The organism is Humibacter ginsengisoli (genome assembly GCF_054780095.1).
Window position 1 is genome coordinate 341728 of record NZ_BAAGWZ010000006.1, and the last position, 115343, is coordinate 457070.

Below are 115343 nucleotides of genomic sequence, written 5' to 3' on the forward strand. Positions count from 1 at the left end.
TCTCCGCGTTCTTCTTGCTCGTTCCTTCGCCGGTTGCGGTCACCACTCCCTCGACCGTCACCCTGGCATGGAACGTCTTGTTGTGATCCGGTCCGGTGTCGGTCACCGTATACTGCGGCGGAGGCGCGGAATGACGGGCCGCCAGCTCTTGCAGGCTGGTCTTCGGGTCCATCGCGGCGCCGAACCTGTCCGGGTCGTCCAACAGCGGTTCGATGAGACGCAGCACGAGCGCCGTCGCGACCTCGCCACCGGCATCCAGGTACACCGCTCCGATGATCGCCTCGACCGTGTCAGCGAGGATCGACGACTTGTCGGCACCGCCGCTGGATGCCTCGCCTCGACCGAGCAGCACGAACTCGCCGAGCCCGATTCCTCGCGCGACCTCGGCAAGCGCGACACTGCTCACCAGTGACGCACGACGCTTGGCCAGCCCGCCTTCCTCGAGACGCGGATAGTCGCGGTACAGCTTGACCGTCACAGCCTGCCCGAGGATCGAGTCGCCGAGGAATTCCAGCCGCTCGTTGTTGGGGATGCCGCCGTGCTCGTACGCGAACGAACGATGCGTGAGGGCAAGCGTCAGCAACTCCGGATCGATTCGAACCCCAAGGCGTGCCTGAAGCTCATCCGTCGACTCGGCCGCAGCACGACTCAGGCGCGCACCGTCATCGATGCGCGCCTGCGACTGCGCACGCTGAGCGTGCGCCGCGTGACTAGACGTCGGCGACCTTGCGGCCCTTGTACTCAAGGAACAGCGGGGTGCCGGCCGAGTCCTCGACGACCTTCGCGTGATGCGGAAGGCTGTAGGTCACTTTGCCGTTCTCGACGGTCTTGACCAGGTTCGGAACCTGGGCCTTCCACTGCGAACGACGCGCGTGGGTGTTGGCGCGCGACTTCTTCCGCTTGGGAACAGCCATGTCTCTACTCTTCTCTGTCTGGGGAGCCGGCCTGTTCAGGCGAACTGCTCCGGCCGGCGGCGTCATCGGAAGCGGGGAAGTCGGCGAGCGCAGCCCACCGCGGGTCGATGGGGTTCCTGGGTTCGCGATCCGGCAGATCGGCCAACCGTTCGCCGGTCTCAGGGTCGAGACCAGGGCAATCCGGTCGGCACACCGGCTGGAACGGCAGTGCCAGCACCACCGCATCCCTGACAAGAGGTTCAAGATCCACGTGGTCGTCGTGAACCTCGGAGTCAAAAGCTTCCCCAGAAGAATACGCGAAAAGCTCCTGGAAGTCGACTTGGACGGGCTCCGCGATGTCGGTCAGGCAGCGCCCGCAGACACCCTTGGCGATCGCCGAAGCCTCCCCGGAGACGAGGATGCCCTCGTGCACGGATTCGAGGCGAAGGTCGAGTTCGAGAGGCGCGCCGGCCTCCACGCTCACGAGGCCTTCCCCGAGCTTCTCCGGCACGTCGACCGTCAGAGACTCCTCGCGCATCTGGCCCGGCCTGTGCATCAGGTCGCGGACGCCGAGGGAGTAGGGATTGCGAGCGGCGGGAGACACGAACAACGATTCTACCCGTCGCGCCTCGGCATCATGCGGAGGCGGCGGCGGGCGTCACGCACCGGCGCGGGCGGCCGAGGGAGCTCGCAGCCGACCCTCGAGCAGCGACACCGGGACCATCGTCGCGCGCATCCGTCTGGCCAGTCCTGCGGTCGCGGCGAGGGCCGACACCACCGTGACGACGTCATCGGCGAGCACGGGATCGGCCCAGCGGCCGCCAGGCGGCCCATACCGCTCCTGCTCGATCGCCTCCACGAGTTCGGCCAGGGCGAGGGATGCCGCATCCTGCGACGACGCATCCGGCGCGTTCCCCGATGCGTCCGTCCACGTTCGGCGCAATCGGTCCGCGAACGCGCGCGGGGTCTCCGTGGGTGGTGCTGCGAGGCCGAGGTCCAGCGTCGACGCACGCAACTCCGCCCACGCCATCCGCGCCGTTCCTCCGCCCTGCCGCACCGTCGCAAGCCGCTTCGCACGCATCCGGCGCCTCACCACGGCGGGCGTCAGCACCATCGCCAGGATGAGCAGCCCGACCGCCGCGACGCTGCTACTCGAAGAGAACGCCGCCGTCGCAGTATCCACGGCGCCGCCGCCGGCCACCGGTTGATCGGTGGGAAGTCTCCGCTGGGCGCCGCCGGCCGCGCCGGCGCTCGACGTATCGGTCGGCACGGGCGTCGCCGCGGCGGCCGTGCTGTAGTCCGGGACGGTTCCGCGGCCCACCGTCGGTTCGAACGGCACCCAGCCGACACCCGGGAAGTAGAGCTCGGGCCAGGCGTGCAGGTCGTCGGACGTGACCTGGTACTGCGTGGTCGAGCCCGATGTGCCGGTGATGACCCCGGGCAGGTACCCGACCGCGATCCTGGCCGGAATGCCGAGCTCGCGCGCCATGAAGACCATGGCTGCCGCGAAGTGCACGCAGTACCCTGCCTTCTGCTCCAGGAACGTCGCGATCGTGCCCGGCGTGTCACCGTCGTAGCCGCCGTTCTTCGGAGCATCCAACGAGTACCGGAAGTCGCCGTCGTGAAAATAGGACTGCAGCTCCACCGCCATGTCGTACGGCGTTGTCGCGCCCGCCGTGACGGAGAGCGCCGTCGCACGGATGACCGCCGGCGCGTTGCGGGGAACGCTCAGGTCGTCCTGCACCGAGTCCGGATAATTCGTTCCCGCGTCTCTCAGTTGCCTGGCCGTGGGCTGCACCGCCTTCGAGATCGCGGTGTATTGCTGGTCGACGGTCGTGGCCGTGAGACCGGAGATCGTCAGGTCGTTGCGTTCCCACGCCCAACTGCCGTTCAGCCCCTCGACCTTCGACACCGGGTACGGGGCCGGCAGCCACTGACTGGTCATGTTGTGCACCTGCACGTCGGTGACGACCGTGCTGGTCTTCACGTGCTTGCTCAGGCCGGGAGCCGTGCCGATCGAGGTGGACGAGCTGAAGAACGTGGACGGAGACTTGGTGTGCCGCCACACCTCGCCGGAGAATGCGTCGAGCGTCGTCATCTGGAGATAGCCCGGCGAGGGCGCGGTGGTCGAATAGTCGATCACCGTCACCGGCACCGGGCGCCTGAGGTCGGCCCCGAGATCGATCAAGGGATTCACGCCCTGGCCGAACAGCACGCCCGCTGCAGGGATCGCCTGCCTGCCGATCTGCTGGAACCCCGGTGCGGTCGTTCCGATCACGAGCGCGACGACGATCGCCCCGGCAGCGATGGACAACGACGTGGCGATCTCCGCCCCGGTGCCCCTCCTGGCGCGCACATCCACTCGGAGCAGGAGCAGGTACGCGATCAGACACAGGATGAGCGACACCGGTGAGATGCCGCCGTCCAGTAGCGAGGCGGGCGCAATGAGCGCTGAGGCGACAACGATGCCCACCAGCGCGGGGCGGCGGAGCACGATCGCCACGAGGTCGGAAGTCCACGCGATGACGCCTCCGACGGCCACGATGAGGAACAAGAACTCAGGCAGCGGATCGGCGGGGACTCCCTGGTTGTAGAACGAGACCCTGGCCCGGGAAACGAGGTCGCCGAACTCCACGGCCGTCGCGGGCGTCGGGATGAACCCGAGCAGCGCGGTGCGTGGGGCGAACATCGCCGTCACGAGCAGCACGAGCGCCACGAGGGAGAGCACCGGTGCAAGAGCGCGCGGCAGAGCGAGCGCACGGCATCCTGCCGCCACGCCGTGTACCACGATGAAGGTGAGCAGCAGTTCCCACCACCATTGCGCGCCCGAGATGAGTCCGACGAGCGCGACCGCGAGTGCGGCCATGAGCGCCAACAGCGCGCCGCTTCGCCTCGGGTCGGCCTGGCGCGTCGACAACCGTGGCACGTCATCGAATCGTGCGCGCGACGACGGCGGGCCGGAGACCCCGGGCAATCTGCTCCGCGCCGGGGCACCCGATGCGGTGGACCGCGTCGTGTCAGCCATGGTGCACCACTGCCGAGCGGATGGCCGCCCGCTGCCACGCGGCACTCGGCCGCTCTCCCACTTCCACGTCGACGCAGGTCCAGCCACGTCGCTCATAGTGCTCGCGCAGCTCGGCGCGCTCACCGACGAAGAACGCCACGGCCGGGTCGCACAACGGGCGCAACGACGCCACAGCCGCCAGTTCGTCATGGTCGCCGTCGACGACGATCACGAACGTCGGAACAGCCTGCGGATTGCGACGAAGCGCAGCGCCGAGAACGCCGGCTGGATCGGCGTTGTCGCGTCTGAGCTGTTCCGCGGCGGCAAGCCCGATCAGAAGCGAGTGGGCGCCGCCTGGCGGATCGTACGCCGAGACCGCGAGGCCCGCCAGTCCAGCGCGACCGGTGCCCGCCCTGCCCTGTAGCTGCAACGGCGCAGACTCGGCCACCCCCAGCACGTAGCCTTGATCGATGAGATGAGCGCCCAGCGATGCCGCCAGATCGACCGCCGTCTCGAATCGGTCGTTTCCGGTGTCCGCGTGCAGGTGCCGGTGCTCGAGCCGCGCACCTCCGTCGGTGTCCACCAGCATCCACGTCTCCGGATTGCTGCGCGGCTCCTCCTGCCGCACCATGAGCTTGTCGTGCCGTGCGGTCGCCCGCCAGTGCACGCGTCGCATGGGGTCACCGGGACGGTAATCGCGCGCGATCAGCTCGTCCGCGTTCGGGATGCTGTGCTTCACCAGTTCGTGCTCGTACCCCTCGCTGCGGGAGACGTCGAACTCGCCCTCCCCCAGGTCGTCCACGTGCGGAACGACGATCAGAGGCTTACCCGAGCCCACCGCGTACAGGCAGCGAACGAGACCGAACGGATCCGTGCGCTCCAGCAGTAGCGGGCCGACCGAGAACACACCCCGCCGCGTCGTGCCCAGCGAGTACCGCACTGTCGCGGAATCGGAGTGGTCGCGGCTGGCGATGGCGTGCTCGCCCAGCGGGGGAAGCGGTGCGAGGGAGGATGCCGTGAGTGCGGGCGGGCAGGCATCCCGCAACCGCAGGCTCGGCGCGCGCCGGCTCGCCTCGTTGCGCACCGTGACAGACACGTGAGCGGGTTCGCCGGCCGTGACAACATCGGACTCGAACTGGCGGGTGACGCTGATCCACGGCCGGTCGACGGTCACCGCGATCGCTGCGGCGAGCGGAAGAAGCAGTAGCACAAGGCCGAGCACGAGCAGGTCCACCCTGCCGTACGTCGCGGCGCCGACCATGGAGACGGCGCCGGCCAACGCCAGCCCGGCGCCTCGCCAGGTCGGTCTCGGCCGCTGCGCTGCGGACCGGGCACGCGTGGCCCTCATGCGGCACAGGCTACTTCGGTTGCCCCGTGGGCACGGGGGTGGCCGCGACGATACGGGAGACGACATCGGCGAGCACGGCAGCCCGCTCGTGATGCTGTCCCATCGCGCGGCTGGTGGGCAGCAGCCGGTGAGCCAGAACGGGAACCGCAAGCGCGTCGACGTCGTCGGGGAGCACGAAGTCGCGTCCTTCGAGCGCGGCTCGCGCCTTCGCGGCGCGGACTAGCTGAAGAGTCGCGCGCGGGCTCGCCCCGAGCCTGAGGTCGGCGTCGTCGCGCGTGCCGTGAGCGATGGCGACCGCGTACTGCTTGAGGGCATCCGAGGCGAAGACGCGCCTCGCCAGAGCCATCATCTCGCGCAGCCGGTCGCTGCTGACGACGGCGCCGATGCGGGAGAGCGGACTCGACGTGTCTCGGCCCGTGAGCATCTCGATCTCGGCCTGTTCGTCTGGGTACCCCATGGCGATGCGGGCCATGAAGCGGTCGCGCTGCGCCTCGGGGAGCTCGTAGGTGCCCTCCATCTCGACGGGGTTCTGGGTGGCGATCACGATGAACGGGTCGGGAAGCGGATACGTCGACCCGTCGACGGTGACGTGCCTCTCCTCCATGCACTCCAGCAGGGCGGACTGCGTCTTCGGGCTGGCGCGGTTGATCTCGTCGCCGATGACGATGTTCGCGAACACCGCGCCGGGCTTGAACTCGAACCGTCGTTCCGGCTGGTTGTACACCGAGACGCCCGTCACGTCGGAGGGAAGCAGATCTGGGGTGAACTGGATGCGACTCACGGTGCAGTCCACCGACTTCGCCAGCGCCTTCGCCAGCATCGTCTTGCCCACGCCGGGTACGTCCTCGATGAGCAGGTGACCCTCGGCCAGGAGCACGGTCAGCGCGACCCGCACCGCCTCGTGCTTGCCATCGATCACCGCCTCAACGTTGGCCGCGATCTGCTCAGCCTCTTCACGCAGGTCGTCGGGTGTGATGCTCGGTTCGGTGTCGGTGGCCTCGGCCGAGGCATCCGTCGGTTGTTTGGTCGGGAGCGTGTTCATATTTCCTGCAGATAGTCGTATACCGCACGCGGCACGTACGGGCTCACGTCACCGCCCAGCGCGGCGACCTGACGCACCAGCGAACTCGACACGTGAGCGTTCGCGGGATTGGGCAGCATGAAGACCGTCTCGACACCGGCCAGATCGCGGTTCACGATCGCCATCGGCGTCTCGTACGCGACATCGACCTGGGAGCGGATGCCCTTGACCAGCGCGTTCGCCCCGACATCGGTGCAGTAGTCGACGAGCAAGCCGACGCTCCACGCGGCCACGATGATGTTGCCTGGCAGTCGTTCGTCGGCGATGGATCGCTCCAACAGCGAGACCCGCTGGGCGATCGGGAGCATCGCACTCTTGTCGGGATTGTGCACCACCAGCACATGGATCTCGTCGAACAGCCTCGCCGAACGGGCGATCACATCGAGGTGACCCAACGTGACCGGGTCGAACGAACCGGGGACAACGGCGATCCTGCTCATAGGGCTCCAGTGCTCATAGGCTTTCAGAATAGCGGCCGGGGTTTACCTGATCGTTACCATTCAGCGGATGCTCGGCGTCGGGTCACGCGCGCGCCATGAAGTCGCGGGAACGTTCCGTCAGCCGGTCGGCGATGGCGGATGCCAGTGCCGGGTGCGCGGACAGCCTCGGGTCGCTCTCGAGCAGCGCGGCGGCATCCGCTCGCGCCCTCTCGATGACGGCGCCGTCGCGGGCGACCCGCAGCAGTCGCAGCGAGGACCTGCCGCCGGACTGGTTGCTGCCGAGCACGTCGCCCTCCCGCCGGAGATCGAGGTCGGCCTCGGCGAGTGCGAAGCCGTCGAGCGTCGCAGCGACCGCGTCCACGCGCTCTCGCGCGAGCGTTCCCGCCTCCGCCGCGGTGACGAACAGGCAGAGCCCCGGCACGCCGCCCCGGCCGACGCGGCCGCGCAGTTGGTGCAGCTGCGAAACGCCGAACCGGTCGGCGTCGAGCACGATCATGGCTGACGCGTTCGGGACATCGACGCCCACCTCGATCACCGTCGTCGCCACGATGAGGTCGAGCGCACCCGCCGCGAAGGAACGCATCACGGCGTCCTTCTCGTCGGCCGGCATCCGTCCGTGCAGCGCGGCGACGCGCGCACCCGACAGCAACGGGTTCGCTTGGACCGAGGCGAGAGTCTGCTCGACCGAGGCGACAGGCGTGGCCGTACGGTCGGCATCCGTGTCGCCCGGCTCTGCAAGCTCGTCGTCCTCGGCCTCCTTGGCGCTGATCGCCGGACAGACGACGAACACCTGATGACCTGCGGCGATCTCCTCGGACGCGCGCTCCCAGATGCGCTGTTCCCACCGCGGATGCTCCGCGAGCGGCACGACGAAGCTCTCGATGCGCTGCCGGCCGGCCGGAAGCTGTGCGATCGTCGACACGTCGAGGTCACCGAACACGGTCATGGCGACGGTGCGCGGGATCGGCGTCGCGGTCAGCACGAGCTGGTGCGGCGGGGTGGATGCCTTACCGCGCAGCACGTCTCGCTGCTCGACGCCGAAGCGATGCTGCTCGTCGACCACGACAAGTCCCAAGTCGAAGAACGACACGTTCTCACTGAGCAGCGCGTGCGTGCCGACCACGATCTGCGCCTGCCCGCTCACCGCGCGCAGCAGTGCCTTCTTGCGTTCGGCAGCTGTGAGACGCCCGGTGATCAGCGTGGGCATGAGTTCAGCGGAGAGATCCGGGCCGAGAGCGGCAGCGATCGACCGCAAGTGCTGCGATGCCAGCACCTCGGTCGGGGCGAGAAATGCGGACTGCCCGCCGTTGTCCGCGACCTGCAGCATGGCCCTCAGCGCGACCACCGTCTTGCCGCTGCCCACTTCTCCCTGCACGAGCCGGTTCATCGGAAACGGCTGGGCGAGGTCGTGCGCGATCTGCTCGCCCACCGTGCGCTGGTCATCGGTGAGCTCGAACGCGAGCGCCTTCTCGAAGCGAGCCGCATATCCGTCGGGCTTGGGCATCCGCACGGTCGCGGCGGTCTCGCGCAGCCGCTCGCGCTCCTGGAGCAGCGCGGCCTGCAGCACGAACGCCTCCTGGTACCGCAGTGTGTGCCTCGCCCGAGCCCAGTCGGCGTCGTCGACCGGAGTGTGGATGCCCCGCAACGCCCTCTCGAAGCGCTCCAGCTTGCGGTCGCGTGCGATGGCATCCGAAACCGGGTCGTCGATGGCGCCGAGCCTCGGCAGCACCTCCTCGCGGATGACCTTGGCGATCTTCCAGCTCGCGAGCGTCGATGTCGCCGGATAGATCGGGATCGGCCGGCTCTGCCAGCTCTCGGCGTCGCCGTCCGTTCCCTCCTCGAAGAGTTCGTACTCCGGGTGCGTGAGCTGAGGCGCTCCCTTGTACCGGTTCACCTTGCCGGCGAAGATGCCGCGGCGACCCGGGACCAGCTCGTTCTCACGCCACTTCTGGTTGAAGAACGTGAGCGACAGCGTGCCGGTGCCGTCGGAGATCACCGCCTCGACGATCGTGCCGTGGCGCTGTCGCATGGCTCGCACGCTGCAGTGCTTCACCTCCGCCACGATCGTGACGTCCTCGTCCGTCGGCAGGTCGGCCAGGGCCGTCAGCTCACCACGGTGCGCGTACCGGCGAGGGTAGTGCGCAAGGAGATCGCCGACGGTGCGGTGCCCGAACGCGCGCGCGAACAGCGCGGCCTCCCGTTCGCCGAGCAGCGCCCGCAGCGGGGTCTCGAGGTTCACTTTGGGGGGTGCGGCGCGACCAGCGGACGACGCGACGGATTCGCCCGTGAGTTCCGTAGGCGTCCGCGGCATGACACCAGGCTAGAGCAGGCGGCCGACACCGCTCGCGCGAGCTCGGCTTGGCGGCGTCGTCAACAGGACGGATTGCGCTCTCGCGGCGAGAACGTGGTCGTTCGCCCTGGATTCGCTCGGCCGTCCTGGCGATGCGCGTGGGATCGATACCCTCGAACTCATGACGCGCATCGTGTCCGGCTTCGCCGGGTCCTTGACGCTCGCCGTGCCTCGGGCCGGCACTCGTCCGACCAGCGACCGGGTGCGCGAGGCGATCTTCTCCTCGCTCGACGCCATGGATGCCGTGCGCGGCATGAACGTTCTCGACGTGTATGCCGGGTCCGGAGCGCTCGGGCTCGAGGCGGTGAGCCGGGGCGCGGCATCCGCGGTTCTCGTCGAGCAGAACGGCCAGGCGGCCGGTGTCTGCAGATCGAACGCCGCAGCCGTCCTGAAGGCCGGCGAACGCGCACGCGCGGGAATCAGTCCGCGGGTCGACGTTCGCCAGGCTTCGGTGCGCTCGTACCTCGGGCAGGCCGCCGGCCGGTCGTTCGAGCTGGTGTTCCTCGACCCGCCGTACGACGTCACCGACGATGAGCTGGGCGACGTGCTCACCGCACTCGTTCCCCTGCTGAACGACGACACCCTGGTGGTCGTGGAGCGCAGTGCACGGTCGCCCGAACCCCACTGGCCCGAGGCGCTCGAGCTGCTTCGTTCGAAGACGTACGGAGAGACGGCTGTGTGGTTCGCTCAGCCGGCCGCGCCGTCCCAGCCGGAGTAGGGGTCCCAGCCGAGAGCGCCGCCGTATGGATGCCCGTCGACACTGACCAACAGACCCCTCTCGTCGGATGCGCCCCCGGCCACCATTCCGCCGCCGGCGGGGCCCGGGAGGACGACTCCGATCGCGCGGAACGGCGACGGCAATACGGCTTCCATTGGAAAACAGGCGAGCAGCGCGTGGTCCTCTCCCCCGGCAAGTGCCGAGACGAGGTCGTCACCGAGGGCGTCCGCATGCAGGTCGATCCGCACACCAGATGCTTCCGCGACCCGTCCAGCGTCCAGTGCGAGCCCGTCGCTCACATCGAGCATGGCGGTCGCCCCCGCTGTCGCGGCGATGGCTCCCGCGAAGATGGGCGGCTGCGGACGACGCTGCACGGCCACCTCGGGAACGCGCGCGGCAACGTCCGCGGCGAGGCGGGCATCCGGCATCCCCTCGGCGTCCACGGCGTCGGCGAACAGCGCGCGCAGACCGCGTGCCGCGCGCCCCAGCGTTCCCGCCACCGCCACCACATCACCTGGACGTGCGCCGGAGCGGAGCACCGGCCGGCGTCCTTCGAGATCCCCGAATGCGGTCACGGCGAGCGTGAACACATCCGAGACCGAGAGGTCTCCCCCCACGACGCCGCAGCCAGGCGCGAGTGCCTCACACGCGTCCCTGAACCCGTCGGCCACCGCCTCCAGGGTGCCGACCGGGGTGTTGGTCGGTGCGGCGATCGCCACCACGAGCGCGGTGGGACGCGCCCCCATGGCGGCCACGTCGGCGAGGTTCGTCGCAGCGGCCTTCCAGCCGATGTCCGTCGGCGACGACCATGCCCACCGGAAGTCCGGACCGGCGATCATCATGTCGGTCGTCACGACGTAGCGACCATCGGGCGCGGCCAGCACTGCCGCGTCGTCGCCGGGCCCGACGATGGTCGCCGATGCCTGCGGGAGCCGCGGGAAGATGCGCCGCAGGGTGGCGATCTCGCCCACGGATGCCACCGTGTCGGCATCCGCCGCTGCAGCCTCCCCCACCTGGGAGTGCTCGCCGCCGTGCTGCATGTCACGCCCAGATTGCCTCATGTCTCACACGTTAGTGTGAACGCGATGCCCTCCCGTTCCCGCCGCCTTTTCGGTGCCCTGCTCGCCGTCGGCGCCTCCGCTCTGCTCCTGACCGCGTGCGCACCGACGGTGGCGATGCAGCCCGCTGCTGACGCCAACGATCCGCGCTGCGCCGACGTCATCGTGCACCTGCCCGACTCGATCGCGGGCAAGGCCCAGCGCGAGACCAATGCTCAGGCCACGAGCGCCTGGGGCGACCCCACGGTCGTGTTGCTGCGTTGCGGTGTGGCACCGATCGGCCCCACGACAAAGCCCTGCATCACCGTCAACGGCATCGACTGGGTGCTGGAGAACGACCCTGCCGCTTCCGCCCTCCGCTACATCACCTTCGGCCGCACACCGGCCACCGAGGTCGTGATCCAGCACGGCAAGGGCGGCGTCGCCGATGCTTCGGTGCTGCCGGCACTCGCCGACGCGATCGGCGAGATCCCTCAGCAGAAGAACGAGAAGTGCCTGGGCACCTCCGACGTGACCTCCCCGACCGGAACCCCCACGCCGACGCCGACGAGCACTGCGACCCAGTCCGGCTGAGCTGCCTAGCGCTCCAGTGCCAGCTCGATGAGCTCGTCTATCAGTTCCGGATAGCTGAACCCGGATGCCTGCCACACCTTCGGGAACATCGAGATCGGCGTGAATCCCGGCATGGTGTTCACCTCGTTGACGACCCACCCGTCGTCGGTGAGGAAGAAGTCCACGCGTGCCAGCCCGGCACAGTCGATCGCCTGAAACGCGCGCACCGCGAGGCTCTGCATCTCGGCGAGCTGCTCATCCGTGAGGTCCGCAGGGCACACCAGGTCGATGCCTGGGGCATCCAGATACTTGGCCTCGAAGTCGTAGAACCCGCGTCCCGACACCACGATCTCGCCGGCGACGGATGCCCGTGGCTGCTCCCCGCTGCGACCGCCGAGTACTCCGATCTCCACCTCGCGCCCACGCACAGCCGACTCGATCAGCGCCTTGTCGTCTTCGGCGAACGCGGTCTCGAGCGCATTCGACAGGCCTTCCGCCGACGTGATCTTCGTCACGCCCACACTCGACCCCGCGCGCGCCGGCTTGACGAACAGGGGCGAGCCGAGAGCGCGCACCCGGTCGGCGACGGCATCCTGGCCGCGTTCCCACTCGTCGCGCGTCACGGTGACCCAGGGCGCGACGGCGATGCCGTCTGCCTGCAACACGATCTTCGTGAAGTGCTTGTCCATGCCGAGCGCGCTGCCGAGCACGCCGGATCCGGCGTACGGAATGCCGGTCAGTTCCAGCAGTCCCTGGATCGTGCCGTCCTCACCCCACAGTCCGTGCAGGATCGGCAGCACCACGTCCACCTCGCCGAGAGACGTGACGACGCCGTCACGCTCGACGGTCAGCTCTCTGGAGAGCGTCGACTCCGGCCAGCGCACCCGGCTGCCGTCGTCGCGCACCTCGGGGAGGGCATCCGGATTCAGCGCGAAAGCAGTCGGGTCGTCTCGCTCGAGCACGAACGCCCCATCGCGGGTGATTCCGACCGGGATGACGTCGTAACGGTCGCGGTCAAGCGCCCCGAGCACCCCGCCCGCCGTGGCGCAGCTGATCGAATGCTCGCTCGAACGCCCGCCGAAAAGAAGCACGAGGACGCGCTTGTGAGTCATCCGTAGTCCTTTCACCACGAGGGATGTCGTCGGTGGTCAGGTGGGGGGCCAGATCAGCCGGTGCAAGCGTACCGGCAAGCACCTGTCCCACCTGTTCGACGATCGGCATCTGAACGCCCTTGGCCTTCGCCAGGGCGAGGATCGGAGCGACGGATGCCAGTCCCTCCGCGGTCTGGTTCATCTGCTTGACGACCTCCGCGAACGCGTAACCCTGCCCGAGGAGTCGACCGGCGGTGTTGTTCCGCGACAGCGGCGACTGGCACGTGGCGATCAGGTCGCCGAGGCCCGCAAGACCGGCCAGCGTCTCACGCTCCGCGCCGTGCGCGACCGCGAAGTCGGTCATCTCGACGAGTCCGCGCGTGATGATGGACGCCTTCGTGTTCTCCCCGTAGCCGACACCGTCGACGATGCCGATCGCCACCGCGATCAGATTCTTGAGCACGCCGCCGAACTCGGTGCCGATCACGTCGGTGTTCACGAACGAGCGGAAGTACGGGTTGCGAGCGGCCAGGGCGACCTCATGTGCGGTCTCCATGCTGACCGATGAGACGACGGCGGCGGTCGGCTGCTTCTTCGCGATCTCCAGAGCGAGGTTCGGTCCGGATGCCACGGCGATGCGCTCAGGATCGATCGCCAGCACCTCGGCGATCACCTCGCTCATCCGAAGGCCGGTTCCCTTCTCGACGCCCTTCATCAGGCTGATGACGGGGATGTCCTCAGGTAGCAGGGGCCCCAGCGCGACCAGATTCTCCCGCAGCGTCTGGCTCGGGACGGAGATGAACAGCTGATCGACCCGCGTCAGCGCGTCCTTCAGGTCGGACGTGGCGGTGAGATTGCGGGGCAGGTTGATGCCCGGCAGATACTGGCTGTTGCGCCTGGCCTCGCGGATCTCACGCGCCGCCTCCGGACGCCTGGCCCACAGGGTCACGTGCGAGCCGCCGTCGGCCAGCACCTTCGCGAACGTGGTGCCCCAGCTGCCGGCGCCGAGCACTGCGACGCGCCTCGCCGGCGCCGGCTTAGCCCTCAAAACGGCCCGTCTCACTCTGCGCGTGCTCGGCCGGATCCCAGCGCTTCGCCGGCGCCTTCTCGCCGCGCAGCTTCTCCAGCTCGTGCGTGATCGCCTGCATGATCGCATCCGTCGCACCCGCCAGCGCTGTCGCCGTGCGCGGCCCCTCGCGGTAGGCGGACAGATCGACGGGGGCACCGATCGAGAACGTGATGGTCTTGCGGGGAAAGACGCTGATCTTCTTGGAGTAGCGGGCCATGATCTGCTGCGTGCCCCAGTGCGCCACCGGAATGACCGGGATGCCGTAGTCGAGCGCGAGCCTGGCGGCCCCGGTCTTGCCGCGCATCGGCCAGAGGTCGGGATCGCGGGTGAGCGTGCCCTCGGGGTAGACGATCACGACGCTGCCGTTGTCGACGATGTGCTGAGCCTGGGCGATCGGCGCACCACGGCCGCCGTGGCTGCGGCTGACCGGCACCTGCCCCGAACGCTTCAGGAACCATCCGACGACGGGAACCGAGAACAGGCTCTCCTTCGTCAGGAACCGCGGAGCACGGCCACGCCGCCAGATCATCGTCCCGACCACGAGCGGATCGATCTCGCTGTAGTGATTCGGGGCGATGATGTACGCGCCGGTCAGCGGAAGGTTTTCGCGGCCGTGCACCTTGAACCGGGCGGCCGCCCCGATGATCGGAACCACAACCCCTGCCATGGCCCAGAACACACCGGGCCGCGTCGTCTCCTTGCGCACCCGGCGAGGCGTCCCGGCCGCATCGGAGTTGCGCGTGCCCAGCACGGCAGCAGCCGGTTCGGCCCTCTCGCGCGGCTCGCCGTCGCGAGGTTCTACGTCGTCGTGAGGTGCGGCATCCGGCTCTTCGGGTGTTTTCGGCACCCGCCCATTATCCGCTATCGCGTATGCGCGGCTGAGCCGAAAGCCATCCGCGAGACTAGGCCTATGGGATGACACTAGGTGCACGGCACCCGGTGTCATCGCGAACGCCTAGCCTCACCGCGGAGAGCGCGCGCGAAACAGCGCGGGCGGCGCCAGGCGCCGTCGCGCTGAGTGCCGCCTACGGCTCGAAGACGAAGTCGGCGCCGAGCTGCTCGAGCTTGCCGATGAAGTTCTCGTAGCCGCGGCTGATGATGCCCACGTTGCTGACCGTCGACGTTCCGTTCGCGGTCAGCGCCGCGATCAGGTGACTGAAACCGCCGCGAAGGTCGGGCACCTCGATGTCGGCGCCGTGCAGCTCGGTGGGTCCGGAGATCACGGCAGAGTGGTCGAAGTTGCGCTGACCGAAGCGGCACGGATGCCCGCCGAGGCATTCCTTGTGGATCTCGATCGTCGCACCCATCTCGACCAGGGCATCCACGAATCCGAATCGCTGCTCGTACACCGTCTCATGCACGATCGAGACGCCTCTGGCCTTGGTGAGGGCGACCACGAGCGGCTGCTGCCAGTCGGTCATGAAGCCAGGGTGAACATCCGTCTCGATGATCACCGGCTTGAGCTCGCCGCCCGGGTGGTAGAAGCGGATGCCGTCATCGTGGATATCGAACGCTCCGCCGACCTTGCGGAACACGTTGAGGAAGGTGAGCATCTCGGCCTGGTGCGCACCGCCGACGAAGATGTCGCCCTCGGTGGCGAGTGCGGCGGCCGCCCAGCTTGCGGCTTCGTTCCGGTCGAAGAGCGCGGTGTGGCTGTAACCGGTGAGCCGGTCGACACCCTCGATGCGGATCACCCGGTCGGTGTCGACGGTGATGATGGAGCCCATCTTCTGCAGGATGTTGATGAGATCCATGATCTCGGGCTCGATCGCGGCGCCGCGCAGCTCGGTGATGCCGTCGGCCTTCGTGGCCGTGAGCAGCACCTGCTCTGTGGCCCCGACGCTCGGGTACGGCAGCTCCACCTTGGCGCCGTGCAGGCCGTTCGGCGCGGTCATGCGGATGCCGCTGGGCAGCTTCTCCACGACCGCGCCGAACCGGCGCAGCACCTCGAGGTGGTAGTCGATCGGGCGGTCGCCGATGCGGCATCCGCCCAGGTCGGGGATGAACGCCTCGCCGAGCGCGTGCAGCAGCGGCCCGCAGAACAGGATCGGGATGCGGCTGGATCCGGCGTGCGCGTCGATGTCGGCCATGTGGGCGCTCTCGACACCGGTCGGGTCGAGCAGCAGCACGCCCTCGTCCGGTCCGTCGGTGACCTTGACGCCGTGGATCTCCAGGAGCCCGCGCACGACGCGAACGTCGCTGATGTCGGGCACGTCGCGGAGCTCGCTCGGTCCGTCGGCGAGGATTGCGGCGACCATCGCCTTCGTGACGAGGTTCTTCGCCCCCTTCAACCGGATGCGTCCGCGAAGCGGTCGTCCACCGTTGATGGTGATCTTCTCTGCTGTCAGCCCCACTCGGGCTCCCGCGGCCTGCGCATCCTGAAGAAGTGAGTTCACTAGATTTTCACCGGCAATGTCTTGGGCCGCCAAGACTCTCGGCGGGCTTCGAATTCTGTGATCTGCGCCTCATCACGCATGGTGAGGCCGATGTCATCGAGCCCCTCGAGCAACCGCCACCTAGTGTAATCGTCGATGTCGAAGTCGACGATCAGGTCGGCGAGTCGCGCCTTTCGTTCAACCAGGTCGACGGTCACCTCTATTCCGGGGTTCGCGTCGATGGCCGCCCACAGCTTCTCGAGGTCGTCCTCGGAAATCGTCCCGGTGAGCAGGCCCTGCTTGCCGGAGTTGCCGCGGAAGATGTCGCCGAACCGCGGGCTCAGCACGGCGGTGAATCCGTAGTCGCGCAGGGCCCAGACGGCGTGCTCACGGGATGACCCGGTGCCGAAATCGGGACCGGCGATGAGGATGCCGCCGCTCTTGTACGGCTCCTGGTTGAGCACGAAGCCGGGGTCCTGCCGCCAGGCGTAGAACAGGGCGTCGTCGAACCCGGTCTTGGTGACCCGCTTCAGGAACACGGCGGGGATGATCTGGTCGGTGTCGACGTTCGACCGCTTCAGCGGTACCGCCGTTCCCGTCAGCGTGGAAATCTTCTCCATGTCAGGCACCTGCCTTCGAATCGACGCTCTCGAGATCCCAGGGACTGGAGAGCGTGCCGCGGATGGCCGTGGCCGCCGCCACCACCGGTGACACCAGGTGCGTGCGTCCGCCCTTACCCTGTCGTCCCTCGAAGTTGCGGTTGCTGGTGGATGCGCACCGCTCACCCGGTGCCAGCTGGTCCGGGTTCATGCCCAGGCACATCGAGCATCCGGCGAAACGCCACTCGGCTCCGAACTCCTCGACGATCTTGTCGATGCCCTCGGCCTCGGCCTCCAGGCGCACTCGCGCGGAGCCGGGGACGACCATGACGCGCACGCCGTCGGCCTTCTTCTTGCCCTTGATGATCGAGGCGAACGCGCGCAGGTCTTCGATGCGCGAGTTGGTGCAGGAGCCCATGAACACGGCATCCACGTGGATGTCCTTGAGCGGCGTCCCCGCCTTCAGGTCCATGTACTCGAGCGCTCGTTCGGCGGCCGCACGCGCGTTCGGGTCATCGAAACTTGCCGGCTCCGGCACGACGTCGCTGAGCGACACACCCTGCCCGGGGTTGGTGCCCCACGTGACGAACGGCTCGAGGGCGTCGGCGTCGATGAACACCTCGGCGTCGAACACCGCGTCGTCGTCCGTGGCGAGCGTCTTCCAGTACTCGACAGCTGCATCCCAGTCCTCGCCCTGCGGCGCGTGCGGACGCCCCTTCAGATAGGCGAACGTGGTCTCGTCCGGAGCCACCATGCCCGCCCGGGCACCCGCCTCGATGGACATGTTGCAGATCGTCATGCGGCCCTCCATGGAGAGCGCACGGATGGCGCTGCCGCGGTACTCGAGCACGTAGCCCTGTCCCCCACCGGTGCCGATCTTCGCGATGACGGCGAGGATGATGTCTTTCGCCGTGACCCCGGGACGCAGCGTGCCCTCCACGGTGATCGCCATCGTCTTGAACGGCTTCAGCGGAAGCGTCTGCGTGGCCAGCACATGCTCGACCTCGCTCGTGCCGATCCCGAACGCCATCGCGCCGAACGCGCCGTGCGTCGAGGTGTGCGAGTCGCCGCACACGACGGTGATGCCGGGCATGGTGAGGCCCAGCTGCGGGCCGACGACGTGCACGATGCCCTGTTCGACATCGCCGAGGGAGTGCAGCCGGATGCCGAACTCGGCGCAGTTCTTGCGCAGCGTATCGATCTGAGTGCGACTGGTGAGGTCGGCGATCGGCTTGTCGATTCCGATCGTCGGCGTGTTGTGGTCCTCGGTGGCGATGGTGAGATCGGGACGGCGAACCTGCCGGCCCTCCGCACGCAGCCCGTCGAACGCCTGCGGGCTGGTGACCTCATGCACCAGGTGCAGGTCGATGTAGATGAGGTCGGGCGAGCCGTCCTCGCCCTTGACGACGAGGTGGTCTGCCCAGACCTTCTCGGCGAGCGTTCGGGGCCGCGCCGCGCCGAGCGCCTCGGTGTGTGACCTTGCGCCGGACTGCTGCGGCTCAGCCGCGCCGTCCGTGCGCACGGCATCGGATGCTGTGCTCATGCTGTCGGTTTCTCCTTGCGTGTGGGGTCCGGGTGTACGGCCCGGGAAAGAAGCCACGAAAGAACTCCGCGACGAGGGAGGCCTGAGGAACTAGGACTCGTCGCGGCGGCTAAGGAGGAGTGAGACGACCAGCACCCGTTCAGGGTAGCACCCAGGACTTGGGGTTCAGGCGGTGACGACCTGCACCCGGTAGCTGCCGAACAGCACGGTCGTTCCGGCACTGAGGGGGGTAGCGACGCCCGATGCGAGTGTGGTCGCCGCACCTGCGGCATCCAGAACGCTCACGCCGTTCGTGGAGTGCAGATCGGTGATCCGGATGCCTTCGGCCGACTCCTCGAGAACCGCGTGCGTCTTCGAGACGCTGCGTGCCGGGTCGTCGACCGGCAGCAGCTCGGCTGCCGTCCACGGCTCGAAGCGCACCGGGTTGCGTCCGACCAGGAGAGTACCGTTCACGGGAACCCGCGCACCGGTGGGCAGCACGACGAGCCATGACGGCGAGGCGTCAGCCTGCGCACCCTGCTGGCTCGCCGCCGGTGGATTGAACACGGGGAGCGACTGCGAGCGCGGAGGAATCCGCTCGGTGTGCGTGTCGGTGTCGTGGCGCGGCGGGATCAGGCCGGGAGGCGGCGTGATGAAACCCGACGAGTCCACCGGGACACTATACCGAGGCTGCCGAGCCGGACGCGGGCGCACCCGATGTCGCCGCACCTGACGCACGAGATCCCGGCGCACCGGATCGCGACGACGGCTTGCGGTGCCGGGTGAACCGATACGAGGCGAGGCGCCTCCGCAACCAGCCAGCAGATGCGTACACCGACGCCAGCGTCTGTTCGACGCTGTGCCACAGCTGCGTGCTGCGCTCCTCGGAGACGTCGGTTCCGTCGAACACGGCGGCGTCGGCATCCGCCGCTAGCGCAGACAGCGCGCCCGTCTCGAGCGGGATGCCCTGCTCGGCCGACTGCGTCTCGAGCGACGCGGCCGTCTGACGTCTCGTCGACACCCTCGGCACGCTGTAGCCCAGCTCGCCGAAGCCGTCGACGAGTTCGTCCCAGGCGCCTGCCGCGCGCCGGTCTCCCGGACCCCTGGCACGCCTCAGCCTTCTGCGCTTCTTGAGCAGAGCGACGATTCCCATCGGCACGAAGATCGCGAGCGCGATGAGCAGCAACGAACCCATGACGTAGTACGCCCAGACCGGAAGCACGAACGCGTGCTTGTCCTGCGGCGGCTTGTTGTCTTTCGTCTTCACCGGGGTGAGAAGGTCGTCGGCCTTCGGTGGTGTGTTCGGTGGCTGCCGCACCTGCGGCTGCGGCTGCAGCTTGGGTTTGACGGTCTGGTCCTTCGGGGCGTCGGTCTTGGTCGGCGTGGGAAAGAACGGCACCCAGCCGACGCCCTGGAACGCCACCTCGTCCCACGCCGTCACGTCGTTGCCGGTGAACGTCACGGTGCCCTTACCGTCGCTGTGCGACTTGAAGCCCATGACGATGCGAACCGGGTAGCCGAGGTGACGGGCCATCAGCGCGAACGCGGACGTGTACTGCTCTTGGTCGCCGACCATCGGCGTCTTCTGCAGCAGGTCGTTCATGCGGTCGGCGCCCTCGCCCGCGCGAGAAGGCACCGGGTCGGAGGCGCGGCCGTGGCTCAGGTAGCCGAGCTTCTTCAGCGACCGCTCGATGTTACGCAGCTTCTGGATGGCGCTGGCCGAGCCGCCCGCGTACTGCTCCGCCTTCGTGGCGATCACGTCGGGCACGTTGGTGATGCTCGGCATGTCCACCGACGCGACCGGCACGTTCTTCAGCGCCTTGTCGTTCGGGATCTTCTGCGCGGTCGCCTGCACCGTGTACGTCAGCCCACGGGAGACGCCGCTCGTCACTGCGGTGGTTCCGGTGGCCGCATTCACGCGCACGGTGTCCCGCGGATCCACGGCGCCCGGGTAAGAGTCGAACTGCAGCTCGTCGGTGTAGCCGAGGTTGGGAAGCCACACGTTGTCGTACCCGAGCACGGAGAACTTCGACGTGGTCTTCGCGCCCGGCGTGAACAGCGGCGGCGTCGGAATGGTGCTGCCGAGCAGTTCGAAGCTGCCGGAGCCGTCCGTCTGCTCTCCAGGGCCGGTCACGCTCCAGACGATGCCGTTGTAGCTGTCCATCGTCGCCAGTCGGATGAGGCTGCCGCTGGGCAGGTTCGTCGCCGTGAACAGCTTGGTCTTCTGCAGCTCGTTCGTGTACTTGCGGAACCCGGCCAGCGGCGCCGGATAATCCAGCGGGTTGAACGGCGGCTGCACGGCGTCGCGCACCACCAGGCGCGACGAGGACGACGGCGCGACGAACGTTCCGAGCGCGCCGCCCACCACGACGGCGACGAGCACGACGACGGCGGATCCGGCGATCGCGCGCCGGGTCAATCCGGCGTCTGGCGCAATGGAGCGTTTCGAGGAGCGGATGCGCCAGCCCAGCCAGCCGAGCGCGATGGCCGCGAACGCGACGCCACGGATGCCGGCGAGGTAGGCATCCCTCGTTCCCAGCAGGATGGCCGCGAGGAACAGCAGCGTCGGACCCGCAACGAGCAGAGAAGCGCGCAACGTTGCGTGGCGACCATCGGAGGGCATCCGCATGGCAAGCGACACGCAGGCGAGCGAGACGACGAGCGTCGCCGCGAACGGTACGACGGCGAGGTACGGGGGCGCCTCGAGCGGCGCGCGCAGGGTGACGGCATCCGACCACCCGAAGACTGCCCCGACGGCGAGGTCGCTGAGCGACGTCAGTGTGGGAACGACGCCGAGCATGCCCTCGCCCGGCAGGGCGAGCGCCGTTCCGAACACGAAGTACGCGCCGATGCCGATCAGCACCGTGGCCACCATCGGCAGACGAAGCAGCACGCCGGCGATCGCGACGGCGCTTCCGATGAGGAGGCCGCCGATCGAGGCCACCAGGTAGCCGAGTTGACCGAACGCCGGGCCGAAACCGAGAAGAGCGATCAATGCGAGCACGGCGAACACCAGGATGTCGGCCCACGCCGATGCGCGCACCGCGGAAAGCCGTCCCATGCTCGTGCGCGCCGGTCTGTTGGCGGCCCGTGTGCGCGCGGGTGTCGTAGGAGCGGCGGCAGTCATCGTCCCGCCCTCTGCAGCAGGCCGGCGAGCTCGGGCAGCTTCGTGATCGTCGCGACGAACGCGTCGCCCACCTTGCGCAGACCGGCACCCTCCGCCGCCGCTCGTACGAAGATCACGGGCGTGTCGGAGGGGTAGAGCGTTGAGAGCCCGTGCAGCTCACGGTGCGTGACGTTGCTGCCGACGACAGCGATGACGAGGCTCGGGTCCGCCAGCCTGGCACCGACCGTGCGGGCGAACTCGCGAAGGGACTCGTACCGGCTGTCGACCTGCTGGATGCGGCAGGTGTCATCCAGGAGGGTCATCGGGGTGCGTTCGCGCAATCTGCCGTTCTCCCACACGACGTCGAGCTCGGACTCCTCGGCGATCACTTCGACGGCGATGGATGCGAGTGCGGACACGGCGAGCTCGAACTCGTCATCAGAGGCGTAGAACCGACGGTCGGCGCTCATCATCAGCAGCAGCTGGGAGCGTCGGGTCTCCTGGTACTGGCGCACCATGAGCTGCCCTGTGCGCGCCGAGCTGCGCCAGTGCACGTTGCGGATGTCGTCGCCCGGCTCGTAAGACCGCAGGGCGTGGAATGCGAGGTCGCTGTCGGTGATGGCCTTCGTCGTCTGACCCTCGAGGTCTTTCACGAGGCCGCGTGCGGTAGCGGCGATGCGCGTCACCTTCGGGTGCACGAACAGCTCGACCTGCTCGGTCCATCGCGTGGTGCGGCGCAGCAGTCCGAGCTGATCGCCGCGCACGCTGATCGCGGGACCCGCGACGATGAGCGCACGCCGCTCGGTCGGGATTGCGAACAGGCTCTCGTCGTCCGCGCGCGGCGCGAGCCTGGGAACGACGAACTCCGCGAGCCCTTCACCGACGGGCAGCTCCATGCGTGTCGGAAGCACGGACCGAGGTCCGGTGTTCACGACCTCCATGCGACCCATCGCGCGGTCACCCGCGGTCACGCGACGCGGATTGAGCTCGATGGCGACCCGGTAGGTAGCGCGACCGAACAGGAAGGCGCAGGCTGCGAGCATCCCGCCGGCCAGGGCGAAGCCGATGAAGGAGAACTCGGCCCAGCCGAGCACGAAGGCGAGCAGGAACGAGACGACGGCGGCGCAGACGACGATCCAGCCGAGCGGCGTCACGGTCTTCGCGGCGCGAGATGCGACGGCCAGCGGCCTGTCGAGTACCCGCAGAAGCGCACGCCACAGGCCGAGCACTCCGGTCAGCACGGCGCGCAGAAGCTCTCGCAGGGCGAAGGATGCCTGCGAGCGCGTCCGCTCGTCCGCCGTCGTCATTCCGCTGGTCACGCTGCCCGGTACACCGGCGGGTTCACGGTGGCGACCGCGCGGTCGACGATGTCTTCGGCCTTCACGCCCGCGAACTCCGCTTCGGGGTCGACGATCACGCGGTGGGCGAGCACGGGGACGGCGAGCTCCCTCACGTCGTCAGGGGTGACGTAGGTGCGCCCGCTCGCGATCGCCCAGGTCTTGGCGGCCCGGGCGAGCGCGAGGGCTCCCCGGATGCTCACGCCCAGTGCAGCATCCTTGTCGGCGCGCGTCGCGGTCACGAGTTCGCTCAGGTAGCCCATCACCGCTCCGTCGGTGTGCACGTCGGCGGCGAGCTGGGCCATGGTCGTCACGGAGTCGGAGGCGATGATCGCCGAGACGGATGCCGCACGCGCCCGGTTCGAAGATTCCATCAGCAGCCGAACGGTGGTGTCGTGGTCGGGGTAGCCGAGGGAGGTCTTGATCAGGAAGCGGTCCAGCTGCGCCTCGGGAAGCGTGTAGGTTCCGGCCTGCTCGATCGGGTTCTGTGTCGCGATGACCATGAACGGACTGCCGACCGGGTGGCTGACGCCGTCGACCGTGACGATGCCCTCCTCCATCACCTCCAGCAAGGCCGACTGAGTCTTCGGCGAGGCGCGGTTGATCTCGTCTGCGAGCACGATGGAGGCGAAGATCGGTCCCTGGTGGAACTCGAACCGTCCTGTCGACTGGTCGTAGATCGTGACGCCGGTGACGTCGGAGGGCAGCAGGTCTGGCGTGAACTGGATGCGAGACTGCGTGCCCTGGATCGTGTTCGCCAGCGCCTTCGCCAGCACGGTCTTGCCCGTTCCGGGGACGTCTTCGAGCAGCACGTGTCCGCCGGAGAGCATCGCCGTGACGACGAGCCTGATGGCGTGCTCCTTGCCTAGGATCGCCTTGTCGACGTTCGCGACCAGCTGCCCGAATGCGCCGGCGAACCAGGTCGCCTGTTCTTGCGTTACTGCCATGGTGATCATCCTTCGTCTTCTCGTCGGTCCGCGCTCGTCAAAGCATCAGAAGTTCACGGTTGGGCTTCGGACGCCCCCGATGATGATGTAGCCCGTCTCGTTGGTACCGCAGTTCGGGTGGTGGTTGCCGTAGTACGAACTCGTATCGATGTTGCCATTGGCGTCCGCTGCCACCGTGGGGCTGGTCAGCTGAGACCCGCCGCAGAAAGTCTGGACCGTGTACTGCTGACCAGGACTGAAGTGCTGACCCTTGATGAGGAAGTAGTGACAGGTGCCGCCACCGATCTGGCAGGCCACGGAGTGGGCGGTGTCCGGTCCGGTTTGCGCGGCCGGCTGCGGATCGGCGATCGAACCGTTCCCGGTTCCGGTTCCGCCCGTGCCGCCACCGCCGTCGTTGACCGCGTAGACGCTGAACGAGTAGTTGCCCGCTCCGACCGAGCGCGTCGTGACGCTGGTGCCCTTCGTGGTGCTGGAGCCGCCGCCACTGAACGACCAGTGATAGGTCACGCTTCCGCCGCCGGTGTTCGACACCGGGTCCCAGCTGACAGTGAAGGAGTTGGGCGCCGTGCCGTTGGCGAGCATCGTGACGTTCTGCACCGTGCTCGGCTTGCCGTACGGGGTGACCGGTTGAGAATTGCCAGACGCAGGTCCCCACCCATCCTTGTTGTGCGCCTTGACCTGGAAGATGTATGTGGTGCCGTTGGTGAGGTTCTTGATCGTGTTCGATCCGACCTGAGCCGCGTAGCTTCCACCGTGGTTGTCGGTGATCTGATACTGGTCGATCGGTTTGCCGTTGTCTGCCGGAGCCTTGATCGACATGGTCGCCTGGCCGCTGCTCGCCGTGACGTTGGAAGGCGGGGAAGGCTGCGCCGGCACATCGTGCACGACGACGTTGTACTGGCCGATGGTGGCGGCCGTTCGTGCCGGATCCTTCGTCGCGTCCTGCACGTTGAACTGGATGTTCACGGTTCCTATCGCCGCGCCACTCCCGACGGCGACGTTGATCGAGCTGCCGGTGAAGGTCACGGTGACACCCGATGGAGCACTCACGGCCTTCGCATTCGTGATGGTGAGGGGCTGCCCTGGGAACGGGTTGACCCAGTACTGGTCACTCGTGGCGTTGTTCCACGGGATGGAGTGGCCGCGCTGCACGTCCTGAACGAAGGGCGGGTTCTTCTGCTGCGCCAACGGTCGTGTGGAGCTCACCACGCGCACGTTCACGGAACCGTCGATCGAGGTGGTCGGCGAGTTCACCTTGAAGTGGATCGTCGACGTCGTACCCGGCTGCACTCCGAACGGTGCTGACAACGACAGGGTCGATCCGCTGGGGCTCGCGACGATCCCGCCGGACGCACCGGAGAAGTCCGTGTACGTGATCTTGCTCAGGATCTGCGGGTTCGGGTGGTACGTGGATGCCCGCAGGTCGACGACCGTGGGACTCTCGCCCGCCTGGATCGTCACGTTCGGCGGCGTGAACGTGGGCGGAACATCCGATTGATCCGGGTTGCCGACGGTGATCGGCAGCACCAGCGATGTGACGCGGTCGTGCGATGCACCCGGCTCGCGGCCGTCGTTCACCTCGAACGTGACGGCAGCGGGCCCGCGGTAGTCCTTCTGCGCCGTGAACGTGAGCGTCTGGTCATCCACGTAGCCGGAACTGCTCGAGTGCGTCACGGTGACGCCACCCTTGCCGGTGATCTTCGCCGGCCGCCCCGAAGGAACATCAACGACGTCGGCGAGCTTCCACGTCTTCGTGCCGTTCATCGACACGATCTGCTGCGGCACCTTCACCTTCGGCGGCGGCGTGCCGTCAGAGGCAGGCGGCACCACGATGAACGCTTCTCCCGTCAGCCCGGTCGCCGGGTCCGTCAGCGTGTAGGCGACGGCCATGCGTGAGTGCTGCGGCTTGACCGCCACAGAGCCGTTGCTGCCGACCGTCGCGTACTTCGCGTTCGGTCCCGTGACGGCGACCTTCAGCTCACTCACGAGGTTCGACGGGTTCACCGCACCCTCGTAGACATCCACCTTGACCGAGCTCTTGCCGGCCACCTGGTCCGCTTGCACGTCCTGGTCGATCGCCGTCGGGTAGACCGGCTTGGCATCCTTCGTGACGATCACCTGAACGTAGGCGCTGTCCTGACCGCCCTGACCGTTCGTGATGGTGTACTTCGCGACGTACACGCCCTCCTTCTCGGGTGCCTGCACCAGCACGATCTGACCGTGCACGGATGCCTTCAGCGCGGCATCCACATCGCTCAGCTTTTTCTGCACCGAGATCGTGTACCCGTTCGGGTCCGAGTCGTTGGCGAGGACCGGCACCGCGGCAGTGCGCCCCGGCTTGACCTGCACCGTGTCGTTCACCGCGACGGGCGGCTGCAGGCTCGACGGCCGCGGGATCACGCCGACGCGCACGGTTCCGGTTGCGCTCTTGCCGTAGGTGTCGGTGACCTTGTAGGTGAACGTGTCCGTTCCCCCGGAACCGGGATACGCCTCGTAGGTGAAGGTGTTCGAGGTCGAGCTGACGATGCGGCCGAGGCTCGGCTGGCTCACGATGCCGTCCAGGCTGACCGAGTCGCCGTCCGGGTCGATGCCGTTCAGCGGAACCGTGACGGGGATGCTCGAGCCCGCGAACGCGCGCACCGTGAGCGCCGACGGGGCCGGTGCCTGGTCCTTACCGTCCTTGCCCGTCACGACGAAGGTCACGGTCGCGACCGCCGTCTGCTGCCACTTGTCGCTGATCGAGTACGAAACCGAGTACTGCCCCGGCGTCGTCGGCGCCTGGTAGCGCACCGTCTTGCCGCTCACGAACGCGGTTGCGCCGGCCCCCTCGTTCGAAGTGTCCTTGAGCTTCGGATCCAGGTTGAACGGCTCGTTATCGGGCGAGTAGTCGTTGTCCAGCACGCCCACCGTGGCGACGTCGCCCGCCCGCACGGTAGCGGTGTCGTCAAGGGCCACAGGCGGCTGATGAACCACGAGGGGCGGAATCGGCACGACCGTGATCGTTGACGTCGCCTCCTTCACTCCGTCCGAGACCACATAAGTCAACTGCACCTGATTCGGCAGAACGGACGGCGACGTGACCTTGACCACCTGGTTGTCGAGCAGCTCGACGTTGAGGTCGGCTGCGGCATCCGTCTTCGTCACAGTCCGGACGGCGAGAACGCGGCCGGACGGCGAGGAGTCGTTGGCCAGCGGATCCACCGTGGTGGTCTCCCCCGGCCGCACATACGCGTCGTCGGCGACCGCGATCGGGCCGGCCTCGCCGCCGCCGTCTGCGACATCCACCCGGATCAGTCCGGTCGTGGTCTTCGCGCCGGCGGCGAGGGTGTACTTCAGGTAGAACTCTCCTGCGGTGCTCGCCGTGACGGTCACCGTGCCCTTCTGGGCGTCGCTCGCCAGCGTGGGCTGCGAGGGACCGGAGTCGTTGTTCGCTCCGACGAGCGTCAGCTCATCGCCGGATGGCGACAGATCGTTGTCGAGTGGGCTGACCTTGATGGCCTCGCCGGCCACACCGGACGCGAAGTCGGGCGTTGCCACGGGATCGAGCGAGCCCTGCGGCTTCACGGTGACCATGAGCGATCCGGAAGCGCTGGCGTGCCCGTCGGTGACGGTGTACCGCACCTCCTTGACACCGGTCTGCCCGTTCTTGCTGAGGAAGGTGATCTTGCCGTCCGGCTGGAACTGCACCTGGTCGTCGGTGGTCGACTGGGCCGACGACAGCGATATGCCATCGCCATCGGGATCGCTCCAGTCGTTCAGCACGTCGTACGTGACCGACTGTCCCACCTCGACGGAGGCGTCGCTCTCCCGTTTCGACACCGGCGCGGCGTTCACGTTCGACGGATGCACCGTCGCGTTCACCTGCGCCGTCGCCGTCCCGCCGCGGCCATCGTCGATCGTGTACCGGAACGACACACTGCCCGTGACCCCGTCGGGAACCGTGAGTTGCACCGCTCGGCCGCCCTGGATCACGTCGAGATGGCCCTCGGCGGATGGCACAGGCGTCACCTGGGTGACCGTGAGCACGTCGCCGTCCTGATCCGTGTCGTTGTCGAGCACCGGCAGCACTGTCGACCGCCCGGTCCGCACACCGAAACCGTCGTCCACCGCGACCGGCGGATGGTTCGCCGCGGTTCGGTGCGCGAGGGTGTCCCGGAAGGACTGCAGAACCGGCTTCTCCTGCCCGGTGTTGCCGTTCACCTGCGAGTCGTTCGGCTTCAAGGTCGCCCAGTTCTGCACCAGAACCATGTGACTCGACACCACCCACGCGTCCCCATTGCGCAGGTTGTTCAACGCGATCACGTTGTGGTTCACCCGGAAGCGCAGGTCATCACCGCTGACCTGCTGCGCGATGTCGACACCGACGGATGCCTTGCCATCACACGCATACAGGTACCGCGCCGCGCCCGCCCACGCTCCATACGAGCATCCGTTCAGCCAGACCGGAGCGGTGACCTGATCCGGCTTCGTGACGGCGTGCTGGATGCCCGCACCCACGATGTCGATGTGACCGCCGCCGAGCGGTACCTGCAGGAGTGCACTCCCGGAGGCGACGAGCGCGTACGAGTTCGTCTCGCCCGGCTGCTGCAGCCGCAGCCCTTTGGACGGGAGGTCGATGGTCTTGTCGGTACCGATGAGGAGCCGATTCGCCTTCGCGTCCAGCACGACCGGCTGGTCGCCAACGGCGGACAGCTGGAACGAGCGGGAGACCGCTAGGTTCGCGGACTGTCCTTGCGAACCGGGGTGGTCGAAGCGCACGAGCACGTGCTTGCTCGGCGAGACGCTGTAGGCGAGGCCCGACTTCGTGACGACCGTCTGTGTGCCGGCACCGAGCTTCGCGGCAGGCTTCGTCTTGGACGGGTCGAACGCCAGCCGCGAGGAGGCATCCAGAACCCACACCTTGCCATCCGGCGATGTGATCGCCACCGTGCTCGCACCGTATGACACCTGCGATCCGGCCGGGATACTCACCCGATCGACCAGCGACACGAAGGCCGGGTCGATGCGCTCCAGCGTGCCGTTCTTCGAGTCCGTCAGGAAGTAGGCCGAACCATCCTGCAGCACATCGAGGTCGCTGGATGCGCCGGTCACCGCGGCATCCAGCTGGTTGATCTGGTGGTTGAGGCGACCGCCCATCAGCTTCTGGCCGTTCGTCACCCACACATCACGGGCGTCCAGATTGACGTCGTCGGTTGGGAAGCCCTTGTGCAGCAGCGCGAAGGTGAGCGGAACGGATGCGACCAGCGCGATGACGACAGCGGATGCGATGGCCTTATGGGAGCGGATCCACGCGGCGAGAGGCCTGAGCACTGTGCTGCGTTCTCCCTGAATCCGTCCTTGCGTTCACGACGAAGCGAAGCCCGCCTTCTGGCCCGAAACCGCTCCCCCGAGCGCGTACAAGCTAGCACACCCCCGATCACGGGGCGAACTGGGAGGTCCGCCCGTGCGGTGTTTAAGGGGCGCGCTACGGGTGGAAGTTCGCCACATTGCTCTTGACCCCGTTCACGAGTGCGTACGCACCGTCGTACCCGCAGTTGAATCCCGATTCGCCGGCATCCTGCGAATCCATGTGCCCCGTGCCGTCGCTGCCCACCGTGATGTGATCGGTGTAGGGCTCGATGCCGTTGTTGCAGTAGTACTTGACCGGGTACGTTCCAGGGTTGAAGTTCTTGACGGTGACGTCGTAGTAGTAGCAGCCATAACTGCAGCCGCCGTGCTGAGTGAACGCGCCGCGTGACAACGACACCGACGGCTGCGGCGGCGGCGGGTTGGGCACGTTCACCGTGTTGCTCTGCGGGGACCAGTTACCCCAGACACCACCCTGGTTCTGCGCACGCACCTGGACGTAGTAGTTGCCCTGGCCTAGACCCCCGGTCGATGCGCTGGTGCTGGTGGTCTGTCCGGTTCGCCCGTTGCTCAGTCTCCACTGATAGGTCTGCAGCGGGCCTCGCGCGTCCACGGATCCCCAGCTGAACGTAATGGTGCCGTTCGGGGAGTTGCCGCTCTCGCGCGCAGACGGCGCGTCGGGTGTGCCCGGTGTGCCCCAAGTAGTCACGGAATTGCTGGGCGGTGAGGTCGTGCTCGGGCCGTCCGAGTTCACGGCGTCGACGGTGAAGGTATACGCCTTTCCGTTCGTGACGGAGATCGCGTAGGTGCCGAGCGACGTCACCGTCTTGACCTTCGAACCGTTCGCGAAGATGTCGTAGCTTGTGATCGGCCTCCCGTTGTCGGTCGGTGCGCGGCTCAGAGTGACGTCGATGCTGCTGTCGCCGTTCGCCTTCGCGGTGGGAGCCGAAGGCTGCGCCGGCACGTCGTGGATCGTGGCGTTCAGCTGGCCGATCGTGGCGGCGGTCCGCGCCGGGTCCTTCGTCGCGTCCTGCACGGTGTACTGCACGTTCACCGTGCCGATACCGGCTCCACTGCCGGCGCTGACCGTGATCGAACTGGACGTATACGTGACCGTGGCACCGCTGGGCCCGCTCACCTGTTTCGCGCTCGTAATCGTCAGCGGATGCCCGGGGAACGGGTTCACCCAGTACGTGTCGCCAGTCGCACCGGAGAGGGTCTTGCTCTGCCCTCGCTTCATGTCCATGGTCTGCGGCGGGTTCTTCTGCTGCGCCAGCGGCCGCGTGGAGCTCACGACGCGCACGTTCACCGACCCGTCGATCGAGACCGTCGGCGAATTCACCTTGAAGTGGATCGTCGACGTGGTGCCCGGCTGCACGCCGAACGGTGCCGACAGCGACAGCGTCGACCCGCTCGGATTGGCCACGATGCCGCCTGACGCCCCGGAGAAGTCGGTGTACGTGATCTTGTTGAGGATCTGCGGGTTCGGGTGGTACGTGGATGCCCGCAGGTCAACGACCGTCGGACTCTCGCCCGCCTGGATGGTGACGTTCGGCGGCGTGAACGTGGGCGGAACATCCGACTGATCGGGATTCCCCACCGTGATCGGCAGCACCAGCGAGGTGACTCGGTCCTGAGAAGCGCCGGGCTCTCGCCCGTCGTCCACCTTGAACGTCACCGCGGCGGGACCGCGGTAATCCTTCTGCGCCGTGAACGTGATGGTCTGGTCATCCACATAGCCGGAGACTGTCGAATGCGTTGCGCTGACGCCACTGCGACCGGTGATCTTCGCCGGACGCCCCGAAGGCACATCGATGATGTCGGAGAGCTTCCACGACTTCGTGCCGTTCATCGACACGATCTGCTGCGGAACCTTCACCTTCGGCGGCGCCGTGCCGTCCGACGACGGCGGCACCACGATGAACGCCTCCCCGGCAAGCCCGGTCGCCGGATCGGTCAGGGTGTACGCGATCGCCATCCGCGAGTGCTGGGGCTTGACCTCCACCTCGCCGCTCGACCCCACCGTCGCGTACTTCGCGTTGGGGCCCGTGACGGCGACCTTCAGCTTGTCCACGAGGTCGGACGGGTTGACGGCGCCCTCGTAGACATCCACCTTGACCGAGCTCTTACCCGCCACCTGGTCCGGCTGCACGTCCTGATCGATCGCGGTCGGATAGACCAGCTTGGCGTCCTTGGTGACGATGACCTGCACGTAAGCGCTGTCCTGACCGCCCTGGCCGTTCGTGATCGTGTAGCGGGCGACGTAGACGCCCTCCTTCTCCGGCGCCTGCACGAGCACGATCTGCCCGTGAACGGATGCCTTGAGTGCCGGATCCACGTCGGTCAGCTTCTTCTCCACCGAGATCGTGTACCCATTCGGGTCCGAATCGTTGGCGAGAACGGGCACAGCGGCGGTGCGCCCCGGCTTGACCTGCACCGTGTCGTTGACGGCGACCGGAGGCTGCAGACTGGACGGCCTCGGGATCACGCCGACCCGCACCGTGCCTGTCGCGCTCTTGCCGTACGTATCCGTCACCTTGTACGTGAACGTGTCCGTGCCGCCGGAACCCGGGTACGCCTCGTAGATGAACGAGTTCGAGGTCGAGCTCACGATGCGGCCGAGACTCGGCTGGCTGACGATCCCGTCGAGTGTGACCGAATCGCCGTCCGGATCGATGCCGTCCAGCGGAACGGTGACAGGGATGCTCGAGCCGGCGAACGCGCGCACCGTCAGGGTCGATGGGTTTGGCGCCTGATCCTTGCCGTTCTTGCCCGTGACGATGAACGTCACCGTCGCCACCGCGGATTGCTGCCACTTGTCGCTGATCGAATACGACACCGAGTACTGACCGGGCGAGTTCGGCGCCTGATAGCGGACTGTCTTGCCACTGACGAAGGCCGTGGCGCCCTGGCCTTCGTTCGAGGTGTCCTTCAGTTTCGGGTCGAGGTTGAACGGCTCGTTGTCGGGCGAGTAGTCGTTGTCCAGCACGCTCACCGTGGTGATGTCGCCGGCGCGCACCGTCGCCGTGTCATCCACCGCGACGGGCGGCTGATGAACCACGATCGGCGGAATCGGCACCACCGTGATCGTCGACGCCGCCTCCTTCACTCCGTCCGAGACCACATAGTTCAACTGCACCTGATTCGGCAGAACGGACGGCGACGTGACCTTCACGATCTGGTTGTCGAGCACCTGCACATTGAGGTCGGCCGCGGCATCCGTCTTCGTCACGGTCCGCAGCGCGAGCACGCGGCCCGATGGCGACGAGTCGTTGGCGAGCGGATCGACGGTGGTGGTCTCTCCCGGCCGCACGTAGGCAACGTCGGCGACCGGGATCGGACCGGCATCGCTCCCGTTGTCGAGCACGTTGACGCGGATCAGGCCAGTCGTCGTCTTTGCGCCGGCCCCGAGGGTGTACTCCAGGTAGTACTCACCCGGTGTGGTCGCCGTCACGGTCACCGTCTGCTTCTGCGCATCCGTGACGATGGCGGGCTCCACCGGGCCGCTGCTGAAGTTCGCTCCCACCAGGCTCAGCTCGTCGCCGGAGGGCGACAGGTCGTTGTCGAGCGGGTTCACGACGATCGGCTGCCCGGCGAATCCGGAGGCGAAGTCCGGCGTCGCGACCGGATCCAGCGAGCCCTGCGGCTTGACTGTCACGTACAGCGATCCGGTGGCGCTCGTCCTGCCGTCGGTGACCGTGTACCGCACCTCCTTGACACCGGTCTGCCCGTTCTTGCTGAGGAACGTGATCTTGCCATTCGGCTGGAACTGCACCTGATCATCGGTGGTCGACTGGGCGCCCGACAGCGAGATGTCGTCGCTGTCAGGGTCGCTCCAGTCGTTCAGCACGTCGTAGGCGACCGACTGCCCCACCTCGACGGAGGCGTCGCTCTCCCGCTTCGACACCGGCGCGGCGTTCACGTTCGGCGGATGCACCGTCGCGTTCACCTGCGCGCTGGCCGTTCCACCTCGCCCGTCGTCGATCGTGTACCGGAACGACACGCTCCCGGTCACGTTCGCCGGCACGGTCAGCTGCACGGCACGACCGCCCTCGATGATGTCGAGGTGACCCACCCCAGCAGGCACCGGAGTGACCTGCGTGATGGTCAGCACGTCGCCGTCCTGGTCGGTGTCGTTGTCGAGCACGGGCAGCACGGTCGACCGCCCGGTCCGCACGCCGAAACCGTCGTCCACCGCGACCGGCGGATGGTTGATCTTCGTGCGGTGCGCGAGGGTGTCCTGGAAGGACTGAAGAACCGGCTTCTCCTGCCCGGTGTTGCCGTTCACCTGCGAGTCGTTCGGCTTCAAGGTCGCCCAGTTCTGCACCAGAACCATGTGACTCGACACCACCCACGCGTCACCGTTGCGCAGGTTGTTCAACGCGATCACGTTGTGGTTCACCCGGAAGCGCAGGTCATCACCGCTGACCTGCTGCGCGATGTCGACACCGACGGATGCCTTGCCATCACACGCATACAGGTACCGCGCCGCGCCCGCCCACGCTCCATACGAGCATCCGTTCAGCCAGACCGGAGCCGAGACCTGATCGGCTCTGGTCACCGCATGCTGGATACCCGCACCCACGATGCCGACGTGCCCGCCATCGAGCGGCACCTTCATCAGCGCACTGCCGGAGGCGACGAGCGCGTACGAGTTCGCTTCGCCGGGTTGCTGCAGCTGCAGCCCTTTCGACGGCAGGTTCACAGTCGTGCTGGTGCCGATCAGTACCCGGTTGTGCGCGGTGTCGAGCAGGATCGGCTGGTCGCCGACCGCCGACAGCTGGAACGAGCTCGGCACGGCGAGGCTCGACCTCGTGCCCTGCGCTCCCGGGTGGTCGAAGCGCACGAGCTCGTGCTTGCTCGGCGAGGCGCTGTAGGCGACTCCGCCCTTCGTGACGACCGTCTGAGTGCCCGACCCCAGCTTCGCGGTGGGCGCCGTCTTCGACGGGTCGAACGCGAGCCGCGACGAGGCATCCAGAACCCACACCTTGCCGTCGGGCGACGTTATGGCGATGGTGCTCGCACCGTACGACACCTGCGACCCCGGCGGGATGCTCACCCTGTCGACAAGGGACACGAACGCGGGGTCGATGCGCTCCAGCGTGCCGTTCTTGGAGTCGGTGAGGAAATAGGCGGTGCCGTCCTGCAGAACGTTCAGGTCGCTGGAGGCGCCGGTCACCGCGGCATCCAGCTGGTTGATCTGGTGGTTCAGGCGGCCGCCCATCAGCTTCTGACCGTTCGTCACCCACACATCACGGGCGTCGAGATTGACGTCGTCGGTCGGGAAACCCTTGTGCAGAACGGCGAATGTTGCCGGAACGGAGGCGATCAGCGCGATCGCGATCACAGAGGCGACGGTCTTATGCGAGCGAATCCACGCGGCGAGGGGCGCCAGGACCGTCACCGTATCCCCCGCTTCCCTGCCAGCGTTCGCCCAGGTCGTCGCCCCCGGAGCGCGTAAACGGTAACACACCCCCTGTTTACGGGCGAAGGACCGTTATTCGGATGCCTCGTCGCGGTCCAACAGCGGAAGGTCCTCCGCGCCTACCAGGTGCGTGGCGACCGCGTACTCGACCAGCCGCGTGCGTCTGCTCGTCGCGAGCTTGCCTGCACCGCCGCGCAACCCGGCGACGCCGAGCTTGTCGAGCTTGTCGCACACATTGTCGAGCTTGCGGTTGAACGTGGTGAGCGACCAGCCGAGTCGCGCCGCGGCAGCCGCCGAGGTGGGAACCTCGGCCCTTCCGGGCAGCTGCTGTCTGAGCACACCCTCAGCGAGCGCGACGATCAGTTGGCGCTGACTCGTGGTGAGCGTGACGGGCAGGATCGTGGTCGATCCCCCGGACTCCTGAAGGATGCGCGAGGTCGTGTAGAGGTCATCCGCGTTCTGGATCGTGAAGTCGTACGTCGTGGGGCCGGCGCTGAACATCACGTGCATCGTCTCGAACACGATGGGAAGACGGGCTCCGGGAGCAAGCCATGCCTGCACTCCCCCGGTGCCGTCCGTGACGGTGGCAGTCAGAAGCGTTCCGACGTTCGCCAGCCACCACATTCCGTGCTCGTCGAACACGCGCAGGAAGCGCCGGTGGAGATACGGGTTGTCGTCGAGGGTGAGGTCGGATTCGCGGCCGATCGTGAAGTCGCCTGGGCTGTCGACCCGGTACTCCTCCCCGCAGAACTCGATCGTCACGGACTTCATGACGAGCACGCCTTCAGCGGGTTCGGTGACGTGCGGCCGTCGCGGACGATGGCGACGTCGATGCAGACGCCGGAACCGGGCGTGAGACCCGTGACGGTGGCCTGTGCTGTCTTCGTCGTCGTGGCCCCATGCGTCGTGCCCTCTTCGACCCACTGGTAGTAGTCGCCCGGCTTCGGCTTCGGGTTCTTCCACGTGAACGTGACGCTCGTGCCGTCTGCGCTGCGCACGGCCGAGCCGAGGGTCGGATCCGGCACGGACGAGACGTCGATCTGCCCGTCGCCGCTGCCCGGGGCATCCGTATGCGCCGGCCCGGGCGTTGCATGCGGGATGAGCAGGGCGGCAGCGGTGATGCCGCCGGCGATGACCAGCACGCAGGCGGCGACGATGCCGGCGATGATCGCGGTTCGGCGGGGCCGCGCCGGCGCATCCGTCTGCGGCTCGTCGGTGGCAGGGGAGTCCTGGTCGGTCCCCGGCGCCGGGGCGCTGATCTGCTCGTCTCGTGCCGGCTCCGCTGCCACAGCCGGGGCGCGCCGGATGACCGTGCGTTCGCCGGGTCGGATGATTGTGGCCTCGTTTGCGACCGGGCTCTGCGCCTGAACCGGCTGCACATCGCGTAGGCGTGTGGAGTCGGCGTTCGGCGGCGACGAGACGCGCACGGGAGACGGCGGCGGAGGCTGCGGCCCGCGTTCCTGTGGCGCGGCGTGTGGGGCCGGCGGCTGCGCGACGACGGTGGCGACCTGCCGCACCCTGGTCTCGTCCGCGGGGTCGGCGCCGTCCGAGTCAGGTCGCGACGAGGCGACCGCCAGGTTCGGCACCTCGATGCCGGTCGGGGAATATCCGAGTTCGAGCTCCACGCGCTGCAGCGCCCTGGCGAAGTCGACGGCGGACGCGAAGCGGTCCTCGCGCCGCGCGGCCATGCCTTTGGCGAGCACCGCGACCAGCGTGCGCGGAGCATCCGGCCGGTTCAGTGGGGTGATCGCGCCGCGTTCGATGCGGCCGATGAGGTCGAGCGTGCCGTTGGATCTTCCGGGGACCTCGAACGGGGTGTGTCCGGCCAGCAACGTGTAGATGGTCGCGGCGAGCGAGAACACGTCGCTGCGCACGTCGGGCTTCGGATCGTCCTCGAACATCTCCGGCGGCGACCATGGCACCGAGAGGCCCACGGACTGCTTCGAGGTCGTGTCGCTGCCGCTGCCGGCCGGCAGGCGGGAGAGCGTCGACGTGGTGTGGATGGGCAACTCGTCCTCGAGCGTCGAGGAGATGCCGAAGTCCGTGAGCGCCGGCCACCCGAAGTCGTTCGTGAGCACGTTCGCGGGCTTGATGTCGCGGTGCAGGATGCCGGCGGCATGAGCGGTCGCGATGGCACCGGCCACCCGCACCCCGATGCGCAGCGCGTCTTCGACGCCGAACCGCTCGCGCTTGTACCGTTCACCGAGCGACGGCCCTGAGCAGTACTCCATGACGAAGTACGGGCGGTCGTCCTTGGACACGTCGGCGTGATAGATCGTGACGATGTACGGATGCGCCGACAGCTGCGCCATCACGTTCGCCTCGGCGACGAAGTGCGCTCGGGACTGCTGGTCCAGCTGGTCGGTGAGCAGCACCTTCACGGCGACCTTGCGTCGTGGCAGCTTCTGCTCGTACAGGAAGACGTCGGAGAAGCCACCCGAACCGAGCAGCCGTTGAAAGGTGTAACCGGGCAGCTCGGGCGCTTCGGATGCGACGCGCCTGCTCATGCCGGCACGACGCTCAGTGTGACTCCGCTGCCGAGGTCGATCACCGTGCCCGCGATCACCGAGGTCGGTTCACCCGCACGCAGCTTCTGCGGCGACTTGCCGGGAAGCGCGATCAGGGTTCCGTTCCGGGAGTGCAGATCGGTCACCACCACGGTTCCGCCCTCTACGGTGAGTTGCACGTGGTTGCGGGAGATGTCGTGCTCCGCGCTGTCGACGGTCACCAGGCGCGGCACCCGGCCGCCGCCCATCTTGCTCACGCTGGGAGCGCGGCCGACCACGACCATGCCGTCGATGGGCTCGGTGCGTCCGTCGGGCAGCTGCAGTGTGAAGCCCCGGTCTTCATCGACCGCGGCGGGGGCCGCAGGCGGCGCATCCGCCGCAGCGCCGGTCGCGTGTGCGGATGCCTCGCGCATCGCCTTCAGGTCGCCGCTCAGCACCGTGAGGCCGTCGTGGTCGCCCAGCATTGCCGGCTGCTGGGCGGGAGCCGCTGCAGCCGCCGGAGCGACGGGCGGGAGCGGAGGGATGACCGTGGGAGCCTGCTGAACAGCGGCCTCGGCATCCTCCGTGTCGGGGCGGGCTGCGGCATCCTCCACGCTGCGAAGCATCGTGGCGCCGAACAGGTGGTCGTACGCCGTGGTCTCGTGCGGCACCTCAGGAGCGGATGCCTGGGCTGCGTCGGGCTCCCCGGTCGCGGGCTGCTGCAGGACGGCAGGTTCCTGTGCTGCGGGCTCCTGCACTGTGGCGGGCTCGGCGGACGGCTCGGCCGCATCTTCTCCGACGACGGTGACTTCGAGATCGGCGATGGTGCGGTCGAGGTCTTCCACTGGCGTGGCCGGAACGGGGTCTGCCGGCTCCGTCGTCGCCGTCCCGGGGGCGCCCGCCGCAGGCGCCGGCACCGCTTGGGTCCGCGTCGACGCCCCGGGCTCCTCCGTTCGCCGTGTCGAGGGGCGCCGCGACGCCTCGTCGTACGATTCGGCGGCGCTGCCGAACGACAACGCACTCACCCAGGCCACTCCCTCTATGAATGGCAGGGCCGTCCCGCCTCGCAGCTGCGCAGGAGCGCACTCGATGCGAAACCCGCGCACCCCGCTCACCGGGCGCTCCACCCACGTGGAGACACCGTTCGCCGTGATGTCCTCGCCGCCGCTCCCCGCCTCCACGACGACCCCGGCGCCGCCGCGCACGATGAACCGGCCGTCGAACGCGTCGCCTGCGTCGTCCCACTCGGCGAGCACGAAACCGGGCACCGAGGTGAGGCCGTTCCTGGCCAGCTCGTCGAGCACGTGACGGATGCCGTCCTCGTCGTTCAGCGCCGCCCACAGCCGAGCCGCGAACACGGCATCCGGCTCGGGATGATGCACCACGGCCAGTCGTCCGGGTATCACGGCGGCCAGCCAGCCGCCGGGGGCTGTAGGTTCGGCTGTGATCACGGTGGTCATCCTTCGATCTTCGTGGTCGTGAGAGTTCATGGCTTTCTCCCCGGGAGCCGGCTGTCGCCGCTCAGACGCGCGGCCGGGTGTCCTCGAGGTACTGCCGCTGCTCCGGTCGGTCAACGGTATCCTGATCGGTTTCGGCCGGAGCGGGCCACGACGAGACGATCACCGCAGTCACGTTGTCGCGACCGCCTGCGGCGATCGCGGCATCCGTCAGCACGTCGGCGAGACGCTGATCATGGGTGTTCTCGCGCAGAATGGCTGCGATCTCATCGTCGGCGAGCTCCTTGCTGAGACCGTCGGAGCAGATCAGGAACGTCTGCTCTCCCCCGGCAGGCAGCATCCACACGTCCACATCGACGTCGTCGGAAGCGCCCAGCGCCCGGGTGATGACGTTGCGTTCGGGATGCCCGCCCGCCTCGTCCGCGCTGATCACGCCTGCGTCGAGCAGCTCCTGCACGGCTGAATGGTCCACGCTCAGCTGCGTGAGGCGTGCGCCGTCCCAGCTGTACACCCGGGAGTCGCCGATGTTGACGATCATCCAGTACCGGGCTCCGTTGTCGCTGCCGTTCACGGCCACGATGCCGGCGAGCGTGGTGCCTGCGACCGAGATGCCGGAGGCATCCGCCGTCGAGAGAGCGCGCACGGCCTCGTTGGCCGCCGCGATGGCATCGAGCACGTCGTTCGGTGTGACGAACGCGCCCTCAGGGATGCGCTCGCCCATCACGCGTACCGCGGAGCTGCTCGCAAGATCTCCTCGCGCGTGCCCGCCCATGCCGTCGGCCACGATGAACAGGGGGTCGCGTGCCAGCACGGCGTCTTCGTTGACCGTGCGAACCGCACCCGCGTCAGTGCGGGCGCTCACCGCGAGCGTCAGCTTCACCGAACGCCTTCTCCTGCCTTGTACCCTCGTGCTCGCCGGCACGGCTCACGGACTGCGCCCCCGCAGTGCTCCCCTCTGGAAGGTTCGCGGACCGGCGGTCTACCCACATCCTGATCAGACTTGCCATGGTAGCGACAAGCATGGCGAGCGCGATGAATCCGAGCGACGCCCAGGTGCCGATCTCCGGTGCCCACTCCACCGGATGCCCGCCGTTGATGAACGGCACCTCGTTCTGGTGCAGTGCGTGGAAGACGAGCTTGACACCGATGAAGACGAGGATCGCCGCGATGCCGTACTTGAGGTACACGAGCCGCTCGACGAGGTGCCCTAGCAGGAAGTAGAGCTGCCTCAGACCCATCAACGCGAACACATTCGCCGCGAACACGAGGAAGGGACTGGTGGTGATGCCGAAGATCGCAGGAATGGAGTCGAGCGCGAACAGCAGATCGGTCGTGCCCAGGGCCAGGAACACCAGGATCATTGGCGTGAAGAACCGCTTGCCGTCAACCGTGATGCGCAGCTTCGCGCCGTTGAACTCGTCGTGCACGCGCAGGCGCTTGCGCGCGAATCGCACGAAGGCGGGGTCCTTCCCGCCCTCCTCCTCCGGATGCCCGAACGCCTGCGTATAAGCGGTGTAGAGCAGGAAGGCGCCGAACAGGTAGAAGATCCAGCTGAAGCTGTCGATGAGCCCTGCGCCGATCACGATGAACACACCACGCAGCACAAGCGCGATGAGGATGCCCACCATCAGCGCTTCTTGCTGGTAGCGCACCGGGACGGCGAACCTGGCCATGATCACGATGAACACTAACAGGTTGTCGATGCTCAGGCTGTACTCGGTAAGCCAGCCGGCCAGGAACTGCCCGGCGTGCTCGGAGTCGCCCATCCAGAACAAGAGCAACGCGAACAGCACGGCGAGCACCGAGTAGAAGACGATCCAGATCGCTGCTTCCGCCGGTTTCGGAACGTGCGGACGCTTGAGCGCCAACAACAGGTCGGCGGCGAGGATGAGGCAGAGCACCACGATCGACGTGATCTCGAACCAGAGCGGGAGCTCGGTCATGTGGCCAGGCTTTCGGAGGTCTCGTCACGACGCGGGTACGCGTACGCGACGAGAGTCTCTCCCGCGTGTGAAACGCTGCACGCCCGGAGCCCTCGCGCCGTTGACGCTGATGCTCGTGATGACGACCGTGCGCGCGACCGTGACGGCCGCTGGGATACTCCCCCTCGCGTTCTCCATGCTACCCGACGCCGCTGGGCGTCAACCCGCCCGCCGGTCACGCCACGAACGCTTAACGTGGGCATCGTATGGGCTGGTTCGACGCGACGGAGTATGAGCTGGCGCGGCAGGTTCTCGAGCGGGGCGTGGCCGCGGTATATCTCGTCGCCTTCCTGTCGACGCTCGCCCAGTTCCCGGTGCTGTTGGGCGAGCACGGACTGCAGCCGGCGCCCACGTTCATCCGTCGCATGGGCGACCGGCTTCCCCCGACGCTGTTCCGATGGCGGTACTCCGACCGGCTCCTGCGGTGGGTGGCCGGAGTCGGTGCGCTGATCGCGGCATCCCTTGTCGCCGGGCTACCGCAGCTGGCGCCCTCGTGGGCCCCGATGGTCGCGTTCCTGCTCATCTGGTTGGGCTACCTGTCGATAGTCGACATCGGCCAGTCGTTCTACTCGTTCGGATGGGAGAGCCTCTTGCTCGAGGCCGGATTCGCCGCCGCGTTCCTCGGCTCGAACGACCAGGCGCCGCCGTGGGTGATGATCGTCTTCTTCCGCTGGCTCGTGTTCCGGCTCGAGTTCGGAGCCGGCCTGATCAAGATCCGCGGCGACCGGTCATGGCGCGACCTCACTGCGCTGTACTACCACCACGAGACGCAGCCGATGCCGGGCCCGTTCAGCTGGTTCTTCCATCACCTGCCTGCCTGGGCGCACCGCGTGGAGGTGCTCGGCAACCACTTCGCGCAGCTGATCGTGCCGTTCTTTCTTTTCGCCCCGCAGCCGGTGGCGAGCATCGCGGCCGGGATCGTAATCCTCACCCAGCTATGGCTCGTGGCATCCGGCAACTTCGCCTGGCTCAACGTGCTGACGATCATCCTGGCGTTCGCCGCGATTTCGGATCCCGTCGCTCATTTCGTGATCCCGGCGATGCCGGCGCACACGGATCATCTGGTGACACCCATCTGGTTCTTCATCATCATCTGCGTGGTCGGGCTGCTCCTTCTCTGGTTGAGCTGGTGGCCGCTGAAGAACCTGTTCTCGCGGCACCAGCTGATGAACGCCAGTTTCAACAGGTGGCATCTCGTGAACGCTTACGGCGCGTTCGGGTCGGTCACGAAGGAGCGGTACGAGGTGGTGGTCGAGGCCACCGATTCCACCGATCGCGCCACGGCGGTGTGGCGCGAGTACGAGTTCAAGGGAAAGCCTGGGGATCCCCATTACTGGCCCCGCCAGTTCGCCCCGTACCACCTCAGGCTCGACTGGCTGATGTGGTTCCTCGCGCTCGGCTCGCGCGGCGAGAGTTGGTTCTATCCGCTGTTGCAGAAGCTGCTGGAGGCCAACCCTGCGACGTTGCGTATGCTCCGCAAGGCTCCATTCGGCGCCGAACGTCCGGCGATGGTGCGGGCGTCGCTGTACCTGTACCGCTTCTCCAGCTGGAAGGAGCTTCGCCGCGACCGTGTGTGGTGGGTGCGGGAACGCGTCGCCGAACTCGTGCCGCCGGTCACGCTGACCGGGCCCCGGCGCTGACTTTCGTTGTCGGTGGTCGGCGTTAGCGTCGGCGGATGGAACCGTTCACCGCCGAGGTGTCGCAGGTCGAACTCGATGACCTCCGCGATCGCCTGCGACGAACACGACTGCATGCCGACAGCCCCGGACGGCCGTGGTCGGGAATGACGCGTGACTACCTGGGCGAGCTCGTCGAATCATGGGCGGAGTTCGACTGGCCAGAGCGACAGGAATGGTTGAACCGGCATCCGCAGTTCATCACGCCGATTGATGGGGCGGCGGTTCACTTCGTCCATCTGAGGGCGGATCGCGAGGATGCCCCCGCGCTGCTGGTGATGCACGGTTGGCCGCACACGTTCGCGATGCAGCTCGCCTACGCCGACCTTCTCTCCGACTTCCACGTGGTCGTGCCGAGCCTTCCCGGATTCGCCTTCTCGTCGGCATATGCCGCAGGCGGCATGAGTGAGGAACGGCTTGCCTCCACGATGCATGCCCTGATGACAGAGGTGCTCGGATACGACCGGTACATCACGTACGGGGAGGACGTGACGGCTAACGTCAACGATCTGATCGCGGCGCGACACCCGGAAGCGGTTCATGGCATCCTCGTCACACACGCGCACTTCCCGACCCCGGCGGAGCGTGAGCGGCTGGTCGCACCGGACGCCGTGGCGTTCTTCGGCGCGCTCCTCAGCCGACAAGAATCGATGGGCGGCTACGCGCACATGCAAGGCACCCGCCCCGACACGCTGGCGACAGAGCTGAACGATTCACCGGCAGGACTAGTCGCCTGGCTGGTGGAGAAGTTCGTCGAGTGGAGCGACACGCCCTCGGGCGACCCGCGCCGAGTCGAGCAGCGGCTCTCGCGGGAACGCCTGCTCACGGAAGCGATGATCTACTGGACGACGCAGTCGATCGGCACCTCGTTCCGGCCGTACTTCGATGACATGGATGCCGACATTCCGCCCGTCACCGTGCCGGCGAGCGTGCACATCCAACGGCATGAGCACGACTACCCGGAGTCAGTGGCACGGGAGTTCTACCGCGACCTGCGCACCTTCGAGCGGCTGGAGCAGGGCGGGCACTTCGCCATCGCCGAGGTTCCGGGCGACATGGCAAGACGCACGCGCGCGTTCGCGAACGAACTCGGCCTGCTCTGAGGCCGCGGAGTAGGAGAGTTTCAGCCCTGGCCTCCGTGGGCACCGGGCGGCTCCGTGACCTCGCTCTCATGATGCGGTGCCGTCTCGGTGTCGCCGTGCTCATCGATCGGCGCCGGGCGATCATGCGAGTGCAGCATGGCCGTGATCATGGCGTTGGCAACGGCGAGGAACGGCACCGCGAACAGCGCGCCGGGCACACCGGCGAGGCCGGTACCGGCCGCGACGCCGACCACGACCGCGAGCGGATGCACCTTCACCGCGCCGCCGACGAGCAGCGGCTGCATCACGTGCGCCTCCAGCAGGTGCACGCCCAGCACGCCTGCCAGCATGATGATGGCCTGGATCGGCCCGGCGAAGATCAGCGCGATTGCCACGGCGACGATGCCAGAGACGATCGCACCGATCACCGGGATGAAGGATGCCAGGAGAACGATCACTGCGATCGGAACGGCGAGCGGCAGTCCGAGGAAGAACGCCACAAGTCCGATGCCGACGGCGTTGACGACGGCGACGAGAATCTGCACGCGCACGAAACTCGTGAGCGTTCGCCAGCCGGCGTCGCCTGCGGCGGTCAGCCCTGGCTTCGCCGTCTTCGGGAAGATCCGCACGATCCAATTCCAGATGCCGCGACCATCGATCAGCATGAAGACGGTCGCGAACAACGCGATCAGCGACCCGGTGAGCACATGTCCGGTCGCTGTCCCCACTTTGAGCGCTCCGCCGAGGATCGTCGCGGAGTCTTTCTGAAGAAACGCCCCGATCTGCGAGAAATAGCCCGCAAGCTGATGGTCGCTGATGCTGAACGGCGGCTGCCTGAGGGCATCCCGCACCCGGTTGTATGCCGCCACCGACTCCCGCTCGAGCTGTGGAAGACCGGCACGTACCTGCCAGACGATGAGGAGTACGAGCCCACCGAGGATCGCCGCCAGGGCGACCAGGCACACCACGATCGCGAGCCACTTCGGCCATCGGTGCCGGCGCAGCGTTCCGACGGTCGGTGCGACCAGCGCGCACACGAGCAGCGCGACCATCAGCGGCACCACGATGTCTTGGAAGACGACGACCAGATAGACCACGACACCGGCGAGAACGATGATGACAAGCAGCCGCCACGCCCAGTCGGATGCCACTCGCACGCCCCGCGGAAGACTCGCGCTCACGCGGCCGGGCCGGCCCTCGCTCTCGACCTCACCCATCCGCCACTCCCCCTCCGCCACGCGACTCGTGGTTCGCCGGCCAGCGATGCTACCGCTGAGACACGAAACCCGGCTCCCCTCGAGTGAAGGGAGCCGGGTTTCGCGATGGTGACCCCAGCGGGATTTGAACCCGCGTTACCGCCGTGAGAGGGCGACGTCCTAGGCCGCTAAACGATGGGGCCGTTCGTGCCGAGAAGGCAACTCATCGAGTATGCCATACCGCCCGATGCACCCTCAAATCGCCACCGGGACGCCGGACAGACGGGGCCAGAATGGTGACATGAAACTCACCAAGCTCGAGCACGCGGCACTCATCCTCGAAGACGACGGCGCCAGGCTGTTCGTCGATCCGGGATCGTTCACCACGCCGATCACCGATGCGACCGGCACCGTCGCGGTCGTCATCACGCACGAGCACGCCGACCACTGGACGCCGGAGCAGCTGAAGCGCATCCTCGACCAGAGTCCCGACGCCGTCATCCTGGGACCTGAGGGCGTCGCCAAGGCCGCCTCGGACTTCGACGTGCGCGTCGTGCACGCCGGCGACACGGTCGAGGTCGCGCCGTTCACGCTACGGTTCTTCGGCGGCAAGCACGCGGTCATCCACTCCTCCATCCCGGTCGTCGACAACGTCGGTGTCATCGTGAACGACAAGCTCGTGTACCCGGGCGACTCGTTCGCCGCTCCCGACCTCGCCGACATCGACGTGCTCGCCGTGCCGTCGTCGGCTCCTTGGCTCAAGGCATCCGAGTTCATCGATTACGTGCTGCATCTGGGGCCCAAGCACTCGTTCTCCACCCACGAGATGGTGAACTCGGTCATCGGCAAGCAGATGGCGGATGCCCGCATCCAGTGGGCGACGGAGCAGGGCGGCGGCCGCTACCTCGGCCTTCAGCCAGGCGACTCGTACGAGCTCTGAGGCACCTTCGCCCGGTGACTGACAGCCGGTACCGCCCAGGCGGTCCAGACCAGCTGGCTGAGCAGGAACAGGCGCTCCACCATGCCCGAGGCATCCCAGGCCGCGGCGCCGGCGAGTGCCAGCAGGAAGACGACGCCGAGTGAGGCGACCACCAGCAGTCCGACACCGGTTCCCTGAGATACCGCCTGCCGCCGGATGACCGCGAACGACATCGCCAACGTCGCGATCGCCACCGCGACGAAGCCGACGAACGCCAGCGCGAGGTGCACTGCTCCGCTCGGCACGCGGGGCAGCCCCGCGACGTTCGTCGGAAAGAAGGCGAGGAGTGCGGACGAGACGGCCCAGACGCCGAACAGCGCAGCGGTCCAGGTGCGAGCGATCCCGCGCCGGACGAGCACGATCAGTGCGAGCGCCGAGAGCACGCCGCGAATGACGAAGTTCACGTCCATGAGCCACGCGAACCGACCCCGCCCGTAATCGCTCTCGAAGTCGCTCACGATGCTGTAGTCGGGCCGCAGGATGCCGAGCGCCACGTCGATCAGCACGTAAACGACCACCAGTGCGATCGTCACGATGACCAGGACGCGATCGCGCGAACCCGGTGGGGCGTTCATGCTGACGAATCCTCCCGTCATCGTGATCATCACACCCGCGACGTGCATGAACACGGCTTGAGGAGCCGTCTGTCTGAAGCCTCAGGGAGCCTCGACATCGTCGTCGTGGCCCCGCAGGCGACGACTTCGCTCCTCATATCACTCATCCGCGAGGTCTGCACAGGATTGCGGCGACGGCCGCGAAGTGGTCGAGTCGAAGGGTTCCATCGCGAACACCGCGTTCCTCGCGAACGCCGAAGAGAGGGATTGGACGGAAGCGAGCAGATGCAACTGAAAGACAAGGCCGCCATCGTCACGGGCGGCAACAGCGGAATCGGCGAGGCCATCGTCAAGCGGCTCGCCCAGGAGGGCGCCAGTGTCGTGATCGACTACGTTGCCCGACCGGATGACACCGCCGACCTGGTCAAAGACATCACGTCGGCCGGCGGCAAGGCGATCGGCGTGGAGGCGGATGTCTCGAAGCCGTCCGACATCCAATCGCTCATCGACGCCGCCGTGCGGGAGTTCGGGCGGCTCGACATCATGGTCAACAACGCTGGGATCGAGAAGCGCCACAGCCTGATCGAGTCGGACGAAGACGCGTTCGACACAGTCATGGCCGTTGACATGAAGAGCGCGTTCTTCGGCACCCAGCTCGCGGCGAAGCAGTTCATCGCCCAGGGCGGCGGTGGCGTGGTCGTGAATATCTCGTCCGTGCACGAGGACTGGCCGATGCCGGGCAACATCGCCTACTGCGTCGCCAAGGGCGGCATGCGGATGCTCACCCGCACCGCCGGCGTCGAGCTCGGTCCCCAGGGCATCCGTGTCGTGAACGTGGCTCCCGGCGCGGTGGCGACGCCGATCAACACTGAGACCTTGAACGATCCGGACGAGCGCAAGAAGCTGGAAGACGCCATCCCGCTGGGCAAGGTGGCCGATCCCTCCGAAATCGGGGATGCCGTGCTCTTCGTCGCCTCGGATGCCGGCCGATACCTCACCGCGACGACGGTGTTCGTCGACGGCGGCATCATGCAGTCGAGCGTCGGTCTGTGACGATGGCCGCTGCACCGAACGACCTTCCGAAGAACAACACCGCGACGGGCGAGGAGTCGGCCCGGATAGAGGACTACGCGATCATCGGCGACCTGCACACCGCAGCCCTGGTGTGCATCGACGGATCGATCGACTGGCTGTGCCTCCCCCGCTTCGACTCGCCGTCCTGCTTCGGAAAGCTGGTCGGCACCTCAGACAACGGCTTCTGGCGCATCGCTCCCGACGGCGCCGGTCGCTCGACGCGGCGCAGGTACCGGCCGGACACTCTCATCCTCGAGACGGAGTGGGACACCGAGGACGGCCGGGTACGCGTGACGGACTTCATGCCGGTCCGCGACGACGTCGCCGATCTCGTCCGAGTCGTCGAGGGGCTCAGCGGCTCGGTTCGCATGCGATCGGAACTGGCGCTCCGCTTCGACTACGGGCACGTCGTGCCGTGGGTGACGCGCAACGAGAGGGGCATCCGCGCCGTGGCCGGCCCCGACGCCGTGACCGTCAGCACGCCCGCTCCGCTGAAGGGGCAGGACATGCGAACCGTGAGCGAGTTCACGATCGACGAGGGCGAGCGCATCCCCTTCGTCATGACCTGGAACCCGAGCCACCTGCGGCCCCCTCTACCGGTGGATGCGCTCAACGCTCTGGAGTCGACGGACGGCTATTGGGACACGTGGTCGCGCGCCAGTAAGGTGCACGGCCCGTACGCCGAAGCGCTGCAGCGTTCGCTCATCACGCTCAAGGCGCTCACCTACGTGCCCACGGGGGGCATCGTGGCCGCCGCCACGACCTCGCTGCCTGAGCAGCTCGGTGGTCCGCGCAATTGGGACTACCGCTACTGCTGGTTGCGCGACGCGACACTCGCGTTGCAATCGTTGCTCACGGCCGGCTACACCAGCGAGGCCAAGGCGTGGCGCGACTGGCTGCTGCGGGCCGTCGCCGGAGACCCCTCAAAGCTTCAGATCATGTACGGGCTGAACGGGCGGCGCAGACTGCCCGAGGCGTCACTCGACTGGCTCAGCGGCTACGCCCACTCCAGGCCGGTGCGGGTGGGGAATGCGGCCGCCGATCAGCTGCAGCTGGATGTCTGGGGCGAAGTTCTCGACGGCCTCGCACTGACCCGCGCCACCCTGCGCACCGGCGACGACGCGTCCTGGAACCTGCAGTGCGCCCTCATCGAGCACGTGCAGAAGATCTGGCGCGAGCCCGACAACGGCCTGTGGGAGATGCGCGGCCCGCGCAGGCACTTCACGCAGTCGAAGCTCATGGTGTGGGTAGGGGCCGACCGCATGGTGCGCGCCGCGGAGAGGTTCAACCTCAAGGGCCCCGTCGACAAGTGGAAGCGGTTCCGTGCCGAGGTGCGCAAAGACATCCTCACGAACGGGTACGACGCCGACAAGAACACCTTCGTGCAGTCGTACGGCAGCACCGAACTGGATGCCTCGCTGCTGCAGATCCCGCGCGTCGGGTTCCTGCCTGGCGACGACCCCCGCGTGATCGGCACCATCGAGGCCATCCAGCGCGAGCTGACCGAAGACGGCTTCGTGCTGAGATACCGGCCACAGGCATCCGACGACGGCCTTCCCGGCGGCGAGGGCGTGTTCCTGGCGTGCTCGTACTGGCTCGTCGACGCCCTGATCGGTGCCGGCCGCAGGGACGAGGCGACCGAGCTCTTCGAACGCCTGCTGACGCTGCGCAACGACGTCGGCCTGCTCAGCGAGGAATGGGACACGAAGAACAACCGCCAGCTCGGCAACACACCGCAGGCCTTCAGCCACTTCGCGCTCGTGCGCAGTGGCTTCCATCTTCTTGCCGACGAATCGCCCACCAGTGACCGCCCCATGTCCATTCCGTCGAACGGAGGTCGGAACCGATGACAGACCAGGCACACATCCTCGTCCTCGGCGGAGGCTACGCCGGATTCCACGTCGCCAGAGGGCTGCGTCACGCGGTGAAGGCGGGCCGGGTGCGCGTCACCGTGGTGGAGCCGCAGCCGTATCTCACCTACAAGCCGCTGCTCCCCGAGGTCGCGGGCGGCGAAACGCAGCCGCGCGACGCCACGGTGACGCTGCAGGGCGCGCTGAAGCACGCCACCGTGATCGCGGGCGAGGCGATGGCGGTCGACCTGGATGCCTGCACTGCGATGGTACGCGCGGAAGACGGCGTCGAACGCCCGCTCTCGTACGACCACGTGGTGTTCGCGCTCGGCTCGATCACCAAGGCACTGCCCATCCCGGGCCTCGAAGAGCAAGGCGTCGGTTTCGGCACCCTGGAAGAGGCGGTGTACCTGCGCAATCACGTGCTGGATCGCATCCGATTCGCCGCGACTACGAGAGACGACGCGGAACGCGACAGGGCGCTCACCTTCGTGTTCATCGGCGGCGGCTACACCGGCGTCGAGGCGATCGCGGAGCTGTATGAGCTCGCCAGGCACGAGGTCGCCACCTATCCTTCGCTGGCCATGCGCGACATGACCTGGTTGCTCGTCGAGGCCGCGGATCGGATCGCCGCGGAGGTCGGCAAGCCGCTTTCGCAGTGGACCCTGAAGACGTTGCGCCAGCGCGGCATCCGGGTGCTCCTCAAGACGGAGATGAAGAACTGCGAGAACGGCATCGTGCAGCTCAGCGACGGCAGCACGCATCCCTCCGACACGATCGTGTGGTCGGCGGGTGTCACACCGAGCCCCATGATCGGACGGTTCGGTGTGCCGACCGGTCCGAAAGGGCACGCCCAGGCGAACGAGTGCCTGCAGGTGGTGCGCGACGACGGATCCGTGGTGCAGGGCGCCTGGGCCGTCGGCGACAACGCGCAGGTTCCGAAGCCGAGCTCGGGCTCGAAGCCGTCGTACTACCCTCCGAACGCGCAGAACGCCCTACGGCAGGCGAACCTGCTCGCGCAGAATCTGCTCGGCGCACTGCTGGACGAGCCGCCGATGCCCTACCGCCACGAGTCGCTCGGCACGCTGGCCAGCTACGGCAGGCACCAGGGAGCGGCGGTCGTCAAAGGCGTTCAGCTCAGCGGATTCCCGGCGTGGGCGGTCGACAAGGTGTACCACGCGCTCGCGATGCCGAGCATGAGCCGCCGGATACGTCTGGTCGTCGGATGGCTCGCCAACATCCTCGCCAGCCGCGACCTCACCTCGACATCGGCGGTGCGCAATCCGCGCCGGCCGTTCCACGAGGCGATGGCGGCGGCGAAGGCCCACGCGAAGGCGAAGGCCTCCTGAGGACCGGGCCGTCAGCTGAAGACTGTAGGTTGAGCTGGTCGAGAGCCGGGTGGCGCGTCACCGAGCGCGACGCCGAGACTCCGACAGCGCAACCGCTCCAGCAAGAACCAGGATGCGCAACGGGTCCGCAGTCGGAACCAGCACCAGAAGAGCACCGATCAGCAGGATGATGCCGGCCCACGTAGGCGTCTCCTTGGCGCGAAAACGGACGATGGCGACCATCAGCCATCCCGCAGCGAGCAGCGCGAACGAGAGCATGTAGCCGAACTGGACGGGCCCGAGGTAGGCGGACAACGTCTGCATCTGGCCGGAGGCGACAATCGATGGGAGCACGAACACCCCGGCCCACGCTCCGCCCGCCCCGATCGCAGCGGTCACCGCCGCCGTTGTACCCGCCATTGGATGCTCCTGCACCATCAGCGCTGCGACCGCGCAGAGGGCCAGCAGAGTGAGCAGCACGAACACGGCGGATGCCGTCGCGAGCGGTGAACCGTCAGCGGCTCCGGTCATCTGCACGGCGACGAAGAGGCCGAATGCGACCAACGAGAAGACGGCGGTTCCGACGGAGACGACGGTACGGGCCGCCGGCCTCGTCGGCGTAGGGACATCGAGCGATACGGTCATGAGTTTCCTCCTCCGGATGAGGATCGCGGCGGATCCGCGACCGCTTCAGCGATTGACAGTCCGACGGTAGGGCTGCGCGAAGGGTTCCCGCCTCGGTCGTCGGTCGTGACGACCCGTACTCTGGGGCCGCAGATCGGTACCTGAGTACCGACCGGGTACGCCCACGGCGCTCTTATGCTGAGCACGTGATCCTGCCGCAGAAGGGAGAGATCCGTCTCTCCCGAGCCGACCTGTTCGACGGTGCCGTGGCAGCGTCACTGGCCGCGCTCTGCGTCGGGCAGTGGCTGCTGAGCGGCACATCCGGGGGTCCGTTCCTCGTGACTGCGGGTGTGGCGTCCGTCCTGCCGCTTGCGGTACGTCGGCGATGGCCGTTGATCGTCACGTTCGTTGTCGTGGCGGCGATCGCCGGCCAACTGCTGCTCGGTGCCGCCACTCCGGCCTTCGCCTCGTTCCTAGCGGTCATGGTCGTCTGCTATTCACTCGGCCGGCACGCAACGCTGCCACGTGCCGTCATCGGTCTTCTGCTGGTCGCAGCCGCTGTCGTCGTCTCTGGAATCACAGGCGGTGGGCAGGGCATCTTCGACGCGGTCTATCCACTCGTCTATCTCGGAGGAGCCGTTGTGATCGGCACCAGCATGCGGGCGAGGCAGATCGCGATCGATCGTGAGAGAGACCAGACGCAGCGTCTCGCCGCAGCGCAGGAGAGGGCTCGCATCGCCCGAGAGCTCCACGACGTCGTGGCGCACGGCCTCAGTCTGATGGTGCTCCAAGCAGAGGGAGCAGAGGCGATCATCGAACGAGATCCTGCGCGCGCCAAGGCCGCGCTGGAGCGCATCCAGCAGGCCGGACGCAGCGGCGTCGACGAGATGCGCAGGATGCTCGATGTGCTGCGAACCGATGACGTGGATCCGGCGCCTGCGCGGCAACGCGGGCTGGACGGGATAAGGGAACTTGTCGCAGACGCACGCTCGACCGGAGTGCCCGTGCGCCTGTCTGTCACAGGTGAGCAGTGGGCGCTCGAAGACGGCGTAGCGCTTGCCCTCTACCGCATCGTCCAGGAGGCGTTGACGAACGCGATCCGATACGGCGATGGTCGCGGACCGTCAATCGTGCTTGACAGAACCGGTGATCGCATCCGCGTGCAGGTGAGGAATGGCCTGCCGAGTAAGCCCGTCACCGCGAAAGGCACGGGGCGCGGGCTCGCGGGAGCTCAGGAGCGCGTGAGCATGTACGGAGGCGAATTGCGGGCGGGCGTTCTGGAGATCGACGAAAACGCGCCTGAATACGTTCTCGATGCGACCCTCGTCTGCTGTTCGGGTGGGTCACGATGATCCGGGTGGTCCTCGCCGACGACCAGGCTCTGGTGAGGGATGGCATCCGGATGATCCTCGAAGCTCAGGACGACATCGAAGTCGTCGCCGAAGCCGGCGATGGTCAGGAGGCGATGAAGGCGGCCGCGCTCACCCATCCGGACGTCGTGGTCATGGACATCAGGATGCCCGGCGTGGATGGCCTCCAAGCGACCCGGCGGATGACCCGCGATCCCGGCTCGCCGCGCATTCTGATCCTCACGACATTCGGCACCGACGAGTATCTCTACCAGGCGCTGAAGTCGGGCGCCAGCGGGTTCCTGCTCAAGGATGCCCCGAAACGGCAGCTGGTCGAAGGCATCCGCGCGGTCGACAGAGGCGACTCACTCGTGGATGCAACCCTTACCTGGCGCCTCGTCGAACAATGGGCGTCTCGTCCTCCGGCGTCGATGGCCCGAGCGGAAAAGCTGAGAACGTTGTCTCAACGGGAGATCGACGTCTTCGACGGAATGGTCGAAGGGCTGAGCAATGCGGAGATCGGCGTCGACCTGTATCTGTCCGAATCCACCGTCAAAGCGCATGTCGGACAAGTGCTTCGCAAACTAGGGCTTCGCGATCGCGTGCATGCCGTGATCTTCGCGCACGAGAACGGTCTGACCGGGGGAACGATCAGCAGCGGCGTTCCCTAAGCCAGCCGACGATTCGGACCGCCGAGAATCCGCGTCAGCTGAAGTCGGTGCGCGGATCGGGCGGGCAGTTCCAGCGCAGGATCGCTTGTTGCTCGTGCTCGTACCCGAGTTCGCAGACGCTGCCGGTGTCGAGCCGGATGACGGCGCCCGCCGTCACCGGAAGACCCGCCCACGTGACCGCGAGCATCCGCAGAAAGTGCCCGTGCGAGACCAGCAGCACGTCGTCGCCGTTCAGCAGGCTCGGTGTGCACTTGTCGATCACGCTCTGCGCGCGCGCCTGCACCTGCTCGGCCGTCTCCCCCGGCGTCTCGCCCGGAATGACGCCGTCGTGCCAGAGATCCCACGGCTCACCGCCTCGGGAGGCAACGATCTGCGGCGTTGTGATGCCCTCGTAGCCGCCGTAGTCCCACTCGACGAGGTCGTCGTCGAGCGTGGGATGCGCGTAGCCGGCGAGCGCTGACGTGCGGCGCGAGCGCGCCCGCGGGCTGCAGAGCACAAGAGCGAAGTGGTGCCCGCGGAGCATCGATCCCTGGTCGCGCGCCTGCTGCTCACCGCGCTCGGTGAGCGTGAGATCCGTGACGCCGGTGTGCCGGCCGACGCGGCTCCACGGCGTCTCGCCGTGCCGGATCAGCACCAGCCGTCCGTTGCGATCGGTCTCGCCGTCAGACATGCGCCCTCCCGATGCTCGCGGTCTGCTCCCACCTTGTCAGATCCGGCCCGCTGCGACCACGATGCCATTCCGAACCCCGGCGGTCGGCTCTCCGCTATCCTCGTTCTCGTCCGGTTCGCTCCCGCCTCGGTTCAGGCGGTCGAACGAGCCGGTGCTCGAAAAAGGGGCACTTGAGCCGCGCGCCGGCGAGACACATACGGAAATCGCATCCGTTACGTCTCGAAAGGCTCCGCCATGCCCTCCGTCTCCGCTCATGTCGCCGTCACCCTCGCCGAGCATCTCGACAACGTCTTCGGCGTGATGGGCAACGGAAACGCCTACTTCCTCGACGCGCTCGCACGTCAGACCGACGTGCGTTATACGCCGGTGCGCCACGAGGCCGGAGCGGTCGTCGCCGCGGATGCGCACTTCCGTGCCTCCGGCCGCATCGCCGCCGGTACCACCACCTACGGCGCCGGGTTCACGAACACGCTCACGGCGCTGGCCGAGGCGGTGCAGGCGCACATCCCGCTCATCCTCGTGGTGGGCGACGAGCCCACCTCGGGCCCTCGACCCTGGGATGTCGATCAGATCGCGCTCGCGTCCGCCGTCGGTGCACGCACCTACACGGTGGGACGAGCGGATGCCGCCGCCACCACCGCGATCGCCGTCGAGCACGCACTCGCCTACAGCGTTCCCACTGTGCTGGCCATTCCGTACGACGTCGCCCAGTTGGATGCCGGCCCCGTTCCAGAGGCACCGCGGCCGCAGCTGCCCGCCCCGCTCGCTCCACGCGACGAATTCAGTCGAGCACAACTCGGACGCCTCGCGCGAGCGCTTGCGGACGCTGAGCGTCCGTTCCTCCTCGCCGGCCGGGGCGCCTGGCTCGCCGACGCCGGCAACGCGTTGGGCGAGCTCGCGGCCGCGACGGGGGCGGTCACCGCATCCACCGCGCTCGGCCGGGGCATCTTCCCGGATGCCCGCTATGACCTCGGCGTCACCGGCGGATTCGGCGCAGACGGCGCGATGGACCTGATACGCGACGCCGACGTCGCGGTGGTGTTCGGCGCATCACTCAACCAGTTCACGATGCGCTTCGGCCGCCTGTTCTCTCCCGAGACGCATGTGGTGCAGGTGGATACCGGTGCCGCTGCCACTCATCCGAACGTGGGCGGGTTCATCCGCGGGGATGCGCGCATCGTCGCCTCGGAACTGGTCACCGCGCTGCGTGAGCTCGGCGCATCACCGAGCGGCTGGCGTGAGCGCATCGACATCGACGCGCTCACGAAGCGCCCCGATGGCGACGGAACCGTCTCAGACGGCCGGCTCGATCCCCGCACGCTCGCCGCGCGCATCGGCGAGCTGCTCCCGGACGATCGCGTCGTCGTCTCCGACGGCGGGCACTTCATCGGCTGGGCGAACATGTACTGGCCGGTGGCATCTCCCGATCGGATGATCATGGTCGGCACGGCCTTCCAGTCGATCGGGTTAGGGATGCCGTCGGTCGCCGGCGCCGCGCTCGCCAAGCCGGGCTCGACGATCGTGCTCACCACGGGCGACGGAGGCGGGCTGATGGCTCTGGCGGACCTCGAGACCGCCGTCCGCGTCGCGGGCGGGCGCGGCGTGGCCGTCGTCTGGAACGATGCCGCGTACGGTGCCGAGGTGAATCTCTACGGTCTGAAGGGTCTCGCGCGCGAGCCGATGCTGATCCCGCAAGTGGACTTCGCCGGCCTCGCGACCGCTGTGGGCGCTGAAGGCGTGGTCGTGCGGACGCTCGGCGACCTCGAGCGCCTGCGCACCTGGGCGGCGACGCCGGCATCCGACCGCCCGTTCCTGCTCCTGGACTGCCGCATCACCCACGAGGTGATCTCGCCGTACCAGGAAGAGGTCATCCGCGTGAACTCGTGACCGAGGCGCGGGTCAGCACGACCGGCCCGTCGTCTGTAATGGCGATGGTGTGCTCGCTGTGCGCGGTGCGTGCACCTGTGGCGCTGCGCAGCGTCCACCCGTCCGGATCGGTCACCAGCACCGCCGTGTCGGCCATGACCCAGGGCTCCAGCGCCAGCAGCAGTCCGGGACGCAGCTTGTAACCGCGACCCGGTCGTCCGGTGTTCGGGATGTGCGGGTCCTGGTGCATCGTCGAACCGACACCATGCCCGCCGAACTCGGTGTTGATCGGATAGCCGGCCTCGGAGAGCACCGCGCCGATCGCGCGGGAGATGTCGCCGATGCGCGATCCGGGCACGGCGGCCTGGATGCCGGAGGCGAGTGCGCGCTCGGTGACGTCGATCATGCGCGCGTCGGCCTCGTCGACCGTGTCGCCCACCACGAAACTGATCGCGGAGTCGGTCACGATGCCGTCGAGGGATGCCGCGAAGTCGAGCGAGAGCAGATCTCCGTCGCGCAAGGCGTAGTCGTGCGGCAGCCCGTGCAGCACCGCATCGTTCACCGACGTGCAGATGACGTGACGGAACGGGCCCCGTCCGAACGACGGCGCGTAGTCGACGTAACACGACACTGCGCCCGCGTCGGCGATGAGCTGTGCGACCCAGGCGTCGATCTCAAGCAGATTCGTGCCCACTTTCGTGCGGTCGCGCATCCTGCGTAGAACGTCGGAGACGAAGGCGCCGCTCTCGTGGGCGCGACGCAGTTCGTCGGGTCCGAGCAGTTCGATCATGGGTTCCTCACAAACGACAGTCCAGCAAGACCGGTAATACTATACCGGTATTATCATCGGTTCATGGTCAGATTGCCGCTGTCCCCGCTCGAGGTCCATCGGGGCGAACGTCTCGGCGCACTCCTTCGTCGCGCCCGGAACGAACGCTCCATGGTGGATGTCGCGCTCTCGGCAGGCATATCGCCCGAGACGCTGCGCAAGATCGAGACCGGTCGAATCGCCACGCCGTCATTCACCACGATTGCGGCGATCACCACCGCACTCGGCCTCTCGCTCGACGACGTGTGGACGTCGATCAGCCAGGAGAACGCCGCTCCGTCTGCCGAAAACGACCGCAGGATCGCGTCGTAGCCGGAACATGACAGAACCGCACCCGCTCGTCACCGACTCGCGCGGCCAGCTCGCCCGCCTCGTCGAGCGAATCGACCCGGCGGTCTTCCGTGAACTTCGCGCCGGCGACCACGGGGAGCGGCCCGCGGCTGTGCTCGTGCTGTTCAGCGAGGCGAGGGCACAGGCATCCGGTTCCGCCGGGCTCTGCGTTCTGCTGCAGGTGCGCGCGGCAACGCTGAGGCAACACGCCGGGCAGGTGTCGTTTCCCGGCGGTCGCGCAGAACCGGGTGACGCGGATGCTGCGCAGACTGCTCTGCGGGAGGCTGCGGAGGAGACCGGGCTCGATCCGAGCGGTGTCGATGTGCTCGCGACGCTTCCGCCGGTTCCGTTGGCCGTGAGCGATCACCTGGTGACACCCGTGATCGGGTGGTGGGAGCACCCGATCGTGCTGAGCGCGATCGATCCTGCCGAAACGACGCTCGTGTGGCAGGTTCGAGTGGCGCAACTTCTGGATCCTGCGTCGCGCTTCACCGCGGTGATCGAACGCCGAGGGTCCCGTTACAGTGGCCCGGCATTCGATGTGGACGGCGTCGTCGTCTGGGGTTTCACGGCGATCCTGCTCGATCGCCTCTTCGACGCTCTCGGCTGGACGCAGCCGTGGGATGTCACGCGCGAACGCCTCATCGAGAGCTGAGGTGCGTTAGATCTCGACGTCGCTGCCCATGGTGACTGTGCGCAGCGCGGGCAGGCCGAACCGGGCTGCCGGGTTCGCGGCATTGTGCGCAAGCCCCACGAACAGTGAGCGTCGCCACGGCACCATGCTGTTGGTCCGGGTGGTGCGGATGGCACCCCGGGAGATGAAGTACGACGCGTGCGTGAAGTCGCCGGCATTGAGCGGAAGCACGCCGGCGCGGCACGCGGCCCGCAACGCTTTGGGTATGTCGGGTTTGTCGGAGAACCCGAACCGGATGCTCAGATGCTCGATGCCATCATCCGTGTACCCCAGATCGTCGTAGCTGTACGCCTCGGATATCGGTACGTGCGGCACCTGCGCCGTGGTCACGGAGACGATGATGACGTGCTCGTGCAGCACGTGGTTGTGCTTCACATTCGCTCGCAGCGCCAGCGGAGTCGTGTCCTTGTTCGGGTGCGGGAAGATCGCGATACCGGGGACCCGCGGCAGGTTCTGCTCGCGCACGTCCTCGATGAACCGGGCCAGCGATCCCTCCTTGCGCTTGCGGTCGATCTGCACGAGCTGGCGTCCTCGTCGCCACGTGGTCATGACGAGGATGACGACCGCCGCGATCAGCAGCGGCACCCAGCCCCCGTTGAGGATCTTCGAAAGGTTGCCGGCCAGGAAGGTGAGCTCGAGGCCGCCGAACGCGACGGCGCAGATCACGATCTTCCACGGCGCCCAGTGCCACAGGGGTCGGGCGACCAGCAGGAGCAGCAGGGTGTCCACGACCAGGGCTCCGGTCACGGAGATGCCGTACGCGGTAGAGAGCCGGTCGGAGGAACCGAATGCGAGGGTCACGGCGATGACGCCGATGAAGAGCAAGAAGTTGACGGCGGGGAGGTAGATCTGCCCGCCTTCGCGCTGGGATGTCTGTCTCACCGTGAGCGGCGGCAGCACGCCCAGGTGCACAGCCTGCCGGGAGAGCGAGAACGCGCCGGAGATGACCGCTTGGCTCGCGATGACGGTCGCCGCGGTGGCCAGGATGACCATCGGGAGGCGCCCCCATTCCGGTATCAGCAGGAAGAACGGATTGATCCGGGCCGCGGGATTGTGCAGGATGAGCGCTGCCTGGCCGAGGTAGTTGATGGTCAGCGCGGGGAAGACGAGGAAGAACCAGGCGCGACGAATGGGCGAGCGTCCGAAGTGCCCCATGTCGGCGTACAGCGCCTCTGCGCCGGTGATGGTCAGCACGACGGCCCCGAGTGCGATGAACGACACCGCGGGATGCGCGACCATGAAGACGACGGCGTAGGTGGGCGAGAGTCCGAGCAGAACGGCCGGATACTGCACGACCATGGTCAGGCCGGCCGCGGCAAGCGCCACGAACCAGAGCACCATCACCGGGCCGAAGAGCACGCCGACGCTGCCGGTTCCGAAGCGCTGGACGACGAAGAGCGCGATCAGGATGACCGCGGCGATCGGGATGACAAGGTGGGTGATCGCTGGAACGGTGACGTGCAGACCTTCGACAGCGGAGAGCACGCTGATGGCGGGCGTGATGATCGAGTCGCCGTAGAAGAGTGCGACGCCGACGATTCCGATCACGAGGAGAGCTCCGGCGCGCGCGGCTTTGCTCGCGTAAAGACGCTGCGCGAGCGCCGCCAGCGCCATGACACCGCCCTCGCCGTCGTTGTCCGCGCGCATCAGGATGGCGAGGTACTTGATCGACACGATGATCGTGATGCTCCAGAACATGAGCGAGACCACGCCGTAAACGTCGTCCTGCACCGGTCGCACCGCTCCGTTGTCGAGCAGGAACACCGTCTTCAACGCGTACAACGGGCTCGTGCCGATGTCGCCGAAGACGACACCTAGCGCGGCGAGCGCCGCCGCCGCCATCGCACCGTGACCGGTGGCCGACGTCTTCGGGCCGTGGCCGTGGGCCGCCGCTGACGCGGTCACGGTCTTTCCTCTCGCGTGCACCTGCGTCACGCTACGCCGGTTCCGCGCCCGTGCAGGTCACGGCACTCGGACGAACACCTCGAGAACGCAAAGGAAGGGCTCAGGCTCTGCCGGTCCGGTCGGTGCCGCCGACGGCGAAGATGAGCGGCGATCCGTCCCCCGATCGGGTGGCTTCGCCAGCAAGATAGGACGTGCTCGCGTGCGCCGAGGCGCGGGGAAGGAGATCAGGGGTGAGCCTTGTGGAGACACTTCGTTCGACAGCAGTGACGGCCGCGGCCGCCGCGACGGATGCCGCGCATCAGCCGTGGACATCCCACGACACGCTCGTGATCGTCATGGCCGCGATCGGCATCGCCATCGTGGTCGTCCTGATCGTGGTGGTGAAGATGCACGCGTTCCTCGCACTCACCATCGCCTCGCTCATCGTCGGGCTCGGTTCCGGCATCTCGCTGGAGAAGATCACCGCGTCGTACGAGGCCGGCGTGGGTGGCGTTCTCGGCTATGTCGGCGTGCTCATCGCGCTCGGCGCGATGCTCGGCAAGCTCCTCGCCGATTCGGGTGGTGCCGACCGAGTCGTCGACACACTCCTGCGGGGCCGTCCGGCCACGCTGCCGTGGAAGATGGCACTGATCGCGGGCATCATCGGCATCCCGATGTTCTTCGAGATCGGCCTGGTGCTCCTCATCCCCGTCGTCATGCTCGCCGTGCGCCGCGCGAAGAGCAAGGCCATGCTGCTCGGCATTCCGGCTCTCGCCGGCCTCTCGGTGCTGCACGGGTTCATCCCGCCGCACCCCGGGCCGCTCGCGGCGATCGGTCTGCTGCACGCCAACGTGGGCATCACCCTCGCCTTCGGCCTGCTGATCGCGATCCCGACCGTGGTGGTCGCCGGCCCGCTGTTCGGCCGGCTCGCAGCGCGCTGGGTACCTGTGGAGGCATCCGGTGCGGCTCTGGCCGTCACCGTTGGCGGCAAGGGGGCCGATGCCGAGGCGGGCGGTCACCGTGCTCAGGATCCCGACGCCACGCGCACACCGTCGTTCACCTGGACGCTGGTCACGATCCTCTCCCCCGTGGTGCTGATGCTCGCCAAGGCCGCTTCAGACCTGTGGCTGCCATCGGGCTCCGTGGCTCGAAACGTGCTCGACTTCGTCGGCGACCCGGTGACCGCACTGCTGATCGCCGTGCTGCTGGCCATGGTCACCTTCGGCACGACCGTCGGATTCTCGCTGAACACGCTGACGAAGAAGATCGGGGCGAGCCTGCTGCCGATCGTCGGAGTCATGCTGATCGTGGGTGCCGGCGGCGGCTTCAAGCAGGTGCTCGTCGACGGCGGTGCAGGGAGCTCGATCGCGAAGATCGCCGTGGCCACCAGCCTCTCCGTCGTGGTGCTCGGATGGATCGTCGCCGTGCTGATCCGGCTTGCGACAGGCTCGGCCACGGTTGCCACCGTGACGGCAGCCGGAATCGTGGCGCCCCTCGCCGTCCACCTCTCTCCGGTGCAGCTCGCGCTGCTGGTGCTCTCGATCGGTGCGGGATCGTTGTTCTTCTCTCACGTCAACGACGCGGGCTTCTGGCTCGTTCGCGAGTACTTCGGCCTCACCATCGGGCAGACCATCAAGTCGTGGTCGATCATGGAGACCGTCATCTCGGTGATGGGCTTCATCCTCGTTCTGCTGCTCTGGGCAGTCGTCTAGCCTGCGTCGCGCTCGGTGTTCGGCTGCGCACGCCCTGAATTCGGTCTTCGGTTCGTCGCAACCCCGTTGACATGATCGGTCGCGGCGCGTACCACGGAAGTGCGGGTTCTTCGGGGCGGATGCGGTCGCCTCAGTCACATGAATTCGCCGACCGGACCGCCCCTGGTCGGTGCGACATCACCGAGCATTTGCTTCGGCGATGGAATGTGGAGGCGCTGTAGCGGCACAGAGACGAAGACCGTGCTTGCGGATGTCATCGGGCCAGCAGCTTAGGAGGGCGATCATGGCGGAAAGCATCCTCAAAGTGCCTCAGTCGCGCGAGGTGCGCGTGCGGCTGGATATCGATGCCGACCGCATCGAGACCGTGAAACTGGTGGTCGTGCCGCGGGCGAACGACCTCGTCGAGATCGATCTCGAACGCCATGTTCTCGGGTTCATCGAGAGGGCCGGTCAGGTGTTCGTGGCTTTGGCAGGTGAGCGCCTGGATCGGGCAGAGGAATGCGGCCAGTCCCTCCTCTGGGATCACGCTGCCGCCGAGTTGGTCCGCAAGGCGCGGATCGATCAAGCACGCGCGGACCGGGTGTCGCTGTCCGCGTAAGCCGGACGCGCCGACCCGCCTGTAGACCGCGGCCACCTCTACCGCGGTTTCGCGTCGTTCGCATCCCCCTGTCACACGGCCCAGCACGGGCGTAACGTCCGCGTTATGGAGAACACGAAGGCCGGGCTCCTCGAGGCGCTCGACACACGCGACATCGGCCGGTTCTACATCTATCTGGCCGTTCTGGCGACCATCGGCGGGTTCCTGTTCGGATTCGACTCATCGAACATCGGCTCGGCCTTGGTCTTCCTCCCGTTCAAGCTCGGCCCGGTAGCGATCGGCATCATCGTCGCCGGCGCATCGCTGGGCTCGTTCGTGGGGGCACTGGCGGCCGGTCCGCTCACCGACAGGTTCGGCCGCAAATCCTTGCTGCTGGCAGACTCGGCGCTCTTCGCGATCGGCTCGCTCATCTCGGCGTTCGCGTTCGAGCCGGTGACTCTGACCATCGGTCGGCTGATCATCGGCATCGCGATCGGAGCCGACTCGGCGATCGCTACGGCCTACATCTCCGAGTTCGCGCCGAAACGCCGACGCGGATCCCTCGCCATCATCCAGCAGTGGATGATCACCATCGGCATCCTCGCCGCCTACGTGATCGCCGTGATCGTGCTCGGCATCGCACCGGGGGCGGCATCCACGGTCGATTGGCGCATCATGCTCGGCATCGGGTTCATCCCCGCGATCATCTCCCTGATCATGCGAGCCCGGATGCCCGAGTCGCCGCGCTGGCTCCTGGAGCACGGCAAGGAGGAGAAGGCGATCAAGGCCTTCGAGCTCCTCGGGATGGAGGCCACGGCCGAGCAAGTGCACGAGGAGGCCCTTGCCGTACGGGCCGAACAGGAGCGCGTCGCGGGCCAGTCATTGTGGACCAAACCCGTTCGTCGCGCACTCGTCATCGTGTGCGTGTTCTTCATCCTCCAGCAGATCACGGGCATCAATGTCGCGTTCTACTACGGGCCGCATCTGCTGACGCCCTACTTCGTGCACCCGGGAACCTCTGCGGTTCAGTCGGAGATCTACGGGGTCATCGCCGCGGGCATCCTCGCGGTCGTGAACGTCATCGCCACGTACTTCGCGTTCCGGTTCATCGACAGCATCGGACGTCGCCGCCTGGCGATCGGGGCGTACATCGGCATGGCCGTGTTCCTTCTCGTCGGTTCGTACGGAGCGTCGTTCTTGTCGGGCGTGCCGCAGCTGGTGGTCGTCATGGTCGGGTTCGCCCTGTTCATCGCCTGCTTCGCGATCGGCATCGGAGGAACGGGATGGCTGCTGCAGGGCGAGGTCTTTCCCACCGCCGTCCGAGGACGTGCCTCGGGAATCGGAGCGGCCGTGGACTGGCTGGCCAACTACGGCCTTGTGCTGGTCTTCCCCATCATGCAGGTCGGCATGGGCCTGGGCTGGACGATGATCGTGTTCGCCGCGCTCTGCGTGATCGGCATCTTCTTCGTCTACTTCTTCTTGCCCGAGACGAAGGGCCACTCCGTCGAGCAAGTCGTGCGTCTGTTCGAGGGGCCGGTGAACCGGAAGAATCCGTCGGAGCCGTCGGTGACCCGTTGAGGGTCACTCGGCGTCGACAAGAGCCACCTTCACCGCCGCAGTCTCGAAACGTTCGAGAGGTACGTGCACGGTTCCGGACACGAACTCAAGATCTGCCAGTTCGTCGCCGAGGAAGGTCGTCCGCACAGCCCTGACAAGATCCCGATCCCATCGGATCTCCGCCTTCGTCGGTTCGTCGGCAAAAGACTGCAGCCGCACGATCGTGCCACCGTCCTCTGCTTGTAACAGGCCGACGAGTTGCACACGTGTGTCGGAGACGGAAAGCACGCCGCGTTCCGCCGCGCGGTCGGACGCATCGCCGGTGGCTCGAGTCGCCCGCAACGGATGAACCAGCTCTGCCGCCGTCCGCAGGGCGAGTTCGCCCGTCGATTCATCGCCAGTGGCCCGCACCCCGACCGCATACGAGAACGTGGCTTCAAAACCCTGCTCGATGGGAAAGTTGGTGTCCCATACGTTGTTGTGCACCCACGAATAGACGGTTCCCGCCTCGTGCGGCTTCGTGCTCGACGGAAATGGGGCGTACGGTACGGCGATCGTGTGTGGCTCGACGAGAGGGACATCCCTCGTCACCCAGACCACGGCTTCGTCGCCATCCTGCACCAGCACCCAGTCGCGCACGCCCCGCATGTGCTGCGGTGCCCCTGGAATGTGCGGCAGACCATCCCCGGTCACGCTTCCCGACACTTCGAACCGCATGCGCGGGTCGTCACCGGCGAACGGGAAGCTGAAGTACGCGCTCTCCTTGACTAACCGGGAGGGTTTCGCCAGCCGGTTCTCGATGATGAGCCACGGCGAAGATTTCGGCAATCGGAGTGTCACACGCACCCAATCGACACCGGCGGCCTGATATTCGTAGACCAGAGTCTGTCCCAAGACGTCATCAGTCCGGTCGACGATGCGCGAAGGCCGGGCAAGCGTTCGAGTTGCAAGCATCTCCAGCCGAGCACTGACCGCGAGCTTGTTCGCGAGATGGTTGAAGCCCGCTCCGGAGCTCGCATATTCGTCGTAGACATACCCGTTGAACCCGACGACGGCGTCCTGGTTCACCAGTTCGCGATCGGATGCCTTCTCCAGGATCGATGCGATCGTCGAGGCATGCTCGTCGACCCGCACTCGGAGGTATTCGTTCTCCAGCGTCAGTAGTTCGGCTCGCGGCCGTTCGGTCACGGCGGCACCCTCGCTCCGACCGGAATCACGCAGCAACGGCAGCTCGTACTCGCCGTCGGCGGAGTCGTCACGGATCGCCCACTCTGCAGGCGACTCGGAGTGGGAATCGCCGTGCGCCTTGCGTGTGCGTACATCGAGACGGAGGTATCCGGCGGCCGGAACATCGCTGACGTATGCGACGACCCAGCGACCGGACTCTCTATGGGCGGTGTTGGTCTGCTCTTCTTCCACGAAAGGCAGGGACGAGTGATCCCGGGCATCGATGAGGACGACGTCGACACCGAACGGAACGGCAGCCTCCGGGAGCAAGAAGCGCACCCTTCCGCTGCGAGCGAAGCCTGTCGGATTGGCCACGACGAACGACGCGGCGGCGTCGGGAGCGGCACCGACAGCCTGGCCGAGATAGACGAGCGCCGTCTCCAACAACTCGGACGAACGTTGCTGCGCGATGAGACTCTGGGCGACCTTCCACTGCCACTGCAGCTCGCCCGATGAGAAGCCTTCGTCGCCGTGAGTCCAGGAGTCGCCTGCGCCCCAGGTGTGTTCGTTGAACATCGAGATCGCATCGTAGGTCTCGGACGACCGTTCGGCCTCCGCGCGAACGGCCTCACCTCCCGAAAGGGCGCTCAACTGGGAGATCGTGCGCGCATCGACCACCTCCGCCTGAGCTTTGCGCATGAAGGAGATCGGCACCGCTGCAGACCCGACTCCCTCGACCCACCAATCGCCCCAGTCGCCCTCGACCGTGATCAGTTCGTCGCCGACGCGGGCTTCGGCATCGGCGAAGAAGTCTTCGTTGCGCGACACTCGGAGACGCGGCGAGTCCCATGTCTCGTTCCACTGCCGCACGATGGCTGGCAGTGCCAGCCGCGCGGGAGCGTTGTCGCCCATGTAGCCCTGGATCCGGAGATGCAGCACATCCCATGGGTACGGGTCGCGGCCCTCGAATGATTCCCCGTGCGCGCCGAACACACCAGGAGGGAACGGGTAGCCCTTCGTCGACAGGGCGGTGAGGTATGCCGGGAAGTAGTTCTCGACCTGATCGATACCCTCGGCGAAGCCGACCATCGGCCCCTCCATGTAAGCCAGACCGTGTGGGCTGTCCGTCATCCAGACCAGCACCTCGCTGCCGGCCAGGGAACGCCACCGGAATAGACGCGGCAGGTTGAGCGCGCCCATGGTGTGGGGCTGGGAGCGACCGGCCCAGTTGTGGGCGACCGAGAGATACTTCGCACCGACTTCCTGCAACGCATCCGGAAGACCGGCGACCTGTCCGGGCACATCGGTCTGCATCGCGGAAGTGAAGGGAATGCCGAACTCGTCGCGCAGCCCTCTGGCGTCGCGGAGAAGCTCGTGCAGCTCGTCCGTGGAGCACACATCGGTGTGCAGGTTGTACGGCAGTGCGCTCAGGCCGATCGATCCGGCCTTCACCGCCCGCACAAGACGATCCATCTGCGCTGCCGGGCGCTGTCTGCGCCAGTCGGTGATGGCCCAGAGTGCTTCGCTGTTCCATCGGAAACGCGCCTTGTCTGGCCAGTCCGCGGTCTCGTCGATGAGGTCGAGAGCGCTGTCCAGGTACGACCGCTGAGCCGCGAAGACCTCCGTCTGCCTGTCCGTGTACCCGAAGTCGAAGTGCGAGTGGTGAATCAGGTGAACGGTCCATTCGCGTTGAGGCAGCAGATCGAACACGAGCCGTTCGGGCCCGAGCTCCTGGATGCCGACGCTCACCTCGGTCGCCTCGCCGACTGCGCGCACAAGCAACCGGATGCTTCCTGCGGGGCCGTCTTCGACAGCGACAACGAGCTCAGAGCCGTCGCCGGTGATCAGCGATGGTCGCAGTCCGCGACCGGAGAGCTGCGAATCACGGCCGAGCAGGCGAACGGCCTGGCGCGGATCCCGTCGACGGTCTTGATCAACGGCTCAGGCAGAACGGCGATGCGTGTCGATCCGATCGCGCCCTCGGCGCTGACCGCGCGGTCGAGCAGCCCGTTCCGGGCCTCCTCGTCATCCCAAGGACGAGCCGATACGAGCTTGTGTGAGGTCATCGCCTATCTCCATTGACAGCCTTCCGTGGAGAGCACTCGCCATATCGACTCTTGCCGTCGGCTGGATCCGCGGTATGCTCATCCACGATTGGAAACGTTCCCAATCGTACCAGCGGATGCGACTACGGGTTCGAGTTGGAACGTCGGCCGGACGCATTGCGGCGCCCGCACACTCTCAGCGAGGAGGTCGTGTTGTCCATTTCAGGAGCCCTCCCCTGCTGCCACGGCCTGCACCCGTCGCCACGAGCCGCCGTCCACGCGTACGGCAGAAGCGAAATCGCAGGGCGCAACACGCATCCGTCGTTCACACCGGCGCATCTCAACGAGGAGGTCTTCCCTTGACCGCAACGACCGAAACAGAACGCATAGTCACGCTCGGGATGCCCCATACGCGACAGCGGCAACGTCGCCGGGACTGGCGTACGAACAACAAGATGGGCTATCTGTTCATACTGCCCTCCATCATCGGATGCGCCGTCTTCGTCGCGTATCCGCTGGTGATGAGCGCGTATTACTCGCTCACGCACTGGAACGGTGTCACAGCACCGAGGTTCATCGGCTTCGGGAACTACATCACCATGTTCACGAAGGACCCGCTGTTCTGGGGGACGTTCTGGAACACCATCGTCTACGCCGTGATCAGCGTGCCGCTGGCTCTCGTTCTCGGGCTCGCGCTCGCGGTTCTGCTCAACCGCAAGCTCAAAGGAGTGAAGGTCTTCCGAACCATCTTCTACTTGCCCGTGGTGTTGCCCGCCGTCGCGGTGCTGAGCATGTGGAAATACCTCTTCGATCCTCAATTCGGCTTGGTCAACCAGGTACTCGGCTGGTTCGGCATACCGCCGTTGCAATGGCTGCAGTCACCTGACACCTCGCTGATGACGGTCATCCTGATCGGACTCTGGGGCGTCGGCGGCACGATGATCATCTTCCTGGCCGGCCTGCAGAACGTTCCCGACGACATCATCGAGGCCGCCAAGCTCGACGGCGCCGGCGCCTGGCGCACGTTCTGGACCATGACCCTGCCGATGATCACGCCGATCCTGCTGCTCCAACTGGTGCTCGGCATCAACGCTGCATTCCAGGCCTTCACGAACATCGCACTGCTCACCACGGGCGGCCCGAACAACTCCTCCAACCTGCTGATGTACAAGATCTACACCGACGGATTCGGAGGCACCACCAACGCGACGATGGGCTACGCAACGGCCGAGGTCTGGGTGCTCTTCGTGTTGATCATGATCATCACGGCCATCACGTTCAAGACCTCCAACCAGTGGGTCTACAACGCGAACGAGGAGCAATGATCGTGCCTTACCTCCGTTCCTCAGCCATCCTCCCCTCCCCTCATCGAACGACCAGCCGTCGAGGGCGACGACCGGCCGACCGCAAAGAAGAAGGTGATCTCTCATGACCGCTGTCACATCCGCGTCCCCCCTGCGGCGACGGAACAAACCCCTCCGCGCTCGCGTGCCGATGACGGTATCCCGCGGCGCCTGGTACGCCCTCTGCGTGCTGCTTGCGTGCACGATGCTCTTCCCGCTCCTGTGGATGATCAGCATCGCTCTGAAGAGCACCTCCGACGTGAACAAGCTCCCGCCCGACCTCTTCCCCAAGCAGTTCGTCTGGTCCAACTTCATCAACGGCCCCGCGCAGATCGACTTCTGGCCGATGCTCGGGAACACCGTGACGATCACCGTTCTGTGCGTCGCCGGCGCCGTGTTCAGCTCGATGCTGGTCGGCTACGGCTTGTCGCGAATCCGCTTCGCGGGCCGGAAAGCATGGTTTTACGTCTTCGTCTGCTCGATGTTCCTTCCCGGGATCGTCGGGATAATCCCGCTGGTGCGTCTCTACATCGCCCTTCGGCTCTACGACAGCTGGTGGCCGCTGATCATCCCGGCGTTCCTCGGCAGCCCGATGTTCATCTTCCTGGCGAGGCAGTACTTCCAGACGATCCCGGGATCCATCGATGAGGCCGCCACACTCGACGGCGCCGGACACTGGAAGATCTTCACCCGGATCTTCTTCCCGATGACGAAGCCGCTCTGGATCACGATGGCGATCCTGTCGTTCCAAGGGACGTGGAACGATTACCTGTCCCCGCTGGTCTACCTGTCGTCGAGCTCGCGCTTCCCGCTCTCGGTGGGCATGGCGGAATTCTCCGGCTCGTTCGCCAGCGCAGCACTGACTCCGTACAACTACTACATGGCGACGAACATCCTCTACATGCTTCCTCCGTTGATCCTGTTCTTCCTGGCCCAGCGGTACTTCATGGAGGGTCTGGGGAGCCTGGGAGGTTCGCTGAAATGAGCCGCCTGTTCAACGATCTCCGTCACGGCGCCGCACTGCGGCGCAGTTCAGGCTCGCGCCGCCGGTTCCGTGCGGCGCTGGCGATCGCGGTCGCCGCCGGGCTGTGCGCGTCGCTTTCGGGATGCGTCTCCGGACTGGCCAGCGGATATGCGGCGAACCCGCACAAGATCACGTATCTGACCTGGGAGAACAGCACGACCAACGGGCTGCTCGACAAGGCGTTCGCGGGATACGAGTCCGACGGCTACACGATGCAGCGCCTCGAAGTCCCGGCTTCCGGCTTCAACCAGCAGATCTCCTCGCTCTCCCTCGCCCAGAAGCTGCCGGACTTCTTCTGGTGCGACCCGGGCATGGCGACCACGATGGGCAGCGAGGGATTGCTCTTCAACTGGGCGGACTGGGCGAAGAAGAATCCGAAGTACTTCGGATTCGACGCCACGAAGTTCTCTCCGGGCACGATCGACCCGTACTACGTCACGAAGGACAAGCTGTACGGCATCCCTACGCTCGCGAACACCTACGGGGTCTACTACAACAAGAAGTACCTCGCCGCTGCGCACATCCCGGTGCCGTCGACCACGTGGACCTGGGACGACCTCTTCGCGGATGCGGCGAAGATGAAGGGCGTGCTCGGCAGCACGTATGGCATCAACGACATGGCGTACGACACGAACACCGTGAACGTGCGCTCCGTCGGGGCGGGCGGGAGGCCGCTGAGCCCACATCCGATCAACGGAAAGGAGTTCACCCCCGACGAGCACTTCATCCAGGCGACAGAACAGTTCGCGCAGGCGTTCAAGGCGGGCGACTTCACCCCGCCAAGTGGCAACGCCGCGGCCAACGACACGGCAGCGTTCGCCAGCGGCAAACTGGGCATGATGTACGGCGGCCAATGGCTTGCGGTGACGTTCCTGCAGGGCAACATGAAACCCTCCGACTGGGGATGGGCACCACTGCCGACAGGCTCCGTGAAGGTGCAGATCAACGATCCGCAGGGCCTGTGTTCGCCGGCGAACGTGGAGAATCCGGAGGAGACCTGGAAGGCGATCTCGTACCTGCAGACACATGTGTTCCCGAAGGTTCTGCCGGCTTCGCCCGTCGCCCCGCCGGCATACGCCCCGTCCGCACCGAGCTATTACGCGGCGCTCAACAAGCAGGGCGCGACAAGCGTCTCAGCGGGAGTGAAGTATGTGATGGGGGTGAAGCAGAAACTGATCGGCTACATCGGGCCCGCGACCACTCCGATCGCGAACATCACGAACTCGACCTGGCTCGACATCCTGGAAAGCAAGATCCCGGCCTCAACCGGGGTCCCCGGGATGTTCCAGCAGATCAATCAGGCGATCAAGGAGAACCCCTCCTACTGACCGATCGGAACCAAGCCAGCACAGAAGGAGACCATCCGCGTGCAGTTGTCGCGCATGCTGAAAGACAACGGGATCGTCGACGACGTGCTCGGATCTCACCCCGACCCGATTGTGGCCGAAACCTTTCTTCGGTGCCTGGGGAACACCCTCGATACGACGGTGCGTCCCATGCCCGACGGGACGAACTTCGTCGTCACCGGCGACATCCCCGCCATGTGGCTGCGAGACTCCACGACTCAACTCCTCCCGTATCTGGTGCTCATGCCGGAGAGCGTGCCGCTTCAGGATGCGCTCTTCGGCGTGCTGCGCCGTCAGCTGGCCTACATCGAGATCGATCCGTACGCCAATGCGTTCAACGCCGAGCCGAACGGCGCGGCCCACGACTCGAACGACCTCTCTGACGACCCCTGGGTGTGGGAACGCAAGTATGAGGTCGACTCCCTGGCCTTCCCCATCAACCTCGCCTACCGGCTCTGGCGTTCGACAGGCCGAACCCAGCATTTCGATGCGACGTTCATCCGCGTCGCGCGTCGGGTGCTCGAGGTGTGGCGCGTCGAGCAAGATCACGAGACCGCGTCCGCGTACCGCTTCGTGCGCACCGACTGTCCGCCGAGCGACACTCTGGTCCGCGACGGGCGCGGCTCGCCTGTCTCACGCACCGGAATGACCTGGAGCGGATTCCGGCCCAGCGACGACGCCTGCACCTTCGGGTACAACATCCCGGCGAACCTCTTCGCCGCGACCGTGCTCCGGCAGGTCTCCGCCATAGCGCGCGAGGTGCTGCACGACGAGCTTCTGGCCGTCGAAGCAGACCGGCTGCGTGATGAGCTTCGAGCCGGAGTCGAGGAGCACGGGACGGTGCGGCATCCGCGGTGGGGAACCATCTACGCCTACGAGGTGGACGGCATGGGAAACCGGCTGCTGATGGACGACGCCAACATGCCGAGCCTACTCTCGACCCCGCTGCTCGACGACGAGCTCGACGATGACGTGTACCGTGCGACCCGCGCCTTCGCCCTCAGCAACGACAACCCGTACTTCTTCCGCGGTCGCGCTGCTTGCGGTATCGGAAGCCCGCACACCCCGCACGGGTTCATCTGGCCGATCGCACTCGCCGTCCAGGGGCTGACGTCACACTCGCCGCAGGAGAAGAGGGCGATGCTCGAACTCCTGTGCGAGACGGACGCGGGGACCGGGCTGATGCACGAGAGCTTCGACAAGGACGACGCCGCGCGATATACGCGCCCGTGGTTCTCCTGGGCGAACGCGATGTTCTGCCTGCTCGTGCTCGACGCTCACGGTCATCCACTCCCGCCGGGATAGGCGCGGACGAGGCGGCGCACACGCGTCGCAGCGCGGCCGTTCAGCTTTCGAACGCGGCCGGGCGCTGCTGCGCCTCGCGGATGCGCGCGATATCGAGCTTCTCCGATCGGTCGAAGCGGTAGATCCCGTTCTGCTCCTGGAACACGTCCGTGAGCTGCGTGTAGCAATAGCCGAACATGTTCGGATCATCGAGCAGCGCGCCGACCAGGCCCGCGAACCGTTCGTAGAGCTCGTCTTCGTCGGCGACGCGTTGGCCGTAGCCCCACGACGAGTCGGAGTTCCCGTGCTCCGTTGCGGCGAGTTCCGGGTTCCACCAGATCCCGCCGAACTCGGAGACGAAGTAGGGCTGGCCGCGGTACGGCACCGAGAACGGGCCCTCGGATCCGGTGTTCACGAACGGCTCGTCCGTGGCCAGTCCCGCGTGCTGCTGTGCGAAGCGCTCCGGTTTCTGCTCGTAGTCATGCGAGTCGAACACGTCCGCTTCGGACACCCGGTGCGAATACCCCGATGCGTCGAGCACGGGCCTGCTGCGGTCGGCGTTCTTCGTCGCCAGGAAGAGCGCACGCGTGACGTCGTCGAGCACGGTCGTGCGGTCATGCATCACCTGGTGCGTCTCGTTGAGCGGGCACCAACCCACGATGGCGGGATGGTTGTAGTCACGACGCAGTGCTTCCAGCCATTCGCCGACGAACGAGGAGGTCGGGGCCTGGTTCTGCCCGGCCGGCCCGTTCTCTGAGACGCCCCAGTCGCCGAACTCGCCCCAGACCAGGTAGCCCAGACGGTCGGCGTGGTACAGGTAGCGTTCCTCGAACACCTTCTGGTGCAGCCGCGCCCCATTGAAGCCGGCAGCCATCGCCAACTCGATGTCGCGCCGGAGAGCGTCGTCGCTCGGTGCGGTCATGAGGGACTCCGGCCAGTACCCTTGGTCGAGCACGAGCCGTTGGAAGACCGGCTCACCGTTCAGCAACAGGCGCTTTCCGTCACGGGACACCGAGCGAAGCCCCGTGTAGCTGCGCACAGAGTCCAGCGCTTCGTCGCCATTCAGCAATTCGACGGTCAGGTCGTAGAGGAACGGATCGGCAGGACGCCACAGGCGCACTCGATCCTTCGGGATCTTCAGATGCAGCGCCGGAGAGAAGTCGAGGTCCGCGCGGACCGTCGCCTCCGCAACGACACCGGCCCCGTCAGACAGCACAGCACGGACACGCTGGCCAGGGCGATTGGCAGACAGCTCTGCCACAACCGCGAACGAGCCGTCACCGACCGATGGTGTCACCGCGATCGATCGTATGGAGTCTTCCGGAACCGGTTCCAGCCATACGGTCTGCCAGATGCCCGTCGTGCGGGTGTAGAGGCAGCCTGTGTTGTCGTACAGGAGCGACTGCTTACCCCGCGCCTGGATGCTCTCCCGCAGATCGCGGGCGCGCACGACGACGCTCAGCCGGTTGGCCTCCGGCCGCTCAGGGTCGAACCGGCCCAGTTGCACATCGAACGAGCTGAATCCACCGCGATGCCGCCCCACTTCGCGCCCGTCCACCCACAGGGTGGCGTCATAGTCGACGGCCCCGAAGTGCAGTACGAGATTTCGGCCCGCCCACTCTTCGGGCACCTCGATCTCCCGGCGGTACCAGACGGCTTGGAGAAAGTCCGTCTCTGCTACGCCGGAGAGTTCCGACTCCGGGGCGAAAGGCACCAGAATGGTCCGTTCCAGTTGCCGTTCGAGGAGGCCGCGCTCGAGACCGCTGTCCCCGCGGTCGATCTCGAACTGCCACACCCCGTTCAGGTTCAGCCAGTCTTCCCTAACGAATTGCGGGCGCGGATACTCGGGCCGCGGCATGGTGCCCACGCTCCGGTTGGCACCGTTCGCACCGCCGCCAGATGTCATCGACATTGAGGATCCTTTCGCCGCAAGCTCACCCGCATGTGTCACCGAACTCCGACTGCGCCACAGTGCGAGCGGCTGTCGGCCGGCGGCCCGCCGAAAACCATATGAGCACGCCCTTGGACTGTCAACGTTGAGTTTCCGCGGCCGGCGAGTCGGTCACCGTCCACGTTCCGTCGCGTGGCTGCTGCGCTCGAGGCGCCTTCGCTCGCGCAATGACCTTCCAAGTGCACCGACGATGCCGCACGAAAGGGGGGCGTCGGCACACTCGGCGACGGTCGGACTGCCATGCACGGACGGATAGGCTGAAGCGGACTTTCGCGGCATTCAGAGCAGGATCTCCGGGAGGACGGCAATGGACGGTTCGAGGCCGACCATGCGCGACGTCGCCGCCAGAGCCGGTGTCGGCGTGGGTACCGTCTCGCGGGTGGTGAACGGCGGGGTCAACGTGAGCCCCGCCACCAAGCAGCGCGTGGAAGACGCGATCGCTTCGATCGGCTTCAATCGCAACGAGGCGGCGAGGATGCTCCGCCCCGGGCAGGCGTCGGCAACGATCGGCCTCATCGTCGACGATCTGCGCAATCCGTTCAGTTCCGAGCTCGCCAGCGGAGCGGCCGAGGTCGTGAAGGCGTACGATCACGTCCTCCTGATCGGGGCCACACAGCTCGACCCGGACGCCGAACGCGATCTCGTGAGCGAGTTCGTCCGCCGCCGCGTCGACGGAATGCTCGTCGTAACGAGCGGCACGGCCACCGGTCCCGGCGATCCGATCGCGATCGCAGGTGGCACGCCCATCGTGTACCTCGACCGAACGCCAAGACAGACGCCGTTCGACAGCGTGGTGCTCGACAACTCCTCGGGCACGCGGCAGGCGCTCACCAGTTTGATCGAGGCCGGTCATCGGCGTATCGCCTACATGGGCGGGGCTCCGACAGCGGCGACGGGTGGGGCACGACTGCGCGCCTATCGCAGGGTTCTGCGGGAGCACGGGATTCCAGTGGAAGACGAACTCGTGTCCATGCACAACTACTCGGCGGAGGCCGCGCGCACCACGACCATGCGGATGCTGCGCTCGGACACACCGCCCACGGCCTTCTTCAGCGACAACAACCGGATGACCCTCGGCGCCATCCAGGCATTCACGACTCTCGACACGGCGGCAGCCCTGGCCGGATTCGATGACCTGGAGCTCGCCGACCTGCTCCCGTTCGAGATCGATCTCGTGGTGTACTCGCCGGAGGAGATGGGACGGCGAGGGGCCGTCCGGCTTTTCGAGCGCATCGCGGGCGACGACTCCGAGCGGACGAGCATCCGGGTACCAACGCGCCTCGAGCGGCGGGGACGACGCTTCCACGACAACGACTGAGCGGTTGCGGCGCGTCCGCTGCCCGTATTCCGGATGCTCACCCTCCGCCCCTGCCGTGGCCGACGAGTGCATGCCCATCGCTTTCACACTTGCCTGGTTCAGCGCGCGCCCAAGCCTCACGAAACCCTTGACAGGGTTCGGATGCCCAGTCGATACTCTGCTTGGGAACGTTTCCAAACCTGCCGGTCCACGCCACGATCGATGCCGATGTTCGGGATCGAAGGCAGTCCCGCCCGGGTGTTCCCGCACGAAGGCAGAGCTGCCGCGCGCAGCAAGAGGGGAACCACGACATGTCCCGATCGCCCGCATCGCGAATCATCGGCGCCGCACTGGCTGTCATCTCCATCGTGTTGGCAGGCGCGCTCTCGGCCAACGCGGCGAATGCTGCTTCCGTCGCACACACCGGTCTTCCCCCACAAGCCGGTGCACCGACGGCCATCGCGAAGGCGAGAGTCGCCGCCGAGGTACTGATGCAGTCGTATGACCAGTCCAAGGCATGGTTCCCGTCGAGCTGGTGGAACTCCGCAGTTGCCCTGCAGACCATCGGCGACTACATGCAACGCACCGGCGACCGACGCTTCGTCCCCGAGCTCGACAACACGTTCGAGAAGGACAAGGGCGTGTTCCCGGGCGGTGTGCTCTCCGGCGACCCGCTGCTCGGGAACTTCACCAGCCAGGCCATCGACGACTCGGAATGGTGGGGACTGACATGGGTGCAGGCGTACGACGTGACAGGCGACCAGAAGTACCTCGATATGGCCGAGACCATCGCCACGTACGCGTCCGGGTTCTGGGACACGAGCACCTGCGGCGGCGGCGTGTGGTGGAACGCCTCGAAGACGTACAAGAATTCGGTCACTAGCGGACTGTTCATCCGGCTCACCGCTGAACTGCACAACAGGATCCCTCACGACACGCAGTGGCTGAACCGCGCCGAAACCGCGTGGAACTGGTTCACCGGCAGCGGCCTGATCGACTCATCCGGCCTGGTCAACGACGGACTCACCTCTGACTGCCAGAACAACGGGCAGACGGTGTGGAGCTACAACCAGGGCCTGGCCATCGGCGGCGGCCTCGAGCTCTACCGCGCTACCCATGATTCGGGAATCATGACGACGGTGCGTCGGCTCGCCGATGCCGCGATCTCGTCCCCCCAGCTGGTCACCGACGGCGTCCTCACCGAGTCCTGCGATGCCGCTGACGCGACGTGCGACGACAACGCCAAGCAGTTCAAGGGCATCTTCATGCGCTACATGATGGATCTCGCCGACACGACGCACGATCCCCGATACACCGGCTTCGTCTCCCAGCAGGCCGCCTCGGTGTGGAACCAGGACCGCAACGCTGGTGACCAGTTCGGCACCCGGTGGACGGGCGAGACCAACTCGAGCCATCCGAATATCTTCGACTGGCGCACCCAGGCCAGCGCGCTGAGTGCACTGATCGCCGACATCCCACCTCAGGGCTCCAAGGCGTCCCTGTCCGCCAGATTGTCTCCGGCCCAGACGGTCGTCATCCCGGCGAAGAGCGGCGCAACCTCGATTTCGACCGACCTCAGCGTCGAGGCGACCTCGGACGCCCACCCTGCCGGAGAAGGGTCCCAGCAGATCGCGGCTGAGGTGACCGTCTCGGCGCCAGCCGGATGGACCGCGACACCGGCAACCACCCGGGTCGTCCTGGGCGCAGCAGACGCAGCCGACCCGGCATCGGCCACGGTTCCACTCTCGGTGGGAGTGCCGTCAACGGCGGCCGACGGCGACTACACGGTGACGGTCAAGGTGGTCTCCCCTCACCTGAGCTTCACGGCGACGGCGGACATCCTCGTCGCGCGCACGATCGACTTCGACACGGGTACCGTCGCCGAATCCCCGTGGCTGTGGGATGGCGGGCACTCGCAGAGCAATGGGGTGCAGAACCGCTTCGCCGACGGCTCGAACTACTTCATCTACCGGTTCCCGTTCCCCACCGACACCGTCTCCGCCCAGGTCACGCTGACGATCGCCCAGGAGTACCTGGTGCAGATCAGCTCGAACGGCACGGACTGGACCACGGTGCTCACCCAAGATCAGCAGATCCACGACACATCGAACCAGGCGGCCAGGTCGATCGACGTGACGCCGTACCTCGGCCAGGCCAAGACCGTGTACGTGCGAGTCGGCGACTCCTTTCCAAGCGATGGCTGGGGCGGCCTCGTCTCACACGTCTCCGCCACCTACAGCGAATAGCGCCTCGAGCGAACAGCACGGCATCCAAGCAGCGCGCCGACCGCGAGAGGCTCACGAACCGCAGCATTCCCCGTTTCACGGACCCGTCAGCGGCGTCCCCAATTGAGGAGGAAACACATGTCAGATGACAGTTCGAACACGACGGGAAGCGCTCGACCCGCTGGTCCTGCTCTGAGCCGGCGCATGCTGCTCTCCGCAGGCGCTGGATTGGCCGGTGCGGCCGCCATACTCGGCACCGCTGCACCCGCGATGGCCTCCACAGAACCGGATGCGCAGCAGGCTGCCGCCAACGGCCGACCGGGCGGCGCTCGTACCGCATTGCAGCGCGCCGACGCGACCTGGCAGGCGTTCGCCACCTACCTTCTGGCGCCGGACGGCACAGACCTGGCGATGCCGAACTACCCCAGGCAGCCCGGCGACAACCCTTATGCCTACGAATGGCCCCACTCCCAGGTGCACGTCGGCGCACTGGACCTCGCGGGCGCACAGCCGGGGCACGCCTCGTGGGCGCGACTGAACGCCATGTCGACAGGGCAGGAGCACTATTGGGAGCCGACGAGCACGACGGGTCTGCCCGGATACGCCTCGTACGTGCCCGCACCGCTCGGAGGAGGCGGCGATCTGTTCTACGACGACAACGAATGGGTCGGCCTCGAGAAAGTACAGCTCCATCTCATGACCGGGGACCGGGCCGCCCTGCAGCGAGCCGAGCAGATCTTCGCGCTCGTCCGGTCGGGCTGGGACACCGACGCTTCGCATCCGTCCCCTGGTGGCATCTTCTGGACTCAAGCGTCGTACGGCGATTCACGCAACACGTGCTCGAACGCACCGGCCGCGCTCATCGCAGCCCGGTTGTACGAGATCACACGGAACAGCGACTACCTCGCGTGGGCGCAGCGGATTTACGACTGGACGTACAACACCCTCTTCGACAGCACGGATTCGATGTACTCCGACAACATCTCCAACGCCGGCACCGTCACGACCATGAAGTGGACGTACAACCAAGGAATGCCGATCGCGGCGGGCGTAGCCCTGTACCGCCTCACCAACGATCCCTCCTATCTGCGCAAATCGGTGCAGGTCGCCGAGGCGTCGTACGACTACTACATCAGGCAGGGGCAGATCGCGAACCAGCCGCTCTATTTCAACTCGATCTACTTCAAGAGCCTGCTCTACCTCGAGTCCGTGACGGGCGAACGGAAGTACTACCAGGCCATGGCCGACTACGGCGACCACATCTGGACGGCCTACCGCGACGCCGCAACCGGACTGTTCGCGAAGGACACGCCAGGCGTGGCGCAGGCGATCGAGCAGGGCGCCGCCGTGCAGATCTACTCCGCGCTCGCCTGGGATCCGCGGCGATGGGAACTGCTCTACTGAAGTCCTGCCTAGGCGGCAGCTTCGCGAAGCTCGTCGAGCACGCGCACCGCGAGCTTCGCGAGGTCGGATTCGTCCTCGGCCTCGATCCAGCGTGCGAAGGCCTGGTGGAACGCGACGGTGCCGAGCTCGGCGGTGAGTTGCGCCGTGGGTCCGGGGAGGCCCCTTTCGCTCAGCGCTTCGGCGATGGCATCCGTGAGATGCAACCGCTTGACCTGCTCGCGCTCTTGCAGCGCCGTGTTCGACGCGATGACGGCGCCGCGCTGTCGCGCGTATGCGTGCTTGCCTGCGAATGAATCACCCGCTGCTGTCAGCGCGGCCGCGACGGCATCCAGGGGGCGCGCGTTCGCCGGTGCGTTCGCGATGGCAGCCGTGAAGATGCCGTTGTAGCTTTGCGGGTCGCCGAAAAGCACCTCGCGCTTGTCGACGAACTGGCGATAGAAGGTTCGCTCGGTGAGGCCGGCGCGGGCTGCGATGTCGGCGACGGTGGTCGCCTCGTACCCGCGCTCGACGAACAGCTCGAGCGCGGCGAGTGCGAGCCGATCGCGCGCGCCCGGCTGCCAACGTCCCATATCGATGATTCTAAGTGATGACAGTTTCTGCCGTCAGTGATATCGTGATGTCAGATTCTGACATGGAGGTTTCGGATGCGAGTATTCATCACGGGAGCAAGCGGCCACATCGGTTCCCTGGTCACCGCTGAGCTCATCGAGAACGGTCACGAAGTGCTCGGTCTGGCTCGATCGGATGCGAGTGCACAGCGCATCACTGAACTCGGCGGCGAGCCCGTGCTCGGTACCATCGACGACACCGATCGCCTCGCCGAGCTGGCCGCTACATCGGACGGCGTCGTGAACCTCGCGTTCAAGCACGACGCGGGTGATTTCGCGGCGGCAGCAGCCAGCGACCGTGCCTTGATAGAGGCGATCGGCAGAGCTCTCGAGGGCAGCGGCAAGCCGTTCCTCGCAGCGTCCGGCACAATGATGCTCGCCGGCTCGACCTCGCCGGGCGACGTGGGCACGGAGAGCACCCCGATCGAGGTGGCACGCGCTCAGAACCCGCGGGCGATCAGCGAGCAGCAGCTGCTCGGGCTCTCCGATCGCGGCATCCGCTCGGCTGCACTGCGCTTCGCGCCCACGGTGCACGGGCCCAGCGATCTGCACGGTTTCATCCCGGCCCTCATCCGATTCGCGCGCGAGAACGGTTACGCCGCCTACGTCGGCGACGGCGAGAACCGCTGGCCGGCGGTCCACAACATCGACGCCGCGCACCTCATCGTGCTCGGTCTCGAAAGGGCGCCCGGTGGCATGCCTCTCCATGCCGTGGCCGACGAAGGCATCCCATTCCGCAGAATCGCAGAGGCGATCGGCCGCGGTGCCGGGGTGCCCGTCAGAAGCATCTCCCCCGAGGAAGCGGCCGGAACAATGGGCCTCATCGGCACCGTTGCAGCGATCGACAACCCCACCTCGAGTACCGAGACGCGCGAGGTCCTTGGCTGGGCTCCGACCCACCCCGGCCTGCTCGAAGACCTTGCCGCGAGCTTCTACTTCAACCGCTGAGCACGAGTGCGGAGTCGGCGGAGCGACCCCCTATCCGTCGTTGGCGACGGGCATGGTGAGCGCGGTCACACCAGTCATCGTGAGCCGTATGTCGCCGTCGGCATCGATGATCGTCAGCAGCACCTCGTCGCATCGGCGGCAACGCGCCACGAATCGTCCGCCGCCCGCGTAGACGACGCACTGCGCGAGCACGGCCACATCGCCGCAGTGGGCACAACGGCCCCGAGCGGCGCTCGTGTCGCCGGTCATCACCATCGACAGCGGACCGGCAAGGACGTTGCCGTCGAGCTTCTGCATCATGCGCCTCCGAACCTTTCGGCGCGAACGTCGTCAACGTCGTGCCCGAGTCCCTTGAGCCAGTCCAGCACCTGTTCGACGAACGGCGTCGAACCGCAGACGTAGACCAGAGGGTTCATCTCCGGCGGTACGACCAGCTCGGCGAGAATCGCACGTGTGAGCCGGCCCGCAGGTCGTTCCGCCTCGGCCGGGGCGCGGCGTGAGAACACGTAGTCGACCCGAACTCTGCCGGTACCGGTGCCAGTCTGCTCGCGCGCCAGCTCGTCACGGAAGAAGACGTCGTCGGGAGTTCTTACGGCGTAGAGAAGGCGGAACGTGGATGCGTCCGACGCCGCCCGGTGTGCCCGGACCATCGAGGCCAACGGCACGATCCCCGAACCTCCTGCGATGAGCTGTACCGGTCGGCCGGACTGTTCGCCCGGTCTCCAGACGAACCAGCCGCCGAGAGGACCGCGTACCTCGAACTGGTCGCCCACCATGAGCTCGTCCACGAGAAACGGCGAAACCTCCCCGGATGGAACGCGGTCCACCGCGAGCTCGATCGAGGAAGCGTCGCCCGACGAGGCGAGCGAATACGACCGGCTGGCCTGATACCCGTTCTCAGCTGTCAGCCGAATGTCCACATGCTGGCCGGCGGCGTTGCCCGGCCAGCCGGGCACGTCGAGCACGATGCGCCTCGCAGTCGGTGTCTCCGGCTTCATCGACGACACCGTGGCCACGTACCAGGCGGCATGCAGGTTCACGAATAGCGCTCCTCGGTCCAAGGGTCGCCGTGCAGGTGGTAACCGCGTTCCTCCCAGAACCCGGGCTCGTCTCGCGCCATCATCTTGAGCCCGGTCACCCACTTGGCGCTCTTCCAGAAGTACAGATGCGGGACGACGAGTCGAGCGGGGCCTCCGTGCTCCGGCTCGAGAGGTGCACCGTCCGCCTCGAACGCGATCCATGCCCTCCCGTCGAGCAGTTCAGCGAGGGGAACGTTCGTGGTGTATCCGCCGTGGCTGTGCACCATCACGTAGTCGTAGGAGGTCTCCACCTGGGCGAATACGCGGTCGAGCGGTACACCGCGCCACGACATCCCGAGCCGCGACCAGTGCGTGACGCAGTGGATGTCGACGGTGAATTCCTCCATGCCGAGCGCCCGGAACGTGTCCCAGCTCCACCTCGCCGCCTCCCCGTTCTCGGTGATGACAGTGAACTCCCAAGCGGATGGGTCGACCTCCGGCGTGGCCCCGGCGGTCAGTACCGGCCAGTCCTCCACCCGCGTCTGCCCAGGTGGAAGCCGGCTGTCGCGCGCTCCCCTGCTACCGCCGAATCCCCTCGTGATCAGAGCCATCCGGTCTACCGCCTTTCCTCCGGCGGGCGCCGGCGCATTCAGTATCGCCGCGCCGCCGCCATGAGTAAACAGATTCAACCGACGAACACGGGACGGGCCCGCTGGACGGGTGGAATCTGCGGCATCGTGATTAGAGTCGGAAAGTGCTCGACGCCGTCCCGCCGCGCCGAGCGACCGAGGCCGGACAGGACGAGAGCGATGACGAAGAGCGTGAACTGGGATCCCGTGACGCAAGAGCATGTCCGCCGCGCGCTCGAGGAGTACGACCGCCTCGGCGCTCATGAGTTCTTCGCCGTGCACGGCTTCGCCCCCACGACGACCTACGACCTGGTGTACGAAGGCCGGGTCTACCCTCCGAAGGCCGTGTTGGGCACCGCTTACGAGTTCGCAACCGGCGAGCGCCTCGCCTCGGCGGACTTCGAGGGCGGCAGGTCGGGAGCGGTCAGGATGCTGCGCAACCTCGGCTTCGATGTCCGAACCCGATAGCAGGGCCGGCCGGCGTTGCGGCGTGCTCACTGGTTCCCGGTGACGCCGGGACCCGGAGGAGGCTCATGAAGAGGATGCTGCCGAGCACGCCTGCCCGTCTCGCCGCCTATACCGACGCCGTCTTCGCCGTGATCATCACGATCATGGCGCTGGAACTGCGCCCTCCGGTCTCGCCGACGTGGTCCGGCCTGCTCCAGCTGTGGCCCACCGTCGTGAGCTACATCGTCAGCTACGCCTTCATCGCCATCATCTGGATGAACCACCACTACCTGATGTCGTTCATCACCACCCCGTCGCTAAAACTCATCTGGCTCAACTTCGGCCATCTCTTCTGCGTGTCGTTTCTGCCGTTCGCGACGGCTTGGCTCGCACGCACCGAGCTCGCTCAGATTCCCGTCATCTTTTACGCCGTATTGTTCGTCGTCACCGACGGCATGTACAACCTGTTCGAGTCCGAGATCCTCAGGCACTCGGGAGAGTTCTCGCCGGCGGAGATCCGTTCGGCGCGGCGACGCTCGCTGTTCGCGTTCGCACTCTTCGTGGCCGCCGCCGGACTCGCCGTCGTCGACAATTGGCTCGGCTTCGGCTTCATCTGCCTCGCGCTGGCACTGCATCTGCGACCGGATGCACCACCCTTAGTCCGTCGGGGCAAGAGCAAGGATCCGCCTGCCGAGTGACGCCTATCTGCTTCACGGCAGCTGTGGACCGCGCGATTTCCCGCTCACAGGCATGTCCCCGGGTCGTCAACGTCGCCGATGAGATCGAAAAGCATGCGGCGCAACCGAGCGACATCGGCGTCGCTGAACGAGCCGAGTGCCTCCCGTTCGGCACGCTCGGCATCCATCGCTATGGCGCCGCGGCGAACTTCGCCTTCGGCGGTGAGCGTCAGTACGCGGGCACGGCGGTCGCGCGTATCGACGTTGCGCTCGACCAGGCCGGTTTGTTCCAGACGGTCGAGTTCGCTGGTCAGTGTCGTCTTGTCCATCCCGAGCGCTCGCCCGAGTTCGATCTGCGTCAAACCGGGTGACTTGTGCAGGGAGCTGAGGACGATGTGGTCACGCAGGGAAAGGCCATGGCGCTGTGCGGCTTCGCCGGTGGCGACGCGCATCCGCTGCGCAGCACGATGCAGCAACCAGGTCATCTCCGAATCGGGACCCGGCCCCAAGGCGGGACGAGTCGGGGCTCCGGGCTCGGCGCGGTCGTCGGGGCTGGTCCCACTCATGAGCACAGTCTCACACCGCCAACGAATCGGACGCGGCAAGGGTCGGGATCGACTCGTGGGCGCGCACATCGTGCGCCGGGACTATCCGCACGACGTCCCGGAGGGCGATGCTGCGGTCAAGGGCCGTCCGCACGTGCGCCGGCTCGACGTCCGCCACGCGGCGCAGCAGCCACGGCCGCTGCGCACGCCGTTGAATCCCATCGAGCTGCCAGGTGAGATCGCCGATGAACCCATACCGCTGACCGGTGGGCAAGGCGACGAACACGACTACCGACCCGGGCGTGTGCCCGCCGCTCAGGGCGACGACCACCGATCCGTCGCCGTAGACATCGTGGCTGGCCGGGAACCCGAGGTAGTCCGGACCCTCCAACGCGTACTCATGCATCTCGAGCTCGGCGCTGACGGCCCGGAACACCGCGCCGTGCGAGTCGCTCGCACCGTACTCGCGCTCCGCAGGCGTGATCCACACCGGAACCTGGAGCGAGTCGAGACCGCTGACATGATCCCAGTGCACATGGGTGACGATCACGCCGAGCAACCGCGACAGGTCATAGCCGGCGTCGTCGAGTTGTGCACGAGCTGTGCGGAAGCGCGTCAGCGGCGCGCGCTCCATCCGAGCGAGCATGCGGATGTGCTGTTCGACGTGTGCGCCGAAGCCTGCGTCGATCAGCAAGTCGCCCTTCGGATGGCGCACCAAGATCGCCGTTGCCGCGAACTCCCGTCGGTCGCGGAACGAACCACCCGTCACCGCGAAGGCAGCGCGGGTACGGTACGTGCCGGTTGGCAACTGATACAGCGCCATGTCGGCGGGCGGATCAGCCGGAGGCAGTTGCCCGGTCCACGGCACCGGAGCGGGAATGGACGTCATCCCGACATAGTATTATCTCAGATCATCCGATGCAAGAACATCTATAACGGCGTGACCCTGCGATTCAGCCCTTTACGGCGCCGGCAGCGATGTTGGCGATGAAGTGACGGGACCCGATGATGAAGATCGCAATGAGGGGCAGCACGCTGATCAGTGCTCCCGCCATCACCCAGCCGTAATTGGTCGAGTACAGCGAATTCAACGCGGCGAGTGCGGTTTGAAGGGTTTGCGTTCCAGGATTCACCAACACCACCAACGGCCACACGTAGTCGTTCCATGCACCGATGAAGGTGAAGATGCCAAGGAAGGCAATGCCGCCACGGACCATGGGCAGGCCGATGCTCCAATAGGTCCGGAAGAATCCTGCGCCATCCACTCGTGCCGATTCGACAAGCTCGTTCGGCAATGACGACTCGAAGAACTGCCGCAGCAGGAAGATGCCGAAGGCGTTGGCCGCACCGGGGATGATCAACGCCTGAAGTCCGCCCACCCAGCCGAGTTTGCTCATCAGTACGAAGCTCGGCACGAGGGACAGGCTGCCCGGGATGAGGAATGTGGTGAGGAGGATGCCGAAGAGCACCTTCTTGCCGGGGAACTCGAACTTCGCGAACGTGAAGGCGGCCAAGGAGTCGAAGAACATCACAAGGAGGGCGCAGGAGCCCGAGACGATGAAGGAGTTCAGCATGGCCTGGAAGAGGTCGACGCTGCCGAGCACCCCTTTGATGTTCGACCAGAGCTGGTTGCTCGGCAGTAGGTCCGGCGGGTAACCGAAGATCTGCGCCGTGCTCTGGGTCGACATCGCGAACAGCCAATAGAACGGGAACAGCGAGAGAAGGACGCCAACCCAGATGCAGGCGTGCGTGACGACGCGCCAGACAAGCCGCTTCTTACGCGCCGCCCGGCCCTCGAACTCGCCGGGCCTGCGCACGACATCGACGTCTAGTGACGATGCAGCAGCGGTCACCGGACCACCTCCTTCTTCGCGTTGGAGCGCTTTCCGAAACGGGCGAACATGCCGGGCGTCACCACTCCGAACTCGTTCTCCTTGCGGCCGCTGACCAGCCGCCAGTTCACGATGGCGAAAACGAGTACGAGCACGAACAGCGCCCAGGCGATGGCCGAGCCGTAACCGAAATCGAAATGCGTGAACGCTTGGTTGTACTGGTAGAGCACGATCGTCATTCCAGCGTTGTTGGTCCCCCCGCTGTTTCCGAGCAGTACCTGCGGCTCCGTGAAGAGCGAAAGGCCGCCGATCGTAGAGGTGATGACCGTGAAGAGGATGACCGGACGCAAGAGCGGTACCGTGATGCGCGAGAAGATGCGCCAGGTACTCGCACCGTCGACGCGGGCCGAGTCGTAGAGCTCGGTGGATATGGCCTGCAGCCCCGCCAGATAGATGATCGCGTTGTAGCCGGTGTAGCGCCAGATCACCATGATCGCGATGGTGACCTTGATGCCCCACGGGTTCGACAGCCACTGCACCCCGGCGCTCGTCCCGCCGATCCACTGGAGAAACGAGTTCGCGAGACCGAACTGGTCGGAGAACACCGAACCGAACACGATCGCCATCGCGACCATGGACGTGACATTCGGAACGAAGAATGCCACCCGATAAAAGGATTTCATCCGCATGTTCTGATGCAGCAGGAAAGCGATCACGAGCGCCAGAAACAGCATCGGTACGGTCGAAAGGAACCAGATGATAAACGTGTTGCCAACGGACTGCCAGAAAATGGGGTCCGAAACGAGGTAGAGGTACTGTCGCAGCCCGACGAACTTCATCGCGCCCATGCCATCCCAGTCGGTGAACGAGATCACGATGGAGAAGACGATCGGGAAGGCTCCGAACACCAGAAACAGGATGTAGAACGGAGCGATCGCCACGTATTGCGGCCAGAACCGGCGCCCCAGCGCCTTCCTCGGCGCCGCGGTGGGAGTGTTGCGTGGCTTCGCGCGAAGCGGGACGCCCGTGGTCTGTGCGGTCATAGGTTCACCCCGTGCTTCTGAAGGACTCGATTCGTCTGGGTCACCGCGTCGTCCCACGCGCGGTCAGGATCCTTTCCCCCTGCCTCGACGTTGGTGATCTCCGTGGTGAAGAAGTTCGCGATTTGCTCGTACGGCGAGACGAAGGCTGTCGGCACGGTGGCCGCCTGCTTCTTGAAGAAGTCGAGCGAGTTCTGCGAGCCGAAGAACCCGCGGCTGGCGTCTTTCATGATGCCGCTGGTCAGCGCGTCGGGCGTCGAAGGGAAAAGCTGCACCTCGTTGTATGTCTGCGCCTGGTGGGCGGCGGTCTGGGACCAGGCGATGAACTTGTATGCCGCCTCCGGGTCTTTGCACGTGGTCGGTATGGCAAGGAACGACCCGCCACTGTTCCCGGCCCTGACCGGCTGGGATGCCAAACGCCACTTGCCCTTCGTTGCCGGCGCCGTGCTGAGCAGGATCTGTGCCCACCAGACAGCCTCGATGTGGCCCGCCGTCTTGCCGCTGATCCATGCCGCATTCTGATCCGTGGCCAGTTGTTGATTGCCGAGAATGCCCGCCTTGATGGCCGTGACTGTGATGTTCCACGCGTCTCGCACTGCGGAGGTCGAATTCATGTACAGCGGCTTGCCCGTGCGGCTGAAGTAACGCTCCGGAGACGCATTGATGATCTGGCTGAAAAGTTGAAACGAATCCATCAGCATGTGACTGCCCGCGTTCGCCTTGAGCTTGCGCCCGAACTCGATCCAGTCGTCCCAGGTGCGGATTGACGCTGACACCGCTTCTGGCTCGGAAGGCAGACCCGCTTTGGCGAAGATGTCGTAGCGGTAGTAGAAACCGGTCGGCCCGCTGTCGATCGGAAAGAAGCACATGCGCCCATTGGGCGTGATGCCGTAATCCCACTTCCGGGGAAAGTAGCGATGCTTCAGGTCCTGCGCGCCGAACTGGTTCAAGTCGACGAACATCGACTGGTCGGGAAAGTACAGCGAGACGTTCGAGTTGATTGCGGTGATATCAGGGACGTACGCGCGACCGGCGAGGCTCGTCCGCAGCTTCGTGTCCCAGTTCGTGTTCGGTGGCTGCTGCGAGACGAGGAACTTGCTCGTGCCGGGGATGCCGTGTGCCGCCTGCTTGAGTACGCCCGGGCCCATTGACCGGTTCCAATACCACAGCACAAGCTCTTTGGGATCGGTCGAGACCGACGTCTGAGATGCGCATCCTGTCAATCCGCTGGCGACAGCGAGAAGGCTCGCTCCCATTGTGCCGGCCAACAACGATCTCCGTGAAAGTGCGGTCATGCGCCCCTCGCTTCTCGACTCTGAGTTCCTAGGGAAGGGCCGGAGGAAACCGAGCCCAGAATGACCCCGCATGCTCTTGATTCCCGTGGGATCAAGAGCATGCGTCGTCATCCACCGATGGTTTCGTGAACGTTCACGACGCGGTCATGCTCTCACCCCCCATACGGGGCTGTCAAGCATTCGTTCCGGCTCGCATTCCTCAGCGCAGGGACGCATGCACTCGACGTTCTGCTCGGGAGCCAACGCGACCGGTGATGGCCTCCAAGGCGCCAACCGAATCGCACGCCAGCGGCCGAGGGCTGCCGGATGGCGTTCAGCGCACCCGTACAATCGGCTGCCATGGAGATGAAACGTCGCGCGACGATCGTCGACATCGCATCCGCTGTCGGGGTATCACGGCAAACGGTGAGTCGGGCCATGAACGACCTGCCAGGAATCAGGCCGCAGACGAAAGAGCTCGTGCTAGAGGCCGCGCGAACGCTCGGCTATCGCCCCTCTCGCTTCGGGCGCGGGTTGGTCAAGCGCGGGCAGCAGACCGTTGGGCTGATGGTGGACAACCTCACGAATCCCTACTACCCCGAGCTCGCTGCAGCCGTCGTTGCTAGCGCAGCGCGCCTGGACTGGTCTGTGGTGCTCTTGGACACCAGCCGGATAGAAGATCAGCGCACGCTCCTCTCCGCCCTCGCACCCCAGATTGACGCGCTCCTCGGGTATGTGAATCTCGGCCGCCGCGAACTCGAATCAATCCTCCCCGGCGTGCCCGTGATCGGCATCGACGCTGCCTTCCGCCCTGAAGGTTCCCAATGGGGAGGCGTCGAGTTCGATCTTGCACCGGGCATACGCGAAGCAGTGACCCATCTTCTCTCACACGGCGTGACCCGGCCTCTCATGCTGGACAGTTCCGTCGCAGGCACTGCCATGAGCGATCGGGCCCGGCTCATCGCCGACGAATGGTCGAGCCGAGGCATCGAGGTGACACTTGTGCAGGCCGGCCGGGATGACGTCGGCTCAGCCGCGGAAGCCACCGCCTCACATCTCGATCTGGTGCGGCGATCCGACGCCATCATGGCGTTCAACGATTACTCCGCGTTCGGTGCATTGAAGACCATGCATCGATATGGAATCCGAGTACCGGAAGACATACGGATCGTCGGCATCGATGGGCTTACGGCAGGCACGTATACGTTCCCAGAGCTCACCACGCTCGGCGTGGACATGGGTGACGCCGCCGAGGTCGCAATGTCTATCGTCCGCTCGCTGCTCGACCCCGACCAGTCCCCCGCAAGTCGCTGGTTGAAGGTGAGTCACCGGCTCATCCTTCGCGAGTCCGCGTAAGTGCTGGGTTAGCCGGGCCCCGGAGAACGTTGACCACCCGCACGATCACGATCGTGAAGAGCAGCCCGTAGAACGCTAGCGGCGCCAGTTTCGGACGGCAGAACCTGGTCAGCCCATATGGCTGGGGTACCTGGACTCGAACCAAGAACAACTGAAAGCTTCGGGCCCTACGTACTGGCCCCAGCCGGGAACCGTATTTCCCAGTCAATCAGCCATTTTGTTTGGGCAAGTCTACCTGTTGCTACGGGTTGATACGCCTTGATTCGGACCCCGGAGCAGGAAAAGACCCCCAAAAAGTACCCCTGTCTTGGGCCGCCCAAAGGAGACAGACTGGCCCTCACTGTGCCTAGGATCGTCCACTGTTCGACCCGGTCACAGATCGGACGCACTTCTGCCCATGTGGGCAGATTCGACGAGCTCGACGGCAACCTCGAGCATCGTTCTTGCCTGCGCCTCGGAATCCATGACTGCATCCTTCTTCCAGCTCGCAGCCGGATCGTCGGTCCGCCATGCCAGGTTCGTCGAATGTGCTCGGCGGAGCACATCGGTCGCGATGGGCAAGCGCGGCGGAACCGCGTGAGACAAGTAGTCCGCGATTGCCGTGGCATGGAGTGCCGCTTCGTAAAGGGTGAGCTCAGGAATAGTCGCCAACTCGGGGTTTGCCTCTGTCGGGCCGTGCGATCCTGGATGTCGCCGTCGGAGGACTTGACCGGGCGTCGCATCCGAAACGGCGTCGGCCTCATCGGACAAACAGCCGCGCGTATGCGGTGTTCGTGACCGTTATCCCAGCTCGCTCGCGCGTCTGAGCGCCTTGAGCAGCTCGCTGTCATCCTTCGGCTCGCGCCACTTGGCCGCGACCGCTCGGAGCTCGGCTTCCTCCTCCGGACGAAGCGCTGCGTCGAACGGAGTGATCACAAGATAGGCGTCGGTAGCCCCTCCCCGAGTTCTGAGCTGCTGAACGGCCCGGGCCACCAGGTGGTGGGCGTTCTTCGAGTTGCGCGAGAACTTGATCTCGATGGCGACTCGGCGACCGTCAACCTCGGCAATCGCGTCGGCACGTACGTCCGACGGGGTGCGAAAGACCTTGATTGTTGCATCGTTCCAAGTCAGCGACATCAATGCCTTTTCGACATTGTTGGCATAGACGAGCGCCTCCGCGAGGGCTGACGCGGCAGGCGTCCCACGACTGGATTCAACGTACGATGTGAGCGCAGCGAAGGCCGGGCCATCGGGCTCGGTCGGGGCGATGTCGTCTGTCGGCGTCTCGGTCGGAGTGGCGGCGATGCCCTTGATAACGACGTCGATGACCCCGGCACATGCGGCCGACTGAATGCTGGACGTTGCGGACTCGGCGAGTCGCTCAAGGGTGCTAATCGTGACACTTGTCGGCAATGGCTGGCCGTCGTGCCGAGCCGGAATAGCGCGATCTGATGCCCACTCGAACATCGCCCACCAGGAGTTCGTCTCGGCCGCCTTCTTCTGCTGGTCCAGCGAGGCCCGTGACACCGCCACTTGTCGAGAAATCCCAGTGAATGCGATGACCGCGGCCACCAGTGCTGCGATCGCCGCCGCACCTGGGCTCTGCGCGAACTCGCGGAGCCATTGACCCCAGTCCGCCAGGTTAGCGGTGATCAGAGTGATCGCGAGATAGGCACCGAGGGCGGCCGAGACGATGCAGGCGGGAATCAACCAGTACGGAGAAATAGCTTGCGATGGATGACTGGGCCTGGACACGAGACCCATCTTGTTCCATTGGCAGCGGATCCGGGTGTCTGCGGCGCTCGAAAACTGGACAGTAGCGGCGCTCGAAAATGAACACTCAACGATTGGAGAGTGATCACTTTGGAGGACTGGGCGTTGATCCGGAGGCTTGCCCCGGAGGGTGAGCCGAAAGCGAAGATCGCGGCGAGCTTGGGGATCTCGCGGACCACGGTCGTCAAGGCGGTGAACTCGGAGTCGCCGCCGCAGTAGGGACTGTACGTTCAACGGTGTATGTGGACCTGGCCCGACAGAGAGGATCCGCGATGATCGATGTCATCGAGACGATTGGCCCCGTGACGGGCGAGATCATCGATCGGCAGCAGATCGCGGAGCGGTTGCTCGCGGAAGCGAAGAACAAGGGCATCAGCTTGGTCGGGCTCGACTGGCTGTTGGCCGGGCTGACGAGACGGCTGCTGGAGACCGCTCTGGGGGCGGAAATGTCGAGCACCTCGGTTACGACAAGCGCCAGTCGGGCGTAAGCCCTGCACCATCTCGCCCGCCATATCTCCGCAGCACGCAAGGGTGCAATCTCCGTCACCGGAAGCGTTTGAGAGTCGGGTACGCCGCCTTGAACCGCTTTTCCGCAGTCTCGAAGAGCGCGATCAGCCCATGAGCGTTCTGGTCTCTGGTGAGGAAGAAGGCGTCGATCACCTCATCCTTGGTGAACAAGTGGAACGGCGCAGACACTTCGGCCAGCCCCTGGGCCATGAGCCCACGTAGAGCATCATCGGCGAGGCACTCAGTTGTCGCCCACTTCACGATTTCTGTGACGTTCGCCGGGGCGATGCGCGCCGTGGATTCCGGGTAGGGGAAGAAGCTGTCGGCGTATATCCCCAGGTACTCCATGCGGAAACCGTTGCTTGTGCCGCTGAGGTCCCAGTAGTTCACCTCGGCCATCAGGGTGATTGCGTCGCGCCACCGGCCCTCCTCGGCTGCGAACACACTCATCGAGCGGCGCGCATTGCGGTACAAGCCCCAGTCGCCAGCAGCACCGTGCTTCACTGATTGCTCGTTGAGATGCCGCCAGACCAGGTCGCGCCACGGGACAGACGGATTGGCCTGAACCATCTTCGTGAGCTCGAAAATATCGAGGTACTCCATCGTGGGGTGCCGGTGAATATACGGGATGAACGGGGAAGCGTCGAGCGCCGCGTGCCCCGACCCGGTCAGCGCGTAGTAACGCTGAGGAAACGCCTTCTCGAGATCGGCGAAGGGCACGTCGGCGAGGGCACGGGCGACCAAGGTCGCCTTCGCGCCTGTCGTCGAAAGGCCGCGAGCGGCGAGGACCCGCTTCAAGGAGGCCGCAGTCTGCTGGGTGACAGTATCGGCCCGTGTGCTCTCGGTGAGGAATCCGCGTGAGATGAGAGACTTCAATACCTGCGAGACACTCTTGACCCCGTAGTTGTACTCCCAGAACCCCTGGAACCTCTGCCCGGTCATTGTGAACTTGGGAGCGTAGTCAAGCGCGAGGATCTCGTGCGGGTAGAGGCCGAACGTGTCCGGCTGGCTGTGCGCGATGCGCTCCTCGATCGGCACGACCTCCTCGTCGAGCCCAGTAACTTCGATCCGGTAATCCAGGACGCTCTCCACCGGTGCCCGAGGGGCCGGCACACTCTCCGGTTCGTGCTTCGAGTCCTTCTTCCAGCGGTCAAACAAGCCCACGGCTCCTCCTCAAGAACAGCTACGTCGGATACATCCTCTTGTCACCCCAGGCAGGTCGTCACCCCAGGCAGGCCGCGCCCAGCGGCAGTCTCGATCCCGTCGGCCGCAAGCTGCCGCACGAGCGACGCGATCGATACGTGGACTCTGCCCGGCTGCCCTGCCGCCCTGTCGATCTCTTGAAGTTGGCTCCCGGTGGACCGCTCGGCAACGACGTAGTCGCAGTAGGCGTCCGCACATGCCAGGTACATCATGTCCGTGAGGTCGTTGGGCCGCCATCGGCGATTCGGATTCAAATGACGTCTGATCATGAGCTCACTGAAGCGGTTGACCATCGGAAGAGTCCCGAGAACCTCTGGAATGGCCCGGGTCGCAATGGAGGCCAGCACCTCACGGGGTAGCTCCAGTACGGATAGCGCCTGGTTGATCGACTCGCTGTTGTCTAGCCACGCGGCCGCCCACGCCAGTGCGCGGCGCTCTCGTCTTGGTTTCAGCGCCAACTCCTGCGCGAAGCTCTGGTTGAGCTTGACCCAATCGTCGGGAACTGCGCTCGGGATGGGGTCCGCGTCGATTAGCGTCGCCAAAGTCACGGATGCTCCGGTGAGCATCTGGAGCAGGAGTCCGGAGTCTGGGCTCAATGCGTAGCTTCGCGGCTCCATCTGCAACGCCGAGTAGGGTTCGAGGGACACCACTGGCAATGCACTAATCGCAGGGGGTGCAATTTTGAATCGCCGCGAGAACAGCCCGGCGAACTCGACTAGCCGAACCTCCAGCGGATGTCGCATCTGCCATCCGGCAGCGAGCCGGGCTACAGCAACGCCTACTTCGTATCTCCGGTCATTTCCGAGTCGGGTTGTCTCTACCAAGGTCGCCGATGAGAGTGGAAGGACAACTCCCCCGTCCTCGGCGAGCGCAATGAGACGGCGAGCAGCCTCCAACTCGCCCGGCCGTATAACCCGCTCTGGCGAGAACTGCGCCTGGGCGAGCGTGCTCCAATGGTTCTGATCCAGGTAGACACTAGGACGACCGTTGAAGGGCGCGGGATTGTCCGGCCTGTATCCCTCAAAGATGACGAGATCATCGCGGTCGGTGCAGCTGATCACCCACCACTTCTCCCAATCGAAACACGACCACTTGAGTCCTTCGTTGAGGATCGGATCGTCATCGGGGATCGGCATCGAGCGCTCTTGCCCGTCCTGCGTGAGCACACGGACTCTACGGTTTCCGTAGTCGCTTATCCAGTACCGATAGGTCTCCGCGGAGAGGGTGAGTCGTTCTCCTGGCGCAATCTCAGCTATTCTTCCTTTCCCTCCCGCCGCGCCGAGAATGTAGCGATGCGGGCGATGATGATGCGACCACATGGTGTCACGGAGCAATTCTGAGCGGGTCTGCGTGACGCCGCCGCCTGTTTAGTTCTATGGGTTCTCGGGGTCGTCGAAGGCCAGATTTTCGGGGATCAGCTCGGCGTATTCCTCGCGAATGAAAGCCAATCCCTCGGCGAGCGACGGATCGAACTCAAGCGAGCCGGTCACGAAGTCCAGCCGGCGCTTGTTCTCGTCGATGATGTCCCGCCACCGGCGCACGTACGCCCGAACGGTGGGCCGCCCTGGTTTGCTGTCCGGCTCAAGGACGAGGCCAAGCTCGCGGTTGTCGCCCTTGAACGAGTTCTCGATTAACTCGTCGTAGTCCGTCACTGCCAGGATAAAGTCCCAGGTGGCGCGTTCGCTGGCGAACGCCGGTGTCTTGACAACGACGTTGACGTAGTCCTCAATCTGGTCGCGTTCCTTACGGCCGGCGACGATACCCGGTGCTTTCAGTTCGACAACGAGATGCCGTACCCGATCGTGTTCTTGGAACTTCGCGGCCACGTGAAGATCGACGCGGCCGCTCTTGCCATCCCACCGCTTGACGGGCTCAACCTTGTCGCCCCGGAGCCCCTCGAGCTTGAGGTGCGTTCGCAACATTTGCGTTAGGCCGCGCTCGCTGTTCATGAAGTGGTACTCCTCGCCGAAGATCCACAGCTCGTGCTCGAGGATCTTGTGGAGGTGGTCCCGCTCGCCGACCTTCTTCGAATCGTCCGGATCGAAGAGGAGGTGCTCGAGGCCCGCGAGGAACTTGCTGCGGCTTGTGACGAGGTTCGCGCTGCGAATGACACCGGCCAGCGACGTCTCGCTGAGCAGCTTGGTAAGCGCCTTGCGGTCCTGCTCGCTGAGTGCCACGAATTCACTGACGAGTACGGCCAGGTTCTCCGGATCGGTCTTCAGCGCATCACGAAGCAGATTGAGGGTGAGTTGCGCGCCATCCTTCCGCTTCGGAATCTGTGGAACCAGGGCGCTAGAGACGATGTCGAACACCGCCCGTTCCGCCCTGTCGGCCTCCGTGGTGGGCTCTTCCTCGTAGGGGTAGATACCCTTCGACTTCCACTCGTCGATCTGGTCGCGACGACGGGCTCGACGACGAGACGCGAAGTGCTCCTTCACCGTTGCCCGAGTGGCACGCCAGACGGCACCGGCAGGATCGGGAGCCATATCGCCGAGCCCGAGGTCAGCGAGAGAGTCCGTATCGAATCCGGGCCATGTGACGTAGGCGGAGAAAGTGGCTTGACTCTCCAGCTCCGAGCCGGACGCCTCGACGACGAAGCGCTCCGCGTCCTCACCAAAGTAGACGGCGCGGTGTTTGCCAGTGCGCCACTCAATAATGCGAATCGACGCCACCGTTTCGGGAACAGTATCGAGGGCAACCTCGACTGTCGTGTCGTCGAGGATCTCGTTAGCCGGGTTGAGCTTAGTGCCATCGAAGATGACGGTCAGCGTCTCGTCATTGAGCAGCACCGGCGCGAAGTGCGAAGTGAGGGTCGATGATGCGGTGTCGCTGATCAGCGAGTTGAGGCTGCGATCCTGCTCGTTGAGGGCCGTCACCACAGTGCCGGTCTTCGTCTCAGTGGACGGGGTTGCCTCCCAGCTGAACGGCTCCGCGCGTTCCTTCGCACCTTCGATGAGCACGCGCTCATGCTTGCCTGCGGTGTTCACACTCTCGCTAACCCACGTCACGCGCGAACCCAGCGCGAAGGCACGCAGACGCCCCTCGCCGAGCTTGCCGTGCAGCCGACGCTTGTCGTTCTTCGACCGCGTCGCTAGCGCTTTCCACGAGCCACCAATGCGACCGAACGTGGCCGGAACCTCGTCAGAGGAGATGCCATGGCCGTCGTCCTCGACGCTCACGCTCTCGATGGCGTCCAGCTGCGTACGGGCGAGTCTCACGCGGACGGTGTCGGCTTCTGCATCGATCGCGTTCCACACCAGTTCCACGACACCTCGCACCGGGTCGCGCTCGCGTGCGAGGCGCGTGACAAGATCGCCGCCGGCAGAAAGTGGAAGGTCCCTCACCATACTCACTGTAGGGCCCGCGCTCATGCCGAGCCCTCCTTCAGTCGGGAAACGGGGGCTCGTCGCCCCAAATACCAGATACTCCGCGATTCCCTGCGCCGCTCGCGCCTCGGTTCGCCGAGACCGTCGGACCTGCAATCCATCCGGTGTGTGTCGAGCGGTACACGACGCGGTGGCCGACGATGGTGCCCGCGTAGCATCCCGACGGATCGAAAACGTGGTCGCCCTTGATCCTGCCGACGTAGGTTCCCGAGCGCGCAAACAGTTTGTCGCCGCTGCGTCGAAGCGGGCGGCCATTCTTGGTGTCAAGGTCTGCCACGGCACCAGTGTGGCCGTGACCTCCGACATCGAGACGAGGGTGCTGCATGGCGAAGCTGACGGATGAGCAGAGGGCGGAGCATGCCGCCAAGCGTCGGATGGCGGACGCGTTGAAGAGGAGGAGCGCGCAACGAGGCCAGACGTCGCGAATGGGAGGAGAAGGGGATGTATCTGACGCGTGCCCAAGCTGCGGTCGCTGAACTTCGTCTGGGACGAGGGCTACCGCTTATCCCATCCGTCGCTCGGAACGCTTGGGGACTGCGGAATGGTTTAGCAGGGCGGTGATTGTCCAACCAAAATCGTCGTCCGTGTCCGTGGACATCACAGGCACGATAACTTCCTCGAGCTATTACGACAACGAATCCCCGTCGATCTGGCGCACGGGAACGAACGCGGCGAGAGGCTTCGGATCTCGAGTGCGGTCGTAGTCTCTGAGCAGTGCGATGTACGAGCGTTTGTCTATGGCCCAGTCGTAGGCGACGGCGAGTGTCTCGGAGTCTTGCGCGGCGAAGAAGACGAGGTCCGCAAGCAATCGGGTTGTGCGCCCGTTTCCGTCGACGAAGCCATGGATGCGGACGGTCTCGGCGTGAGCCGCGATACCCAGCTCCCGTGGCGTCCAATCCGTCGTGTGTTCCCACCGGTAGTGGATGTTTTCCAGAGATGCCCGCATCTCGGACGCGATCTGCGCGGGGTCGACGCCGATGTTCAGATCCCGTGTCCGGTAGCGTCCGGCCCACGTCCAGAGATCACCGTATGCAGATCACGGAGAAACCCATCCGTGAGCAGTTCACCAAGCGACAGATCGCCTGCCGCCACCTCGACGAGTCGCGCGAGACTGACCTCATCGTTGATCGCCTGTTCAGCCTCATACAATTCGATCTTCGTCGCTTGATCGCCGAAGATCGACCGAGCCCGCTCAGTCAGCGCATCGGATTCCTCCGGCTCCAGCGGTGTTTCGCCGTATCCGGGGTCAACGCTCATCAGGCGTGCTGATTGCGAGCGGCGAGAAACCGTTCGACCCGCTCAGAGCGGACCGTGCCAGCAGGCACCGAACGATTCTCCAGCGCGGCAGAGGCGCGCGTCGAGCGCATCGCGGCACGACGCAGCGCCTCGACCGTAATCTCTTTACGTTTCATGTGCTCGCCTCCAACCCGCTCTCGGGCGGGTTACGTGTTACCTGACCAGGGTCAGCACTACCTGGGCTGTCGGATCCCAGCAAACGCCGGCGCACCGTCACCGAACGCAAAGGACGGAGTCCACCGCATCTCCGCGGTGCGCTGGAGCAATAAGGCCCTTGCGCACTACAACTCGGCAAGATACCTGGTCGGTCGTGATCGCGGCGGAGAGCTCGGATCGAGACCAAGTCTCCCTCGATCGCGCCGACCATGACTTAATACGTACGCCTCCGACCGTGCGGAGCGGCAGCGATCGCCCGATGGAGCGACCTTGCGTAGCCGCACTCTCGGCTCAATCCAGTTTCGCGGGGCACCGCCGACCCGCCATGTGCGAATCACTCGTCAAAGAAGCCCTTCGAATGCGGTGTCCATAATCTGGGCTGTAACCGGGTCGACTAACTCTGCCGTGACGACGTAGCTCCGACGCGTTACCTGCTCATCGGCGTGTCCGAGCATCCGCAGGCTTGGCCTTCCGTGCGGACGAGAGCGAGTTCTGTACTCGAACAGCCTGCAGGATCCGGTTACAGCGCATCACCGACAGATCACGCAACCGCAGATTCCCGCACTGCGGGACGATGACGTTGTCGATACAGGACCTGTATGTCTCGAGCGTCGAATCCTCCACAGCCCCTCCGCCGACTTCTCGAGCACGAAGACCGCGCACGCCTCAGCGATCGTCGACTCCCCGCTCAGCACAGGCCCAAGAGTGTGAAAGCGAATCCGTTCCGCCTGCGTCTCGAGAGCAGCGCCGGCCTCGGCCTCCGTCGCACCCGAGGCCTTCAACCTGCGCAAGACGCCCATCTCGTCTCGCATCCTCGCGGCCGCCTGCACCGCGCCACTCGCGAGCACGGCAAACCCGATCACCCCGAGCTCGCCGGGTGCCAACCTGGCCCTACACATCCTGACCAGGTTTCACGCTCGTGGCCGGAGGATCAACACCAATTCTGTCCGTCGTCATCTGCCGAGCATTGGCCCGATCATCGGAGGCGGAACGTAGCAACCCTGCCTGAAACCGTAAGGAGTCGAACCAGCCCGGGCCTTCACGTACCGGTCACGCCACGGCCGCGGTTCAGAGCACTGAATCCGCCCTGAAAAGACCCCATGCCAGTGATCAGCGTCGAAACCGTGGACTAGATGAAACAAAAACCCCAGATGAACGGGGGTTTTACTTTGCTGGGGTACCTGGACTCGAACCAAGAACAACTGAACCAGAATCAGCCGTGTTGCCAATTACACCATACCCCATTGGTCTACCCCTAAGGGCGGACCACGAGTCGGAGTCGATCCCGACCGGTGCCACCTGGGCGGCACGAGGGACCACTTTACCGGACGCGGGGCATGGCGGCCAAAACGTCGATCGATCGCGTGCGCATTACCATTGAACGTCATCGCCCGGCGGGTCTACCGTGAGCCCATGACCCAGGAGGATGCCGCCGCAACCGACGGCTTGCACGGCCGCTTCGACGAGCTGGTCACCGAGTTCATCGGCCGCGACGGGATCATGCCTCCCGGCGCGACGCAAGGATTCGGCAACAGCTCGCTGCGGGTCGACGGGCACATCTTCGCGATGCTCGTGCGCGGTCGCCTCGTCGTCAAGCTTCCGGCGGCGCGGGTGAGCGATCTGGTCGACGCGGGTGAGGGCATCCGCTTCGACGCGAACAAGGGCACGCCAATGAAGGAGTGGCTCGCGCTCGACCCCCATTCCGGGCTCGACTGGGAGCAGCTCGCCGACGAGGCCTACCGCTACGTCGGGCGCCGCCTCGAGTAGGGCCGCTACTCGCCGCGAAGCCCGAGCAGGCGCTCCAGCCGCGCGAGCGTCTCGGTCTTGCCGAGAATCTCCATCGACTCGAACAGCGGCGGCGACACCCGGCGACCGCTCACGCCAACCCGCAGCGGTCCGAACGCGACGCGCGGCTTCAAGCCGAGAACCTCGATGAGCGCCGCACGCAGCGTGACCTCGATGCCCTCGTGCGTCCACAGGTGCTCACCGAGCCGCTCCAAGGCTGAGATCGACTCGCGCAGCACCTCGACCGTGTTGTCGGGCAGACCCGCGAGGGCGTCGTCCTCGTAGCGCAGCGCCGCGGCATCCGTGAACAGGAATCCCAGCATTCCAGGCGTCTCCCCCAGCAACTGCACACGCTCCTGCACGAGCGGGGCAGCGGCATCCAGAACCGCCAGCTGCCGATCGCTGAGCGGTTCCGACAGGATGCCCGCCTCGACGAGGTAGGGAATCGTGCGCTGAGCGAAATCGGCGGTCTCGAGCAGGCGGATGTGGTCAGCGTTGATCGCCTCCGCCTTCTTCAGGTCGAATCTCGCCGGATTCGGGTTCACATCGGCGACGTCGAACTTCTCGACCATCTCGTCGAGGGTGAAGACATCCCGGTCGTGCGAGTAGCCCCAGCCGAGCAGCGCGAGGTAGTTGTCGAGACCTTCGGGGATGAAACCGCGCTCCCTGTGGTGGAACAGGTTGGACTCCGGGTCGCGCTTCGACAGCTTCTTGTTGCCCTCACCGAGCACCGACGGAAGGTGACCGAACTGCGGGATGAAGTCGGCTACACCGATGTCGATGAGCGCGCGGTACAGCGCGATCTGCCGTGCGGTCGATGGCAGCAGGTCCTCGCCACGCAGCACGTGGGTGACCCGCATGAGCGCGTCGTCGACCGGGTTCACGAACGTGTAGAGCGGCTGCCCGTTGGGACGCACGACCACGAAGTCGCTGAACGAGCCAGCCGGGAACGTGATCGGGCCGCGCACCAGGTCATCGAACCCGAGCTCGGTGTCCGGCACGCGCAGGCGCAAGGCCGGCTGACGGCCCTCGGCACGGAACGCCTCGAGCTGCTCCGGGGTGTGCTCGCGGTCGCCGTTGTCATAGCCGTGCTGCTTCGGACGCCCGGCGGCGACGTTGCGCGCCTCGATCTCTTCCGGCGTCGAGTAGCTCTCGTAGACGTGCCCGGAATCGATCAGACGGTCCAGAACGGCTGCATAGATCTCGCTGCGCTGCGACTGGCGGTACGGCCCGTCGGGACCGCCGGTCACGACCCCCTCGTCCCAGTCGATCTTCAGCCAGGTGAGGGCGTCGAGAAGCTGCTCGTAGCTCTCCTCCGAGTCGCGCGCGGCATCCGTGTCTTCGATCCGGAAGATGAGCTTGCCGCCGGTGTGTCTTGCATACGCCCAGTTGAAGAGCGCCGTGCGGATCAGACCGACGTGAGGTGTTCCGGTGGGCGACGGACAGAAGCGCACGCGCACATCGGTTCCGGTGGCGGTGCTGAACGGATACGCGGCCGGTGAGGAGGTCTCGGACATCGTCCTCAAGTCTACGGGCGGCGAGATGCTCAGCCGGCGGGCGCGAGAGACCAGGCTGCGGCATCCAGTTCGAGGATCGCCGATACCGTGGCAGCGATCGCCGGCACCTGGTCGCTGCCCGGCGCGCCGACCAGGTGGATCGTACGCCGGTCGCGGTTCGCTGTGGGCCTGATCACGACGTCGGCGGGCAGTGCGGAGACGGCGAGCGCCAGCGACGGCATGAGCGCCACGCCGAGTCCCGCCGAGACCATGCCGAGCACGGCCGTGAAGTTGTCCGTCTCGTACGAGATGGCGGGACGGAAACCCGACGTCTCGGCGAGCTGCAACAAATGCCCGCGGCACCGCGGGCATCCGGCGATCCAGTTCTCGTCGCACAACGCTGCGAGGTCGACGGCATCGGTCTCAGAGGCCGGATGCCCGGAAGGCAGCACCACCATCACCTCGTCGTGCCACAGCGGCACGACGACGAGCCCCCTGGCGCCCTCCGCGTGCGGATCGACGCGGTCGCCCGGATAGGCGAACGTGATCGCGAGGTCGGCGCGCTGGGCCCGAACGGCCTCCACCGCTTCCGGCGGCTCAGCCTCGAGGTACCCGACTCCGATGCCGGGATGCGTCGCCTGCAGGCTCCGCAGCACCTGCGGAACCAGGGTGGACGACGCGGTGGGAAACGCGGCGAGCCGCACCCGCCCGGCGCGCAGCCCCGACAGTTCGGCCAGCTCGCCCGCGGCGGCGTCGAGTGCCGTCGTGATCGTGCGGGCGTGCCGGGCGAGAACACGTCCCGCCTCCGTCAGGCGCACACCCCTGCCGGAGCGGACGATGAGCGGCATACCGATGCGCGCCTCTGCGCGGCGCAAGTGCTGGCTCAACGCCGGCTGACTGTACCCGAGCGCGCCCGCCGCAGCAGTGATCGAGCCGTGCTCGACGATGGCGCGGATGATGCGCAGCGTGTGGGCATCGAGTTCCAGCGACGCGGCATCCTGTTGCAGGGTCATGAGCGAAGCATAATCGTACGTTATGGGAGTGATCGAACACCTGCGATTGTGCAATGACTGTGCATCGCTCAGGCTCAAAAGGTGCTTGAACACTTCCGCACCGAATTCGACGGCGCAGGCGCCGGCTACCTGGCGGCCTGCACCGGGGGCCTGCCTGCCGCGTGCTCGATGGACGCCCTCCGCCACGACCTCGAGCTCTGGCGCGCCGGCACCGCCAGTCCCGCACACTACGACGAATCCGTCGCGCGTTCGAGAGCAGCCTTCGCTCGCATCGCCGGTGTCGACGTCGACCGCGTGGCCATAGGCTCGCAGAGCTCGGTCTTCGCCGGCATGATCGCGGCATCCGTTCCTGACGGGGCCGAGGTGCTCTGCGTCGACGGCGACTTCAGCTCCATCGTCTTCCCGTTCCTGCAGCACGAGCGCCGGGGCGTTCGCGTGCGACACGTTCCCCTGTCGGCGCTGTCCGATGCGATTTCCCACGATACGTGGCTGGTCGTCTACTCCCTCGTGCAGTCCGCGACGGGCGAGATCGCGGATGCCACGAGCATCCGTTCCGTCGCCTCTCGCGTCGGCGCACGCGTACTCTGCGACACCACGCAGGCAGCAGGCTGGTTGCCGCTGGTGCCAGAGACAGCGGATGCCACGATCTGCCACGCCTACAAGTGGCTCTGCGCGCCGCGCGGAGTGTGCTTCTTCACGGTGACACCCGACTTCGCGGATGAGCTGATCCCGCTGCACGCCGGATGGTACGCGGGCGAAGACCCGTGGACCTCCTGCTATGGGCCGTCAGCTCCCCTGGCCGGTTCAGCCCGGCGGTTCGACGTGTCGCCGGCGTGGCAGGCGGTCGCCGGTGCCGCCCCCGCACTTGAGTTGTTCGCGGATGCGGACATGCGCGCGGTCCGGGAACACGACGTCGAGCTCGCGGACGCCTTCGCCGCCGGCCTCCGGCTCGAGAGCCGTGGCAGCGCCATCGTCACCTGGAAAGACGCCATGGGCGCCGATCTGCGAGCCCTGACCGAGGCGGGGATCGTGGCGTCGGGCCGGGCCGGCCGAGCACGGGTCGCGTTCCACGTGTGGAACGACGAGAGCGATGTGGACCGCGCCCTTCGCGCGCTGGGTCGGCTGGCTGGAAAGCGCGAAACAGTGCCGGCCGGAGTCAGCGCTGGATCTCGACGAGCAGTACCCACGCATTGAGCATCGAGCTCGCCAGCACAGCCACGATCGCCGCTGCGAGCAGAGCCAAGGCCACGGTGTTGCCCGCGATCATGAACGCGCCCCCGAGAACGGCGAGCACGACCGGCACGATGCACAGCGCGCCGATGAAGGCGATCGACGACGCTGAGCGCCGATACGACGAGTCGGTCGCCATGCGCAGAATCATGACCACCGGCGGAACGAGTCCGATGAGGCTCGCAACGAGGATCTCCATGCCGAGTGCGATGTCGGGCTGGTGCGGGATGAGCGAGAGCACCGCGATCACTAGGATCAGCACCATGGAGCTGACCGTCGTCGCCGCGCGTGACGGGAGCGACGAAGACGCGAGGATCTCCTTGATGGTCACGCTCATCGCCACGATGATGAGACCGGCCAGCGCCGCGGCCGCTCCCGCGATGGCGACGAAGAACTCTCCCCAGTCTTCGGTCATGGCCGCAGTCTAGGGGGCGCCAGGCGAGTTTCGACGGGCTCAGCCAACGGACGAGCTCGACCCGCTGGTATCTAACCCTTCGTGCGCACCGGGTTCGAGAGCGTGCCGATGCCGCTCACGGTGACATCCACCCGGTCGCCCGCCGTCAACGGACCGACACCCGCTGGGGTTCCGGTCATGATCACGTCACCGGGCAGCAGGGTCCATACGCTCGACGCGTAGGCGACGAGTTCCGGTATGCCGTGCATCAGGTCGGAGATGCGGCCGGACTGTCGCGCGTCCCCGTTCACCCGCGTCTCGATGGTCGCGGATGCCGCGTCGAACTCGGTCTCGATCACGGGCCCGAGCGGGCAGAATGTGTCGAACCCCTTGCCGCGCGCCCACTGACCGTCTTTGCGCTGCAGGTCGCGCGCGGTGACGTCGTTGCCCGCGGTGTAGCCGAAAACGTAGTCGAGCGCATTCTGCGGCGAGACATCCTTCGCGATCCTGCCGATCACGGCAACGAGCTCGCCTTCGTGCTCGACCCGCTCGGACTGCGGCGGAAGCACGATGGCGTCGTCCGGTCCGATCACCGACGTGTTCGGCTTGAGGAACATGAGCGGTTCGGCGGGCGGCTCCGAGCCCATCTCCTCGGCGTGCTCACGGTAGTTGCGTCCGATGCCGATGACCTTCGACCGCGGGAGTACGGGAGCCAGCAGCGTGGCATCCGCCAGCTTCACCCGCTCCCCCGTCGTGTCGTAGCCGGCGTACATCGGGTCGCCTGCGAGTACGACCCACTCCCGTTCATCCTCGTCGAGGATGCCGAACGAGAGCGTGCCTGCGTGACTGAAACGTGCGATCTTCACTCGGGCGTCAGCCGTCCATCCGGGTGAGCCAGCCGTGCCGGTCCTCTGCGCGCCCGTACTGGATGTCCGTGAGCTCCTGCCTCAGTGACATCGTCAGCTCGCCGGCAGGGGCATCGGCGGAGCCGATGGTGAAGTCGCGCGCCTTCAGCTGCGCGATCGGTGTCACCACCGCTGCCGTTCCGCAGGCGAAGACCTCGACGATGTCACCGGATGCCTCACCTGCGCGCCACTCGTCGATGGACACCGGACGCTGCTCGACACGGTGTCCGCGGTCTCGAGCCAGCTGCAGGATCGACTCCAGCGTGATGCCCTCGAGAATCGAGTCGGACGCCGGCGTGACCAGCGTGCCGTCCCGATACACGAGCACGACGTTCATGCCGCCGAGCTCCTCGAGGAACTTGCCCTCGACGGAGTCGAGGAACAGCACCTGCGCACATCCGTGCTCGTACGCCTCGGACTGAGGCAGCAGGCTGGCCGCGTAGTTGCCGCCCGTCTTCGCCGCGCCCGTGCCGCCGACCCCGGCCCGCGAGAACTCGTCGGAGAGCCAGATCGAGACCGGCGCGATGCCGCCCTTGAAGTAGGCCCCGGCAGGGCTGGCGATCACGTAGAACGCGACCTTGTCGGCCGGCCGCACGCCGAGGAACGCCTCCTTGGCGAACATGAACGGACGGATGTAAAGGCTCGTCTCCGGGGCGGAGGGCACCCAGTCGCCGTCCACGGCGATGAGTTGCCGGATGGCCTCGACGAAGTGCTCGGTGGGCAGTTCGGGCAGGGCCAGCCGGTGAGCCGAGCGCTGCATGCGGCGCGCGTTCGCCTCCGGACGGAACGTCCAGATCGAGCCGTCTGCGTGCCGGTACGCCTTGAGCCCCTCGAAGACCTCCTGCGCATAGTGCAGCACGGCGGCGGACGGCTCCAGCTGGATGGGGCCGTAAGGGCTGACCCGCGGCCGATGCCAGCCGCCCTTCGCCGACCAGCAGATGTCGACCATGTGGTCGGTGAAGTGCTGCCCGAAGCCCGGGTCGGTCAGAATCTGCTCCCGCTCCACCGTGCTGCGCGGCGCCGGGTTCGGCGTCACCTGCCACGTGAGCGGCGTGATGTCAGTGAGCGGAATGGTCATCGGTGATCCCCTTTGAGGTCGGTCGATGCGCCGTGCGTGAGCGCCGCGCATCGAGAACAGATTACGTCAGCGGCCCGAGCGTCCGGAGGGACGTATCCAGGGCGATCAGCCCGCCAGCCGAGCAACGATCGCGTCGCCGATCTCGGACGTGCTCCGCTGCGTCGACCGCTCGGCGAGGTCGGCCGTCACGGCCGCGCGAACGCGGCCTGCGGCATCCTCGTGACCGAGGTGGTCGAGCAGTAGAGCGACGGAGAGGATGGCGGCGGTGGGGTCTGCCTTGCCCTCTCCGGCGATGTCGGGTGCCGAGCCGTGAACGGGCTCGAACATACTCGGGAACGCGCCGTCCGGGTTGATGTTGCCGGATGCCGCGAGACCGATACCACCGCTGATCGCGGCCGCGAGATCGGTCAGGATGTCGCCGAAGAGGTTGTCCGTGACGATGACATCGAATCTAGCAGGATCGGTGACCAGGAAGATCGTCGCCGCGTCGACGTGCAGATAGTCGACCGCGACATCCGGATGCTCGGCGGCCAGCTCGTCGACGATGCGCTTCCACAGGCCGCCCGCGTGCACCAGCACGTTGGTCTTGTGCACGAGCGTGAGCCGCTTGCGCCGCTTCTCAGCCTGTTCGAACGCGTAGCGCACGACGCGCTCGACGCCGAAGGCGGTGTTCACCGACACCTCGTTCGCAATCTCGTTCGGCGTTCCGACGCGGATGGCGCCGCCGTTGCCGACGTACGGTCCCTCCGTCCCTTCGCGTACCACCACGAAGTCGACGTCTCCGGGGTCGCTCAGCGGGCTCGTCACGCCTGGCATGATCGCGGTCGGGCGCAGGTTGACGTAGTGGTCGAGCGCGAACCGCAGCTTGAGCAGCAGACCGCGTTCGATGTTCGCACCGGCCAGCCTCGGGTCGCCCGGCTTTCCACCCACGGCGCCGAGCAGGATCGCGTCGTGCCCGGCAATCGCCGCGAGATCGCCGTCGGTGAGCACATCGCCGGTGGCGAGGTAGCGCGCCGCGCCGAGCTCGAAATAGGTCTTCTCGAAGACGACGTCGGCCGGATCCACGACGGCATCAAGCACCTTGACTGCCTCGGCGACGACCTCGGGACCGATGCCGTCACCCGGGATGACGGCGAGAGTGACCTGACGGGACATGGGACTCCTTCTCGCGGGATCGGCTGCGCCGTCACGACGCGCCGCAGCGCTCGGCACACCGTTCTGGGATACCACCAGCGTATCGGTGGCCGGGCGCGCCCCTACACCATCCCGACTTCCCGGTCGATCCCTTCCGGTCGGGGCCAAGGGCTTCCTAACGTCAAGCTGTCGCGATCCGCGTGCACACGGCGCCCACGTCGTGGGCGGACGCGAGAACGGAGCAAAGGAGGAGCATCATGAGTATTGGAGGCGGGATCTTCCTCATCGTGATCGGCGCCATCCTCGCTTTCGCGCTGAACGTCAACGTCGGATGGATCGACCTGCACATGGTGGGTTACATCTGCCTGATCGCTGGCATCATCATCACGATCATCGGCATCATCCTGATCACCCGCAGACGCACCTCGAGAATCACCAGGAACACGACGATCGACCCGAGCACCGGACAACGGGTGGACAGCACCCGTCGCGACGACCCCGGCGACGACTACTGACACACACGTGACGATCGCCGGCGCCGCAGTCCAGGCGCCGGTGATCGTCGCCGTCCTTGCTACGACTCGGTGATGTCGATGGCCTGCATCACGTCGGCGTCGATCGCCGCACGCACGGTCTCGAGGATGCCCTCTGGCACCGGCGAGTCCACCGTCAACACGCTGAGCGCCTTGCCACCTGCTGTGGTGCGTGCGATCTGCATGCCGGCGATGTTGATGCCGGCCTCTCCGAATTCGCGACCGTACACGGCGACGATGCCGGGACGGTCGTCGTACACCATGACGATGAGGTGCTCGGCGAGAGGGACTTCCACGTCGTATCCGTCGATGCCGACGATCTTCTCGATCTGCTTCGGGCCGGTGAGCGTTCCCGAGACCGAGACCTGCGACCCGTCGGCGAGCGCACCCCGCAGGGTCAGCACGTTGCGGTAGTCCTCGCTCACGGCATCCGTGAGCAGGCGCACCTCGATGCCGCGTTGCTCCGCAAGGAGCGGCGCGTTCACGTAGGAGACGTTCTCGCTGACGATGTTGGTGAAGATGCCCTTCAGCGCGGCGAGTTTGAGCACGCTGACGTCGTAGTCGACCAGCTCGCCGCGGATCTCGACGTCGACGCTCGTGATCGGGCTGTTCTTGGCCAGTCCGCTGAACACCTGGCCCAGCTTCTCGAGCAGAGGGATGCCGGGGCGCACGTAGGGGTCGATCACGCCACCGGCCACGTTGACCGCGTCGGGCACGAGTTCGCCGGAGAGCGCAAGGCGCACCGACCGCGCGACCGAGACGCCGGCCTTCTCCTGCGCCTCTGCGGTCGACGCGCCGAGGTGCGGTGTGACCACGACGTTGTCGAGCTTCAGCAACGGCGACTCCAACGGGGGCTCCGTGCTGAACACGTCGAGGCCGGCGCCGGCGATCGTGCCGCTGGTCAGGGCGCGGTAGAGGGCATCCTCATCGATGAGGCCGCCGCGTGCGACGTTGACGATGTAGGCGCTCTTCTTCATGAGCGCGAGCTGGTCGTCGCCGATCATGCCGATCGTCTCCGGCGTCTTCGGCATGTGGATGGTGATGAAGTCCGCGCGCTGCAACAGTTCGTCGAGACCCACCAGCTGCACGCCGAGCTGCTGCGCCCGGGCGGACGTGACATACGGGTCGTACGCGATGACCGACGTGCCGAACGCCTGCAGACGGGCGGTGATCAGCGCACCGATACGGCCGAGACCGATGATGCCGATCGTCTTCTCGTACAGCTCGGTTCCGGTGTACTTCGAGCGCTTCCACTCCCCGCCCGTGAGCGACGCGTTTCCGGCCGGAATGTAGCGGGCGAGCGAGAGGATGTGCCCGATCGTGAGCTCGGCGGCCGAGATGATGTTAGAGGTGGGCGCGTTGACCACCATGACACCCGCCTCGGTGGCCGCCTTGATGTCCACATTGTCGAGTCCGACCCCGGCGCGCGCCACCACCTTCAGGTTCGGTGCGTGGGCCACGGCTTCGGCGTCGATCTTCGTCGCCGACCGGATGAGCACGGCGTCGGCGTCGGTGAGCGCCTCCAGGAGCGCAGGCCGGTCGGTGCCGTCGACCGAGCGGATCTCGAAGTCGGGCCCGAGGGCCTCGACGGTCGCAGGCGAGAGTTCTTCGGCGATCAGTACGACCGGTTTCGACACGAAAGGGACCCTTCGACGAGAGTGTGCGGATTCAGGTGTGGGCGGACGCGCCCGCACGCCACGGCCATCGGGGCGCAGGTCACCTCAACACTAATGGGCGCCAGATGCGCCAGCGCGCACATGAGCGCTCGGCCTGCTGGACGGCTTCGTGAAACGGCCCGCCCTGCTGGGCCGGAATTGGACCGGTGCCCACGGGCTCTCGCCCGTAGCCTTTCTGCGGAACATGACGATTTGTGAAGGGGCCTCGATGCGCATCCTCCTGGCCGGCGGCGCCGGTGCTATCGGACGGCAGCTCACACCGGCTCTCGCCGCCGCCGGGCACCAGGTGTGGGCGACCAGCCGCTCCGCCGCGAAGGCGCGCACGTTGGAGGCGGACGGAGCGCATCCGCTCGTGATGGATGTCTACGTACCTGACTCCGTCGAGGCCGCGTTCGAGAGCGCACGGCCGGATGCCGTCATCCATCAGCTCACCGACCTCTCGGCTTACGACCTGGGCGCCAACTCCAGGATCAGGATCGAGGGGACGCGCATCCTCGTCGACGCTGCGAAGCGGCACGGCGTGGGCCGCATGGTCGCGCAGAGCATCAGCTGGGTGGTGCCGGACGGCGACGCGCTCGCGACCGAGAGCGAGCCTTTCCGGAAGGGACTGATGCCGGGCGTCGCGGAGCTCGAGAGCGCCGTGCTCGAGTTGCCGGAAGGCGTCGTTCTGCGATTCGGCCAGTTCTACGGGCCTGGAACGTGGCGCAGCTCGCGTGCTGCGGAATCCGAGGCCACCCTCGAACGTGCGCTGGCGCCCATGACCGAGGTGGGAAGTTTCGTCCACGTCGCTGATGCGGCGTCCGCGACCGTGCTCGCCCTCGGCTGGCCGCACGGCGTTGTGAACATCGTCGACGACGAGCCGGCGCGCGCCAACGAGTGGATGCCTGTGCTCGCCGCCGCGCTCGGCACGACTCCCCCGCCGGTCCCGGCCGGTCTGCCGCACGGTCGCCCGTCTCGAACGCGCTCGCCCGCGAGCGCGGCTGGACGCCGCGTTTCCCCTCCTGGCGCGAGGGCTTCGTCGCCCTAGACAGCGGCGTCACGGCGGAGGGCACCAAGGGCACTGGCGGAACCGCAGACCGGACCCGGCCATAACGGAGCGACGTATGACCCGCTGGATCGTCCGTGCCGTCGAACCGCACGACCACGACAGGCGGCCCGAGCTCTTCGCGGCGTATCGCGACTTCTACAAACTGGCGACCGACAACGTGCTCGACACGGTGTGGGGATGGCTGACGGATTCCTCGCACGAGGTCCGCGGAATGTTGGCAGAGAATCCGTCAGACGGCACAGTCGCCGGCATCGCGCACTACCGCACCTTCGCCCGCTCCGGCACGGCGGGTACTGGACTCTTTCTCGACGATCTCTTCACCGACCCGGTTGCGAGGGGCAGGGTGCGGGCCGGGCGCTCATCGAGGGTGTTGTGGAGCGGACCCGGGCGCATGGCACGACGAAGCTGCGCTGGATCTCAGCACCGGGCAACGCGATTGCACGCCGTCTCTACGACAGTGTCGCCTCGGTGCGCTGGATGGTCTACGACCTCGACCCGTAGACCAGGTAGGCGCCGAGGTCGGTTTTGCCGCGACGAGAACAGGCAAACCACGCGAAAGCAGGCAAAGTCTGCCTGTACTCGCGCGGAGAGCGCGACCATGCCTGTCTCGCTGAGATGGCGGGACCGCGATGGCGCGAACAGCTCAGCGGGTCGACGCGGTGAGCGCCTCGCGGGCGCGAATCATCGCCCGCACCGCGTGGGCATCCGTCGTGTCGTACTCGGGATGACCACCGCCCGGTCCGCTCGCCTGCCCGGTGACGGTCATCCGTGCTGAGAGGTGAACGGCATCCACGCCGGTCTCGGCGAGTACCGGCAACTGATCGGCCGTGATGCCGCCGCCCGCCATGACCTGCACGGCACCCGCCGCGTGTTCCACGAACGAGCGCAGCATGGGCAGCCCCTCGATCGCGTGGCGTGCTGCGCCGGAGGTGAGGATGCGACGCACGCCGACCGCGGCCAGCGCCCGCACCGCCGACGATGCATCCTTCGCCACGTCGATGGCCCGGTGGTAGGTGACCGGCAGCGACCCGGCCGCAGCCACCAGCGCGGCCATCGACGAGACATCCACCTTGCCGTGCTTGTCGACGAGGCCGACGACGATACCGCCGGCGCCGAGCTCTCTGGCCTGGCGGATGTCGCGCAGCATCACGTTGAGCTCATCGACGGAGTAGAAGAAGCCTCCGCTGCGCGGGCGGATCAGCACGTGCACGAAGTCTCTGCGACCGCGGTCGCGACCGAGCGCGGCTGCGCGCTCGATGATGCCGGCGCTCGGGGTGAGGCCTCCCACCCCGAGCGCGCTGCAGAGCTCCACCCGATCGGCGCCCTCGTCGAGGGCGATCCGAACACCATCGAGGTCTTGAACCGCGATCTCTATCTCGGGCGCGCCGACGCGTGTCATGCCCTCAGTATCGCGGGCGGATGCCGTAGCCGACGATCAGAAGACCGGCGTCCCGCCTCGTACGAGCCGCCAGTTCTCCACATGGAACTGCGCAGGGTCGATCGTGCCCTGTGCCGTGGCGTAGGCGACAATCGCCTCACGGATGGCGACCTGTGCGTTGTACACGACCGGTGCGTCCGCGATGTGCGGGAACCCGCCACCGCCGGACTGACGGTAGTTGTTCACGGCGACCACGAACTGCTGATCGGCGGCCACGGGAACACCGTTGTAGGTCAGGCCGGTGATGCGGGATCCCTCCGGCTGCGAGATATCGATGCCGTAGACGACTCCGGAGAACTGGTCGTAGTTGTAGTCGGGCAGGTTGTGGTTGTTCGTCCACGACGCCGGGTCGACAGGCGCGTCGGCGGCGACCTGTTGGTAATAGCGCGCCGAGTACTCCAGGTAGTCCTTGATCTGGGAGCCGGTCAGCACCGATCCGAGCAGCGTGTTGTCGTAGATGTAGAGGCCGGCTACATCCTTGATGGTCACCGATCCTGCGGGGAACGTGGCCGCACGGTTGAACGGCGCGGCGATAGACACCACGGGCAGCGATGCGTAGGAGGTGCCCGCGATCGCCTCGGTCACCTTGGCCGTCTGCACCACATTGATGTAGTCCAGGATCGCCGTGTCCTTCCAACATGCCTCCGCGGCAGACATCGCCTCGGTGGATGTCGCCACCGCCGTGTTCACGTACGCCACGACGGCGTCGTGCTCGGACTTCACCACGGCGACCAGCTTCGGGTCGTCGACGACCGTGTTCGTGTTGACGGTGATGGCCGACTTCGAGTTCACCTTCCAGCTACCACGTTCGAACGAGAGCGACAGGTCGAAGACGCTCAGGCGTTCGCCCCAGCACTTCGGCTCGCTCATCACGACCTGCTCACCCGTGGTCTTGTTGGTGACGAAGCGCTGCGGCACGTCGATGTGCGCGTGGCCGAACAAGATCGCATCCACCCCGGGCACCTGCTCCGCGAGCATCGCGGCGGCGTTCTCGACCGGGATATCGCCGCTGTACGACGAGAGGCCGCTGTCGCCGGCGTGCACGCTGACGACCACGATGTCGGCACCGTCGTTGCGCATCCGAGGCACCCACGCCTTCGCCGTCTCGACGACGTCGAGCACGTCGAGCTTGCCGCTGACGTTCGCCTTGTCCCAGATCACGATGCCGGGATTCGTCAGCCCGAGCACGCCGACCCGCAGCGGCGGCATCCCCTTGAACTTCATCGTCTTGACGACGTACGGCTTGTACTTCGGGATCTTGGTGCCAGGGTGCACGGCGTTGGCCGCGAGCACCGGCGCCTGCATCTGCGAGATCCAGTGGTCGAGGAAGTCGAGACCGTAGTTGAACTCGTGGTTGCCGAGAACGACGGCGTCGTAGCCGATCGCGTTCATCTGCAGCGCCATCGGGTGGATGGCTCCGGTCTTCGTGGTCGGCTCCACCGTGGCGTAGTAGAACCCGAGCGGCGTGCCCTGGATGATGTCGCCCGCGTCGAAAAGCAGCGTGTGGTCGCGCCCACGGTCGGCCCTGATCTGGTTCACGAGGGTCGACACGCGCGCGAGGCCGACCACGTCGCCTGATGCGTCGCTGAACGCCGCGTCTTTGTAGTAGTCCCAGTTGATCGCGTTGCTGTGGATGTCGGACGTGCCCATGATCGTGATGGTCACGTTCTTGCCGTTCCCGCCCGGTGCTCCGTGATCCGGCTGCGCGGCCTGCGCGGCGCCCGGCCAGCCGGCAGCGGCGAGGACTCCCGCCGCCGATGCCCCGGTGATCAGACCCCGTCGGCTGATGCCGTGGCGACGCGCCTCGTTGCGCTGCGCCTCGACGTCATCCGGCACTGCGCAGGAGCACCAGCGGGGTGCGGGTTCGTTGTAGTGGGATGCCTGATGGCTGTGTGTGGGTTCGCTCATGGAACCCTATGCGACCACAGCCGACGACAGCCGAACAAGGGACGAACAGGTGAACTTCCCGTACTTGCTCGTCTGCGCGAAATGCGGGATGCCGCCACCCTCCCGGGCAGCGGCATCCGTCGTCTCGCGGACTGATCGCCTAACGGGCGACCTCGCCGTCCACATAGTCATCGTCGTCGCTCGAGTTCCACGCGAAGAGCTTGCGCAGCTCGCGTCCGGTGGACTCGATCGGGTGGTCCTCACCCTCCTTGCGGAGGCGCAGGAACTCCGGGGCGCCGGCATCCTGGTCACCGATGAAGCGCTCGGCGAATGCACCCGACTGGATGTCGGCGAGGATGCCCTTCATGCGCTCCTTCGTGCCCTCGTCGATCACGCGCGGGCCGGAGACGTAGTCACCGTACTCGGCCGTGTCGGAGACGCTCCAGCGCATCTTGGAGATGCCGCCCTCCCAGATCAGGTCAACGATGAGCTTCATCTCGTGGAGCACCTCGAAGTACGCGATCTCAGGCTGGTACCCGGCGGCGGTGAGCGTCTCGAAGCCGGCCTGGATCAGATGTGACACGCCACCGCAGAGCACGGCCTGCTCGCCGAACAGGTCGGTTTCGGTCTCCTCGGTGAACGTGGTCTTGATGCCGCCGGCGCGCAGGCCGCCGATGCCCTTCGCGTAGCTGAGGGCGAGCGGCCAGGCGTTGCCCGTCGCGTCGTTCTCGACGGCGACGATCACCGGAACACCGCGCCCTGCGACGTACTCGCGACGCACGGTGTGGCCCGGCCCCTTCGGGGCGACCATGACAACGTCGACGCCCTCGGGCGCCTGGATGTAGCCGAAGCGGATGTTGAAGCCGTGCCCGAAGACCAGCGCCTTGCCGTCGCTGATGTTCGGGGCGACGTCGTTCGCGTAGAGGTGGCGCTGCACCTGGTCGGGCGCAAGGATCACGATCACGTCGGCCCATGCGGTGCCCTCAGCAGGCGTGACCACCTGGAAGCCGGCCTCCTGCGCGCGCTGAGTGGACTTCGAGCCCTCCTGCAGGCCGATGCGCACCTCGACGCCCGAGTCGCGCAGGTTCTGGGCGTGGGCGTGGCCCTGCGACCCGTAGCCGATCACGAGCACCTTCTTGCCCTGGATGATCGTCAGGTCGGCGTCGTTGTCGTAATAGATCTCAGCCATGGATGTGTTTCTCTCCTTGTTGTGTGAAGTCGGTGTTGTGTGAAGTCGGTGTTGTGCGGATTCGTCAGTTCTTGAAGACGCGGTCGGTGATGGACTTGGAGCCGCGGCCGATCGCGAGCAGGCCGGACTGCGCCATCTCCTTGATGCCGTAGGGCTCGAGCACCCGTAGGAGCGCCTCGGTCTTGCCGGTGTCGCCGGTGACCTCGATCACCAAAGCGTCAGTGGCCACGTCGACCACTCGGGCGCGGAAGAGATTCACGGCCTCCAGCACCTGCGACCTCGTGGTGTGGTCGACGCGCACCTTGATCAGCAGGTGTTCTCGCTGCACGGATTGGTCCGGATCGAGCTCGACGATCTTGATCACGTTGATCAGCTTGTTGAGCTGCTTGGTGACCTGCTCGAGCGGGGCGTCCTCCACGTCCACCACGACGGTGATGCGCGACAGGCCGGGCACCTCGCTGACACCCACGGCGAGCGACGAGATGTTGAAGCCGCGACGGGAGAACAGCCCGGCGACCCTGGTGAGCAGACCCGCCTTGTCTTCGACGAGCAACGACAGCACGTGTGTCGACATGGCCTACTCCTCTCCCCAGGTCGGTGCGTGGTCTTTCGCGTACTGCACGTTCGAGTTGCTGACGCCCTGCGGCACCATCGGCCACACCATGGCGTCGCGGCTCACGATGAAGTCGATGACGACCGGGCGGTCGTTCGTCTCCAGGGCCAGCTTGATCGCGTCGTCGACCTCGTCTTCCTTGGTGACCCGGATGCCCAACGCTCCGTACGCCTCGGCGAGCTTCAGGAAGTCGGGGATCATCCGCGTCTCGTGTCCGGTGTCGAGGTCGGTGAACGAGTGACGCCCGTCGTAGAACAGGGTCTGCCACTGCCGCACCATGCCGAGCGACGAGTTGTTGATGATCGCGACCTTGATCGGGATGTCGTTGATCGTGCAGGTGGCGAGCTCCTGATTGGTCATCTGGAAGCATCCGTCGCCGTCGATCGCCCACACGACGCGGTCGGGCTGCGACACCTTCGCACCCATCGCCGCGGGGATCGCGTAGCCCATCGTGCCCGCGCCTCCCGAGTTGAGGAAGGCGTTCGGACGCTCGTACTTGATGAACTGCGCGGTCCACATCTGGTGCTGTCCGACGCCGGCGACGTAGACCGCCTCTGGGCCGGTGAGCTCCCCGATGCGCTGGATGATGCCTTCCGGCGCGAGCAGACCGTCGCTGGTCGGCGCATACCCCAGCGGGAACTGCGTGCGCAGCCCGTCGAGCTTGGCCCACCAGTCGCTGAGGTCGGGCTTGCCGACCGCGGCCACCTCGTGCTCGTAGGCGGAAGTCAGGTCGGCGATGACGTCCTTGGCATCGCCGACGATCGGAACGTCGGCGTGCCGGATCTTGGAGATCTCGGCCGGGTCGACGTCGACATGCACGATCTTGGCGTGCGGAGCGAACTCCGACACCTTGCCCGTCACGCGGTCGTCGAACCGTGCGCCGAGCGAGACGATGAGGTCGGCATCCTGAAGCGCGAGCACTGCCGCGACCGTGCCGTGCATGCCTGGCATGCCGAGGTGCTGCTTGTTCGAGTCGGGGAATGCCCCCCTCGCCATCAGCGTCGTCACGACCGGGGCACCGGTCGCCTCGGCGAGAACCGCGAGCTCGTCGGATGCCTGCGCCCGCACGACTCCGCCGCCGACGTACAGCACGGGCTTGCTCGCCTCAGCGAGCAAGCGCGCGGCCGCGTGCACCTGCTTGCCGTGCGCCTTCGTCACGGGGCGATAGCCGGGCAGGTCTACCACCGGCGGCCAGGAGAACTCCATCAGGTTCTGCTGGGCGTCTTTCGTGATGTCCACGAGCACGGGGCCGGGTCGACCGGTGGATGCGATGTGGTAGGCCGCAGCGATGGTCGCAGGGATGTCCTCAGCGCGCTTCACCAGGAACGAGTGCTTCGTGATCGGCATCGTGATGCCGACGATGTCCGCCTCTTGGAAGGCATCCGTCCCCATCGAGGTGGAGAACACCTGGCCGGTGATGAACAGCGTCGGAACGGAGTCCATGTGTGCGTCGGCGATCGCCGTGACGAGATTGG

97 protein-coding genes and 2 tRNA genes (2 of these 99 only partly in view) are annotated in these 115343 nt (G+C 66.4%); 34 read left to right on the forward strand and 65 right to left on the reverse strand.

Annotated elements, in window-relative coordinates; translation table 11 throughout:
- The 8 genes from rnc to ACYVI5_RS09955 form a co-directional block, all read right to left on the reverse strand.
- Positions 1-652 carry the 5' portion of a ribonuclease III gene (rnc, locus tag ACYVI5_RS09920; protein ID WP_460580580.1) on the reverse strand. It extends 92 nt beyond the left edge of the window, so only the first 652 of its 744 coding nucleotides appear in the window; its start codon is at positions 650-652; its stop codon lies beyond the left edge, outside the window.
- Positions 653-710: 58 nt separating this feature from the next.
- On the reverse strand, positions 711-914 hold the full coding sequence (gene rpmF, locus ACYVI5_RS09925; protein WP_022899781.1) for a 50S ribosomal protein L32: 204 nt from the start codon (positions 912-914) through the stop codon (positions 711-713).
- A gap of 4 nt (positions 915-918) precedes the next feature.
- Positions 919-1431: a YceD family protein gene (locus ACYVI5_RS09930; RefSeq protein WP_460530529.1), complete on the reverse strand. Its 513-nt coding sequence runs from the start codon at positions 1429-1431 to the stop codon at positions 919-921.
- A 120-nt stretch (positions 1432-1551) separates the two neighbouring features.
- The gene (locus ACYVI5_RS09935; RefSeq protein ID WP_460580038.1) at positions 1552-3918 is read right to left on the reverse strand and encodes a transglutaminase family protein; all 2367 of its coding nucleotides are present in this window, start codon (positions 3916-3918) and stop codon (positions 1552-1554) included.
- Positions 3911-5245 (reverse strand): DUF58 domain-containing protein, encoded by a 1335-nt coding sequence (locus tag ACYVI5_RS09940; RefSeq protein WP_460580039.1) that lies wholly within the window; start codon positions 5243-5245, stop codon positions 3911-3913. Before ACYVI5_RS09940 ends, ACYVI5_RS09935 begins: the two co-directional genes overlap by 8 nt.
- A gap of 10 nt (positions 5246-5255) precedes the next feature.
- Positions 5256-6287, reverse strand: coding sequence for an AAA family ATPase (locus ACYVI5_RS09945; RefSeq protein ID WP_460580040.1), 1032 nt, complete (start codon positions 6285-6287; stop codon positions 5256-5258).
- Positions 6284-6766 carry a pantetheine-phosphate adenylyltransferase gene (gene coaD / locus ACYVI5_RS09950; RefSeq protein ID WP_460530160.1) on the reverse strand — a complete coding sequence of 161 codons (483 nt, stop codon included), beginning with the start codon at positions 6764-6766 and terminating at the stop codon, positions 6284-6286. The genes ACYVI5_RS09945 and coaD overlap by 4 nt, the downstream gene beginning before the upstream one ends.
- An 82-nt stretch (positions 6767-6848) precedes the next feature.
- Positions 6849-9077, reverse strand: a complete 2229-nt coding sequence (locus ACYVI5_RS09955; RefSeq protein ID WP_460580041.1) for an ATP-dependent DNA helicase RecG — start codon at positions 9075-9077, stop codon at positions 6849-6851.
- Between the two features lie 160 nt (positions 9078-9237).
- Between ACYVI5_RS09955 and rsmD the strand changes: the two genes are divergently transcribed.
- Entirely contained in the window at positions 9238-9834 is a 597-nt protein-coding gene (gene rsmD, locus ACYVI5_RS09960; RefSeq protein ID WP_460580042.1) for an RsmD family RNA methyltransferase, read from the forward strand.
- Here the strand turns inward: rsmD and thiL are convergent.
- Positions 9804-10874 (reverse strand): thiamine-phosphate kinase, encoded by a 1071-nt coding sequence (gene thiL, locus ACYVI5_RS09965; protein WP_460580581.1) that lies wholly within the window; start codon positions 10872-10874, stop codon positions 9804-9806. The two genes, rsmD and thiL, sit on opposite strands and share 31 nt — an antisense overlap.
- Before the next feature lie 45 nt (positions 10875-10919).
- Here thiL and ACYVI5_RS09970 point away from each other — a divergent pair, with 45 nt between their 5' ends.
- The gene (locus tag ACYVI5_RS09970) at positions 10920-11465 is read left to right on the forward strand and encodes a DUF3515 family protein (RefSeq protein ID WP_460580043.1); all 546 of its coding nucleotides are present in this window, start codon (positions 10920-10922) and stop codon (positions 11463-11465) included.
- A 5-nt stretch (positions 11466-11470) separates the two neighbouring features.
- Here ACYVI5_RS09970 and ACYVI5_RS09975 read toward each other — a convergent pair whose 3' ends face one another.
- The 17 genes from ACYVI5_RS09975 to ACYVI5_RS10055 form a co-directional block, all read right to left on the reverse strand.
- On the reverse strand, positions 11471-12556 hold the full coding sequence (locus tag ACYVI5_RS09975; protein WP_460580044.1) for a D-alanine--D-alanine ligase family protein: 1086 nt from the start codon (positions 12554-12556) through the stop codon (positions 11471-11473).
- A complete protein-coding gene (locus tag ACYVI5_RS09980) occupies positions 12459-13547 on the reverse strand; it encodes an NAD(P)H-dependent glycerol-3-phosphate dehydrogenase (protein ID WP_460580045.1) in 1089 nt (362 codons plus the stop codon). The genes ACYVI5_RS09975 and ACYVI5_RS09980 overlap by 98 nt, the downstream gene beginning before the upstream one ends.
- Positions 13548-13572: 25 nt before the next feature.
- The gene (locus ACYVI5_RS09985) at positions 13573-14451 is read right to left on the reverse strand and encodes a lysophospholipid acyltransferase family protein (RefSeq protein ID WP_460580046.1); all 879 of its coding nucleotides are present in this window, start codon (positions 14449-14451) and stop codon (positions 13573-13575) included.
- 178 nt (positions 14452-14629) lie between these two features.
- Complete coding sequence (gene murA / locus ACYVI5_RS09990) at positions 14630-16000, reverse strand: UDP-N-acetylglucosamine 1-carboxyvinyltransferase (protein WP_460530181.1); 1371 nt, start codon at positions 15998-16000, stop codon at positions 14630-14632.
- Positions 16000-16599, reverse strand: coding sequence for a 3-isopropylmalate dehydratase small subunit (leuD, locus tag ACYVI5_RS09995; RefSeq protein ID WP_460580047.1), 600 nt, complete (start codon positions 16597-16599; stop codon positions 16000-16002). Before leuD ends, murA begins: the two co-directional genes overlap by 1 nt.
- A 1-nt stretch (position 16600) precedes the next feature.
- The gene (gene leuC / locus ACYVI5_RS10000; RefSeq protein ID WP_460580048.1) at positions 16601-18121 is read right to left on the reverse strand and encodes a 3-isopropylmalate dehydratase large subunit; all 1521 of its coding nucleotides are present in this window, start codon (positions 18119-18121) and stop codon (positions 16601-16603) included.
- Positions 18122-18286: 165 nt separating this feature from the next.
- Positions 18287-18772: an FHA domain-containing protein gene (locus ACYVI5_RS10005; RefSeq protein WP_460580049.1), complete on the reverse strand. Its 486-nt coding sequence runs from the start codon at positions 18770-18772 to the stop codon at positions 18287-18289.
- Between the two features lie 7 nt (positions 18773-18779).
- Positions 18780-21161: a transglutaminase family protein gene (locus ACYVI5_RS10010; protein WP_460580050.1), complete on the reverse strand. Its 2382-nt coding sequence runs from the start codon at positions 21159-21161 to the stop codon at positions 18780-18782.
- A gap of 62 nt (positions 21162-21223) precedes the next feature.
- Positions 21224-22513 carry a DUF58 domain-containing protein gene (locus tag ACYVI5_RS10015; RefSeq protein WP_460580051.1) on the reverse strand — a complete coding sequence of 430 codons (1290 nt, stop codon included), beginning with the start codon at positions 22511-22513 and terminating at the stop codon, positions 21224-21226.
- Between the two features lie 8 nt (positions 22514-22521).
- On the reverse strand, positions 22522-23490 hold the full coding sequence (locus ACYVI5_RS10020) for an AAA family ATPase (RefSeq protein ID WP_460530198.1): 969 nt from the start codon (positions 23488-23490) through the stop codon (positions 22522-22524).
- 45 nt (positions 23491-23535) lie between these two features.
- Positions 23536-28800, reverse strand: a complete 5265-nt coding sequence (locus ACYVI5_RS10025) for an Ig-like domain-containing protein (protein ID WP_460580052.1) — start codon at positions 28798-28800, stop codon at positions 23536-23538.
- Positions 28801-28954: 154 nt separating this feature from the next.
- Complete coding sequence (locus ACYVI5_RS10030; RefSeq protein WP_460580053.1) at positions 28955-34183, reverse strand: Ig-like domain-containing protein; 5229 nt, start codon at positions 34181-34183, stop codon at positions 28955-28957.
- 150 nt (positions 34184-34333) lie between these two features.
- Positions 34334-35032 (reverse strand): hypothetical protein, encoded by a 699-nt coding sequence (locus tag ACYVI5_RS10035; protein WP_460530207.1) that lies wholly within the window; start codon positions 35030-35032, stop codon positions 34334-34336.
- Entirely contained in the window at positions 35029-36768 is a 1740-nt protein-coding gene (locus tag ACYVI5_RS10040; RefSeq protein WP_460580054.1) for a serine/threonine-protein kinase, read from the reverse strand. Before ACYVI5_RS10040 ends, ACYVI5_RS10035 begins: the two co-directional genes overlap by 4 nt.
- Positions 36765-38207: an FHA domain-containing protein gene (locus ACYVI5_RS10045; RefSeq protein ID WP_460580055.1), complete on the reverse strand. Its 1443-nt coding sequence runs from the start codon at positions 38205-38207 to the stop codon at positions 36765-36767. The genes ACYVI5_RS10040 and ACYVI5_RS10045 overlap by 4 nt, the downstream gene beginning before the upstream one ends.
- 61 nt (positions 38208-38268) lie before the next feature.
- The gene (locus ACYVI5_RS10050) at positions 38269-39084 is read right to left on the reverse strand and encodes a PP2C family protein-serine/threonine phosphatase (RefSeq protein WP_460580056.1); all 816 of its coding nucleotides are present in this window, start codon (positions 39082-39084) and stop codon (positions 38269-38271) included.
- On the reverse strand, positions 39050-40147 hold the full coding sequence (locus tag ACYVI5_RS10055) for a TerC family protein (RefSeq protein WP_460580057.1): 1098 nt from the start codon (positions 40145-40147) through the stop codon (positions 39050-39052). Before ACYVI5_RS10055 ends, ACYVI5_RS10050 begins: the two co-directional genes overlap by 35 nt.
- Positions 40148-40392: 245 nt before the next feature.
- Between ACYVI5_RS10055 and ACYVI5_RS10060 the strand changes: the two genes are divergently transcribed.
- Positions 40393-41826 (forward strand): lipase maturation factor family protein, encoded by a 1434-nt coding sequence (locus tag ACYVI5_RS10060; protein ID WP_460580058.1) that lies wholly within the window; start codon positions 40393-40395, stop codon positions 41824-41826.
- Positions 41827-41861: 35 nt separating this feature from the next.
- Positions 41862-42965: an epoxide hydrolase family protein gene (locus ACYVI5_RS10065; protein ID WP_460580059.1), complete on the forward strand. Its 1104-nt coding sequence runs from the start codon at positions 41862-41864 to the stop codon at positions 42963-42965.
- 20 nt (positions 42966-42985) lie between these two features.
- On the opposite strand, the gene ACYVI5_RS10070 is transcribed toward ACYVI5_RS10065, so the two are convergent.
- Both ACYVI5_RS10070 and ACYVI5_RS10075 read right to left on the reverse strand, forming a co-directional pair.
- Positions 42986-44161: an AI-2E family transporter gene (locus ACYVI5_RS10070; protein ID WP_460580060.1), complete on the reverse strand. Its 1176-nt coding sequence runs from the start codon at positions 44159-44161 to the stop codon at positions 42986-42988.
- Positions 44162-44267: 106 nt separating this feature from the next.
- Positions 44268-44343 (reverse strand) — tRNA-Glu (locus tag ACYVI5_RS10075).
- A gap of 98 nt (positions 44344-44441) precedes the next feature.
- On the opposite strand from ACYVI5_RS10075, the gene ACYVI5_RS10080 reads away from it, so the two are divergent.
- A complete protein-coding gene (locus ACYVI5_RS10080) occupies positions 44442-45080 on the forward strand; it encodes an MBL fold metallo-hydrolase (protein WP_460580061.1) in 639 nt (212 codons plus the stop codon).
- On the opposite strand, the gene ACYVI5_RS10085 is transcribed toward ACYVI5_RS10080, so the two are convergent.
- A complete protein-coding gene (locus tag ACYVI5_RS10085) occupies positions 45053-45694 on the reverse strand; it encodes a DUF998 domain-containing protein (protein WP_460580062.1) in 642 nt (213 codons plus the stop codon). The two genes, ACYVI5_RS10080 and ACYVI5_RS10085, sit on opposite strands and share 28 nt — an antisense overlap.
- A 264-nt stretch (positions 45695-45958) precedes the next feature.
- Between ACYVI5_RS10085 and ACYVI5_RS10090 the strand changes: the two genes are divergently transcribed.
- The 3 genes from ACYVI5_RS10090 to ACYVI5_RS10100 are packed head-to-tail and all read left to right on the forward strand — an operon-like array spanning position 45959 to position 49946.
- Positions 45959-46726 carry an SDR family NAD(P)-dependent oxidoreductase gene (locus ACYVI5_RS10090; RefSeq protein WP_460530240.1) on the forward strand — a complete coding sequence of 256 codons (768 nt, stop codon included), beginning with the start codon at positions 45959-45961 and terminating at the stop codon, positions 46724-46726.
- 2 nt (positions 46727-46728) lie between these two features.
- Complete coding sequence (locus tag ACYVI5_RS10095) at positions 46729-48597, forward strand: glycoside hydrolase family 15 protein (protein WP_460580582.1); 1869 nt, start codon at positions 46729-46731, stop codon at positions 48595-48597.
- The gene (locus ACYVI5_RS10100; RefSeq protein WP_460580063.1) at positions 48594-49946 is read left to right on the forward strand and encodes an NAD(P)/FAD-dependent oxidoreductase; all 1353 of its coding nucleotides are present in this window, start codon (positions 48594-48596) and stop codon (positions 49944-49946) included. The genes ACYVI5_RS10095 and ACYVI5_RS10100 overlap by 4 nt, the downstream gene beginning before the upstream one ends.
- Before the next feature lie 57 nt (positions 49947-50003).
- Here ACYVI5_RS10100 and ACYVI5_RS10105 read toward each other — a convergent pair whose 3' ends face one another.
- Positions 50004-50570, reverse strand: coding sequence for a hypothetical protein (locus ACYVI5_RS10105; RefSeq protein ID WP_460580064.1), 567 nt, complete (start codon positions 50568-50570; stop codon positions 50004-50006).
- 185 nt (positions 50571-50755) lie between these two features.
- Between ACYVI5_RS10105 and ACYVI5_RS10110 the strand changes: the two genes are divergently transcribed.
- The gene (locus ACYVI5_RS10110; protein WP_460580065.1) at positions 50756-51901 is read left to right on the forward strand and encodes a sensor histidine kinase; all 1146 of its coding nucleotides are present in this window, start codon (positions 50756-50758) and stop codon (positions 51899-51901) included.
- Positions 51898-52569 carry a response regulator transcription factor gene (locus tag ACYVI5_RS10115; RefSeq protein ID WP_460580066.1) on the forward strand — a complete coding sequence of 224 codons (672 nt, stop codon included), beginning with the start codon at positions 51898-51900 and terminating at the stop codon, positions 52567-52569. The genes ACYVI5_RS10110 and ACYVI5_RS10115 overlap by 4 nt, the downstream gene beginning before the upstream one ends.
- Before the next feature lie 34 nt (positions 52570-52603).
- Here ACYVI5_RS10115 and ACYVI5_RS10120 read toward each other — a convergent pair whose 3' ends face one another.
- Positions 52604-53239 (reverse strand): histidine phosphatase family protein, encoded by a 636-nt coding sequence (locus ACYVI5_RS10120; RefSeq protein ID WP_460580067.1) that lies wholly within the window; start codon positions 53237-53239, stop codon positions 52604-52606.
- Between the two features lie 234 nt (positions 53240-53473).
- Between ACYVI5_RS10120 and ACYVI5_RS10125 the strand changes: the two genes are divergently transcribed.
- A complete protein-coding gene (locus ACYVI5_RS10125) occupies positions 53474-55126 on the forward strand; it encodes a thiamine pyrophosphate-binding protein (RefSeq protein ID WP_460580068.1) in 1653 nt (550 codons plus the stop codon).
- On the opposite strand, the gene map is transcribed toward ACYVI5_RS10125, so the two are convergent.
- Positions 55107-55895 (reverse strand): type I methionyl aminopeptidase, encoded by a 789-nt coding sequence (map, locus tag ACYVI5_RS10130; RefSeq protein ID WP_460580069.1) that lies wholly within the window; start codon positions 55893-55895, stop codon positions 55107-55109. The genes ACYVI5_RS10125 and map overlap by 20 nt on opposite strands.
- A gap of 63 nt (positions 55896-55958) precedes the next feature.
- On the opposite strand from map, the gene ACYVI5_RS10135 reads away from it, so the two are divergent.
- Positions 55959-56246: a helix-turn-helix domain-containing protein gene (locus tag ACYVI5_RS10135; RefSeq protein WP_460530271.1), complete on the forward strand. Its 288-nt coding sequence runs from the start codon at positions 55959-55961 to the stop codon at positions 56244-56246.
- A gap of 7 nt (positions 56247-56253) precedes the next feature.
- Positions 56254-56919 carry an NUDIX hydrolase gene (locus ACYVI5_RS10140; RefSeq protein WP_460580070.1) on the forward strand — a complete coding sequence of 222 codons (666 nt, stop codon included), beginning with the start codon at positions 56254-56256 and terminating at the stop codon, positions 56917-56919.
- Between the two features lie 6 nt (positions 56920-56925).
- Here ACYVI5_RS10140 and ACYVI5_RS10145 read toward each other — a convergent pair whose 3' ends face one another.
- Positions 56926-58863, reverse strand: coding sequence for a potassium transporter Kup (locus ACYVI5_RS10145; RefSeq protein ID WP_460530277.1), 1938 nt, complete (start codon positions 58861-58863; stop codon positions 56926-56928).
- 230 nt (positions 58864-59093) lie between these two features.
- On the opposite strand from ACYVI5_RS10145, the gene ACYVI5_RS10150 reads away from it, so the two are divergent.
- The 3 genes from ACYVI5_RS10150 (at position 59094) to ACYVI5_RS10160 (ending at position 62709) form a co-directional block, all read left to right on the forward strand.
- Complete coding sequence (locus ACYVI5_RS10150; RefSeq protein ID WP_460580071.1) at positions 59094-60554, forward strand: GntP family permease; 1461 nt, start codon at positions 59094-59096, stop codon at positions 60552-60554.
- Positions 60555-60837: 283 nt separating this feature from the next.
- Positions 60838-61152 (forward strand): hypothetical protein, encoded by a 315-nt coding sequence (locus ACYVI5_RS10155; protein WP_460530283.1) that lies wholly within the window; start codon positions 60838-60840, stop codon positions 61150-61152.
- A gap of 105 nt (positions 61153-61257) precedes the next feature.
- Positions 61258-62709, forward strand: coding sequence for an MFS transporter (locus tag ACYVI5_RS10160; RefSeq protein ID WP_460530286.1), 1452 nt, complete (start codon positions 61258-61260; stop codon positions 62707-62709).
- Positions 62710-62712: 3 nt separating this feature from the next.
- Here ACYVI5_RS10160 and ACYVI5_RS10165 read toward each other — a convergent pair whose 3' ends face one another.
- Positions 62713-65631, reverse strand: a complete 2919-nt coding sequence (locus ACYVI5_RS10165) for a glycoside hydrolase family 38 N-terminal domain-containing protein (RefSeq protein ID WP_460580583.1) — start codon at positions 65629-65631, stop codon at positions 62713-62715.
- Between the two features lie 68 nt (positions 65632-65699).
- A complete protein-coding gene (locus tag ACYVI5_RS10170) occupies positions 65700-65921 on the reverse strand; it encodes a hypothetical protein (protein ID WP_460580072.1) in 222 nt (73 codons plus the stop codon).
- Positions 65922-66259: 338 nt separating this feature from the next.
- Here ACYVI5_RS10170 and ACYVI5_RS10175 point away from each other — a divergent pair, with 338 nt between their 5' ends.
- The 4 genes from ACYVI5_RS10175 (at position 66260) to ACYVI5_RS10190 (ending at position 70918) form a co-directional block, all read left to right on the forward strand.
- A complete protein-coding gene (locus ACYVI5_RS10175; protein ID WP_460530292.1) occupies positions 66260-67225 on the forward strand; it encodes a carbohydrate ABC transporter permease in 966 nt (321 codons plus the stop codon).
- A 103-nt stretch (positions 67226-67328) separates the two neighbouring features.
- The gene (locus tag ACYVI5_RS10180) at positions 67329-68228 is read left to right on the forward strand and encodes a carbohydrate ABC transporter permease (protein WP_460530295.1); all 900 of its coding nucleotides are present in this window, start codon (positions 67329-67331) and stop codon (positions 68226-68228) included.
- Positions 68225-69595, forward strand: a complete 1371-nt coding sequence (locus ACYVI5_RS10185; RefSeq protein ID WP_460580073.1) for an ABC transporter substrate-binding protein — start codon at positions 68225-68227, stop codon at positions 69593-69595. The genes ACYVI5_RS10180 and ACYVI5_RS10185 overlap by 4 nt, the downstream gene beginning before the upstream one ends.
- A 39-nt stretch (positions 69596-69634) precedes the next feature.
- On the forward strand, positions 69635-70918 hold the full coding sequence (locus ACYVI5_RS10190; RefSeq protein WP_460580074.1) for a glycoside hydrolase family 125 protein: 1284 nt from the start codon (positions 69635-69637) through the stop codon (positions 70916-70918).
- Positions 70919-70958: 40 nt separating this feature from the next.
- On the opposite strand, the gene ACYVI5_RS10195 is transcribed toward ACYVI5_RS10190, so the two are convergent.
- Complete coding sequence (locus tag ACYVI5_RS10195) at positions 70959-72803, reverse strand: glycoside hydrolase family 2 protein (RefSeq protein ID WP_460580584.1); 1845 nt, start codon at positions 72801-72803, stop codon at positions 70959-70961.
- Between the two features lie 352 nt (positions 72804-73155).
- Between ACYVI5_RS10195 and ACYVI5_RS10200 the strand changes: the two genes are divergently transcribed.
- From ACYVI5_RS10200 to ACYVI5_RS10210, 3 genes are all read left to right on the forward strand, one after another.
- Positions 73156-74166, forward strand: a complete 1011-nt coding sequence (locus ACYVI5_RS10200) for a LacI family DNA-binding transcriptional regulator (RefSeq protein ID WP_460580075.1) — start codon at positions 73156-73158, stop codon at positions 74164-74166.
- Between the two features lie 290 nt (positions 74167-74456).
- Positions 74457-76391: a glycoside hydrolase family 76 protein gene (locus tag ACYVI5_RS10205; RefSeq protein ID WP_460580076.1), complete on the forward strand. Its 1935-nt coding sequence runs from the start codon at positions 74457-74459 to the stop codon at positions 76389-76391.
- A 117-nt stretch (positions 76392-76508) separates the two neighbouring features.
- The gene (locus ACYVI5_RS10210) at positions 76509-77774 is read left to right on the forward strand and encodes a glycoside hydrolase family 76 protein (protein ID WP_460580077.1); all 1266 of its coding nucleotides are present in this window, start codon (positions 76509-76511) and stop codon (positions 77772-77774) included.
- 8 nt (positions 77775-77782) lie between these two features.
- Here ACYVI5_RS10210 and ACYVI5_RS10215 read toward each other — a convergent pair whose 3' ends face one another.
- Positions 77783-78343 carry a TetR/AcrR family transcriptional regulator gene (locus ACYVI5_RS10215; protein WP_460580078.1) on the reverse strand — a complete coding sequence of 187 codons (561 nt, stop codon included), beginning with the start codon at positions 78341-78343 and terminating at the stop codon, positions 77783-77785.
- A gap of 75 nt (positions 78344-78418) precedes the next feature.
- Here ACYVI5_RS10215 and ACYVI5_RS10220 point away from each other — a divergent pair, with 75 nt between their 5' ends.
- Positions 78419-79330: an SDR family oxidoreductase gene (locus tag ACYVI5_RS10220; protein ID WP_460580079.1), complete on the forward strand. Its 912-nt coding sequence runs from the start codon at positions 78419-78421 to the stop codon at positions 79328-79330.
- A gap of 30 nt (positions 79331-79360) precedes the next feature.
- On the opposite strand, the gene ACYVI5_RS10225 is transcribed toward ACYVI5_RS10220, so the two are convergent.
- Genes ACYVI5_RS10225 through ACYVI5_RS10235 form a run of 3 tightly spaced genes read right to left on the reverse strand, consistent with a single transcriptional unit; the run spans position 79361 to position 80960 of the window.
- The gene (locus ACYVI5_RS10225; protein WP_460580080.1) at positions 79361-79630 is read right to left on the reverse strand and encodes a DUF6510 family protein; all 270 of its coding nucleotides are present in this window, start codon (positions 79628-79630) and stop codon (positions 79361-79363) included.
- Positions 79627-80370, reverse strand: coding sequence for a ferredoxin reductase (locus ACYVI5_RS10230; RefSeq protein ID WP_460580081.1), 744 nt, complete (start codon positions 80368-80370; stop codon positions 79627-79629). The genes ACYVI5_RS10225 and ACYVI5_RS10230 overlap by 4 nt, the downstream gene beginning before the upstream one ends.
- Positions 80367-80960: a molybdopterin-binding protein gene (locus ACYVI5_RS10235; protein WP_460580082.1), complete on the reverse strand. Its 594-nt coding sequence runs from the start codon at positions 80958-80960 to the stop codon at positions 80367-80369. Before ACYVI5_RS10235 ends, ACYVI5_RS10230 begins: the two co-directional genes overlap by 4 nt.
- 198 nt (positions 80961-81158) lie before the next feature.
- On the opposite strand from ACYVI5_RS10235, the gene ACYVI5_RS10240 reads away from it, so the two are divergent.
- Together ACYVI5_RS10240 and ACYVI5_RS10245 are read left to right on the forward strand one after the other, a co-directional pair.
- Positions 81159-81446, forward strand: a complete 288-nt coding sequence (locus ACYVI5_RS10240; protein ID WP_460580083.1) for a hypothetical protein — start codon at positions 81159-81161, stop codon at positions 81444-81446.
- 65 nt (positions 81447-81511) lie between these two features.
- On the forward strand, positions 81512-82123 hold the full coding sequence (locus ACYVI5_RS10245) for a TMEM175 family protein (RefSeq protein ID WP_460580084.1): 612 nt from the start codon (positions 81512-81514) through the stop codon (positions 82121-82123).
- 44 nt (positions 82124-82167) lie between these two features.
- Here the strand turns inward: ACYVI5_RS10245 and ACYVI5_RS10250 are convergent, their stop codons facing one another.
- The 5 genes from ACYVI5_RS10250 to ACYVI5_RS10270 form a co-directional block, all read right to left on the reverse strand.
- Complete coding sequence (locus tag ACYVI5_RS10250; RefSeq protein WP_460580085.1) at positions 82168-82554, reverse strand: MarR family winged helix-turn-helix transcriptional regulator; 387 nt, start codon at positions 82552-82554, stop codon at positions 82168-82170.
- A 124-nt stretch (positions 82555-82678) separates the two neighbouring features.
- Complete coding sequence (locus ACYVI5_RS10255) at positions 82679-83536, reverse strand: MBL fold metallo-hydrolase (RefSeq protein WP_460580086.1); 858 nt, start codon at positions 83534-83536, stop codon at positions 82679-82681.
- A gap of 64 nt (positions 83537-83600) precedes the next feature.
- Positions 83601-84500 (reverse strand): carbohydrate ABC transporter permease, encoded by a 900-nt coding sequence (locus ACYVI5_RS10260; RefSeq protein WP_460530338.1) that lies wholly within the window; start codon positions 84498-84500, stop codon positions 83601-83603.
- Entirely contained in the window at positions 84497-85522 is a 1026-nt protein-coding gene (locus ACYVI5_RS10265; protein WP_460580087.1) for a carbohydrate ABC transporter permease, read from the reverse strand. Before ACYVI5_RS10265 ends, ACYVI5_RS10260 begins: the two co-directional genes overlap by 4 nt.
- Entirely contained in the window at positions 85519-86667 is a 1149-nt protein-coding gene (locus ACYVI5_RS10270) for an ABC transporter substrate-binding protein (protein ID WP_460580088.1), read from the reverse strand. The genes ACYVI5_RS10265 and ACYVI5_RS10270 overlap by 4 nt, the downstream gene beginning before the upstream one ends.
- Before the next feature lie 486 nt (positions 86668-87153).
- Between ACYVI5_RS10270 and ACYVI5_RS10275 the strand changes: the two genes are divergently transcribed.
- The gene (locus ACYVI5_RS10275; RefSeq protein ID WP_460530347.1) at positions 87154-88149 is read left to right on the forward strand and encodes a LacI family DNA-binding transcriptional regulator; all 996 of its coding nucleotides are present in this window, start codon (positions 87154-87156) and stop codon (positions 88147-88149) included.
- Between the two features lie 780 nt (positions 88150-88929).
- Here the strand turns inward: ACYVI5_RS10275 and ACYVI5_RS10280 are convergent.
- Positions 88930-89892 (reverse strand): PD-(D/E)XK nuclease family protein, encoded by a 963-nt coding sequence (locus ACYVI5_RS10280; protein ID WP_460580089.1) that lies wholly within the window; start codon positions 89890-89892, stop codon positions 88930-88932.
- Between the two features lie 90 nt (positions 89893-89982).
- On the opposite strand from ACYVI5_RS10280, the gene ACYVI5_RS10285 reads away from it, so the two are divergent.
- Positions 89983-90120, forward strand: a complete 138-nt coding sequence (locus ACYVI5_RS10285; RefSeq protein WP_460580090.1) for a helix-turn-helix domain-containing protein — start codon at positions 89983-89985, stop codon at positions 90118-90120.
- A gap of 53 nt (positions 90121-90173) precedes the next feature.
- On the forward strand, positions 90174-90389 hold the full coding sequence (locus ACYVI5_RS10290; protein WP_460580091.1) for a hypothetical protein: 216 nt from the start codon (positions 90174-90176) through the stop codon (positions 90387-90389).
- Positions 90390-90444: 55 nt separating this feature from the next.
- Here the strand turns inward: ACYVI5_RS10290 and ACYVI5_RS10295 are convergent, their stop codons facing one another.
- From ACYVI5_RS10295 to ACYVI5_RS10325, 7 genes are all read right to left on the reverse strand, one after another.
- Positions 90445-91572, reverse strand: a complete 1128-nt coding sequence (locus ACYVI5_RS10295; RefSeq protein WP_460580092.1) for an SAP domain-containing protein — start codon at positions 91570-91572, stop codon at positions 90445-90447.
- Positions 91573-91613: 41 nt separating this feature from the next.
- Positions 91614-92777 (reverse strand): hypothetical protein, encoded by a 1164-nt coding sequence (locus ACYVI5_RS10300; protein ID WP_460580093.1) that lies wholly within the window; start codon positions 92775-92777, stop codon positions 91614-91616.
- A 207-nt stretch (positions 92778-92984) separates the two neighbouring features.
- Entirely contained in the window at positions 92985-94955 is a 1971-nt protein-coding gene (locus tag ACYVI5_RS10305; protein WP_460580094.1) for an ATP-binding protein, read from the reverse strand.
- A gap of 667 nt (positions 94956-95622) precedes the next feature.
- Entirely contained in the window at positions 95623-95943 is a 321-nt protein-coding gene (locus ACYVI5_RS10310) for a Fic family protein (protein ID WP_460580095.1), read from the reverse strand.
- Between the two features lie 35 nt (positions 95944-95978).
- Positions 95979-96254 (reverse strand): hypothetical protein, encoded by a 276-nt coding sequence (locus tag ACYVI5_RS10315; protein WP_460580096.1) that lies wholly within the window; start codon positions 96252-96254, stop codon positions 95979-95981.
- Positions 96254-96409, reverse strand: coding sequence for a hypothetical protein (locus ACYVI5_RS10320; RefSeq protein ID WP_460580097.1), 156 nt, complete (start codon positions 96407-96409; stop codon positions 96254-96256). Before ACYVI5_RS10320 ends, ACYVI5_RS10315 begins: the two co-directional genes overlap by 1 nt.
- Positions 96410-97621: 1212 nt before the next feature.
- A tRNA-Gln gene (locus tag ACYVI5_RS10325) sits at positions 97622-97693 on the reverse strand.
- A 169-nt stretch (positions 97694-97862) separates the two neighbouring features.
- On the opposite strand from ACYVI5_RS10325, the gene ACYVI5_RS10330 reads away from it, so the two are divergent.
- Positions 97863-98216 (forward strand): hypothetical protein, encoded by a 354-nt coding sequence (locus tag ACYVI5_RS10330; RefSeq protein ID WP_460580098.1) that lies wholly within the window; start codon positions 97863-97865, stop codon positions 98214-98216.
- Between the two features lie 5 nt (positions 98217-98221).
- On the opposite strand, the gene gltX is transcribed toward ACYVI5_RS10330, so the two are convergent.
- Together gltX and ACYVI5_RS10340 are read right to left on the reverse strand one after the other, a co-directional pair.
- Positions 98222-99751 carry a glutamate--tRNA ligase gene (gltX, locus tag ACYVI5_RS10335; protein ID WP_460580099.1) on the reverse strand — a complete coding sequence of 510 codons (1530 nt, stop codon included), beginning with the start codon at positions 99749-99751 and terminating at the stop codon, positions 98222-98224.
- Positions 99752-99780: 29 nt separating this feature from the next.
- Positions 99781-100743, reverse strand: coding sequence for a LysR family transcriptional regulator (locus ACYVI5_RS10340; RefSeq protein ID WP_460580100.1), 963 nt, complete (start codon positions 100741-100743; stop codon positions 99781-99783).
- An 81-nt stretch (positions 100744-100824) separates the two neighbouring features.
- On the opposite strand from ACYVI5_RS10340, the gene ACYVI5_RS10345 reads away from it, so the two are divergent.
- Positions 100825-101937 (forward strand): aminotransferase class V-fold PLP-dependent enzyme, encoded by a 1113-nt coding sequence (locus ACYVI5_RS10345; RefSeq protein WP_460580101.1) that lies wholly within the window; start codon positions 100825-100827, stop codon positions 101935-101937.
- Here the strand turns inward: ACYVI5_RS10345 and ACYVI5_RS10350 are convergent.
- From ACYVI5_RS10350 to ACYVI5_RS10365, 4 genes are all read right to left on the reverse strand, one after another.
- Positions 101900-102388 carry a hypothetical protein gene (locus ACYVI5_RS10350; RefSeq protein ID WP_460535977.1) on the reverse strand — a complete coding sequence of 163 codons (489 nt, stop codon included), beginning with the start codon at positions 102386-102388 and terminating at the stop codon, positions 101900-101902. The genes ACYVI5_RS10345 and ACYVI5_RS10350 overlap by 38 nt on opposite strands.
- A 71-nt stretch (positions 102389-102459) precedes the next feature.
- Complete coding sequence (locus ACYVI5_RS10355) at positions 102460-103233, reverse strand: fumarylacetoacetate hydrolase family protein (protein ID WP_460580102.1); 774 nt, start codon at positions 103231-103233, stop codon at positions 102460-102462.
- Positions 103234-103240: 7 nt separating this feature from the next.
- Positions 103241-104350, reverse strand: a complete 1110-nt coding sequence (locus tag ACYVI5_RS10360; RefSeq protein ID WP_460580103.1) for a branched-chain amino acid transaminase — start codon at positions 104348-104350, stop codon at positions 103241-103243.
- A gap of 105 nt (positions 104351-104455) precedes the next feature.
- Entirely contained in the window at positions 104456-105505 is a 1050-nt protein-coding gene (locus ACYVI5_RS10365; protein WP_460535971.1) for a 3-isopropylmalate dehydrogenase, read from the reverse strand.
- Between the two features lie 236 nt (positions 105506-105741).
- Here ACYVI5_RS10365 and ACYVI5_RS10370 point away from each other — a divergent pair, with 236 nt between their 5' ends.
- Positions 105742-105999 carry a DUF6458 family protein gene (locus tag ACYVI5_RS10370; protein ID WP_460580104.1) on the forward strand — a complete coding sequence of 86 codons (258 nt, stop codon included), beginning with the start codon at positions 105742-105744 and terminating at the stop codon, positions 105997-105999.
- A 59-nt stretch (positions 106000-106058) separates the two neighbouring features.
- Here ACYVI5_RS10370 and serA read toward each other — a convergent pair whose 3' ends face one another.
- Positions 106059-107654 (reverse strand): Rossmann-fold NAD(P)-binding domain-containing protein, encoded by a 1596-nt coding sequence (gene serA, locus ACYVI5_RS10375; protein ID WP_460580105.1) that lies wholly within the window; start codon positions 107652-107654, stop codon positions 106059-106061.
- Positions 107655-107901: 247 nt separating this feature from the next.
- On the opposite strand from serA, the gene ACYVI5_RS10380 reads away from it, so the two are divergent.
- The gene (locus ACYVI5_RS10380; protein ID WP_460580106.1) at positions 107902-108720 is read left to right on the forward strand and encodes an NAD-dependent epimerase/dehydratase family protein; all 819 of its coding nucleotides are present in this window, start codon (positions 107902-107904) and stop codon (positions 108718-108720) included.
- Between the two features lie 198 nt (positions 108721-108918).
- A complete protein-coding gene (locus ACYVI5_RS10385) occupies positions 108919-109242 on the forward strand; it encodes a GNAT family N-acetyltransferase (RefSeq protein ID WP_460580107.1) in 324 nt (107 codons plus the stop codon).
- Between the two features lie 142 nt (positions 109243-109384).
- Here the strand turns inward: ACYVI5_RS10385 and ACYVI5_RS10390 are convergent, their stop codons facing one another.
- The 5 genes from ACYVI5_RS10390 to ACYVI5_RS10410 form a co-directional block, all read right to left on the reverse strand.
- Complete coding sequence (locus ACYVI5_RS10390) at positions 109385-110140, reverse strand: copper homeostasis protein CutC (protein ID WP_460580108.1); 756 nt, start codon at positions 110138-110140, stop codon at positions 109385-109387.
- Positions 110141-110176: 36 nt separating this feature from the next.
- Positions 110177-112087 carry a 5'-nucleotidase C-terminal domain-containing protein gene (locus ACYVI5_RS10395; RefSeq protein WP_460580109.1) on the reverse strand — a complete coding sequence of 637 codons (1911 nt, stop codon included), beginning with the start codon at positions 112085-112087 and terminating at the stop codon, positions 110177-110179.
- A gap of 139 nt (positions 112088-112226) precedes the next feature.
- The gene (gene ilvC / locus ACYVI5_RS10400; protein WP_460535957.1) at positions 112227-113255 is read right to left on the reverse strand and encodes an NADP-dependent ketol-acid reductoisomerase; all 1029 of its coding nucleotides are present in this window, start codon (positions 113253-113255) and stop codon (positions 112227-112229) included.
- A gap of 64 nt (positions 113256-113319) precedes the next feature.
- The gene (ilvN, locus tag ACYVI5_RS10405; protein WP_170024247.1) at positions 113320-113829 is read right to left on the reverse strand and encodes an acetolactate synthase small subunit; all 510 of its coding nucleotides are present in this window, start codon (positions 113827-113829) and stop codon (positions 113320-113322) included.
- Positions 113830-113832: 3 nt separating this feature from the next.
- Positions 113833-115343: the 3' portion of an acetolactate synthase large subunit gene (locus ACYVI5_RS10410; protein WP_460580110.1), read on the reverse strand. 310 nt of this gene lie beyond the right edge of the window; 1511 of the gene's 1821 nt are visible here — the last part of the coding sequence; its start codon lies beyond the right edge, outside the window; its stop codon occupies positions 113833-113835.

What these genes read in the sequence shown, in the direction of transcription:
- ACYVI5_RS10265 (WP_460580087.1), bottom strand. Translation starts at nt 85,522, where the DNA reads ATGACCGCACAGACCACGGGCGTCCCGCTTCGCGCGAAGCCACGCAAC.
- ACYVI5_RS10290 (WP_460580091.1), top strand. Translation starts at nt 90,174, where the DNA reads ATGATCGATGTCATCGAGACGATTGGCCCCGTGACGGGCGAGATCATC.
- ACYVI5_RS10250 (WP_460580085.1), bottom strand. Translation starts at nt 82,554, where the DNA reads ATGCGCGTCGCCACCGGCGAAGCCGCACAGCGCCATGGCCTTTCCCTG.
- ACYVI5_RS10020 (WP_460530198.1), bottom strand. Translation starts at nt 23,490, where the DNA reads ATGGCAGTAACGCAAGAACAGGCGACCTGGTTCGCCGGCGCATTCGGG.
- ACYVI5_RS10385 (WP_460580107.1), top strand. Translation starts at nt 108,919, where the DNA reads ATGGCTGACGGATTCCTCGCACGAGGTCCGCGGAATGTTGGCAGAGAA.
- ilvN (WP_170024247.1), bottom strand. Translation starts at nt 113,829, where the DNA reads ATGTCGACACACGTGCTGTCGTTGCTCGTCGAAGACAAGGCGGGTCTG.
- ACYVI5_RS10235 (WP_460580082.1), bottom strand. Translation starts at nt 80,960, where the DNA reads ATGGCTCTGATCACGAGGGGATTCGGCGGTAGCAGGGGAGCGCGCGAC.
- ACYVI5_RS10210 (WP_460580077.1), top strand. Translation starts at nt 76,509, where the DNA reads ATGTCAGATGACAGTTCGAACACGACGGGAAGCGCTCGACCCGCTGGT.
- ACYVI5_RS10105 (WP_460580064.1), bottom strand. Translation starts at nt 50,570, where the DNA reads ATGACCGTATCGCTCGATGTCCCTACGCCGACGAGGCCGGCGGCCCGT.
- leuC (WP_460580048.1), bottom strand. Translation starts at nt 18,121, where the DNA reads ATGAGCACAGCATCCGATGCCGTGCGCACGGACGGCGCGGCTGAGCCG.
- ACYVI5_RS10115 (WP_460580066.1), top strand. Translation starts at nt 51,898, where the DNA reads ATGATCCGGGTGGTCCTCGCCGACGACCAGGCTCTGGTGAGGGATGGC.
- ACYVI5_RS10015 (WP_460580051.1), bottom strand. Translation starts at nt 22,513, where the DNA reads ATGACGACGGCGGACGAGCGGACGCGCTCGCAGGCATCCTTCGCCCTG.
- ACYVI5_RS10370 (WP_460580104.1), top strand. Translation starts at nt 105,742, where the DNA reads ATGAGTATTGGAGGCGGGATCTTCCTCATCGTGATCGGCGCCATCCTC.
- gltX (WP_460580099.1), bottom strand. Translation starts at nt 99,751, where the DNA reads ATGTCCGAGACCTCCTCACCGGCCGCGTATCCGTTCAGCACCGCCACC.
- ACYVI5_RS10255 (WP_460580086.1), bottom strand. Translation starts at nt 83,536, where the DNA reads ATGACGTCCATTCCCGCTCCGGTGCCGTGGACCGGGCAACTGCCTCCG.
- ACYVI5_RS10060 (WP_460580058.1), top strand. Translation starts at nt 40,393, where the DNA reads ATGGGCTGGTTCGACGCGACGGAGTATGAGCTGGCGCGGCAGGTTCTC.
- ACYVI5_RS10140 (WP_460580070.1), top strand. Translation starts at nt 56,254, where the DNA reads ATGACAGAACCGCACCCGCTCGTCACCGACTCGCGCGGCCAGCTCGCC.
- ACYVI5_RS10340 (WP_460580100.1), bottom strand. Translation starts at nt 100,743, where the DNA reads ATGACCCTGCAACAGGATGCCGCGTCGCTGGAACTCGATGCCCACACG.
- map (WP_460580069.1), bottom strand. Translation starts at nt 55,895, where the DNA reads ATGATCGAACTGCTCGGACCCGACGAACTGCGTCGCGCCCACGAGAGC.
- ACYVI5_RS10120 (WP_460580067.1), bottom strand. Translation starts at nt 53,239, where the DNA reads ATGTCTGACGGCGAGACCGATCGCAACGGACGGCTGGTGCTGATCCGG.
- ACYVI5_RS10365 (WP_460535971.1), bottom strand. Translation starts at nt 105,505, where the DNA reads ATGTCCCGTCAGGTCACTCTCGCCGTCATCCCGGGTGACGGCATCGGT.
- ACYVI5_RS10085 (WP_460580062.1), bottom strand. Translation starts at nt 45,694, where the DNA reads ATGAACGCCCCACCGGGTTCGCGCGATCGCGTCCTGGTCATCGTGACG.
- ACYVI5_RS10275 (WP_460530347.1), top strand. Translation starts at nt 87,154, where the DNA reads ATGGAGATGAAACGTCGCGCGACGATCGTCGACATCGCATCCGCTGTC.
- ACYVI5_RS10170 (WP_460580072.1), bottom strand. Translation starts at nt 65,921, where the DNA reads ATGACCTCACACAAGCTCGTATCGGCTCGTCCTTGGGATGACGAGGAG.
- ACYVI5_RS10280 (WP_460580089.1), bottom strand. Translation starts at nt 89,892, where the DNA reads ATGGGTCTCGTGTCCAGGCCCAGTCATCCATCGCAAGCTATTTCTCCG.
- ACYVI5_RS10270 (WP_460580088.1), bottom strand. Translation starts at nt 86,667, where the DNA reads ATGGGCCCGGGCGTACTCAAGCAGGCGGCACACGGCATCCCCGGCACG.
- ACYVI5_RS09955 (WP_460580041.1), bottom strand. Translation starts at nt 9,077, where the DNA reads ATGCCGCGGACGCCTACGGAACTCACGGGCGAATCCGTCGCGTCGTCC.
- rsmD (WP_460580042.1), top strand. Translation starts at nt 9,238, where the DNA reads ATGACGCGCATCGTGTCCGGCTTCGCCGGGTCCTTGACGCTCGCCGTG.
- ACYVI5_RS09970 (WP_460580043.1), top strand. Translation starts at nt 10,920, where the DNA reads ATGCCCTCCCGTTCCCGCCGCCTTTTCGGTGCCCTGCTCGCCGTCGGC.
- ACYVI5_RS10380 (WP_460580106.1), top strand. Translation starts at nt 107,902, where the DNA reads ATGCGCATCCTCCTGGCCGGCGGCGCCGGTGCTATCGGACGGCAGCTC.
- ACYVI5_RS10125 (WP_460580068.1), top strand. Translation starts at nt 53,474, where the DNA reads ATGCCCTCCGTCTCCGCTCATGTCGCCGTCACCCTCGCCGAGCATCTC.
- ACYVI5_RS10160 (WP_460530286.1), top strand. Translation starts at nt 61,258, where the DNA reads ATGGAGAACACGAAGGCCGGGCTCCTCGAGGCGCTCGACACACGCGAC.
- ACYVI5_RS10215 (WP_460580078.1), bottom strand. Translation starts at nt 78,343, where the DNA reads ATGGGACGTTGGCAGCCGGGCGCGCGCGATCGGCTCGCACTCGCCGCG.
- ACYVI5_RS09975 (WP_460580044.1), bottom strand. Translation starts at nt 12,556, where the DNA reads ATGACTCACAAGCGCGTCCTCGTGCTTCTTTTCGGCGGGCGTTCGAGC.
- ilvC (WP_460535957.1), bottom strand. Translation starts at nt 113,255, where the DNA reads ATGGCTGAGATCTATTACGACAACGACGCCGACCTGACGATCATCCAG.
- ACYVI5_RS10090 (WP_460530240.1), top strand. Translation starts at nt 45,959, where the DNA reads ATGCAACTGAAAGACAAGGCCGCCATCGTCACGGGCGGCAACAGCGGA.
- ACYVI5_RS09940 (WP_460580039.1), bottom strand. Translation starts at nt 5,245, where the DNA reads ATGAGGGCCACGCGTGCCCGGTCCGCAGCGCAGCGGCCGAGACCGACC.
- ACYVI5_RS10360 (WP_460580103.1), bottom strand. Translation starts at nt 104,350, where the DNA reads ATGACCATTCCGCTCACTGACATCACGCCGCTCACGTGGCAGGTGACG.
- ACYVI5_RS10245 (WP_460580084.1), top strand. Translation starts at nt 81,512, where the DNA reads ATGAAGAGGATGCTGCCGAGCACGCCTGCCCGTCTCGCCGCCTATACC.
- ACYVI5_RS10195 (WP_460580584.1), bottom strand. Translation starts at nt 72,803, where the DNA reads ATGACATCTGGCGGCGGTGCGAACGGTGCCAACCGGAGCGTGGGCACC.
- ACYVI5_RS10155 (WP_460530283.1), top strand. Translation starts at nt 60,838, where the DNA reads ATGGCGGAAAGCATCCTCAAAGTGCCTCAGTCGCGCGAGGTGCGCGTG.
- ACYVI5_RS10310 (WP_460580095.1), bottom strand. Translation starts at nt 95,943, where the DNA reads ATGCGGGCATCTCTGGAAAACATCCACTACCGGTGGGAACACACGACG.
- ACYVI5_RS10330 (WP_460580098.1), top strand. Translation starts at nt 97,863, where the DNA reads ATGACCCAGGAGGATGCCGCCGCAACCGACGGCTTGCACGGCCGCTTC.
- leuD (WP_460580047.1), bottom strand. Translation starts at nt 16,599, where the DNA reads ATGGAGAAGATTTCCACGCTGACGGGAACGGCGGTACCGCTGAAGCGG.
- ACYVI5_RS09935 (WP_460580038.1), bottom strand. Translation starts at nt 3,918, where the DNA reads ATGGCTGACACGACGCGGTCCACCGCATCGGGTGCCCCGGCGCGGAGC.
- rpmF (WP_022899781.1), bottom strand. Translation starts at nt 914, where the DNA reads ATGGCTGTTCCCAAGCGGAAGAAGTCGCGCGCCAACACCCACGCGCGT.
- ACYVI5_RS10395 (WP_460580109.1), bottom strand. Translation starts at nt 112,087, where the DNA reads ATGAGCGAACCCACACACAGCCATCAGGCATCCCACTACAACGAACCC.
- ACYVI5_RS10225 (WP_460580080.1), bottom strand. Translation starts at nt 79,630, where the DNA reads ATGATGCAGAAGCTCGACGGCAACGTCCTTGCCGGTCCGCTGTCGATG.
- ACYVI5_RS10040 (WP_460580054.1), bottom strand. Translation starts at nt 36,768, where the DNA reads ATGAGCAGGCGCGTCGCATCCGAAGCGCCCGAGCTGCCCGGTTACACC.
- ACYVI5_RS10100 (WP_460580063.1), top strand. Translation starts at nt 48,594, where the DNA reads ATGACAGACCAGGCACACATCCTCGTCCTCGGCGGAGGCTACGCCGGA.
- ACYVI5_RS10065 (WP_460580059.1), top strand. Translation starts at nt 41,862, where the DNA reads ATGGAACCGTTCACCGCCGAGGTGTCGCAGGTCGAACTCGATGACCTC.
- thiL (WP_460580581.1), bottom strand. Translation starts at nt 10,874, where the DNA reads ATGCAGCACGGCGGCGAGCACTCCCAGGTGGGGGAGGCTGCAGCGGCG.
- ACYVI5_RS10205 (WP_460580076.1), top strand. Translation starts at nt 74,457, where the DNA reads ATGTCCCGATCGCCCGCATCGCGAATCATCGGCGCCGCACTGGCTGTC.
- ACYVI5_RS10315 (WP_460580096.1), bottom strand. Translation starts at nt 96,254, where the DNA reads ATGAGCGTTGACCCCGGATACGGCGAAACACCGCTGGAGCCGGAGGAA.
- ACYVI5_RS10035 (WP_460530207.1), bottom strand. Translation starts at nt 35,032, where the DNA reads ATGAAGTCCGTGACGATCGAGTTCTGCGGGGAGGAGTACCGGGTCGAC.
- ACYVI5_RS10180 (WP_460530295.1), top strand. Translation starts at nt 67,329, where the DNA reads ATGACCGCTGTCACATCCGCGTCCCCCCTGCGGCGACGGAACAAACCC.
- ACYVI5_RS10240 (WP_460580083.1), top strand. Translation starts at nt 81,159, where the DNA reads ATGACGAAGAGCGTGAACTGGGATCCCGTGACGCAAGAGCATGTCCGC.
- ACYVI5_RS10220 (WP_460580079.1), top strand. Translation starts at nt 78,419, where the DNA reads ATGCGAGTATTCATCACGGGAGCAAGCGGCCACATCGGTTCCCTGGTC.
- coaD (WP_460530160.1), bottom strand. Translation starts at nt 6,766, where the DNA reads ATGAGCAGGATCGCCGTTGTCCCCGGTTCGTTCGACCCGGTCACGTTG.
- ACYVI5_RS10200 (WP_460580075.1), top strand. Translation starts at nt 73,156, where the DNA reads ATGGACGGTTCGAGGCCGACCATGCGCGACGTCGCCGCCAGAGCCGGT.
- ACYVI5_RS10070 (WP_460580060.1), bottom strand. Translation starts at nt 44,161, where the DNA reads ATGGGTGAGGTCGAGAGCGAGGGCCGGCCCGGCCGCGTGAGCGCGAGT.
- ACYVI5_RS09945 (WP_460580040.1), bottom strand. Translation starts at nt 6,287, where the DNA reads ATGAACACGCTCCCGACCAAACAACCGACGGATGCCTCGGCCGAGGCC.
- ACYVI5_RS10350 (WP_460535977.1), bottom strand. Translation starts at nt 102,388, where the DNA reads ATGACCGAAGACTGGGGAGAGTTCTTCGTCGCCATCGCGGGAGCGGCC.
- ACYVI5_RS10320 (WP_460580097.1), bottom strand. Translation starts at nt 96,409, where the DNA reads ATGAAACGTAAAGAGATTACGGTCGAGGCGCTGCGTCGTGCCGCGATG.
- ACYVI5_RS10080 (WP_460580061.1), top strand. Translation starts at nt 44,442, where the DNA reads ATGAAACTCACCAAGCTCGAGCACGCGGCACTCATCCTCGAAGACGAC.
- ACYVI5_RS10010 (WP_460580050.1), bottom strand. Translation starts at nt 21,161, where the DNA reads ATGGGACGGCTTTCCGCGGTGCGCGCATCGGCGTGGGCCGACATCCTG.
- ACYVI5_RS10135 (WP_460530271.1), top strand. Translation starts at nt 55,959, where the DNA reads ATGGTCAGATTGCCGCTGTCCCCGCTCGAGGTCCATCGGGGCGAACGT.
- ACYVI5_RS09930 (WP_460530529.1), bottom strand. Translation starts at nt 1,431, where the DNA reads ATGCGCGAGGAGTCTCTGACGGTCGACGTGCCGGAGAAGCTCGGGGAA.
- ACYVI5_RS10055 (WP_460580057.1), bottom strand. Translation starts at nt 40,147, where the DNA reads ATGACCGAGCTCCCGCTCTGGTTCGAGATCACGTCGATCGTGGTGCTC.
- ACYVI5_RS10185 (WP_460580073.1), top strand. Translation starts at nt 68,225, where the DNA reads ATGAGCCGCCTGTTCAACGATCTCCGTCACGGCGCCGCACTGCGGCGC.
- ACYVI5_RS10045 (WP_460580055.1), bottom strand. Translation starts at nt 38,207, where the DNA reads ATGACCACCGTGATCACAGCCGAACCTACAGCCCCCGGCGGCTGGCTG.
- ACYVI5_RS10095 (WP_460580582.1), top strand. Translation starts at nt 46,729, where the DNA reads ATGGCCGCTGCACCGAACGACCTTCCGAAGAACAACACCGCGACGGGC.
- ACYVI5_RS10390 (WP_460580108.1), bottom strand. Translation starts at nt 110,140, where the DNA reads ATGACACGCGTCGGCGCGCCCGAGATAGAGATCGCGGTTCAAGACCTC.